Raw genomic sequence first — 112210 nt, forward strand, 5'->3', positions numbered from 1 at the left:
GGTGCGAGCGCATCCCGGCGCCGATCAACGACACCTTGCCGATGTGATCGTCGTAAAGCACTCGGGTGAAACCGATCTCGTTCTGCAGCGAGGTCAGCTTCTCGACCGCGCCGGGACCGCTCTCGCGTGAGCAGGTGAACGTGATGTCGGTCTTGCCGTCCTCGACCTTCGAGATGTTCTGCAACACCATGTCGATGTTCACGTCGACGTCGGCGCACGCACGGAACACCTGGGCGGCATAGCCCGGAACGTCGGGGAGCCCGACGACGGTCACCTTGGCCTCGCCGCGGTCGTGCGCGACTCCGGTCAGAATGGCGTCTTCCATCGGGATGTCCTCCATCGATCCTGTGACGAGCGTGCCCGGCCTGTCGGTGTACGACGACCGGACATGGATGGGCAGGTTGTAGCGGCGGGCGTACTCGACGCAGCGCAGCATCAGCACCTTCGCGCCGGCCGCCGCCATCTCCAGCATCTCCTCGAAGGAGACGGTGTCGAGTTTGCGGGCGTTGGGGACGATGCGGGGGTCCGCGGTGAAGACGCCGTCGACGTCGGTGTAGATCTCGCAGACGTCGGCGTTCAGCGCGGCGGCCACCGCGACGGCGGTGGTGTCGGAACCGCCGCGGCCCAGCGTCGTGACGTCCTTGGTGTCCTGGCTGACGCCCTGGAAGCCGGCGACCAGCACGATCTGGCCTTCGTCGAGTGCCGAGCGCAGCCGCGTCGGCGTGACGTCGATGATCTTCGCGTTGCCGTGCGTGCCGGTGGTGACGACGCCGGCTTGCGACCCGGTGAACGAGCGCGCCTGCGCGCCGAGGGACTCGATGGCCATCGCGACCAGTGCGTTCGAGATCCGCTCACCGGCGGTCAGCAGCATGTCGAGCTCGCGCACCGGCGGCGCCGGGGAGACCTGTTTGGCCAGGTCGAGCAGCTCGTCGGTGGTGTCACCCATCGCCGAGACGACCACGACGACGTCGTTTCCCGCCTTCTTGGTCTCGACGATCCGCTCGGCCACCCGGCGAATCCGCTCGGCGTCCGACACCGAGGATCCGCCGTACTTCTGTACGACGAGCGCCACTGGAGAACCTTTCGCGATTCGGGGGGAGATCCCATAAAGGATAAGGGCTGCGCGCATCTGATTTTCCCCGCCGTCGCGTCGGTAACCTGCATCACATGCCGACCGTGTCTGATGGCGCCTCCGCAAGCTCCGGCACTGCCCCGAACGATCGCCTGGCGGCGACCCTGGTCCCGCTCCATCCCCCGATCGCCCGGCGGTGGAGTCCGCGGGCCTTCGATCCGGCCGCCGAGCTGCCCCGCGACGACCTGATCGCCGTCCTGGAGGCCGCGCGGTGGGCGCCGACGTGGGGTGGCCGTCAGCCGGTGCGCTTCGTCGTCGGCGTGCGCGGCGACGACACCTTCGCCGCGATCGCCGGGCTGCTGCGCCGCGGCAACAGGTACGCCACGGCGGCCAACGCGCTGATCCTGCTGTGCGCCGACGAAGGTGAAGACGACCGGACCAGGCTGTACTCGGTGGTCGACACCGGCGCGGCGATGACCAACCTTCTCATCGAGGCGGTGGCGCGCGACCTGATCGCCCACCCGATGGCCGGATTCGACGTGGCCGGCGCCGCCGAGGCGTTCGCCCTGCCCGCCGGCCTACACCCGCTGGTGGTGGTCGCGGTCGGCCGCCTCGGCGACTACTCGCAGGTCACCCCCGAGATCGCCGAGCGCGACAGCCGTCCGCGGGAGCGTGTGCCGCTGACTGACGTGGTCCTCAACGAGGTCTAGGCGAGGCCCAGGAACGCGAACGGTTCGGCGGGTTCGAAGTGTCCGCTCGCGTCGCCGGCGTAGACCGTCTTCTCTCCCTCGCCGAGCTGCAGACGCCGGGCCGACGCACCCGCGCTGAGGTCGAGGTTCTTCAGCTCGACCCAGAACGTGTTGGGCGAGAGCGCCGACTCGAAGAAGTACCGCAGCGATTTGTGGTCGATGACCGTGCGCCAGCGGGTCGAGGAGATGTTCGGCTCGTCGGCGGTGGCGATTCCGTACGGGACCGACGCGTTGCGCACGACGCTGAACACCGTCGCGGCCGCGAGCAGCGGATCGTCGGTCTTGGGCACGGCGTCGATGTAGAACGACGCGCGCACGAACCGGTCAGCCGCCCGGTTGGTGCCGGGCAGCATCACCGTGCCGCCGATCTCCTTCCAGTACTCGGTGATCGCGAGCTGCTTGTCGAAGGTCGGCGAGTTCGTCATCACCTGGTACTGACGGCCGTGGTGGATCACCTGCTCGCCGTCGATGTACTCCACGATGGCGCTGTCACCCGTCGCGTCCGACAGGGCGAGGTGCACCGTCGCCATCCGCTCCTGGCCCGGAACCTCGGCGGTGACGACGCGCAGCGGGGTCGCCGTCAGCGCGGCGACGGCCTCGGCGACGGTCGCGAAGTTGTCGAGCATGTACTGCGCCCACAGCGAGATCGCCAGGGCCGGCCGGTCCCCGGTGTTGGCGGGGTACTGGGATTCGGCGAGCCACAGCAGGTTGGCCGCCAGCCCGGCCTCGTTGAGGCCGTCGGTGGTCGAGATGTCGTAGCCGGTGGCGACGACGCTGCCGTACTTGGCCGTCCATTCCACCGAGTCGGGGCCGGCCTGCCCGGTGCGCGCCACCCCTCGGGGCAACGCCCACAGGTTGGTGCCGATCTCGACCTTCCAATCCATGGATCGGCCGGTGACGACCCGGTCCTCGTCGCCCAGGTAAACCACGCGTGTGCACATGGCGATCACCGTAGCGCCCGAGTTCACAGCGTCCTTACAGAAGCTCGTTACCCACCGGCAACGTCGCGTGACCGCCGACGTAACAGATGCGGCACTAACTGTCCGGTGAACGGCTCCGCATCGGAGCCGCACATGCAGGAGAACGATCCATGGATACAGGTACCACCGCATTCATACTGTGTTGCATCATCGGACTCACCCTGATGATCCCCGGCCTGGCGCTGTTCTACGGCGGCATGGTGTCGGTCAAGAGCTCGACCAACATGATGATGATGACGTTCGGGGCGGTCGCCATCGTGGGCGTGCTGTGGGTGCTGTTCGGCTTCTCGATGGTGTTCGGCACGTCCTACGGCGGGTTCGTCGGCAGCTTCACCGAATTCGCCGGAATGACAGACCTATTGGAGTCGCAGACGACCATTGCCGGGCTTCCGGTGAGTCTGTTCGCGCTCTTCCAGGCATTGTTCGCGGGCATCACCGTCGCGCTGATCTCGGGTGCGGTCGCCGACCGGATGAAGTTCGGGGCGTGGATGCTGTTCGCAGGTCTGTGGGCTGTCCTGGTCTACTTCCCGGTCGCGCACTGGGTGTTCGCGTTCGACGGTGTCGTCACCGAGAACTCGGTCGGCGGCTGGATCGCCAACCAGCTCGCGGCCATCGACTTCGCCGGTGGTACCGCGGTGCACATCAACGCCGGTGCGGCGGCACTCGCCGTGGCGATCGTGCTGGGCAAGTCGGCCATGTTCGGTCAGCTGCGCAAGCCGCACAATGTGCCGCTCACGCTGCTCGGCGCGGGCATGCTGTGGGCCGGCTGGTATGCGTTCAACGGCGGATCTGCGCTCGCGGCAGGCAATTCCGCCGCGATCGTCATGGTGACGACGTTCGTGGCCACCTGCGCGGCGACGCTGGCCTGGCTGACCGTCGAGAAGATCAAGGACGGCCATGTCACCGGTGTCGGCGCGGCGTCCGGCGCGATCACCGGGTTGGTCGCCATCACCCCGGCCTGCGGTGCGGTCACCCCGGTCGGTGCGATCTTCGTCGGCGCCATCGCGGGCGCGGTCTGCGTGTATGCCGTCGGGCTGAAATCGAAGTTCGGGTACGACGATTCGCTCGACGTCGTCGGCGTGCACCTCGTCGGCGGTCTCGTCGGCACGCTGTTGATCGGCTTCTTCGCCAGCGAGAGCATGCCCAACGCCACCAACGGCCTGCTCTACGGCGGCGGGATCGAACAGTTGTGGAAGCAGGCGGTCGCGGCGTTCGCGGTGATGGCGTACTCGTTCGCCGTCGCCTTCGTCATCGCGTTCGCGCTCAAGAAGACGATGGGCATCCGCATCTCCCCGGAGGACGAGGAGATGGGCATCGACGCCAAGTTCCACCGGGACTCGGCCTACGACATGCAGACGGCCTAGCACCACCCCGGCGACCGGTACGGGCCTGCGGGACCGTGCCGGTCGCTCGCCGTGCGAAGCGTTTCCTTCAGTGATACTTTGGTTCATAACAAGAGACAAAGGTGACCCACATGCCGCACGATCTCGCCGCACTGGCGGAACAATCCGGGACCCGGTTCATCCTCGCGCTGTTCGTCGACCTCCGCGGGAAGCCCTGCGCCAAACTGGTTCCCGTCGAGGCGGTCGATCAGCTCGCGACCGAGGGCGTCGGCTTCGCCGGCTACGCGGTCGGCGCGATGGGCCAGGAACCCAAGGACCCCGACCTGATGGCGATCCCGGATCCGGAGTCGTTCACCCCGATCCCGTTCATCAAAGAGGGACTCGCGATCGTGCACTGCGACCCGCACGTCAACGGGAAGCCCTGGCCGTACGCCCCGCGGGTCATCCTGAAGTCTCTGATCCAGCGGTGCGCCGACGCCGGATTCGAACCGTGGGTCGGCGCCGAGGTCGAGTATTTCCTGTTGCGCCGCAACGACGACGGCTCGGTGTCGGTGGCCGACGCCGCGGACACCGCGTCCCAGCCGTGTTACGACGCGCGCGGCGTCACCCGGATGTACGACCACCTCACGTCCGTGTCCGCGGCGATGAACCAACTCGGGTGGTCGAACTACGCCAACGACCACGAGGACGGCAACGGCCAGTTCGAACAGAATTTCAAATTCGCCGAAGCGCTGACCACCGCCGACCGGGTCATCACGCTGCGCTACCTGTTGTCGATGATCGCCGACGAGCGCGGGATGATCGCCACGTTCATGCCGAAGCCCTTCGGCGACAAGACCGGTAACGGATTGCACTTCCATCTGTCACTGACCAGCGCCGGAACGCCCGTCTTCCCCGCCGAGGACGACAACCGCGGGCTCGGGTTGTCCGACACCGCCTACGGATTCATCGGCGGCATCCTCGAGCACGCGTGCGCGCTGCAGGCGGTGGTCGGTCCGACGGTCAACTCCTACAAGCGAACCGGCGCGGTGGCGACCTCGTCGGGTGCGTCCTGGGCTCCGCGGCTGCCCACCTACGGCGGCAACGACCGCACCCACTACATCCGGGTTCCCGACGGCGACCGCATCGAGATGCGCGGCGGTGACGGGTCGGCCAATCCGTACCTGGCGATCGCCGCCGCGCTGGGTGCGGGTCTCGACGGCATCAAGCGCAGCACCGATCCCGGTGCCGTCGGGCAGGGCGTCAGCACGCAACCGCTCCCGGCCACGCTTCTGCACGCGGTCGAGGCGTTCGAGACCAACCCCGTGGTCACCGGTGTCCTCGACGCCGCCGGTGAGGGCGTCGCGTCCTACTTCGCCGCCATCAAACGCGACGAGTTCTTCGCCTACCACAGCTCGGTGAGCCCGTGGGAGATCGACTACTACCTCACGGCCTTCTGAGCCGAACCACGTTCTACACGAAGGGAATCAGCCATGTGCGGGATCGTCGGGCTGCATCTGCGGACACCCGATCTGTACCCCCGGCTCGGTGAGCTGCTGACAGGGATGCTCTGCGAGATGGGGGACCGCGGCAGCGATTCGGCGGGCGTCGCGGTCTACGGTGACCCGGACTGGTCGCCGCCGGGGCGCGGCTGCGTCTCCGTCGCCGATCTGGGCACCGGCGTGGCCGAGGACGCCACACAGGTGGCCGCCGCGGTCGGCACCGAACTCGGGGGCGACGTCGACGGCGTCGCCGTCGGCGCCAGCTACGTCCTGTCGGCCGAGGTGGACTCCGAAGCACTGCTGTCGGCCGTGCGCGCTGCCTATCCGCAGGCGATCATCGCCGGGTTCGGTTCCGACATCGCGGTTCTCAAGGGCGTCGGCCATCCCCGCGCGCTCACCGACGGATGGGGTCTGGCCGGGGCCCGGGGCTGGCAGGGTGTCGGGCACACCCGCATGGCCACCGAGTCCGCCGTGACACCCGCGGGCTGCCACCCGTATGCGGTCGGTCCGGAGCAGTGCATGGTGCACAACGGGTCGTTCGCCAACCACGCGACGATCCGCCGCACCCTGCGCGCCGACGGCGTGCTCTTCGACAGCGAGAACGACACCGAGGTCGGCGCGCGGTTCATCGCGAAACTGCTCGCCGAGGGCCGCGATGTGGAGAGTGCACTCAAGGAACTGTGTGCCGTGTTCGATGGCTTCTACACGCTGCTGGTGTCCAACCGCGACTCCTTCGCCGTGGTGCGCGACGCGATCGCCTGCAAGCCTGCGGTGATCGCCGAGACCGGCGACTGGGTCGCAATGGCGAGTGAATACCGCGCTCTGGCAGCACTTCCCGGCGTCGATCAGGCCCGTATCTGGGAACCGGAACCCGAGGTGGTGTACGCATGGCAGCGTTGAGGTACAACCTGCGCGAAATCCCCCTGCGCGAGGTCAACTCCGCACTGCACGCACCGGATCTCGACGGCGAGTTCGTCATCGAGAACCCCGCGGGTGCACACAATGTCGCCGTCGGACTGAACGCGCCGGTCACCGTGACGATCGCCGGCCACGTCGGGTACTACGCCGCCGGCATGAACCAGCAGGCCGAGGTCGTCATCGACGGCAACGCCGGAACCGGCGTCGCCGAGAACATGATGAGCGGGTCGGTGTGGGTCAAGGGCAATGCCTCGCAGTCGGCGGGCGCCACCGCACACGGCGGACTGCTGGTCGTCGAGGGCGATGCCGCGGCGCGCTGCGGTATCTCGATGAAAGGGGTCGACATCGTCGTCGGCGGCAACGTCGGCCACATGAGCGCGTTCATGGCCCAGGCCGGACGGCTGGTGATCCGCGGGGACGCCGGCGAGGCGCTGGGCGACTCGATCTACGAGGCCCGGCTGTACGTGCGGGGCGAAGTCGCGTCACTCGGCGCCGACTGCATCGCCAAGCCGATGCGCGACGAGCACCACCAGGAACTCGAATATCTGCTCAAGACAGCGGGATTCGATGACGACGACACGAAGTCCTACACCCGGTACGGATCTGCGCGTTCGTTGTACCACTTCCACGTCGACAATGCCTCTTCGTACTAGGACCTGAGATGACCTACACCGACGACGACCGCGCGCGCCTGGGCCTGCGTGAGTCGGCGACCTTCGACCGGACCACCATCGCGGCCATCCAACGCGCCGCCGACACCGGCATCTACGACATCCGCGGCTGGGGCGCCAAGCGTCCGCTGCCCCATTTCGACGATCTGCTGTTCCTGGGAGCCTCGATGTCGCGGTACCCACTGGAGGGCTACCGCGAACGGTGCGCCACCGACGTCGTCCTGGGTGACCGGCACGCCAAACATCCTCTGCACCTGGAGATCCCGGTCACCATCGCCGGGATGAGCTTCGGCGCGCTGTCCGGGCCGGCGAAGGAGGCGCTCGGCCGCGGCGCCAGCGAAGTCGGCACGTCGACCACCACCGGCGACGGTGGCATGACCCCGGAGGAGCGCGGGCAGAGCAAGTACCTGGTCTACCAGTATCTGCCGTCGCGGTACGGCATGAACCCCGACGATCTGCGCAAAGCCGATGCGATCGAGGTCGTCCTCGGCCAGGGCGCCAAGCCCGGCGGCGGCGGAATGCTGTTGGGCCAGAAGATCTCCGAGCGGGTGGCCGGGATGCGCACCCTGCCCGAGGGCATCGACCAGCGTTCGGCCTGCCGTCACCCGGACTGGACCGGACCCGACGACCTGACCATCAAGATCAACGAACTCAGAGAGATCACCGACTGGGAGAAGCCGATCTACGTCAAGGTCGGCGCCACCCGCACCTACTACGACGTGAAGCTCGCCGTGCACGCCGGCGCCGACGTCGTGGTGGTCGACGGTATGCAGGGCGGCACCGCCGCCACCCAGGAGGTGTTCATCGAACACGTCGGGATCCCGACGCTCGCGGCAATCCCGCAGGCTGTGCAGGCCTTGCAGGAACTGGGGGTTCACAGACAGGTTCAATTGATCGTGTCGGGCGGCATCCGCAACGGCGCGGACGTCGCGAAGGCACTGGCGCTGGGCGCCGACGCTGTCGCGATCGGCACCGCCGCGCTGATCGCGCTCGGCGACAACCACCCGCGCTATGCCTCCGAGTACGAGAAGCTCGGCAGCGCAGCGGGTTTCTACGACGACTACCAGGACGGGCGGGACCCCGCCGGGATCAGCACCCAGGATCCCGAACTCGCCGCCCGGTTCGACCCGATCGCCGGCGGGCACCGGTTGGCCAATTACCTGCGGGTGCTGACGATGGAAGCCCAGACCATCGCCCGCGCCTGTGGCAAGTCCCACGTCTGCCACCTCGAGCCCGACGATTTGGTCGCGGTCAGCATCGAGGCGGCCGCGATGGCGCGTGTCCCGCTGGCCGGCACGGACTGGATCCCGGGACAGCGGACATGACCGAGACCGCGGACGTCGTCATCGTCGGCGGCGGCCTCGAAGGCGCGGCGGCAGCGTGGGCATTGAGCCGACGCGGTGTCACCGATGTCGTGGTGTGCGAACGCAGTACCGTCGGATCGGGGATGACCGGTAAGTCCAGCGGGATCGTCCGCTGCCACTACGGTGTCAGCTCGCTGGCCGCGATGGCCGCCGACGGCCTCGAAGTCTTCGAACAAGCACAGGACATCTTCGGCACGGACATCGGCTTCCGGCAGACCGGCTACGTCGTCGGTGTCGGCGAGCAGAATGTCGACGCACTGCGTAAAAGCCTTGCCGCGCAACGCTCTGTCGGCGTGGAGACCGAGGAGATCGACGAGTCCGAGGTCGCGCGGCTGTGGCCGTTTGCCGATCTGACACCGTTCGCCGCCTTCGGCTGGGAGGCGCGCGGCGGGTACGGCGACGCGTACCAGACCGCGCAGGCGTTCTCGACGTCGGCGCGTGCTGCGGGCGTGCGGGTCCGGCAGGGCACCGCCGTCGCCGGGCTGCTGGTCGACGCAGACCGTGTCACCGGGGTCCGCCTCGCCGACGGTACCGAGATCTCGGCGGGCACGACCGTCGTCGCCACCGGTGTGTGGACGCGCCCGTTACTTTCGGCCCACGGGATCGACATGCCGATCCGGGTGATCCGCGAGCAGATCGTGATGATCGACCCGGGCATCGACGAAGCGGCCGTGGGCCGACTGCCCGTGTTCTCCGACCTGGTGTCGCTGCAGTACGTGCGGCCCGAGCTGGGCGGGGAGATCCTGTTCGGCAACAGCGACCTGCCCGGCTACGACGCAATTGCCCCTGCCGACCCGGACGCCTACCTCAACCGCGCCACCGACGACTTCGTCGACCTCACCGTCGACAAGGTCGGCACCCGCTTCCCCGGCTTCGACGGCGCGTCGATCACCGGCAGCTACGCGGGCTGTTACGACGTGACCCCGGACTGGAACCCGGTGATCTCCCGCGGGCCACTCGACGGTCTGGTGATCGCCGCGGGGTTCAGCGGCCACGGGTTCAAGATCGCGCCCGCGGTCGGCCAGCTCGTCGCCGATCTCGTCGTCGACGGACACGGCAGCGACCCGCGCATCCCGGCGTCGGACTTCCGGTTCTCCCGCTTCGCGGAGAACGACCCGCTCAAGACTCCCTACCCGTACGTCGGGGCAGGACAGATGCGCTAGACAAGGACCTGTGGCCAACCAGAACGACCGTGACGATCACACCCCGCTGCTGCGCAACACCTCGGGCACCGCGCGGGACCGCGATCCGGGCGCGCCGGTCGAAGAACTCGAGATCGAGTCGGCGATCGGGCGCAACGTGCGGCTCCTGCGCCAGCATCAGGGCCTCACCGTCGCCGAGACGGCCGCCCGCGTCGGCATCTCCAAGGCGATGATGAGCAAGATCGAGAACGCCCAGACCTCCTGCAGCCTGTCGACGCTGGCACTGCTCGCCAAGGGCTTCGACGTACCGGTCACGAGCCTGTTCCGCGGCGCCGACGTGGAACGCCCCGCGGCGTTCGTCAAAGCGGGCACCGGGGCCCGGATCGTGCGCGAGGGCACCAGGGAGGGCCACGAGTACCAGTTGCTGGGTTCGCTGCGCGGCGAGCACAAGCGGCTGGAGTGCCTCGAGGTCACGCTGTCGGAGAAGAGCCAGACCTACCCGCTGTTCCAGCATCCGGGTACCGAGTTCATCTACATGCTCGAGGGCGTGATGGATTACAGCCACAGCCGCTCGGTCTATCGCCTGCAGCCCGGAGATTCGCTGCAGATCGACGGCGAGGGCGCGCACGGACCCGTCGATCTGGTGGAGGTCCCGATCCGGTTTCTGTCGGTTATCGCTTTCCCCGACTCACAGGTTTGACGCAGGTAATAATAAGGTTGTGTCGAGCGTCGACCTGTCCCGCTTCCTTCTGCAGGAGACCACGCTCGGCGCCATCACGTCGTGGCTGCCGTGGGAATCCGAGCTCAGCGACCTGGCCGTCGGCGACCCGGCTTTCGCGGCCGCCAGTGCCGTCGTCCTCGACGGCGACCTCGACGCCGGCGATCTCGATCTCAACCTCGACAACCTGTACCCGCGCGACCACCAGCACCCGTTGCCGTTCCTGCTCCTGGTCCGCGGATCGGTGCGGGCCCGGGCCGTCGTCAACAGTGACTTCGACGGCGGCACCCATCTCGTCGTCCTCGGTGATCTGGACGCCGACTACCTGATCACGTTCGACCAGGAGACCTTCGTCGGCGGTGCGCTGCGGCTGCGCCGCGCCTGGTGGGGTATCGGCGAGGCCGGGAACCTGATGGTGCGCGGCCCCATCTCGGCGCCCGCGCTGATCGCCGACGGCTATCGCGTCGACGACGAACGCATCAGGGCCCGGCACGGCGTCACCAACACCGCGTTCCTGTTCCGCGACGGCACCGATTACCTGCCCCGGGCCCACGCCTGCTGTGTGATCGCCGACAAGTACGTCTGCGACGACGACTCCTTCGACGACGAGCAGACCCCGAACGGCGTCGTGGACTGGGTGGAGCCTTTCGACGTCCTCGACGCGGTGACCGGCGGGCAGGACCCGTTCGCCGAACCGATCTGCGATCCGACCGAAGACCTGTTCGTCCCCGAGCCCGATCTGTTCGGCTGCTCGGAGGCCGAATTGCGCGACAGGTTCAGCGCCGAGGTGTCAGCCGAGTCGGTGGTCGCGGTGATGGCGCACCCGCTGGTGATGGGCCGCTGCGAGACCTACGACCACGATCTGATCGACGAGGACCGCAGGTACAGCGTGCGCAGGGCGACCGGCGAGACCCCCGCACGGCTGACGATCGTGCGCGTCATCAGCGACCCCCATCTGATGTACCGCTTCCACCATTTCGAGGCGCGCCGATCACCTTGCGGCACAACGAGTGTCGAACTGCTCACGCAGAAGTCCGCCGGCGCCCGGTGCGAACCCGAGCCGGTGCCCGAGCACCACGTCGACCACTACATCGACGCGCTGAGCTGCTTCCGGCGGCTGCGCGAGTTCCTCGCCGAGTCGGTCTGAGCCGGTAGCCGTTTTGGCATCGAGCCCTCGCGGAGTACAGTGACTCGCGTGCAGCGTGTGCTCCTTCTCGGACGCCGCGACGGGGTCTGATCCAGACCGGCTTCCCGTCGCGGGTGTTCGCGATGCGCCGGTCTGACTTCCCCCAAGACCTTTCCGGAGCACCCCATGACTGAGAACTACAATCCCTCGGCCGATGCCTTCAGCTCGGTACGCACGATCGTCACCCCGGCCGGCAAGCCGAATCCCGGCCAGCCGTCCTGGAACACCCAGCGTGCGTCCTCGATGCCGGTCAACCGCTACCGATCATTCGACGACGAGGTGGAGCCCATCCGGCTGCCGGACCGCACCTGGCCCGAGAAGGCCATCACCACCGCGCCGATGTGGGCCGCGGTGGACCTGCGCGACGGCAACCAGGCGCTGATCGACCCGATGAGCCCGCAGCGCAAGCGCCGCATGTTCGACCTGCTGGTCCGGATGGGCTACAAGGAGATCGAGGTCGGGTTCCCGTCGGCGAGCCAGACCGACTTCGACTTCGTCCGCGAGATCATCGAGCAGGGCGCCATCCCCGACGACGTGACGATCCAGGTGCTGACCCAGTGCCGTCCCGAGTTGATCGAGCGCACCTTCCTGGCCTGCCAAGGAGCACCTCGCGCCATAGTCCACTTCTACAACTCGACGTCGATCCTGCAGCGCCGGGTGGTGTTCCGCGCCGACCGCGACGCCGTCAAGCAGATCGCCACCGACGGTGCGCGGATGTGCGTCGAGGAGGCGAAGAAGTACCCCGGAACGCAGTGGCGCTACGAGTACTCCCCCGAGTCCTACACCGGCACCGAGCTGGAGTACGCGGTCGAGGTGTGCAACGCCGTCGCCGAGGTCGTGCAGCCCACGCCCGAGTGGCCGCTGATCGTGAACCTGCCGGCCACCGTCGAGATGGCCACGCCGAACGTCTACGCCGACTCGATCGAGTGGATGCACCGGCATTTGACGCCGCGCGACTCCATCATCTTGAGCCTGCACCCGCACAACGACCGCGGAACCGCCGTCGCCGCAGCCGAATTGGGATATGCGGCCGGTGCGGACCGCATCGAGGGCTGCCTGTTCGGCAATGGTGAGCGCACCGGCAACGTGTGCCTGGTGACGTTGGGTCTGAACCTGTTCTCCCGCGGGGTCGATCCGCAGATCGACTTCTCCAACATCGACGAGATCCGGCGCACCGTCGAGTACTGCAACCAGCTGGCGGTACCCGAGCGGCACCCGTACGGCGGCGATCTGGTCTACACCGCGTTCTCGGGCAGCCACCAGGATGCGATCAACAAGGGCCTGGACGCGATGAAGTTCGACGCCGACGCGGCGGACAAGGATGTCGACGATCTGTTGTGGCAGGTCCCCTATCTGCCCATCGACCCGAAGGACGTGGGCCGCACCTACGAGGCCGTGATCCGGGTCAACTCACAGTCCGGCAAGGGCGGCGTCGCCTACATCATGAAGGCCGACCACGGTTTGGCCCTGCCGCGCCGGCTGCAGATCGAGTTCTCGCAGGTGATCCAGCAGATCACCGACGGCGAGGGCGGCGAGGTGTCGCCGAAGGAGATGTGGGACGCGTTCTACGAGGAGTACCTGGCTCCGGTCACCCCGCTGGAGCGGATCCGCCAGAAGGTCGACGCCGCCGAGGTCGACGGCGGCACCGACACCATCACCGCCGTCGTGAAGATCGACGGCGAAGAGCGAGAGATCGTCGGCGCCGGCAACGGCCCGCTCGCGGCATTCGTCGACGCGGTCGGCGCGGTCGGATTCAACGTCAACGTGCTGGACTACTCCGAGCACGCGATGTCCGCGGGCGAGGAAGCCCAGGCGGCGGCGTACGTCGAGGCGGAGATCGACGGCCGGACCGTGTGGGGTGTCGGCATCGCGACGTCGATCACCACGGCGTCATTGCGTGCGGTGGTCTCCGCGGTGAACCGGGCGGCACGGCTGACCGCCGCCTAAAAGAGCGCGAACTGATCCCCGGCCGGGGACGGTTCGGCGAACTCCTCGACGGCCGAGCCGCCGATCACCGCGTCCAGGCGCTGCAGGAACTCGTCGCTCGGCAGCATCGGTACGCCGAACTCGCCGGCCTGATAGCCCTTGCCCTGTTCGGGTGCGGCTGCGTCGCACACCACGAGCGAGGTGAACGCGTCGACCGACTCGGTGTAGGCGAGGCCGGCATGCACGATGCGTTCGATGAGCTCGTCGTAGGTGTGGCCGACCTCGGCGGCCAGCGCGACCCGCATGCCCTGGACCAGCGGCCTGCCGGACACGAACCGGCCGGGGTTGGCGTAAGGGCACGCCATCCTGGCGGCCAGAGCCTTCAGCGGCCGGAACTCGTCGTGGGTCACCCGGCCGTTCGGCCAGGTGCGTCGTCCCACCGGATGCACGGGCAGCCACTTACGGCGTTCCTGAGCGCGTACCAGCACGGGTTTGAGGATCTGAGCCAGCACCATCGCGTCGTCGAGCGCGTCGTGCGGCTTCATCTGCGTGACGCCCCAGTGCGCGGCCAGGGACTCCAGACGCAGGTTCTCCAGCCCCAGGTCGAGGCGGCGCGCCAGCTCGACCGTGCACATGACCGTATCGATCGGCAGCTCGGCGCCGACCAGTTCGGCTTCGGCGGACAGGAACGAGTAGTCGAAGCCGACGTTGTGTGCCACCAGAGTGCGGCCGCGCAGGACCTCGCACAGGTCGCCGACGACGTCACCGAACGTCGGCTGGCCCTCCAGCATCTCGGCGGTCAGACCGTGCACGTGGGTGGGGCCGGGATCCACGCCGGGATCGAGCAGGCTGTACAGGCTCTTCTCGACGTTGCCGTCGTCGGACAGCGCCAGCGCAGCGACGCTGACGATGCGCGCCTGGCCGGGCCGGAAACCCGAGGTCTCGACATCGACCACCGCCCAACCCGCGCCGTCCTCGTGGGCGGGCCTGCCCCAGCGACGTCCGGCGGTTGAGCTCATGATCCGAGGATGGCACGGGGCCCTGACATGCCTCACTCCATCACCCCGCGTGTCGGCCGCTCTTCTAAACTGCCGGGAATGGTCACTGGACGTGGACGGCTCGCACTCGCCGCAGGAGCCGGCGCACGCTGGGCGTCGCGCGTCACCGGCAGAGGCGCCGGCGCCATGATCGGCGGCCTGGTCGCGATGACGCTGGACAAGTCGATCCTCGGCCAGCTCGGTCACGGACGCCGAAGCGTCGTGATCACCGGCACGAACGGCAAGTCGACGACGACGCGGATGACCGCTGCCGCGCTGGCGACACTGGGACCGGTGGCCACGAACTCCGAGGGCGCCAACATGGACGCCGGGTTGGTCGCCGCGCTGGCCGCCGCCCCCGGGGCCACGCTCGCCGCGCTCGAGGTCGACGAGATGCACGTCCCGCATGTCAGCGATGCCGTCGACCCGTCGGTGGTGGTCCTGCTGAACCTGTCCCGCGACCAGCTCGACCGTGTCGGCGAGATCAACCACATCGAGCGCACCCTGCGGGCCGGGCTGGCGCGGCATCCGTCGGCGGTGGTCGTCGCCAACTGTGACGACGTGCTGATGACGTCGGCGGCCTACGACCACCCGAACGTGGTGTGGGTCGCGGCGGGCGGCGGCTGGGCCAGCGACTCGGTCAGCTGCCCGCGCTCCGGGGAGACGATCGTGCGCGACGGGACTCACTGGTACTCGACGGGCTGCGAGTTCAAGCGCCCGACGCCCGCCTGGTGGTTCGACGACACTCACCTCCACGGCCCCGACGGCCTGACGTTGCCGATGACGCTGAACCTTCCGGGCACCGTGAACCGCGGCAACGCGACACAGGCGGTGGCCGCGGCCGTGACGCTGGGCGCCGATCCGGCCGCCGCGGTGACGGCGGTGTCGGCGGTGGACGAGGTCGCGGGGCGGTACCGCACCGTGCGGATCGGGTCGCACACCGCGCGTCTGCTCCTGGCGAAGAACCCGGCGGGCTGGCAGGAGGCGCTGTCGATGGTCGATCGTGACGCCGCCGGTGTGGTGATCGCGGTCAACGGGCAGGTGCCCGACGGCGAGGACCTGTCGTGGCTGTGGGACGTGCGCTTCGAACACTTCGAGAAGGCGCAGGTGGTCGCTGCCGGTGAGCGGGGCACCGACCTGGCGGTGCGCCTGGGCTATGCCGGCGTCGAGCACACGCTGGTGCACGACACCGTCGCGGCGATCGCGTCGTGCCCACCGGGACACGTCGAGGTGCTGGCCAACTACACCGCGTTCCTGCAGCTGAACAGGCGTATCCCATGAGCGAGTCGACGGTGCGGATCGGGCTCGTCCTGCCCGACGTGATGGGTACCTACGGAGACGGCGGTAACTCGCTGGTGCTTCGGCAGCGGTTGCGCCTGCGCGGCATCGACGCCGAGATCGTCGAGATCACGTTGGACGATCCGGTGCCCGCGGAGTTGGACGTCTACGCGCTCGGCGGTGCCGAGGACTACGCGCAGCGGTTGGCGACCAAGCACCTGATCCGTTATCCCGGCCTGCAGCAGGCGATTTCGCGTGGGGCACCCGTGCTGGCGATCTGCGCTGCCATCCAGGTGCTGGGCCACTGGTACGAGACCTCGGCAGGCGAGCGGGTCGACGGTGTCGGCGTGCTGGACGTGACGACGTCACCGCAGCCGCAGCGATCCATCGGCGAAGTGTCGGCGACACCGTTGGTCGACGGGCTCACCGAGCCGCTCACCGGTTTCGAGAACCACCGCGGCGGAACGGTTCTGGGGTCCGACGCGCGGCCGTTGGGCAGGGTCACCAAGGGCGACGGCAACCTGGCCGGCGGTGGTGTCGACGGTGCGGTGCAGGGCAGCGTCGTCGCCACCTATCTGCACGGGTGCTGCCTGGCCCGCAACCCGCAACTCGCCGACCATCTGTTGACGCGGGTGGTGGGACCGCTTGCGCCGCTGGACCTTCCCGAGGTCGACCGGCTCCGCAAGGAACGGTTGGCCGCGCCGCGCCGGGTCTGAGCTACGCGGCGAGCGTCTTACCCGCCACCCATGCTAGCGGACAACCCTTGCGGCGCAGCGCATCTGCAACCCGCCGGATCCACGCTGCCGGCATGTCCTCGGCAATGACCCGGACGACACTCCATCCCCGTTCTTCGAGCATCCGCAGGCGCTTGATGTCCTTGACGTACTGACGGCGGTCCTTGCGGTGGTGATCCCCGTCGTACTCCACCGCCACGCCATACTCTTCCCACCCCATGTCGAGGAATGCGATCGGTCTCGTGCCTGCGAACACGGGGATCTGTGTCTCGGGTTTCGGGAATCCGCTGTCGATGAGCGCCAGCCGTAACGCGCTTTCGCGCGGCGACGCGGCCCCGCCGTCGACAAAGGGCAGGAGCTCGCGCAGCTGGGTCACGCCTCGGGCGCGCGGGTGTCGCTCGGCGAGCGCAAGCACGTCGTCGATCGCGTAGCGCTGATTCCACATCAAGGCGTCGAGCCGGGCCAGGGCCTCGGGGCGCTCGAGATGCCGGCCCAGGTCGAAGGCGGTTCTGACGCGTGTGGTGACGGGAAGGCCCGACCGGCGTGTGACCTCGTCCGGAGCGAGAGACTCGGTACGCAGAATCAGGCCTTCCTGCGATCTCCCCTTCGCTCCGGTCAGCTCGATCGGGATCGTCAGGTCCACCCAAGGCGCACCGTGCAACGCCGCCGCGGTACGGCCCGAGATCACCCCCTTGCGCCCCGTCGCCAACCACGCGCCGATGGCTCGGTCACGCAAGGTGACCTCGATCCCGTTGCGAACGAACACCCCGCGGTAGAGCCGCGTGTAATCGCGAGCGAGTTCATGACGCGTCGCGACGCCGGCTCTGACAGCCTCCCCACCCAGAATCACTCGGTCCATGGCAGTCATGGTGCCGACTGTCACCGACAACTCTCGAAATCCACGTTTTGCAGCAGAAGTGCGAGTAAACCCCTGCAAAAGGTGGATTTCGCGAGAATCCCAAGCGGCCCAACCCGCTACGCCATCGCGCGGCGGCCCGCCAGCGCACGGCCCAGCGTGAGCTCGTCGGCGAACTCCAGGTCTCCGCCCATCGGCAGGCCCGACGCGATCCGCGTCACGGAAAGCCCCGGGATGTCTCGCAGCATCCGCACCAGGTACGTCGCCGTGGCCTCGCCCTCGGTGTTGGGGTCGGTGGCGATGATGACCTCGGCCACGTCGACGCCGTCGACGCGCTCACCGATCCGGTTCAGCAGTTCGCGGATGCGCAGCTGGTCGGGCCCGATCCCGGACAACGGGTCGAGAGCGCCGCCGAGGACGTGGTAGCGCCCACGGAACTCACGCGTGCGCTCGACGGCCTGGACGTCCTTGGGTTCTTCGACCACACAGATCAACGACGCGTCCCGGCGCGCATCCCCGCAGATTCGGCACCGCTCCTCGTCGCTGACGTTGCCGCACACCGAGCAGAACGTGACACCGTCGCGGACGCGGTTGAGCACCGCGGTGAGCCGGTCGATGTCGGGAGGTTCGACCGACAGCAGATGGAACGCGATGCGCTGGGCACTCTTGGGCCCGATGCCCGGCAGCTTGCCGAGCTCGTCGATCAGATCCTGGACAGGTCCCTCAAACATTTAGGTACAAACCGGTCACATCCCCGGCAGTCCCGGCAGTCCCTGGCCGCCGAGCCCTCCGGCCAGCGGCCCCAGCTTGTCGTGGGCCAGGATGGTGACCTGCTTGGCGGCGTCGGCGATCGCGCCGACGATGAGGTCCTGCAGCGTCTCCGGGTCCGCGGGATCGATCACCTTGGGGTCGATGGAGACGCCGACGACCTCGCCGCTGCCCTTCATCGTCACCTGGACGAGCCCACCACCGGCCTGACCGTGCACTTCGGCGTTGGCCAGCGCCTCCTGCGCCTCCATCAGCTGCTGCTGCACCTGCTGCGCCTGGGCGAGGAGGGCTGACATATCGGGTTGTCCACCGGGCTGCATGGCTGATCCTCTGTACGGGTTTGGTTGCGTCACGGTCTCGACTTGGTTGCGCTCACGGGGAAGCGACACTTTGGGGTTTCAGCCTAGTCGGCACGGAGGCTACGGTGGCGCCGTGCCCATGCCAGCCAGACTGCGTGTCGGGGCCGCACTGGCCGCCGGGATGCTCGCCGCGTCGTCGGGTCTCGCCGCCCCCGCCCAGGCGGCGCCCACCAACCTCGCCGGGAAGATCGTGTTCCTCGACCCCGGCCATCAGGGCTCGATGGAGGGATCGAGCCGTCAGGTCCCGACCGGGCGCGGCGGCACCAAGGACTGCCAGGCCGGTGGCACCTCCACCGAGGACGGTCTCGCCGAGCACACCTTCGCGTGGGACACCACGCTGCGGGTCCGCCAGGCCCTCACCGCACTGGGCGTCCGCACCGCGATGTCGCGCGGCGACGACACAGGCCCGGGACCCTGCGTCGACGAACGCGCCGCGATGGCGAATTCGATCCGCCCGAACGCGGTGGTGTCGATCCACGGCGACGGCGGACCGGCCACCGGCCGCGGATTCCACGTGCTGTACTCGTCGCCGCCGCTCAACGCGGCGCAGGCGGGTCCGTCGGTGCAGTTCGCGAAGGTGATGCGGGATCAGCTCGCCGGGTCGGGCATCCCGCCGGCGACCTACATCGGACAGCAGGGCCTCAACCCGCGTTCGGACATCGCCGGTCTCAACCTGGCGCAGTACCCGTCGATCCTCGTCGAACTCGGGAACATGAAGAGCCCCGTCGACTCGGCGCTGATGAAGTCCCCGGAGGGACGCCAGAAATACGCCGACGCGGTCGTACGCGGGATCGTGGCGTTCCTGAGCCAGGCCTAGCCGTCTCGCGAAGTGTCAGGGCTTGCCGCCCTCGACCTCACGCTTGAGGTTCTCCAGCACCTGCGCCTGAATTTTGCGCAGACCCAGCGGGGCGAAGGTCTTCTCGAAAAAGCCGCCGATACCGCCCGCGCCCTGCCACGACGTCTTGACCGTCACCGACGATCCCGGACCGGCCGGGGCGACGGTCCAGTTCGTCACCATCGACGAGTTGGCGTCCTTCTCGATGACGGTGCGGCCGGCGATGTCGACGTTCGCCTTGACCTCACGCGACCGCGACTTCGTCGCCTGCAGCTTCCATTCGGCGACGGTGCCCGCACCCTGGCCGCCTTCGAGCACCCGGTAGCCGCTGTAGTGCTCGGAGAGAATCTTCGGGCGCATGGCCTCGTAGTCCGCGACGGCGTCGAGAACCGTGGCCGGATCCGAGTCGATCAGAACCGTGCTGGACGCGCTGACCTGTCCCATCAGTACTAACTCCTTGTCACGAGCGGGTAAGAGAACTTCTATGTGCCGGTGCGCCCACAGAACTGCGTTCGCATCCGATGTCCCTGAGGACTAGCGTATATGTGTGTCTGTTGCCGTAGCCGACGCACGATCCGCCTACGCCAACGGCGTGCAGCGGTTGGTGGCGAGTTATCGTGCCATTCCCACCGATGCCACCGTTCGGCTCGCCAAGCCCACCTCCAACCTGTTCCGCGCCAGGGCCAAGAACACCATCAAAGGTCTGGACACCTCAGGCCTGACCCACGTGATCGAAGTTGACCCAGATGCCCGGACCGCCGACGTCGCCGGAATGTGCACCTACGAAGACCTCGTCGCAGCGACGTTGCCCTACGGACTTTCCCCGCTGGTGGTCCCCCAGCTCAAGACCATCACCCTCGGCGGCGCCGTCACCGGGCTCGGCATCGAGTCCGCGTCGTTCCGCAACGGCCTGCCGCACGAGTCGGTTCTGGAGATGGACATCCTCACCGGTACCGGCGATATCGTGCGCGCCTCCGCCGACGAGAACCCCGACCTCTTCCGCGCTTTTCCCAATTCCTATGGCACCCTCGGCTACTCGGTTCGACTGAAGATCGAACTGGAACCGGTGAAGCCGTTCGTGACGTTGCGTCACCTGCGGTTCCACTCGCTGCCGAACCTGATCGCGGCGATGGACCGCATCGTCGAGACCGGCGGGTGGAACGGCGATCACGTCGACTACCTCGACGGCGTGGTGTTCAGCGCCGACGAGAGCTACCTGAGTATCGGAATCCAGTCCGCGACACCGGGACCCGTCAGCGACTACACCGGTGACGACATCTTCTACCGGTCCATCCAGCACGACTCCCCGACCGACGGCGGCGAAAAGCACGACCGGCTGACCGTGCACGACTACTTCTGGCGCTGGGACACCGACTGGTTCTGGTGCTCAAGGGCATTCGGCGCCCAGAACCCGAAGATCCGGCGGTGGTGGCCGCGGCGCTACCGGCGGAGCAGCTTCTACTGGAAGCTCATCGGTTACGACCAGCGATTCGGCATCGCCGACCGCATCGAGAAGCGCGCCGGCAGACCTCTGCGTGAACGGGTCGTCCAGGACGTCGAGGTGCCGATCGAACGCACCGTCGAGTTCCTGCAGTGGTTCCTGGACACCATCCCGATCGAGCCGATCTGGTTGTGCCCGTTGCGACTTCGCGATGACAACAGCTGGTCGCTGTACCCGCTCCGGCCCCATCGCACGTATGTGAACGTGGGATTCTGGTCGTCGGTGCCCGTCGGGCCGGAGGAGGGTCACACCAACAAGCTGATCGAACGCCGGATCAGCGAGCTGGAGGGGCACAAGTCGCTGTACTCCGACGCCTTCTATTCGGCCGACGAGTTCGATGCGCTCTACGGCGGGGAGGCCTACCGGACCGTGAAGAAGACCTACGACCCAGACTCTCGTTTCCTCGACCTCTATGCGAAGGCGGTGCGACGGCAATGACGACTTTCCGGGAACATACCGACAACTCGGCGTCCAACCCTGACCGTAAGCTCACGCTGGCAGAGGTGTTGGAGATCTTCGCCGCGGGTCGACGCCCGCTGAAGTTCACCGCCTATGACGGAAGTAGTTGCGGGCCTGAGGATGCGACACTGGGCCTCGATCTGCTGACCCCGCGGGGCACGACCTATTTGGCCACGGCTCCGGGCGACCTCGGCTTGGCGCGGGCCTACATCGCCGGTGATCTGCGCCTCAGCGGGGTGCATCCGGGCGATCCCTACGACCTTCTCACCGCGTTGACGGAACGGCTCGAGTACAAGCGCCCGCCGGCACGGGTGCTGGCCAACGTCCTGCGCTCCATCGGGATAGAGCACCTCAAACCGATTGCGCCGCCGCCGCAGGAGCACCTGCCGCGGTGGCGGCGAATCGCAGAGGGGTTGCGGCACAGCAAGACCCGTGACGCCGAGGCCATCCAGCACCATTACGACGTCTCCAACAAGTTCTACTCATGGGTCCTCGGTCCCTCGATGACCTACACCTGTGCCTGCTATCCACACCCGGACGCCACTCTGGAGGAGGCGCAGGAGAACAAGTACCGGCTGGTGTTCGAGAAACTCCGGCTCAAGCCGGGCGACCGACTGCTCGACGTCGGTTGCGGCTGGGGCGGAATGGTCCGCTACGCCGCCCGGCACGGGGTCAAGGTCCTGGGGGTGACGCTGTCGAAGGAGCAGGCGCAGTGGGCGGCCGACGCGGTCGAACGGGACGGCCTGGGTGAGCTGGCCGAGGTCCGGCACGGCGACTACCGCGACGTCCGTGAGTCCCGCTTCGACGCAGTGTCCTCGATCGGGCTCACCGAGCACATCGGCGTCGCGAATTACCCGTCGTACTTCCGATTCCTGCAGTCGAAACTACGGCCGGGTGGCCTGCTGCTCAATCATTGCATCACCCGCAACAACAACCGCAGTCACGCCACCGCAGGCGGATTCATCGACCGCTATGTCTTTCCCGACGGGGAGCTGACGGGGTCGGGCCGGATCATCACCGATATGCAGGATGTCGGCCTCGAGGTCGTGCACGAGGAGAACCTGCGTCACCACTACGCGATGACGCTGCGCGACTGGAGCCGCAACCTGGTCGCGCACTGGGACGACGCCGTGGATGAAGTCGGTCTGCCGACCGCCAAGGTGTGGGGCCTCTACATCGCCGCGTCGCGAGTCGGCTTCGAGCAGAACGCCATTCAGCTGCACCAGGTGCTGTCGGTCAAGCTCGACGAGCGTGGCTCGGACGGCGGACTGCCGTTACGCCCCTGGTGGAACGCCTAGCCACTATGCTCTGCCCATGATCCGGTTCCTGCTGCGCATCGCGGTCTTTCTGGGCTCATCAGCGATCGGGCTCCTCGTCGCCGGATGGCTGGTGCCCGGGGTGTCGCTTTCGGTGTGGGGCTTTGTCGCGGCAGTGGTGATCTTCACCGTGGCGCAGGCGATCCTTTCCCCGTTCTTCCTCAAGATGGCCAGCCGCTACGCCTCGGCGTTCCTCGGCGGCATCGGTCTGGTGTCGACGTTTGCCGCGCTGCTACTCGCCTCGCTGCTGTCCAACGGTCTGAGCATCCGCGGCATCGGATCTTGGATCGCAGCAACCGTGGTGGTCTGGCTGGTGACCGCCCTGGCGACGCTGGTGCTGCCGATGTTGGTGCTGCGCGAGAAGAAGACCGCGTCGCGCGTCTGACGGCCTGACCCGCTACCCGTCGATGCGACGGGCGCCCAACTCGCTCTGCAGCAGCTCCAGTGCGGCCTCTTCCGGATCTCGGCGCGGCGCAGCAGGATCGACCTTGCCGGCCTCGGCCAGCATGCTCTCCTCGTCGTCGCCGTCGGGTTGCGGCGGCGGTTCGGCCGGCCCGCCGCGGACTGGTTCGGGAGTCGACGGCACGGGAGCGGCGGCAACCCCGGGCTCGCAGACGATCTTCCAGTTCACGCCGAGCGCATCCTTGAGCGCCTCGCGGATCACATCGGCGTTGCGCTGCTCGCACAAGCGCCTCGCCAGCGGAGCCGACTCGTGGGTGAGCAGCAGGGTGTCACCTTCGACGGCCCGCACGATCGCGCCGGCGAGCATCACCTCGGTGGTCCTGCTGCGCTCGCGGACCTTCTCCCGCACCGTGGTCCACATGCTGCGCACCGCGGCGGCGTTGGGTTCACCGGCGGCCACCGCCGCAGCCGGTGTCGCCGGCGGTGCCTCGACTGCGGGCGCCGCGGGGGCACGCATCGGAGGCGGCGGTTCCGGGTCGGGTTCGGGGGTAACAGGTTTAGCTTCGGGCGCGGGCGCGGGCACAGGTACCGGACGCGGTTCGGACTGACGGGGAGGTGCCGGCGGCGGTGCGGGGGCCGGCGGCGGCGTGGCAGGTGGCGGCGGTGGCGCAGCCTCGGCAGGCGGCGATGCAACGGGTGCGGCTTCGCTCCTGCGCACGAACTGCTTGCGCGGCACGGCGGGCGCCGCGGCGACGATCTCGTCGCTGGCGGGGATGGACAGGTCGAGCCGGGTCTCGATGCGCTCCACCCGCTGCAGCAGTGCGGCCTCGGTGTCGCTGGCCGAGGGCAGCAGCAGCCTCGCGCACACGACCTCGAGCAGCAGCCGCGGTGCCGTCGCCCCGCGCATCTCCCCGAGCCCGGCGTGCACCACCTCCGCATAGCGGGTCAGCGTCGCGGTGCCCAGCTGCGACGCCTGCTCGCGCATCCGTTCCAGCACATCCTCGGGCCCGTCGACCACACCACGGGCGACGGCGTCGGGAACCGCCTGCAGGACGATCAGGTCGCGGAAGCGTTCGAGCAGATCGGTGGCGAAGCGGCGCGGGTCGTGCCCGGCGTCGATCACACCCTCGACGGCCCCGAACAGGGCCGCGGAGTCGTTGGCGGCCAACGCGTCGATGGCCTCGTCGATCAGCGCGACGTCGGTGGCGCCCAGCAGGGACAGCGCCCGCTGGTAGGCGACGTGGCTGGTGCCGGACTCATCGGCATGCGCACCGGCGAGCAGCTGGTCGAGGACGCTGAGGGTGTCACGCGGCGAACCTCCGCCGGCACGGATCACCAACGGGTACACCGCGTCATCGACGGCGACGTGCTCGGAGGCGACGATCTTCTCGATCAGCGTGCGCATGGTCTTGGGCGCCAGCAGCCGGAACGGGTAGTGATGGGTCCGCGACCGGATGGTCGGCAGCACCTTCTCCGGCTCCGTCGTGGCGAACACGAAGATCAGGTGCTCCGGTGGTTCCTCGACGATCTTGAGCAGCGCGTTGAAGCCGGCCGTCGTGACCATGTGCGCCTCGTCGACGATGAAGATGCGGTAGCGCGACTGGGCAGGTGCGTAGAACGCGCGGTCCCGCAGCTCTCTGGTGTCGTCGACGCCGCCGTGGCTGGCGGCGTCGAGCTCGGTGACGTCCATGTTGCCGGGCCCGTTGGGAGCGAGCGCCACACACGAGTCACACACCCCGCACGGGGTCGCGGTGGGTCCCTGCTCGCAGTTCAGGGAGCGGGCCAGGATCCGCGCCGAGGACGTCTTGCCGCAGCCGCGCGGACCGGAGAACAGATACGCGTGGTTGATTCGTCCCGAGTTCAGCGCCGTCGACAGCGGCTCGGTGACGTGTTCCTGGCCGACGACTTCTGCAAAGGACGCCGGTCGGTACTTGCGGTAGAGAGCCACGGAAGCAGGCTAACCAGTCGGTCCGACTACTCGGAGGCGAGCAGCTGCTCGGCGCCGGCCAGCAGGGCACACGTCGCGAGCCCGTCGATCGCGGCACGCAGGTCGGAGGTGGCCGGGAACGTCGGCGCGATGCGGATGTTCTTGTCCTCCGGGTCTTTTCGGTACGGGAACGACGCCCCGGCCTCGGTCACCGCGATGCCGGCATCCTTGGCCAGCGACACGGTGCGTTTCGCGGTGCCGGGCAGCACGTCGAGGCTGATGAAGTACCCGCCCTTGGGTTCGGTCCAGGACGCGATCTTCGACGCGCCGAGGCGGTCGTCGAGGATCTCCAGCGCCAGCGCGAACTTCGGCGCGAGGATCTCCTGGTGGCGCTGCATGTGCAGTCGCACCCCGTCCGCGTCGCGGAAGAACCTGGCGTGCCGCAGCTGGTTGATCTTGTCCGGGCCGATCGAACGCTTGCCCGCGTGCTGCAGATACCACGCGATGTTGCCCAGCGAACCGCCGAGGAAGCTCACGCCGCCCCCGGCGAAGGTGATCTTCGACGTGGACGCGAACACCAGGGGACGGTTGGCGTGGTTGGCGGCCGCGGCCAGCCCGAGGATGTCGACCTGCTGGGCGAAGTCGTGGGTCAGCGTGTGCACGGCGTAGGCGTTGTCCCACATGATCCGGAAATCGCTTGTCGCCGTGTCCATCTGGACGAGACGCCGGACCGTCTCCCACGAATAGGTGGAGCCGGTGGGGTTCGAGTACACCGGGATGCACCAGATGCCCTTGATCGCGGGGTCGGCGGCGACGAGTTCCTCGATGAGGTCCATGTCCGGTCCGTCCTCGCGCAGCGGCACCGCGATCATCTCGATGCCGAGGCTCTCGGTGATCGCGAAGTGCCGGTCGTAGCCGGGGGACGGACACAGGAACTTGACGACGGGTTCCTGACCCCACGGGCGGGGTGAGTCGACGCCGCCGTGCAGCAGTGAATACACGATGACGTCGTGCATGAACTCCAGGCTGGCGTTGTTGCCCGCGATGAGGTTCGGCACCGGGATGCCGAGCAGCTCGCCGAAGATCGCCCGCAGTTCGGGCAGCCCGTGCAGTCCCCCGTAGTTGCGGGTGTCGGTGCCCTCCCGGTCGAGGTAGGCACTGGGGCCGGTGCCGGGGAGCGCGAGCAGGCCGTTGGACAGGTCGAGCTGTTCGGAGCAGGGCTTGCCGCGGGTCAGGTCGAGGCGGAGGCTCTTGGCCTGCAGCTCGGCATAGTTGCGCTGCTGCAGTTCGTGCTGTGCGCGCAGTTCGTCGCGGCCCAGCGAATGAAACGACACCGCTCGCCTTTCACCGTCGTGTGCGATCCGGAAAACAAGAAAGGGGACCCCGCGCACCCGCCAGAGCCCGTTGACCCTTGCTGCCTTCCGGCCCTGGGGGAGTTCACAGGATGGACGCCGCGCGGGGTCCACGGCGAGTGTAATACCCCGCGGCCGTCACACCACCAGCGAGGAGCCGAGCCGCGGATTTGGGGGACCACCACGGCCGTCGGCTACCATGACCGACGGAGGATTCGCCTAGTGGCCTATGGCGCTCGCCTGGAACGCGGGTTGGGTTAATAGCCCTCAGGGGTTCAAATCCCCTATCCTCCGCGCTCGTCTGAGGTGCGGCCGGTCAAAGACCGGCCGCACCCCGGACATCACGATCGAGCGGGCAACACGATCGAGGAGGAGTATGGGCCGCACCGCCGCGGTGATCTGGCACGCATCGTTCTCGATCGCCGCCGGGGTGCTGTATTTCTTCTTCGTCCTCCCCCGGACGCCCGAACTGCTCGGCGACACCTCCCACACACTCGGGACGGTGCTTCGCGTCGTCACCGGGGCCCTGATCGGGCTCGCCGCGCTGCCCGTCGTCTTCACCCTGCTGCGCACGCGCAGGCCCGAATTCGGCACCCCCAAGCTGGCCCTGAACCTGCGCACCGCGTCGATCGCGCTGCATGTGCTCGCCGGCGTGCTCATCCTCGGCACCGCGATCAGCGAGATCTGGCTGTCCGTGGATTCCGCAGGTCAGTGGCTGTTCGGGATCTACGGGGCTGCTGCTGCGATCGGGCTGCTGGGCGTCTTCGCGTTCTATCTGGCGTTCGTCGCCGAGCTTCCCCCGCCGCCCCCGAAGCCGCTGAAGGCCACGAAGCGCACCGGCCGCGGGCGAAAAGGCGACGGGTCGGAGGACTCAGCGGACGTTGCGGACTCAGAGGGCTCAGAGGGCGAGGTTCTCGAGGCCGAGCCGACCGACGCCGCTACCGACGAGCCGACCGACGGTGGGACCGACGCCGACGTGGATACCGGCGAGAACGGGGTAAAAGCCGAGGATGCACCCGCTGCGGTATCCGACGCCGATGACGCCGATGACGCGGACGGAAAACTGCGAAATCGCCGTCCGACCGGCAAGGGAACCGGCCTCGGCCGGCGTAAGAGGACCCGCGGCGGCGTCGCCGTGGAGGACTGACCTGCCGACGTCACGTCGACAGTTTCCCTCCTCACGGCCACTATTGATGGGTATGGGCCCGATTCCCCGACTCCGAACACTGCTGATCGCGCTGGGCGCGATCCTCGCTCTGGTCGTCCCCGTGGCGCCTGCAGCAGCCGCCCCGGGGGATCCCCTGGCCGCGGCAGCCCAGGTGGAACCTGCCGTGGTGCGCATCGACACCGCTGTCGACTATCAGGGGGTCATCGGCCTGGGCACCGGCATGGTGATCGATCCGGGCGGGCTGGTGCTGACCAACTTCCACGTCGTCCAGGGCGCCGACCGCATCACCGCGACGGTCGGCGGCCGGCCCTACCCCGCACAGCTTGTCGGGTATGACCGTGGCCGCGATGTCGCGGTGATCCAGCTGCTGGGTGCCGCGGGTCTGCCGGCGGCGCCGATCGGGGACGCGAACATCCTGGCGCCCGGCGAGCCGGTCGTCGCCCTCGGGAACGCGATGGGATCCGACGCGCCGCTCACCCGCGAGGTCGGGACGCTCACCGCGTTCGGGCGCACCGTCGAAGCCGAGGACACTCTGACCGGTTCGACCGACGAACTCACCGGCCTGTTCGAGTTCGCCGCTCCGGTCCGCGCCGGGGACTCGGGCGGCCCGGTGGTCAGCTCGACCGGTCAGGTCGTCGGTGTCACGACGGCGGCGTCGGTCAACTTCCGGATGGGCCCCGGCGGCAAGGGCTTCGCGATCCCGATCAACGACGCGATGGGGGTGGTCGGCCAGATCCGCGCCGGCGTCCCGTCCGACACCGTCCACATCGGACCGCCCACGCTGCTCGGTGTCGGCGTGCGTGCCGCGCCGCGCGATGCGCCCGGCGTGCTGATCCAGGAGGTCATGGTCGGCGGTCCCGCCGACCGGGCCGGATTGCTCGCCGGCGACATCATCGTGATGCTCGACGGCACCCCGCTCGATTCGACCAACACGCTGACGTCGGTCCTGGACCGGCACTACCCCGGTGACGTGCTGGACCTGACGTGGATCGACACCCTGGGGCAGACCCGCACGGGCAAGGCTGTGCTGACGCCCGTCGTCTGATTTGACGCAAACGCGCCGGACACCGGACGCCCGAACCCTATGCTGAGCGAGTGCCCAACAATGCGCCTCACCGTGTCGTCCAGTGGACGACGGGAAACGTCGGAAAGTCCTCGGTCGCCGCGATAACCGCGAACCCGACCCTCGAGCTGGTCGGCTGTTACGCCTGGTCAGACGACAAGGTCGGCCGTGACGTCGGCGAGCTCGTCGGCATCGAGCCGCTCGGGGTGGCCGCCACCAACGATGTGGACGCGCTGCTGGCACTCAAGCCCGACGCCGTGGTGTACAACCCGATGTGGATCGACGTCGACGAGCTGGTGCGCATCCTGGAGGCCGGCGTCAACGTGGTGGCGTCGGCGTCCTTCATCACCGGACACAATCTGGGCGACGGCCGCGCCAAGCTCGCCGATGCCTGCGAGCGGGGCGGTTCGACACTGTTCGGATCCGGTGTCAGTCCCGGGTTCGCCGAACTGCTCGCGATCGTCGCGGGCACGGCGTGCGACCGCATCGACAAGGTCGTCATCTCCGAGTCGGCCGACACCACGTTGTACGACTCCCCTGACACCGAGCGTCCGGTCGGGTTCGACATGGCCATCGACGATCCGGCACTGCAGCCGATGGCGGCGCAGGGCACCGCGGTGTTCGCCGAGGCCGTGCAGCTGGTCGCCGACGCGCTCGGCATCGAGCTCGACGAGATCACGTGCGTGTCCGAGTACGCCCAGACCACCGAGGACCTCCCGATGGCGTCCTGGACGATCAAAGCCGGCCACGTCGCCGGCGTCTTCGCCAGCTGGCAGGGGATCTACCAGGGCCGGACCGTCATCGACATCAACGTCCGGTGGAAGAAGGGCCAGACCCTGGAGCCGGACTGGCAGCTCGACGGCGACGGCTGGAAGATCACGATCGAGGGGCGGCCCACCGTCAACATGTCCGTGGGATTCCTTCCTCCGCAGGACATGATCGAGAACGCGAAGACGCTCGAGGACTTCTTCGTGCTCGGGCACATCATGACCGCGTTGCCGCCGATCCACGCGATTCCGGCCGTCGTCGCGGCGGCTCCGGGCATCGCGACCTACAACGATCTGCCGCTGCCGCTGCCGCGGGGTGTCGTCCCGACGCGTTAGCCGACGTCGCGCAGCGTCTGGGTCACCACGTCGATGACCTTCTGCGGCTGCTTCTCCAGGTAGAAGTGGCCGCCGGTGAACGTGCGCACCTCGCCGCCGCCGGTGGTGTGCGCGAGCCAGGCGCGCGCGCCGTCCTCACTGGTCTTCGGATCGTCGGTCGCGGTCATCACCACGATGGGCGCGCTGATCACGACCTCGGTGCCGCGATGGTAGGCCTGCAGCGCCCGGTAATCGTTGCGGAACGCCGGCAGGAACGTCGACAGCAGGTCGGGGTCGTTGAAGATGCGCGGATCGGTGCCGCCGAGATCCCGCATCACGCCGATCAGATCGTTGTCGCTCTTGTACTCGCGCTCGTCGCCGTAGTGGCTCGGGGCGCGGGACCCGGACGCGAACACGACCACCGGCCGCCGACCCGCCAGGGACTCGAACCGCCTGGCCACCTCGAACGCCAGCACCGCGCCCATGCTGTGTCCGAAGAAGGCGGTCGGCGCCTCGGGCAGTGCCGCGACCTCGGCGTAGATCTGGTCGGCGAGGTCGTCGACGGACTCGACGAACGGTTCGCTGTGCCGGTCCTGCCGGCCCGGGTACTGCACGCCGTAGACGTTGAACTCGGGCGACAGCGCCGCCGACATCGGGAAGTAGTAGCTGGCCGACCCTCCGGCATGCGGCAGGCACACGAGCCGGATGCGGGCGCTCGGGGCCGGATGGAAGTTGCGGAGCCAGCGACTGCGCGGCGGCTGTGTCACGGCGCCGGGACCTGCTCTGCCGGGGGTGCCGGCGGGGGCGGCGGCGCGGGGGCGGGCGGTTCCTCGAAGACGCGCACCACATTGGCCGTCAGCGCGGCGCCCGGCGGCCCCTCGATCTGTACGTCCTTGAAGATCTGGGCCTGATCCCCGGTGACGGTGAACTTACCGGGCTGCGGGGCGTGACCGCCGAGCACCTCGTACTCGACGGTGAACGGCGCCTCCGGAAATGGGTGCAGGCCAATGTATTTGGGGTCGATGGTGTAGGTGTACACGCAGGCGCCGGCCGGATCGCAGTTCTGCGCGGTGACCACGACGCCGATCCGGAACTCCTCGACCGTCGGTACCGACGGCGGCGGTGGCTTGGGTGGCGTGCGGACCGGCGCGGTGACGGCGTCCTGCGCTCCCCTGCCGCCGAAGATCATGAACGACGCGATGCCGATACCACTGGCGAGCATTCCCACGATGGCCACGGCAGCGAGAAGCTTCCGCAGCAGGTTGATCGGCATGCACAGCAGGGTAACCGGCACCCCTAGTCGGCGATGCGATTGCCGTGTTCATCCCAGTGCGCGGCGACCTTCTTGCTCGGTTGCACGCGCGGAGGTTCGCCCGGCATCTTCGGGTAACTCGGCGGGTACGGCAGGTCCCCTTCACCGCGCTCCTCGTCGGCGTGGACCATCTCCAGCAGCGTGTCGATCGACTGGGCGTTGTCGTCGATCCCGGCCCACGGATCGGGGCGGCCGGCGATGAAGTCCGGCACGGTCTGGATCGTGTAGTCGTCGGGTTCGGCGTCGCGCATTTCCTCCCACGTCAGCGGCGTCGACACCGTCGCGATCGGGGTCTTGCGCGCCGAGTAGGGCGAGGCAAACGTGCGATCACGCGCGTTCTGGTTGTAGTCGATGAAGAGCCGTTTGCCCCGCTCTTCCTTCCACCACGATGTCGTCACCGCATCGGGTGCCCGCCGCTCGACTTCGCGGGCCAGTGCGATACCGGCGCGGCGCACCGCGATGAAGTCCCAGTCGGTCTTGATGCGCAGGAAGACGTGTACGCCGCGGCCGCCGGAGGTCTTCGGGTAGCCGACCAGGCCGAGTTCGTCGAGGAGTGGCTTCAGTACGCCCACAGCAACGTCCGCGGCCTCTTTGAATCCGGTTCCCGGTTGCGGATCGAGGTCGATACGGAGTTCGTCGGGATGTTCGGTGTCCGGACAGCGCACCTGCCAGGGGTGCAGGGTGACGGTGCCCATCTGCGCGGCCCACGCGATCGCCGACGGGTGGGTGATCTTCAGCGCGTCGGCGGTGCGACCGGACGGGAAAGTGACGGTGCAGGTTTCGAGATAGTCGGGGTGCTTCTGCGGCACCCGCTTCTGGTAGATCTCCTCGCCGTCGATGCCGTCGGGGAAACGCTGCAGGTGCACGGGCCTGTCGCGCAGCAGCGTGACCATCGGATGGGCGACCGCCAGGTAGTACTCGACGAGCTTGCCCTTCGTGCCGTTCTTGCCGAGCTTCGGGAAGTAGGGCTTGTCCGGGTTGGTGAACCGGACCTTGACGCCGTCGACGTCGAGTTCTGTTGCCGGGCTTGGCATGTCAGGACCTTTCCAGCACGTCGTAGAGGTCGAAGTGCAGGGGGACGTCGAGCTGGTCGAACGTGCAGCTCTGCGGGTCCCGGTCGGGGCGCCAGCGCAGGAACTTCACGGCGTGGCGGAACCGTCGTCCGTGCTCGGTGTTGCCTTCCATCTGGTCGTAGGCCACCTCGCACACCCGCTCGGGGCGCACCGGGATCCAACGCTTGTCGGCCGCGGAGTTCCACCGGCTGGGTTCACCGTCGCGTAGATCGCCACCGATGCGCAGCGGTTCCAGGTCGTCGAGCAGCTTCAGCCGCGCCTTGGCGGTGAACGAGGCCGCGCCGCCGACCATCTGCAGCTCCCCGTCGTCGCGGTACAGGCCGAGCAGAATCGAGCCGATGCCCTCGCCGCTCTTGTGGATCCGGTAGCCCATCGCCACGCAGTCGGCGTCACGGTGGTGCTTGACCTTCACCATCTCCCGTTTCCCGGGCAGGTAGGGCCCGTCGAGACGCTTGGCGATCACCCCGTCGAGGCCGGCGCCCTCGAACTCGTCGAGCCACTGTGTGCCCAGCTGGGGATCCTCGGTCGTGCGGGTCACATGGCACCACTGTTTGGGCGTCACGGCGTCGATGAGCGCTTCGCGGCGGGTCCGGAACGGCTCTTTCATCAGCGGGGTGTCTCCGAGCGCCAGGGCATCGAAGCCGATGAAGTGTGCGGGTGTCTGCTCCGACAGCAGCGTGATGCGGGACTCGGCGGGATGGATCCGCTGGCTCAGCGACTCCCAGTCCAGTCGCATCCGTCCCCCTATCTCGCGGGGGACGACGATCTCGCCGTCGAGGACGCAGCGCGGCGCGAGTTCGTCGCGGACCGAGTCGAGCACCTCGGGGAAGTACCGTCCGAGGTCCTTGCCGCTGCGCGACAGCAGGACGACGTCATCCCCGTCGCGGAACACCAGCGCGCGGAAGCCGTCCCACTTCGGTTCGTAGGACCACACGCCAGGATCGTCGGGCACCATTGTCTGCGCCTTGGCCAGCATCGGCTCCAGTGGCGGTCGAACGGGTAGGTCCACGGCTTCCATACTCACGTAGACCCGGGTACCCCGACAATGTCATCGGAGTTCGAGTTTCTTTCAGAAGGGTGGCGGGTCGTCGCCGTAGTCCGGTGGCGCCGGGGGCGGTAGGCCGGATCGTCTGGCTGCCGCGCGTTCGGTTTCGAGGGCGCGTTGGTGGGCGTTGTCCTCGCGTTCGGCTTTGATGCGGGCGGCGTGGTCGGCGGCGCGGGTGCGTCGTCGTTTCGGCATCTTCGCCAGGCGGTCGGGGTCCGGTGGCGGTTGGGCCATCGGCGGAAGTTCGGCGGTGGTGGTGTCCCAGCCGGGGAAGAACAACCGACTGCCCGGCACCGTGGTGTAGCGCTGCCCGGCCGGGGTCGTCCAGATCACCGTCCCATCGGGCAACTGTTCCTCGTGCCAGCCTTCGGCAAATGTCTTGCCCACGTGATGGGTTCGGCACTTGCAGTTGAGGTTCGACGGGTGGGTGGGCCCGTAGGGCCACGGCACGACGTGGTCGAGATCGCACTGTTCGGCGGGCACGTTGCAGCCGGGGTAGCGGCAGAACAGATCTCGGGCTCGTACGAACGCCGCCAGCTTGGCCGAGGGGCGGTAGTGCGGTTCGGGGTCAGGGCCGGGCAGCCACAGTTGCTTGATCGCCGCCCCGGCCCGGATCGCCTCGGCGAGCGCCACAATCGGCAAGATCTTCACCCCGGGCAGCAGCGCGGTCCCCGAATCCCGCACACACCGGCCACGATTCGACGGCGCCGGTGCGGCAGGCTCGCCCTGCTCCTTCGCCTTGGCGTGCGGCTGCTTCTCGGCGAATGCGTCTTGTTGGTGGCGGTCTTCGTCGGCGATCAGGTGGCGGACGGCTTCGAGCGCAGCGGGATCGGCCAGCACCGAGATCACCACATTCGACGACCCCGGCACCACCGGGGCGGCGGTGCAGTCCGGGGATCCGCACCGGCACGGAAGATAATCCTGGCCGCGGACGATGGCCCCGACCGCGCACGAGCGCCGCTCACCGATACCGCGGGGGTCGTCATCGCAGAGCCCTTTGAGCAGTTCGGCGACCCGGGCCGCCAACACCGCAGCGTCGCAGCCCAGGATTCTGCCCCAGATCGTGACCAGCGCGTCAGGGTCGTCACTGGCCCCGATCCGGAAATCCACCCCCTTGAGCTGCTCACGGGTCCTGATCACGGCGTCCGGGTCGAAGCGCTCGATCACCGCGTCGAGGGCGGCGGTCAGGTTGTCCTCCGACAGTGGTTCCCACCGCGTCGCCTTCTCCGCGATCGCAGCATCGATCAGTGCCAGCGCCTGCGGGTCCTGCACCAGTCGGGTGCGCCAGGTGATCTGCCCGATCAGCCGGGCGCTGAGCCGGCCCTGCGCATGAAGGGCGGCAACCCCGGGCAGCCGATCGCGCAGCGCGACGGCGATGCGCATCTGGGCCGAGGCGCGGCGGTGGCTGGTGTTCAATACCGCACCGAGTTCGCAGGCCGTCTCGATCCAGGAGTCCCACACCCACTCGTCGCGCACATCGTCATAGGTCACGTGGTCATGGACCAGCGCCGCGATCGCCGCCGTCTTGCGTGCCCCGGCCCGGACCTCCTCACAGGCGGCCTGTCCGATCGCCGAGATCAACGCCGGCTTGTCCAGCCCCGCCAACCCCGAATCGAACATGCTTGCGATACTACCGATCGCCGGCGACAAAACCGCCCTCAATCCCCACCCCCTCGTCGAGATTGCATCCACGGCCGTCGAACGGCCAAAAATGCCGCCATAGAAGCAATCTCGGCGATAGACAGCACCCGGTTCTCCGAGTGGTCACACCACCATGACGCGGTGGTGACAAGATACGAGGATGGCGACCTCGTCGCGGCGCGTGGGCGCCGAAACCTCCAAGACTCGCGACACCCTGCTCGACTGCGTCGAGACGATGATGCTCGAAGAGGGCTACGCGAGTGTCACCTACCGGGCGCTGGCCGCCAAGGCCGGTGTCACGCCGAGTCTGGTGCAGTACTACTTCCCCACGCTCGACGACGTGTTCATCGCCGCAATCCGGCGCTACTCCGAACGCAACCTCGCCCACCTGAACAAAGTGATGGAGAAGCGAGCCGAGGATCCGCTACGGGCACTGTGGGAGTACAGCTGGGACGAGGCCACCGGGACGCTGATGACGGAGTTCATGGCGCTGGGCAACCACCGCAAGTCGATCCGCACGGAGATCGCGGCGGTGACCGAGAGCGTGCGGACACTGCAACTGGACGCGCTCACCGCGAAGTTCGGCGCCGACGCCCGCCCATGGGGCGACCTGTCGCTGCCGGCGCTGCAGTTGCTCATCTCCAGCCTGCCGAAGTTCCTGAACCTGGAGAAGGGTGTCGGTGTGGAGACTGCGCACGCCGAGCTGATCGAGGCGTTCGAGGGATATCTCGATTCAATCGAGCCAGCCGTGAAGCGGAAACCAGCCCCGCGCAAGCGGTCCCGGTAATCACTGAAGTCCGGCCCGACTCCGATGCGTCGTCGCGCCCTGGTGTGCTATACAAGTGTACAAACACATCATCGCACCGGAGGACGACGTTGACCGATTCCACAGAGCTCGAGGACCTCCGCAAGCGCGTGCAGTACCTCGAGGACCGCACCGCGGTCCTCGACTGCGTGATGAAGCAGGCCCGCGGACACGATCGTCACGATGCCGAGCTGATGGGCAGCGTGTACTTTGAGGACGGCATCGACGAACACGGACCGACCGTCAAAACCGGTCCTGAGTATGGCGATTGGGCCAATGAGGCACACACCGCGGTGTTCGAGGACCATCTGCACAACATCACTACCCACACCTGCGAGATCGACGGCGACGTCGCGCACGCCGAGAGCTACGTGATGGGCGCGATGCGGGTCAAGGGCGGCAAGATCGTGTCGCTGATGGGCGGACGCTACATCGACCGGCTGGAACGCCGCGACGGTGTCTGGAAGATCGCCCTGCGCCGCTGCACCATCGAGTGGATGATCAGCGGCGATTCCTCGATCCTGAGCAAGAGCGCGGTCAAGGGCTTCATCAAGGGCCAGTGGGACAAGACCGACGCCTCCTACCTCCGCCCACTGAAGCTGGACGATCCCGTCGACCGGTGGTGACGGCGTGAACCTCGCCGGACGTGTCGCGCTGGTGACCGGAGGTGCGTCCGGCATCGGGCGCGCGACCGCCGTGCGGTTGGCCGCCGAGGGCATGCAGGTGTGCGTGGTCGACATCGACGGTTCGGCGGCCGAGGAGGTCGCCGAATCTTTCGGAGGGATCGGATTGCGCTGCGACGTCACCGATCCCGACCAGGTCGACGCAACATTTGCCGCCTGCGTCGCCGGTTTGGGCAGGCTGGACCTCGCGTTTCTGAACGCCGGCGTCACCATCGAGTGGTCGGGGGACATCGGTTCCCTCGACGTGGCCCAGTACCGGCGCTCGGTCGGGGTGAACGTCGACGGTGTGGTGTTCGGCGCCCGAGCGGCGGTGCGGACCATGCAATCGTTGGGGGCCAACACCGATCGGGCGATCCTGGCGACCGCGTCCCTGGCCGGCCTGATGCCCTGGCATGCCGACCCGGTCTACTCGCTGGGTAAGCACGGCGTCGTCGGGTTCATGCGTTCGATCGCCCCGAACCTGGCCGCCGAAGGTATTGCGGTACATACCATCTGCCCAGGGATTACCGAGACAGGTGTGCTGGGCGACCGGCGCTCCCTCGTCGAACGCATCGGTGTCCCCGTGATGGAGCCCGACGCGATCGCCGATGCGGTCATGGTTGCGTTGGATGCGCCCGCGGACGCCACCGGGACGTGTTGGGTGGCGCAATACGGAAAACCAGCCTGGCCCATGGCATTCGCGCCGGTGGAGAGCCCTGACAGCCGACTGAACGTGCCGGTCCGTCTGCGTTAACCGACGATCGCGGGCATCGAATCCCAGCCCCGCACCGTGGCCGTGGGGGCACGGTGCGCGTTGTCCTCGTCGATCGTCCAGTCGGGCCAGCGCTTCAGGATCTCCTCCAGAGCGATACGCCCCTCGATACGGGCCAGGGATGTCCCGAGGCAGAAGTGCGCCCCACGCCCGAAGGTGAGGTGGTTGGGGTTGCGCCGGATGTCGAACACGTCAGGGTCGTCGAACCGGCGCTCGTCCCGGTTCGCCGCACCTGCCATCAGCAACAGCGCACTGCCGGCCGGCACCGTCTGGCCGTGGTACGTCACGTCTTTGGCCACGTACCGGGCGATGTTGTGCACCGGGGGCTCCACGCGCAGGATCTCCTCGATGGCCCCGGGAATCAGGGACGGGTCGGCCGCGAGTTCCCGGCGTGCATCCGGATGGTCGGCGAGTACCTTGCCGAGCCAGCCGAACAACCGGCCCACGGTCTCGGTTCCCGCGTTGGCGATGACACCGAGAAAAACCAGCAGTTCCTCCTCCCGGAGCTTCCGCCTGCTTCCGTCGACATCCTCGAACTCGACATTGAGCAACTCGGTGACGAGATCGTCGGATGGGTTATCCTTGCGCCACGCCACGTAGTCACGAAACATGTTGCCGTTGAAGTAGTTGTCCTTCTTCACCGGCAGCGGCTCACCCGGCTTGTTACGTAGGCGCGCACCGGCGGCCTTACGGACACTGCGCTGCAGCGAGTCTGGCATCCCGACCAGCATGCCGATCACCCGCATCGGCATCTCCGCGCCCAGATCGAGGGTGAAGTCGAAGCGGTCCCCACCCTGCAGCGGATCCAGGCAGGCCGTACAGAATGCCCTGACCTGCTCCTCGATCGCCTTCATCTTGCGCGGGGTGAACGCCCGCGACACCAGCGGTCGATGCACGGTGTGCACCGGCGGGTCCTCGTTGATGAACACCCCGTCCGGCATCACAGGTTCGGCTTTGACCACCTCGAGGATGTCGCCTTTGGCATTGCTGAGGTTATCGACGTCCTTGAGCGCGGAATCGACGTCGGCGAACCGGCTCAGAGCCCAGAAGTCGAGCTTCTCGTTGTAGTACAACGGCGCTTCGTCACGTAGCCGCTTGTACACCGGGTACGGGTCGACATCGATCTCGACGTTGTAGGGGTCGTAATACAGGCCGCTCACCTGTACGATCGTACAGCACAGCACCATGCCCGAGGGAGAGTCGATGCACATCGGATTCGTCAGCATGAACACCCCGGACGACATCGCCCCCGACGTTCTGGCCCGTGAATTGGAACAGCGCGGGTTCGAGTCGCTGTGGGTCGGTGAGCATCCGCAGATCCCGGTGTCCGCCGCGGGCTCGATGCCGCCGGCGCTGTTGCACGCCCAGCAGCGAATCTGGGACCCGCTGCTGTCCCTGCTCGCCGCCGCGCAGGCCACTTCGACGCTCCGGCTCGGCACCGCGGTTGCGCTCCCGCTGGAGCACGAGTTGTTCACGTTCGCAAAGCAAGTGGCGACGCTGGACCGGTTCAGCGCCGGCCGGCTTCTGTTGGGAGTCGGGGTCGGGGTGCGGGCCGAACTCGCGGTATCGAGCTCGATCGCGTGGGCCGACCGCTACCGGGCGCTGTCGGACATGGTCGCCGCGCTACGGGTGTTGTGGACCGACGACGAGGCCGAGCATCACGGCGAGTTTTACGATTTCGAGCCGGTGTGGTGCCACCCCAAGCCGCAACAGCAGGCGGGCCCTCCGCTGCTCGCCGCGGCCACCGGACCCAGGGCGATCGGAGACTGCCTACCGTGGGCCGACGGGTGGCTTCCCGGCGATGCCGCGTACCGTGACCTCCCTGCGGCGGTGGCGGATTTCAGGCGGCGAGCCGAGGATGCCGGCCGGGACCCGGCCACGCTCGACCTGACGGTCATGGCGTGGGGAGACCCGTCGGAGAAGCGCCTCGCCCGATACCGGGACCTCGGTTTCACTCGCGTCGTGATCGGCGGGGGCCGGCGCGACGGCGACCCTTCGACCACGGTGCCATTCCTCGATCGTTACGCCGCGATGGTCACCGAACTCAAGTAACCGGGCGGAACCGCTCGGCGACCAACTCGATCAGCTGGCCGTCGGGATCGCGGACCATGCAGGCGAATCCGCCACCGGGGTCGGCGACGACGGCTCCCCCGGCGGCCGTCACCGCGTCCCGGGCGGTGACGAGATCAGCGACGGCGAGAGACAGATGGGTCAGTCCCGCACCGACCATGCCGCGCTCGGGCTCGTCGCGCGCCGGGTATCCGGCGAACGTCAACAGTTGTAGCACTACACCGCCGTTGCGCAGGTACACCGCCTCGAATCCGATCGGTGGCGCCAACCCCAGCAGGCCCTGAGCCATCTGATCCGGCACCGTCAGACGCTTCACCTCGGTGAAGCCGAGCGCGGTGTAGAACTTCAGAGACGCCTCCAGATCGCGCACCCGGAGCCCGACGTGACTGACGTCCATGCTCACACCCCTGCCGGGCCGGGGCCGCCGTGCATGTAGAGCGTCTGCCCGGAGCAGTAGCTCGACGCGTCGGAGGCGAAGAACAGCACGCCGTAACCGATCTCGTCGGGCTCGGCGATGCGGCCCGACCCATTGGTCTGCCCGATCATGTCGATGTCGAAGCCCTGACGTTTCGCATCGGCCTCCAGTCCCGGGGTACGGACCGCCCCGCAGGCGATGCAGTTGACGCGCACGCCTTTGCGCGTCCATGCCGCGGCCATCGATCCGGTGAGGTTCTGCAGACCGGCCTTGGCGGCCCCGTAGATCGGTGCCTGCGGCATGGCCAGCAGGCCGGCGCCGGAGGAAATGTTGACGATCGCGCCGCTGCCCTGGGCGATCATCGGCTTGGCCGCGGCCCGGGACAGGTACCACGCACTGGACAGGTTCAGGTCGAGCACATGATGCCACTCGTCGTCGGTCCACTTCATCAGCGACTTCGTCTCACCGCCGCCGGCGTTGTTGAGCAGTACGTCGAGGCGGCCGAACTCGGCGAGTGTGGTGTCGACCAGCGCCTGGCAGGCGTCCGCATCGGTGACGTCGGTCGGGACCGCGAGGGCGCGCCGTCCCAGCGCCTCCACCTCTGCGGCGGTCTCCTTCAACGGCTCCGCGCGCCGTCCGGCCAGCACCACGTCGGCGCCGTGCTCTGCCAGCACCAGTGCCGACGCGCGGCCGATGCCGGTGCCGCCGCCGGTGATGACCGCGACCCTGCCTTCCATCGAAAACCTGTCGCTCACAGCATCACTCCCATCGATCGGCCATCGTGCAGTACGACTGTACAGCATCTGTGGTGCTGGACACCCCGGCTTGAGTCGAGTACACCAGTGGACATGCCGCATCCGACCGACAACGTCTGGGAAGTGCTGTCCACCGCCCGTTCGATCCGGCGCTTCACCGACGAACCCGTCGACTCCGCGACCCTGGACCGCTGCCTGCAGGCAGCCACCTGGGCGCCCAACGGCGCCAACGCACAGCTCTGGCGGTTCATCGTGCTGGACGGTCCCGAGCAGCGCGCCGCCGTAGCCCAGGCCGCTCAGATCGCGCTGCAGTCAATAGAATCCATCTACGGCATGACCCGGCCCGCTCCCGAGGACGACAGCCGATCCGCCCGCAACAATCGCGCCACCTACGAACTGCACGACCGGGCAGGCGAATTCACCTCGGTGCTGTTCGTCGCCTACAAGAACGAATTCTCGTCGGAGTTCCTGCAGGGCGGCTCCATCTACCCTGCGCTGCAGAACTTCTACCTGGCGGCCCGAGCGCAAGGCCTCGGCGCGTGTATCACCAGCTGGGCCTCCTACGGCGGCGAACAGGCCCTGCGCGAGGCCGTCGGTATCCCCGACGAATGGTTTCTCGCCGGGCATGTCGTGGTGGGCTGGCCGCGGGGTAAGCATGGTCCGGTGCGGCGCCGCCCGCTGTCGGACGTGGTGTTCCGCAACCATTGGGATCCCGAACGCGCGGACATCACCTACGGGCGCGGCGCCAGACCTCGCGGCAAGTGACCTAACCTTCGCGTGCGAGTGCCGCGAGAAGCGCGCGGGTGCGTTTCACCGAGGCCGACCTCTGCGCTCGATCCGCGCCCACCGCGACGGGTTGAGCCCACACGTCCGTCGCGCCGGCCTCGATCAACTCCACGAGCTGCCGGGTCACCGCCGCTTCGTCGCCGACGATCCCGACGTCTGCGGCGGATGCTCCTCCCCCGGCACGGATGATGTTCTGGTAGTTGCTCATTCGCTCGTATCCGCCCGCTGTCGCGGCGATCGCTTCCCGCGCCTCCCGGATGTCGTCGTGCACGGCGACCGGCAGGCCTGCGACGATTCGGCCGCCGGCGACGGCCGGTGCGATCCGCTCGGCGATCGCGGTCGCGGTCGCCAGCCACAGCACCACGCCGTCGGTGAATTCGGCTGCCACACGCAGCATTCGGGGTGAGAGCGCCGACAGCAGTACCGGGACCGGGTGGTCGAGTGCGGTCATCCGACCGGCGCTGTGCGCGGTCCAGTCGGTGCCGTCGAGGTCGATGTCGGCACCGGCCAGCAGGCCGGTGACGATCTGCACGTACTCGCGGGTGTTACGGACCGGATGGTCGTAGTTCAGCCCCAGCACATTCCGGACGATCGGCTCGTGCGACGGCCCGAGCCCCAGCGTCAGGCCGGGCCGCCCCATCGCGTTCGCCGCCGCCGCGACGCGGTTGGCCTGCAGCAGCGGGTGGCACGGATAGGTCTGCAGCACTGCGGTGCCCAACTCGATCGTCGAGGTGGCCCTACCGGCAAAGGCCATCGCGACCAGTGGATCACCCGCCACGGCACTGGCGTACCACAGCGCGGCGAAGCCGTCGGCCTCCGCCTGCTGCGCCTGCGCGACGATCTTGTCGACGCTCGACCCGCCGCCGGTCAGTCCGATCCGCATGGTCTCATCGCATCACATGGGCGCACTGGGCGGGTGGGTGCACGTCGAACATCTCGCGGTACGAGGGTGGTTGCCGATCCCCTTCGTCCCTGATCCCGTACTTGACCGCGAGTTCGGCACCGATCAGAGTCTGGCCGCTCAGCGCCATCACCTCGGGATCCTGGTGCAACGCCCAGATCACGTGCCCGGTCAACTCCGGCGTCTCGGCGGTGTCGAGGATACGTCCGAACTTCTCCGGATTGCTCGCGATGATGCCGCGCACCCGGTCGGTCAGCAGCGATCCCATCCAGATCGACACCGCGGCGATGCCGACATCGCGGAAGTCGTAGGCCATGTCGGCGGCCATCTTGTCGGTGGCGGCTTTCGGGACACCGTAGGCGGGTCCGAACGCGTAGTGCACGGCACCGGAGGAGGACGTGAACACCACCAGGCCCCTGCCGTTGGGCACCATCAGCGGCGCGGCGTAGACGGTCGCGACGTAGCTGCTGCGCACCCCGACGTCGAGGGTGTCGATGACATTGATCGGTTCTTCCCAGAACTTGGTACGTCCCATCATCTCGTCACGGATGATGGCCGCGTTGTTGACCAGGATGTCGATGCGTCCGTGCTCGCGGGCGATCTGATCGAAGAACGCCGCGACCTGCTGGTCGTCACTGTGATCGACGCGGACCGCGATGCCCTGCCCACCGGCGGCGGTGACCTCGTCGGCTGTCTCACCGATGGTGCCCGCGGCGGGACCGTCGGGGTCGACGGTGCGGCCGGTCACGTAGACGGTGCAGCCGTGCATTCCCAGCGCGTGTGCGATCCCGGCCCCGGCGCCACGGCTGGCTCCGGTCACCACCGCGACCGGGCGGTCGGCGGTCATACCGCCTCCTCGATGCGCGCGGCGTCCTTGAGCTCGGTGATCGGTCGCGCCAATCCCTGCTCATCGCAGATCTTCTGGAGTCTGGCGACGGTTTCGGCCACCCCGGCGCCCCGTCGCGGGCCGGGGGTGAACTCGGCGGGCAGGTGACGCATGCCCTGGATGACCCCGATGCTGTCGTAGTGCACGGTCTCCTTCGGCAGGCAGCGGTAGTCGGGCATCCGGTCGAGCACCGCGGTGAGCATCGATTTGAACACCGTACGCGCCACGTTGGATCCGATACAGCGGTGGACGCCGAGGCCGAAGCTGAAGTGCCGGTTGCCCTTTCGGTCCAGCACGATCTGATCCGGGTCGGTGAACACCGCGGGATCGCGGTTGGCCATCGCCCAGGACAGCCACAGCCGCTGCCCTTCCCGCAGCTCCACACCGTTCACGGCGACGTCTTCGGCGATCGTGCGGGCATCTCCCGGTGCCGGCGTGAAGTACCTCAGGAATTCCTCCGTCGCCGGATTGAGCAGCGTGTCACGGTCGGCGCTGAGCCGGGCGCGTTCGTCGGGATGCTCGGACAGCCATTCCAGCGCGTGGGCAGTCAGAGCGGTGGTGGTGTCGAAGCCGCCGCCGATCAGCAGGTTCAGCATGCCGATCAGCTCGATGTCCGGCGGTGCCTCACCGTCGATGCGCAACGTCGCCAGCGCGTTGATGATGCCGGGCCGGGGATTGTCGCGGATCTCCATCAGATTGGTGAACAGGTCGATGCCCATGGCCATGTACAGCTCGCGGACACGCTCGGCATCCGGCGAGTCCGGCGGTGTGTAGACCGACGCGTGCGCCGGTTCGTTGTACATCTCCCACTTCTGCAGGGGCACACCGAGCATCGCCAGGGTGAGCACCGCGGGCACCACGTTGGCCAGGTCGTCGACGAAATCGATGCGGCCGGACTCGATCCGGTCGTCGAGGCAGGCGCAGACGATCTCGTCGACGAACGGCTCCCAGCGTTTCACCGCCGCCGGTGACAGGTACGGGTTGAGTGCGGTGCGGTAATGGCGGTGCTCCGGGTCGTCCATCTCGAGCATGCCGCCACGGAAGCCCTCGGCCTCCAACATCCGCGGGATCGAGATGCCCTTGTATCCGCGCCGTTCGTTGTTGACGTCGTGATCGTTGGACACGAACGGACAGCGCGCCAGTTCGAACACCGCGTCGCTGCTCGCCGCCACCCAGTGTCCGTCGTAGGTGTCGGTCCACGCCAGCGGGCACTGCTGGTGCATCTCGTGGGTGATGTCGAGGAACCTGTCCCGGTAGTCGGGGCGGTGCCGGTCGAAGTCGTAGCGCAGCGTCTCGGGGTTCACAGCACCGCACCGCCGTTCACACCGATGACCTGACCCGTCACGTATCCGGCGGCGTCCGAGCACAGGAACGAGCACACTGCGGCGACATCGGACGGGGCGCCCACGCGGCCCGCCGGTATGGCCTGGGTCAGAAACTCGTCCGGCGGCAGTTTCCCCTCTGACTGCTGTCTGCGCAGCATCGGGGTCTCGATCGCGAAGGGCGGCAAGGAGTTCGCGGTGATGCCGTGGCGTGCATAGTCACGCGCCACGGTCTTGGTCATCGCGATCACGCCGCCCTTGGTCGCCGAGTAGTGGCCCTGGCGTGGTGCGCCCTGCTGGCCCGCTGCGGACGAGATCGTCACGACGCGCCCCCATTGCGCGGCGACCATGTCCGACAGCGCGGCACGAATGCTCAGGAACGTCCCCGTCAGATTCACCGCGAGGTAGCGGTTCCACTCGTCGAGGGTGATCTTGTCGAAGCGGGTGAAACCGCCGATCGCCGCGCTGGTGACCAGGATCTCGACGGGGCCGAATTCGGTTCGTACGGCGTCGAAGGCGCGCACGACGGCGTCCTCGTCGGACACGTCGACCGCGACACCGACCGCGCTCGCTCCGTTACCGCGCAGGCTTGCCGCGACCCTGTTCGCCGCGTCCGCGTCGAGGTCGAGCACGGCCACCCGGTGCCCGTCGGCGGCCAGGCCCGCACAGATCGCCTCGCCCAGCCCCGACGCCCCGCCGGTCACCACCGCTACACGGCTCACCACATCTCCTCACACGCTGTACGAATGTATAGCACAGGCTATATGCTCGCACGAACCAGCCGGCAAGGAGAGCACGTTGAGCGATCTGTACTACGACCCGTGGCACGTCGACATCGACATCGACCCCTACCCGACCTACCGCAGGTTGCGCGACGAGGCGCCCGTGTACCGCAACGACGAGCACGGCTTCTGGGGCTTGAGCCGGTACGCCGATGTGGATGTGGCGCTGAAGGATACGACGCGGCTCAGTTCCGCCAAGGGGGACATCCTCGAGGTCGTCATGGCGGATCCGGTGATGCCCCCCGGCATCTTCATCAACGAGGACCCGCCACTGCACACCATCCACCGCGCGATCGTGGCCAGAGCGTTCACACCGAAGAAGATGCGGGCGATCGAGGACAAGATCCGCGCGTTCTGCGTCGCGTGTCTCGATCCGCTCGTCGGTGGCGACCGGTTCGACTTCGTCGAGGACCTGGGCGCCGAACTTCCCATGCGTACGATCGGCATGCTCGCCGGCATCCCCAACTCCGAACAGCCGGCGGTGCGCGAACATGCCAACGAAGTGCTCCGCAATGAGGCCGGCAAGCCAATGGCGATCGACAAGGACCGCTACTTCACCGGCGAGATGTTCGGCGAGTACATCGAATGGCGGGAGAACAACCCGTCCGACGACCTGATCACCGAGCTGCTGAACGTCGAGTTCGAAGACGAGACCGGCACGGTCCGCAAGCTGACGAAGCAGGAGCTCACCGTGTTCCTCGCGGTCGTCGCCGGCGCCGGCGTCGAGACCACCGGCCGCCTGTTCGGCTGGATGGGCAAGGTGTTGGCAGAGCACCCGGATCAGCGCAAGGAGCTGACCAGCACCCCTGCATTGATCCCGTCCGCGATCGAGGAACTACTGCGCTTCGAACCACCGGGTCCCCACGTCGCACGCTACGTCGCCACCGACGACGTCACGTTCCATGGGGTCGTCATACCGGCGGGAAGTCCGCTGCTGTTGATGCTTGCCTCCGCCAACCGCGACGAGCGGCAGTTCGACGATCCCGACCGCTTCGACATCCACCGCAAGCAGGGCGGTCACCTCACCTTCGGTCGCGGGGCCCACTTCTGCGTCGGCGCTCCGCTGGCCCGGCTCGAGGGCCGCGTGGCCCTCGAAGAGGTGCTCAAACGCTGGCCGGAGTGGGACATCGACATGAGCGGAGCCCGACGATCGCGGACCTCGACCGTGCGCGGTTGGGACTCGATGCCCGCGGTCATCCGATGACAGGCAGTACATCCCGCGTCGCGGTGATCACCGGCGCCGCGCGTGGACAGGGTCGAAGCCATGCCGTGGCACTGGCCGGACAGGGCATCGACATCATCGCCGTCGACCGCTGCGCCGACATCGACTCCATTCCCTATCCGCTGGCAACCGCGGCCGACCTCGAGGAGACCGCCGAGCAGGTGCGCGCGGCGGGCGGACGGATCCATACCACGGTGGCCGATGTCCGCGATCTCGCCGAACTCCGCGCCGGAATCGACTCGGGCATCGAACGCTTCGGCGACGTCGACATCGTGGTGGCCAACGCCGGAGTCGTCGCGATCGGCTGTCCCGACCCCGACGACGATCAGCTGTACCGCGACATCGTCGACGTCAATCTGATCGGCGTCTGGCACACCATCGCCGCGACGGCACCGTCGATGATCCGCCGCGGGACCGGTGGATCGATGGTTCTGATCAGCTCGATGCAGGGTCTGGTCGGGCGCGGCGGCGACGGCAGCGCGGCGACCTTCGCCTACGCGGCGTCCAAACACGGCGTCGTCGGCCTGATGCGCTCCGCTGCCAACGCGTATGCCCCGCACAACATCCGGGTGAACTCGATCCGTCCGACCGGCGTCGCGACGCCGATGATCATCAACGAGCACATGGCGCGGGTCTTCGAGGCCAACCCGGAGGGCAGTGCGATGTCGGGGAACCTGCTGCCGGTGCCGTTCGTGGAGCCGGTCGATGTGACTGCGGCCGTGATGTACCTGGTCAGCGACGGCGCCCGCTACATCACAGGCACTGCGCTGCCCGTGGACGCCGGATTCGCGGTGATGTGAGATCAGCTGGCGTGCAGAATGAAATCCGCTGCGCGCCAAGCCATCGCCATGATCGGTCCGTTCAGGTTTCCGGCCACTATCGTGGGCATCACCGAGCAGTCCACCACCCGTAGGCCGTCCACCCCGCGGACACGCAGGTGGCTGTCGACGACATCGTCGTCGTCCGGCCCCATCGCGCAGGTGCCCACGGCGTGGTATCCGCAGTAACCGCCTTCCAGCGCGGCGTCGACGAGTTCCGCGTCGCTGTCGACCCGCGGACCGGGGTAGGTCTCGTGGCTGATGCGCTCGGCGATCGGTGACTGTTCGAAGATCGAGCGCATCCGGCGCACCAGGGCGGCGGTCGCCGTCCGGTCGTGCTCGGTCGTCAGATAGTTCGGGGTGATCCGCAGCGCCGCACCCGGATCGGCCGACGTGATCTCGACGTAGCCCTGCGACGTCGGCCGCAACACCATCCCCAGACACGAGATGCCGGGTTCACGTTCGATGACGACCGGCTCACCGGTGTTGTAGGGCGGCAGGGTCCACGGCCCCATCATCACCTGCCCGAACGGGCGCTCGGAGTCCGGCTGGCCCTTGACGAAGCCAACGACGTCGAACGACGGTGCCGCCAGCGGCCCCTTCCTGGTCGCCAGGTATTTCATCCCGGTCAGCGCCTGACCGGCATTCGTCGCGAGCAGCTTGTTGTATCCGAGGTCCTCTTTGAGCCGGTATCGCAACGTGGCGCAACGGTGTTCACGCATCCGGCGGCCCACGTTGTCCCGCTCGACGAACACCGGCACCCCGGCGGCGCTCAGCACATCACTCGGCCCGATTCCGGAGAGCTGCAACAGCTTCGGGGAGTTCAGGCTGCCCAGCGAGAGCACCACCTCGCGCGCCGCCCGGACCTGTTCGGTGCCGGCGCCCGTCGCGATCTCCACGCCGTCGGCGCGTTCACCGTCGAACAGCACGCGGCGCACGGTGGCTCCGGTGCGCACCGTCAGATTCGGGCGGTGCAACACCGGCTTGAGGAACGCCGTCGCGGCACTGACACGACGCCCGCCACGGATCGTCGACGTCGCGTATCCGATACGCTCACCGTCGGATTCGTTGATGTCGCGGACGCGCCACATACCCGCGCCGGTTGCCGCCTCGATCATGTCCTCGCACAGCGGATCCGGGTCACGCGGTACGGAGATGTGCAGCGGGCCGCCGGCGCCGCGGGTGTGCGACGGGCCGAACTCGTGGTTCTCGAATCCCTTGAAGATCGGCAGGATCTCGTCCCAGCCCCAGCCCGTGTTGCCCATCTGCACGAGCGCGTCGTAGTCCGCCCGGTGGCCGCGGTTGTAGATCATGCCGTTCACCGCACTCGATCCACCGATGACCTTCCCACGCATCCACTGCTCGACGTGGGCGTCCGGACCGAACGGCGTGGTCTCGTAATGCCACATGTACCGCTCGCTGTCGAAAAGCTTGCCCGCTCCCTTCGGGATGTGCAGCCACGGGTTGCGGTCACCGCGCCCGGCCTCGAGTAACAGCACCCGGATCGCGGGATCGGCCGAGAGCCGGTTGGCCAGCACGCACCCGGCCGACCCGGCCCCGACGACGATGTAGTCGTAACCCGTCACTGCCAACTCTGCTCCTCGTCGCCCCGCTGCTGTACGAACGTATAGTACAAGCCGGCGATCCGTCCCACCCGGCCTTCGGCGACAATGGCGGGGATGCGCCTTCCCGTGATGCCCCCGCTCTCACCGATGCTCTCGAAGTCGGTGCAGCAGATCCCGGACGGCGCCTCGTATGAACCGAAGTGGGACGGCTTCCGGTCGATCGTGTTCCGTGACGGCGACGAGATCGAGTTCGGCAGCCGCAACGAACGCCCGATGACCCGTTACTTCCCGGAGCTTGTCGCGGCGGCCCGCTCCGAGCTTCCCCCGCGCTGCGTCGTCGACGGCGAGATCGTGATCGCGACCGCCGGCAGACTCGACTTCGAGGCGCTGCAGTTGCGTCTGCACCCGGCCGCATCGCGGGTCACCATGCTGGCGGAGAAGACCCCGGCGTCCTTCATCGCGTTCGACCTGCTGGCTCTCGGCGACACCGACCTGACCGGCCGCCCGTTCACCGAACGGCGCGCGGCACTGGTCGACGCGCTCGCCGATGCCGGGCCGACGTTCCACGTCACCCCGGCCACCCGGGACATCGCGCTGGCCACCCGATGGTTCGAGGAGTTCGAGGGCGCGGGCCTGGACGGGGTGATCGCCAAACCTGTCGACGGCGTCTACCTGCCGGACAAGCGGACGATGTTCAAGATCAAGCACCGGCGCACCGCCGACTGTGTGGTCGCGGGGTACCGATTGCACAAATCCGGTGACGACGCCGTCGGCTCGCTGCTGCTCGGGCTCTACGACACCGACGGCGCGCTTGCGTCGGTCGGCGTGATCGGTGCGTTCCCGATGGCGCGGCGACGTGCGCTTCTCGCCGAATTGCAGCCGCTGGTGACGACCTTCGACGAGCATCCCTGGAACTGGGCTGCGCACGCCGACCCGGACGTCGTCCGCCGGCACGGCGGTGGCTCACGGTGGAACGCCGGCAAGGACCTGTCCTTCGTGCCGCTGCGCCCCGAACGGGTTGTCGAAGTGCGCTACGACCACATGGAGGGCAGGCGGTTCCGCCATATGGCGCAATTCAACCGGTGGAGACCGGACCGCACGCCGCGCTCGTGCACCTTCGATCAGCTCGAGCAGCCGGTGAGTTTCAGCCTCGACGACATCGTGCCGGGCCTCACGCCGCGTGCAGGGCGTCCATATAGGTCGTGACGTATTCGTCGATGACCGGTGCGCGAATTTCTCGGGACTCCGGCATCGTGATCAGCAGCGCGTACAGCCCCACCAGGAACGACACCCCGCGCAGCATCACGTCGACGTCGGCGGGGATCTCCCCCCGGTCGCGTGCCCGCTCCAGGTCCTCGACGACGGCGACGATCACCGGATGCGCCGACCACTCTTCGGAGGGTGGCCGCCTGGTCGAGAAGTGCAGCGCGAGGAAGTCTTTGAACAACCGGCTGCCCAGCCGCCGTTCGAGGGCCTCGAGAACCGTGACCGCTTTGGTCAGCGTCGCCCGGACATCGTGGGGACGCCGGTAGAACCGCGTCAATTCGGCGGCCATCCGCTCCTGCTCGCGGTTCTCCAACTCGACCAGCACGTGCTCTTTGGTCGGAAAGTGGAAGAAGAAGGTGCCGTGCGCGACTCCGGCTGCCGACACGATCGCACCGATGTCGGCCGCGGCCATACCGTCGCGCTTGAACTCCGCGATCGCCGCGCCCAGGAGGCGCTCGCGCGTCTGCTCCCCTTTACGTCCGCGCTCGGGTGTCCTCGACTTCAGCACCTGCGATCCGATCTGCTCGTCCCGGTCGCGCCCACCCTACCCCGCGAACCGCTAAAACTGACTTGAATCAGCATTGGTCTTCCGTTCCGAGGTGTGAGCCGCTACCGTTCGAGGCGCGGGAGTTGAAGTGCTGCACTGCATAAATGCGAATCCGTGTGGCGCAGCACCACTGCGGACCTACGTCGACAGACCTGACTCAAGTCATATAGGAGGCACGTGTGCAGATCCTCGAGCAGGTGCAGGACACGCCCCGGGCCGGCAACATCAAGGCTCAGTGGGTGAGTCTGTGGACCGGTCCCGTCGTCGGCGCCGTCCTGCTCGTCGCGATGCTCGCGTTCCCGGCATTCTGGCCGCCGATGTCCCCGACCCTCTCGGCCGACGAGGTGGCCGCCTTCTACTCAGAGCACACGTCGTGGATCCGGTTCAGCCAGGTCACCTTCAACCTGTGCGGAATCCTGATCCTGCCGTTCTTCATGGTGATCGTCGTGCAGATGAAGCGCATGCGCAATCAGAGTCACGTTTTCGCGTACTGCTACCTCACCGCAGTGGTCAGCGGCGCAACGATTTTCGCGCTGTCCAACATCTTCTTCCTCGTCGCCGCGTTCCGCCCCGACCGCAATCCCGAACTGATCATGGTTCTCAACGACCTCGCATGGATCGTCTTCATCGCACCCGTGGGCATGGTCGTCGCCCAGTTCGTCCTGCTGGCACTCGCCGTCTACTTCGACGACGGACCCGAACCGGTCTTCCCGCGTTGGGTGGGGCACTACTCGCTGGCCACCGCTGCCGCAATGATTCCCGCGGCCGGCGCGGCGGTCTTCCAGACCGGGCCGCTGGCCTGGGACGGGCTGCTGTCGTTCTGGGTGCGAAACGGTGCGTACGCGCTGTTCGTCGTGGTGATGTTCTTCGTGGTGCGGCGCGCGGTCCTGCGCCAGGCGCTCGACGAGGGTGTCGTGCAGTGAGCCTGCTGTCGCCCGCCCGCCTTCGGGACGCCACCTCGCTGGCCCCAGGCGGCAAACGCGATGTGCGGCTGGTCACCTGGTTCTTCCCGGCCTGGTATGCGGTGTTCGGCGTCATCATCTGCATCCTGGCGCGGGTGACGCCGCCTCCCCGCCCCGACGTGACCGCGGCCGACAAGGTCGCGTTCTTCGCGTCCAACGGCCTGACCATCCAGATCGGATTTGCGGTTCTGCTGATCCTGCTCGGCGGCGCGGCGGTCACCAATGGCCTTGTCGCCTACCAGATCATGCGGATGTCGGTCGGCTCGGTGTTCGCATACGGATATCTCGGCGGGATGAGTGTCGGCGCGCTGCCCGGTTTTCTGCTCGTCGGCGTGTGCTTCCTGACCGCCACCTTCCGCGCCGACCGCGACCCCGAGATGGTCAGCATGCTCTATGACCTCGGCATGCTGTCCTACAACGGATCGCTGGGTTGCTTCACCGCCGCCTACCTGGTGCTCGCCGTGGCGATCTTGTATGACAAGAACGAGGTCTTCCCGAAATGGTTTGCCTACGTCAGCATCTGGCAGATCATCACCGAGGTGATCGCGACCCAGATGTTCGTCTTCTACTCGGGACCGTTCGCCTGGAACGGATCCGTGTCCTTCTGGCTGGCGGTGGTGGTGTTCTCGATCTGGCTGGGCGCGTTGATCGTGCTGCTGCGACACGCGTGCGTCCGTGAACCCGCCGACGCGCCCGCGGTGGGCTGAGCGATCAAGGAGCCCGCAGACATGACCCGATCACGATCACACGCCGACTCGCCGCCGCCACAACCCCCCACGGGGCATCTGCCCGGCGACATCCACATGTGGGTGATGGTGCTGGGTGACCTCGTCGTCTTCGGCGGCTACTTCGTCATCTTCATGATCTACCGGAGCATGAACCCCGACGAGTTCCTTCGCGCGCAGCAGCATCTGGACATCAACATCGGTGTGCTCAACACCGTGATCCTGCTGACCAGTTCGTGGTTCGTCGCACGCAGCGTGCTGGCCACCCGCGCCGGACGGCACGACCAGGCGGTGCGGCTCATCTGGGCGGGCGGGCTGTGCGGGGTGCTGTTCATCGCGTTCAAGAGCTACGAGTGGGCCCAGAAGATCGCTGCGGGACACACCAACTCGGAGATGTTCTACTCGTTCTACTACGTGCTCACCGGCGTCCACCTGGTGCATGTGCTCCTCGGGCTCATCGTGCTCGGGGTGTTGGTCCGCGAGTTGCGCAACCCCGGCCGTCGTCGTACGTCGCTCGTCGAATCCGGGGCCGTCTACTGGCACATGGTCGACCTGCTCTGGGTCGTCATCTTCGCCCTGCTGTATGTGATGAGGTGACCGTGTCCGACAGAGCCGCGACTGCACAGCCCGCCGCCACCGCCCGCTCGATGACGTGGGGGTGGATCGCGCTCACCGCGATCACCCTGGGCTCGTGGTGGCTCGCGCCGGCCCACTTCACCACCACCGTGGCGGCCAGCACGCCGATCACCGCGCTGGTCCTGGTGCTCGCAATCGTGAAGGTACGCCTGATCTTCCGCTACTTCATGGAGGTCCACACGGCGCCGCGCTGGCTGCGCCACGCCACCGACGCGTGGATCGCGGTGCTGTTCGGCGCGGTGTTCGTCGTCTACCTGCTCTGAGACACGTCACCATCCCTCGCGAGCAGACGCATAATCCGGCGTGTCGGCCGTGACACGCCCGAGTATGCGTCTGCTCGCGGGAGAAGGTGACCCTCTTGACCTGAAGGTTGGTTGAGGTTGCAGGCTGAGGGGCATGAGACACGTACTGCCCGACCTCGCCGAAACCCGCACCGACTCACCGTTTCCGGGCCTGACCACCCACGCCTACCTGTGGACGCCCGCGAACATCCTGTTCTACTCGCCGGCCACCGATGCCGACTTCGACGACCTCGCCGCTCTCGGCGGTGTGAACGACCAGTACCTGTCCCATCGGGACGAGGCCGGTCCGATGCTCCGACAGATCGCCGAACGCTTCGGCACGACACTGCATGCACCACTGGGCGACCGGGCCGACATCGAGAAGCACGCCCACGTAGACGTCCCGCTCTCGGGCCACTACGTCGACTACAACGGCGTCGAGGTGATCCCGACACCGGGCCACTCCCCGGGCGCCGTCTGCTACCTGGTGACCGGGGCCGCCGGGCGCTACCTGTTCACCGGCGACACCCTCTTCCGCAGCGCCGAAGGCCACTGGTATGCCGGATACATCGAGGGTTTCCACCACCTCGACGACGCCGACATGATCGCGGCAAGTCTGCGCACCCTCGCCGACCTCACCCCGGACTTCGTGATCTCCAGCGCCTTCCAGGGGGAGTCCGCGGTGCACCGCATCGACGCCGACGCCTGGCGTGGACACATCGCGCACGCGATCGCGGGGCTTCCTAACTCTGCGCGTACATAGCGACCAGGCCTCGCGCGACGGCGAACCGCGGTCCGTGCACACCGTCGACGTCGGCCCGTCCCACCACGACGGGCACGCTGCGCAGCGCCTCGCCCACCGTGCGCATCAACTCGTCGTCCAGCGCGCCGCCGCCGGCCAGCACCAGCGCTGCGGGCGACTGTTCGAAAGCCCGCAGACAGCGAACGATGTTGGCCGCTACCGTCTCCTGTTTGACGGCCAGGCGCAGGCTTCGCCACTCCTCGGCCGCGAGGCGGTCCGAGAACGGCACCAGTCCAGCGGCGCCCCGCGTACACAACCGGCCGATGGCATCGGCGGACGCCGGTGAGTCCAGGAACACCCGGCGACCGTCCTCCTCGTGGGCGATGTGCGGACCCTCGACCCGGACGGCCGGCGTGCGCTTGACCTTCTCCGCCAGTGCCCGCGGGATACCCAGTACTCGCGCGACGGCGACGGTGATCGACTCCCCCGCGCCTGCCGCGATGACCGCGCGGTCACTTCCGATGAGATCGACTGTGCCGCCGCCGATATCGCAGATGACGGTATCGGCCGGGATGCCCGGTGTCGTGCGGGCACCCCAGGCGGCCGCCTCCGGTTCCGAACACAGCGTGCGTGCGCGACGACCCGTCAGCGTCCCCAGGGTGTCCGCCGCGTCGGCCGCCTCCTCGGCGGCCAGCAACGCCACGACGGTGCCCTGTGTGTCGGCGACGCCCCGGCGCAGCCAGGCGCCGTTGTCGATCCCGGACAGGTCGGTGAAGAACGCGTCGTGCACGGCCAGCCCACCCGCAGCCGAGGGCACCGCCTTCAGCCGGACCTCGCGGACGCTGCCCGGAATGACCCGTCGCATCACCGGATTCGCTTCGGCCGGTGAGTACCTCACGACCGATCCGCCGTCGCGGAGGTCGACGTAGTCGTCGTCGGGGGGCGGTGAACGGTGCGTGTCGGTACGCGGCGTCACGGCGATGGCCGCGGTGTCAGCCAGTTCCCGGCAGAACTCGGCGACGTCGACGAGGCTGCCCGCCGGTAGTTCGAGGGCCGCGGACAGCGCGATCGGGTCGGCCATCGCCCGGTAGGAGCGGCCCTGCTCGACCACCTCCAGCGCGACGCGCGCCCCCGGTGCCAGGCCTGTCAGGTCCACCTCGTCGACCACCGGGACGTCCACCGGTATCCGGTTGCGGATCAGCACGGCGTCATCCTGGGCCGCGATCACACCGACCACCTGCCAGCCGCGGTCGACCGCCGCGCCGATCTGCTGCGCGGCCACCTCGAAGTCGGTCGTCTCGTCGACGGAGACCACGACCGGACCTCCGCTCACGCCGTGCTGCAGTGCTGTGAGCGGAACATGCAGTCCGACAGCATGTCCGGCGCCGGCCGGAGTGGACGCGTCCGGCCGCCGGAGACTGCGCACCGGCGCCGACGGTGAGTACGCCGGCGGTATCGGCGCGGTGGCGGTGTCCACCGGCCGAAGCGCCGCCAGCAGAAGTTCGTCCGCCCGCCGGCCCGCGCCGACCTCGACCCGGTGCAGCAACGCCGCGGCGCCCTCGACCGACTCACGGCTGCCTTTGCGACCCCGGGTGGGCGCCTGGCCGTGCGCGACGGTGGTGACGGTGCCGCCGTGTACCTGCGCGAGCAGGATCTCGGTGGTGTGATTGCCGATGTCCACACCGGCGACCACGGTGGGAGTCAACGCAGTAGGCCGCGACGGGCGTAGACGGCGGCAGCCTGCTCGACGAGCGCCGCACAGCGTGGGGCGCCCCGCGCGATCAGCGAGGAGTGCAGTTCATCGAGTTCGGCGGCGGTGGAGCGGTGCGGCCGCAGCGCCTCGTACAGCGCCATGACCGTGTCGTCGTCGATGGTCGCCAGTTCGGCTGCGCGCCGGAAGTTCTCGGCCAGCTGAGGGTTGCCGCCTTCCTCGGCGACGGCCGCCTGGTGCTCCAGTACCGCGGGGTCCATCCGCAGGTCGCCCAGACCGAGCTTCCCGTCGACCGCGTTCTGCGTGGTGATCTCACTCATCGCGCCTCGACCTTCACGGTGACCGGCGCCCGGCCGGGTTCGCACGCGCCACGCTCCAGCGCGACGAGGGCGACGGCGCGGGCGTGATAGCGCGCCGAGATGGACTCGTCGGTGCCACCGGTGAAGATCGGCACCGGCGCCATCCCCTTGGCATGGCGGGCCGCGTTCTTGCCCAGCTCGCGGTACATCTTCGCGGTCAGCAGCGGCGCGACGCTGAACAGCTCCAGGTTGGCCAGCGGCGCCAGGTCACGGCGATGGATCAACGCGGTGCCCTTGCCCTGCAACCCGATCCCGATACCGGATCCCGACAGCCGGGCCGCGGTCAACCCGATCAGGCCGGTGTCGATGGTCGAGCAGACCCGCACCGTGCGGGCGATGCAACCTTCCTCCTCCAGCCCGGCGGCGATCTGGCGCAACACTTCCCCGACCGTCAGTCCGCACAGGGTCAGCCACACGCTGCGGCCCCACGCCGGCGACAGTCCGATGCAGACCTCGCGGGGGTCGCTGCCCTGATGTGCGGGTTCGACGTCGGTGACGACGACGTGCCCGCGGTGCTGCTCCTGGTCGACGGTCAACTCCGCACCGCTGCGGGCCTGCCGGATCGCGTCGATCTCGGCGCGTCGCTGCTCGGTGAGCGCGTAACCCGTTGCCGGGCCGCGGTAATCGTTCGGGTCGGTCAGCTTGGAGAGCACGCGGAACTGCTCGTCGAAGATCGCCGAGGTCTGCAGCTGGTCCCCGCGCAGTCGTTCGCGCGTCAGCGTCGTGATCGCCTCAGCCTCCTCGGTGAACCCTGTCCGGTGCAGCGAGGCGATCACGTCGAACACCGTCAGCTGCCGGGCCTCGATGGAGGCGGCGGACTCGGCCACCATTTTCGGATGCCCGGCCGGCAGATCGCGGGAACCGTTGGCGGCCACCACGTCCTCGACGCGGGCGTCGTCGTAGTCGGCCAGCCCGAGGTCGCGGTACACGGCCTGCACCGCCTGAGCGGCGCGTCGGCGCACCGCCTCGAGGTGTTCCGGCGACACCGTGCGCAGCCCTCCGTCGGCACCCCAGTCCCGCTGCAGCACCAGGAAATCGTCCATGTCGTCGGAGTTGAAGTTCGACAGCGCGAAGGCGTTGTCGTAGCGAGGGATCGAGCCGAAACCCGAGAAGATGAAGTCCGCTCCGGCGAGCAGCACCGGTAGCGTATGAGCGCTGCGGCGGATGTCGGACTCGGAGATCAGGTTGTCGTTTCCCGCACACGACTCGAGGTCGCGCATCATCACCATCAGGTTCTCGGCGAGCAGCTCCTTCATGCCCTCGGGCACCGAGGCCACCACACCGACGCCGTCGATGCCGCCGTTCTGCACACCCTGGGATCCCAGCGCCCGCGCCAGCGACACGCACCGCGACTCCAGGTACAGGATCGAGCACTTCTGCGCCGCGCCCATCAGCACCTCGGCGCCCCCGCCGCTGGTCACCCGCATCTTCAGCCCCCGCGACGCGTACGCCGACGTCAGGATCGCCTTGCTGAACGGGGTGTCGTCGCCGTCGATGAACACCTGCTCGGTGCCGTAGATCGAAATCGTCTCGGCGTAGCTGGTCAGTCCGCGCAACCCGAGCCGCAGCTCCAGGGCCTCCTCGATCGAGCACTGCGCCATCGCGCCCGGCGTCCCGACCTGCGAACCGATCAGCAGCGCCACCGCGTTCGACGGCGCGTCGCCGAGCACCGGGACCGTCGTCTCCACCTCACGGAATCCGTAGGCGACCGCGCTGGCGGCGTCGGCCGCGATCAGCAGCGGATCGTCGAGCTGGTTGGTGACGTGGGCCTGGTTGCTGGGCGTGCGGCGGGCCCGCATCTTGACCATGGCCATCTGCATCTCCACCGGCGAGAGCAGGGCGACGACGCGGGCGAGTTTGGCGGGGGTGGTGCCGCCGATCAGCCGCACCACCTCCGCCCGCGGCACGTTGATGTCGACCACCATGCGTGCCAGCGTCTCGTCGTCGAGAGCCATGGCCTCGTCGGCGACCGCGAGGTCGATGCCGTAGCGGGCGATGAACTCGTCGATGACGTCGAACTCGGCGACGTCTTTGGCGTCGAGTTCGACTACTGCGCCGTCCCTGATGACCAGAGACGGGGCAGGGTCATGCGGGCTGCTCATCGCGACGAGCCCGAGTGCGGCGTCGGGGACGCTGAACCCGTCGAGGTTGACAGGTTTCGAGTTCAGGACCCGGAACCTGCCCAACTCGTCAGCCACTGGAGAACCCTTCCTAATCGCGAACTTCGCTGTCGTCGTACACGATCCGGCCGATCAGCTCGTAGCGGCGCTTGTCCTTGAACTTGAAGTACAGCGCCATCGCCGCGCCGAACGCGAAGACTCCGATCACGATCCATGGTGTCAGCTTGAACAGCAAGGTGCCCGATGCCGCGCCCGCGGCGGATTCCTTGTGTTCCCACAGCAGGTAGACGACGTAGAGCATGCCGATGCCGCCGGTGAGCGGCGCCAGGAACGTCTTGAACCAGTGCGCGCTCGACGGGTGGTTCTTGTGGAAGTGGAAGTAGGCCACCACCGAGAACGCACACAGTGACTGCACGATCAGGATCGCCATCGTCCCGAGGATCGCCAGCAGGGTGTACATGTGGATGTACGGATCCATCCCCGCGAAGAAGAACGCCAGCACCAGGACCAGCGCGATCCCGCTCTGCACGAACGACGCGATGTAGGGCGAGCCGTGCGTCTTGTGGGTGGCGCCCAGGGTCTTCTGCAGACCGGTGGACAGACCTTCGCGGCCGAGCGCGTAGAGGTAGCGCGACGCGCAGTTGTGGAACGCCATGCCGCACGCGAACGATCCCGTCACCAGCAGGATGTTGAACAGGGTGATGGCCCATTCGCCGTAGGTGTCACGGACCGGCGCGAAGAAGATCTCCGAGGAGGTGTCCGCGCTCTGCGCCAGCTCGACCGCCTGCTGCGGCCCGGTGCCCGCGATGGCCATCCAGGACACGAAGACGTAGAAGATTCCGACACCGAGAACGGCGATCATGGTGGCGCGCGGGATGATTCGCTTGGGGTCCTTGGACTCCTCGCCGTACATCGCGGTGGACTCGAAACCGACCCAGGACCAGAACGCGAAGAACAGGCCGAGGCCGGCGCTGGCGCCGGCGATCGCCGCGGGCTGGAACGCACCGACCGGATTCAGCGTCTCGGCGATCGCGAAGCCGTCGGGCCCGCCGCCCTTGACGGCCACCGCGACGGCACCGAGGGCCAGCATGAAGATCTCGGTGATCAGGAAGACTCCGAGGACCTTCGCCGTCAGGTTCACGTCGAAGTAGGTCAGGATGGAGTTCAGGACCAGCATCAGCAGCGCCGGCACCAGCCAGTGGATGGTGATGCCGAGCTGCGAGGACAGGAAGTTCTGGAAGAAGAACGCGAAGATGCCGATCAGCGACGCCTCGAACACGATGTAGGCCAGCGTGATGATCAGGCCGCTGGCCATGCCCATCACGCGGCCCAGACCGTGTGAGATGTAGCCGTAGAACGCGCCGGTGGCGGTGATGTGCTTGGCCATCGTCGCGTAACCGATCGCGAACAGGCCCAGCACGATGGTGGCGACGAGATAGCCGGCGGGTGCGTGCGAACCATTTCCGAAGCCGACGGCGATCGGGACGTTGCCGACCATCGCGGTGATCGGCGCGGCGGTCGCGACCGCCATGAAGATCACGCCGAAGGTGCCGACGGCGTTGCGCTTGAGCCGTTGTACGGAATCGGTGGGTGTTGTCTGACCTGGGGCCGTTCTTTCGGCGGATTCAGTCATCTGGAGAGGCCTTCCATGGCGAAGGAGGGAAACCCGGTTCAGCTCGTCCTGAACTCACACTGTGGTCTAGACCACAGTGGCGAACCTCGAACATATTGGCACTACCAAATGAGCTGTGCAACCCCTGTGAACGTCCGATTGACATAAATGGTCATACCGTTTAGTTTTTGGTTCACACCCGGCCGACCGCACGACAGGGAGTCCCGTGTACGACTACGGCACGTTCTCGTTCGATTCCAAAGCCCAGGTGCTGGAACGTGCCAAAGAGTTCTGGAACCCCGACAAGACCCAGTTCTGGACCGACACCGGCGTCGACCTGGTGATCGACCGCCGGCAGGACTACTTCCTGTGGGACATGACCGGCCGCCGCCTGATCGACATGCACCTCAACGGCGGCACCTACAACCTCGGCCACCGCAATCCCGAGGTGATGCAGGCGATCACCGACGGGATGGCGCACTTCGACGTCGGCAACCACCACTTCCCGTCGGTGGCACGAACCGCGTTGGCCCAGAAGCTGATCGAGTCCGCACCGCAATCGTTGAGCAAGGTCGCGTTCGGTTCCGGCGGCGGTGAGGCCATCGACATCGCGCTCAAGAGCGCCCGGCACGCCACCCAGCGCCGCAAGATCGTCTCGATCGTCAAGGCCTACCACGGGCACACGGGCCTGGCGGTCGCGACGGGTGACGACCGCTTCGCGAAACTGTTCCTCGCCGACCGGCCCGACGAGTTCGTCCAGGTGCCCTTCGGCGACACCGATGCGATGGAGCAGGCGCTGCGCGGTCGCGACGTCGCCGCGGTGATCATGGAGACCATCCCGGCCACGTACGGATTTCCGTTGCCGCCCATCGGATATCTGGAAGCGGTCAAGGACCTGTGCGTGCGCTACGACGCCCTCTACATCGCCGACGAGGTGCAGACCGGGCTGATGCGCACCGGGGAGATGTGGGGCATCACCAAACACGGCATCGAACCCGACATCATGGTCACCGGCAAGGGGCTCTCGGGCGGCATGTACCCGATCACCGCGGCGCTGCTCAGCGACCGCGCCGCCCAGTGGCTCCACCAGGACGGGTTCGGCCACATCTCCACGTTCGGCGGCGCCGAGCTGGGCTGCGTGGCTGCCCTGAAAACCCTGGAGATCACCAGCCGTCCCGAGGTGCGCTCGTCGGTGCACTACATCGCCGACATCTTCGCCAAGGGTCTGGCCGCCATCCAGGCCGACCACCCGGGCTGGTTCGTCGGCATCCGGCAGAACGGCGTGGTGATCGGGCTGGAGTTCGACCACCCCGAGGGCGCGAAGTTCGTGATGCGCGAGCTCTACCAGAACGGGGTGTGGGCGATCTTCTCGACGCTGGATCCCCGTGTGCTGCAATTCAAACCGGGCCTGCTGCTCAACCGTGACCTCTGCGAGGACGTCCTCGACCGTGTCGAGGTCGCCGTCGGACGGGCGAAGCTGGCCGCGACCGGACGGAGGAAGCCGTGATTGCGGTACCCCACGCAGGTCAACTGCTCGAGCGCGCGCACTTCGCCGCCTCGGCCTACGCCGACTACGACCAGGCCTCGGTCGCCAGGATCGTCGACGCCGTCGCCGAGGCCGGCCACCGCAACGCCGAACGCTTCGCCGCGGCGGCGGTCGCCGAGACACAGATGGGTGTCGTCGAGCACAAGGTGACGAAGAACCGCGCCTGCTCGCGCGGCATCGTCGAGTTCTACCGCGACCAGGACTACGTGACCCCGCGCATCGACACCGCGCGCAAGATCGTCGAGATCCCGCGCCCCGCCGGTGTGGTGCTGGCCCTGACGCCGACCACCAATCCCGTTGCCACGGTGTACTTCAAGGTCATCCTGGCGTTGATGACGCGCAACGCGGTGGTCGTCGCCCCCCATCCGCGGGCCAGACAGTGCTCGGCGGACGCCGCCCGGGTGCTGGCCGAGGCCGCCGAGGCCGCAGGTGCTCCCGACGGGATCGTGCAGGTCATCGACGAGCCGTCCCTGCCGCTGGTCGAAGCGCTGATGTCCGACGAGCGCACCGACGTCATCGTCGCGACCGGTGGTACCGGCGTGGTGCGCGCCGCGTACTCGTCGGGAAACCCGGCGCTGGGCGTCGGGCCCGGCAACGTGCCGGTCTTCGTCGACGCCACTGCCGACATCGACACCGCCGCTCGGCGGATCGTCGACAGCAAGGCCTTCGACAACTCGGTGCTGTGCACCAACGAGTCGGTGCTGATCGCCGAGGAGTCCATCGCGGCGAAGCTGCGGACCTCGCTGACCCGCCACGGCGCCCACATCCTCGATGCCGACGCCGCAGACCGGTTGCGCGAGTACATGTTCCCCGACGGCGCCCTCAACACCGAGGTGGTGGGCCGCGACGCGGCCTGGATCGCCGAACGCATCGGGCTGCGCGTCACGCCGAAGACCAGGGTCCTGATCGCCCCGTTCACCGATGTCATCGGCGAGGAGGTGCTGACCCACGAGAAGCTCTGCCCGGTCCTCGGCATGACCACCGTCGCCGACGCACCCCGCGGTATCCGTGCCGCCCGCGCCGTGGTGCGGATCGCCGGCGCCGGATACTCCGCCGCGATCCACAGCGAAGACGCCTCTGTCATCACCGAATTCGCGGCCAAGGTGCCGGTGCTGCGGGTGTCGGTCAACGTCGGCAACAGCACCGGCAGCTCGGGGCTCGATACCAACCTGGCACCGTCGATGACGATCGGCACCGGCTTCGTCGGGCGCAGCTCGATCGGTGAGAACCTGCAGCCGGAGAATCTGCTGAACTGGGCACGGATCGCCTACAACGCCGATACCGCGGTCACGATGCCGAACTTCGCCGGGCTGTCCCCCTGGCACGCGCCCACCGGCCCGGTGCCTGCCTATCCGCGCGCGTCCAACGACCAATCGGCCACCCCCGCCCCCGCACCCGCGGCCTCCGTCAGCAGGCCGACCGCCCCGCGGTCCGCCGACCCCGGCATCGAGGCGCTGCGCGCCGAGTTGCGTGCGCTGGTGGCCGAAGAACTCGCCCAACTGATCAAGAGGTGACCCGTGGCTGAACTGCGTTCGTTCATCTTCATCGATCGGCTTCAGCCGCAGACGATGTCGTACCTGGGCACCTGGATCAAGGGCGCCCTGCCCCGCGCCGGCGTCGCCGCGCAGATCATCGAAGTGGCTCCCGGCCTCGACATCGAGGGCGTCACCGACGTCGCACTCAAGCACGCCGAGGTGCAGGCCGGCGTGCTGGTCGTCGAGCGTCAGTTCGGATATCTGGAGTTCCACGGCGACACCGCCAACGTCGAAGCCGCCGCCGACGCCGCCCTCGCCGAACTGGGCCGCGACGCCGGATCGGCCACTGCGCCGCAGATCCTGGCCTCCCGCATCATCTCCAGCATCGATCAGCAGCACGCATTCCTGATCAACCGCAACAAGATCGGGTCGATGGTGCTGGCCGGCGAGTCGCTGTACGTGCTCGAGGTGTCCCCTGCCTCCTACGCGATCCTGGCCACCAACGAGGCCGAGAAGGCCGCCGACGTGAAGGTCGTCGACTTCCGGATGATCGGCGCGACGGGCCGGGTGTACCTGTCCGGCAGCGAATCCGACATCCGCCAAGCCGCCGCGGCGGCCGAAGAGGCCCTCGCCCGGAGCGTGCGGTGAGCGTCGACCGGGAGGTGCTCCGACAACTCGTGCGCGACGTGGTGCGCGAAGCCGTTGCTGATCTGCCGACCCCGGCCCCCACGAGGACCAACGGCCCCGTCGCGACCGGACCGCTGGCCGCCGACGAACGCTCCCGCACCGACACCGTACGCCTCACCAACGACCGCGATCTGGATGTGTTCGTCCGGAACCTGCTGCACCTGTTCGAGAATCCGAAGACCCGCGCCGACCTGCGGCACGGCCGGCTGCGCTTCCGGCTGGCCGGAACCGACCGCGGCGGACCCGGCAGCAGCACCCGCGTCGAACGCGGCGCGGTCACCGAACGGCAGATCACCGACATCGCCGCCACCGGCGCATCCCTGGTCCTCGGCCCCCGCGCCGTGATGACCCCGCTGGCCCGCGAACGCGCCCGTGCGCTGGGCGTCACGATCCACAAGGAGCGAACATGATCCGTGGCACGGTCATCGGTCAGGTCTGGTCGACCCGACGCATCGACGGCATCCCGGCCGGCGCCTTCCTCGAAGTCGAGGTGGACGGCTCCGGCTCCCGGCTGATCGCCTTAGACGTCCTCGGCAGCGGCGTCGGCGAACACGTGCTCGTCACCCAGGGCTCGGTGGCGGCGAGTTGGTTCACCGGCACCCCGCCGCCGGTCGACGCACTGATCATCGGCTCCATCGATCCCACCGGTTGACCGTCCCGGCTACCGGCCCCGTCCGTTCCAATAATCCGACACAAAGGAGAAACACCATGGCCAGCAACGCGATCGGAATGATCGAGACCAAGGGTTACGTCGCCGCGCTCGCAGCAGCCGACGCAATGGTCAAGGCCGCGAACGTGACCATCACCGACCGCAAAGAGGTGGGTGACGGTCTGGTGGCCGTCATCGTCACCGGCGAGGTCGGCGCCGTCAAGGCCGCCACCGAGGCGGGTGCCGAAACCGCTTCGCAGGTAGGCGAACTCGTCAGCGTGCACGTGATCCCGCGGCCGCACAACGAGCTCGGCGCACACTTCTCCGTCGCCGCACAGTAGTCTCGGCCAGTGGCTCTTTCCGAGGCGCCGTCCTCTGCCCCGACACGGACCGACATCCGGGTCTACCTGTTGGTCGAGGATCTGCAGCAGCAGTTCGCCGCCTACCTGGGCACCCCGACCCGGGCCCGCGGCTACCCGCCGTACGCCGGTGAGCACGCGCTGATCGTCGAGGTGTCACCGGCGCTGGCCATCGAACGGGTCATCGACCTCGCACTGCGCGAGGTGCCGGGCATTCAGCCGGGAATCCTGTACGTGGAGCGGCAGTTCGGCGTACTGGAGATCCATTCGGGCGACCTGGCCGATGTGCGCCGCGCCGGCGAGGCGATCCTGACGGGCACGCGGAGCTCGGCGAGCGACCAGCTGCGGCCCAGGGTCCTCTACCACGACGTGATCGAGGACATCACCGATCAGCACGCGGTCATCCTGAACCGCAACCGGCAGGCCTCGATGGTGCTGCCCGGGCAGTCGCTGCTGGTCTACGAGATGACCCCCGCACTGTTCGCCGCCGTCGCGGCCAACGAGGCCGAACGCGCCGCACCCGGCCTCACCCTGGTCGACGTGCAGATGATCGGCGCGGCGGGCAGGCTCTACATCAGTGGCAGCACCGAAGACGTGGTGGTGGCGCGAGACCGCATCACCGAGGTCCTCGCAGCGATCGAAGGGCGGGAGCATTGACGGCAGACTTCACCGACGACCAGGCCGTCGCCGAGAAGGCGCTGGCGGCGTTCGACCTGCCCCAGGGATCGGCTCTGCGGCTGCTCAACCTGTCGGAGAACGCGACCTACGCGGTCGAGGAGCCCGGCTGCGGGCACCGGTCCATCCTGCGGGTGCACCGCAAGGACTATCACCGTGTCGACCAGATCGAATCCGAGCTGATGTGGCTCGACGCGCTGCGCCGGGACAGCGACGTGACGGTGCCGACCGTGATCCCCGCCCACGACGGGCGCCGCGTGGTCACGGTGCAACACGACGGAGACGAACGGCACGTGGTCCACTTCGAGATGGTGCCCGGCGCCGAACCGGATGAGGACACGGTGACCTCCACCGCCTTCCACACGCTGGGCTGCATCACCGCCGCGCTGCACGACCACGCCCGCAGCTGGCAGCGACCGTCCGGGTTCAGCCGCTTCGCGTGGGACTGGGAGCACAGCCTCGGCGGAACCCCGCGGTGGGGCCGGTGGCGTGACGCCGTCGGCGTGGGCGAACACGAGGCCGACGTCCTCACCCGGGCCGAGGCACTGCTGCACCGGCGCCTCACCGACTACGGCACCGGCCCCGACACCTTCGGACTGGTCCACGCCGATCTGCGGCTGGCCAACCTGCTCGTCGACGACGACACGATCACCGTGATCGACTTCGACGACTGCGGAATGGGCTGGTACTTCTACGATTTCGGCACCGCGGTGTCATTCTTCGAGGATCATCCGTCGGTCCCCGAATGGCAGGACGCCTGGGTGAGCGGGTACCGCAGCCGTCGCCCGATCAGCGCTGCCGACGAGGACATGCTGGCCTCGTTCATCCTGCTGCGCCGACTGTTGCTGCTGGCGTGGATGGGCACCCACAGTCATTCCAAGGAGTCCCAGGCGATCTCGGTGACCTACGCGGCAGGCAGCTGCACACTCGCCGAGCACTACCTGAGCTCCGACGGACACCGAATTTTCTGATCCTCGTTCGAAAGGATTTGTCGCTATGTTCAGTTCGTTGCAGGGCCGGTCGGCCGTCGTCACCGGAGGCAGCAAGGGCATCGGGCGGGGAATCGCCGAGACGTTCGCGCGCGCCGGCATCAACGTGGTCATCACCGCGCGCACGCAGGCCGACATCGACCGCACGGTCGCCGACCTGTCAGGGCTTGCCGGCTCCGTCACCGGTGTCACCGCCGATGTGACGAGCCCCGAGGACTGCCGCCGCGTCGTCGAGACGGCGGTGGAGCGCAACGGCGGACTGGACATCGTGTGCCCCAACGCCGGGATCTTCCCGTCCGGGCGGCTGGCCGACCTGACCCCCGAGGACATCGAGGCGGTCCTCGGCGTGAACTTCAAGGGCACCGTCTACATCGTGCAGGCCGCGCTGGACGCGCTGACCGCCAGTGGTCACGGCCGCGTGATCATCACCTCGTCCATCACCGGACCCGTCACCGGTTTCCCCGGCTGGTCGCACTACGGCGCGAGCAAGGCCGCCCAGCTCGGCTTCCTGCGCACCGCCGCGATCGAGTTGGCGCCGAAGAAGATCACCGTGAATGCCGTGCTGCCGGGCAACATCCTCACCGAGGGCCTGATCGAGATGGGCCAGACATACATCGACCAGATGGCCGCCGCGGTGCCCGCGGGCAAGCTCGGGGAGGTCGCCGACATCGGCAACGCCGCACTGTTCTTCGCCACCGACGAGGCGTCCTACATCACCGGGCAGTCCCTGGTGGTCGACGGAGGCCAGATCCTGCCCGAATCGCCGGAGGCGCTCGCCGACCTGTAGGGACGTACCCTAGATTTGGTCGAACCAATTGGCGTAGGCGAGGAGGCCCGGTGCCCACTCAGACCGAAGATCTGCGGCGGCGCATCGTGGCCGACATCAACGCGGGCAAGCCCGGGACCAAACTGGGCAGCGAACGCGAGCTCGCCGAGCGTTACCGCACCAGCCGGTCGAGCCTGCGGCAGGTACTGGCCGCCCTCGAGGAGGCGGGGCTCGTCGACCGGGTCATCGGCCGCGCCGGCGGCATCTTCATCAGCCACGCACAGGTTCAGCGCAGCCTGACCGACGTCGTCGGGGTTCCGGCCTTCCTCGCCAGCCAGGGCTACGTCGCGGGGACCCGGGTGCTGTCGACCAAGATGACCGCACCCGACGCCACCACACAACAGGCCCTCGGGATCTCGGCCGACGACTTCGTCATCGAGATCCAGCGGTTGCGCCTGGCCGACGGTTCGCCGATCTCGTTGGAGCTGGCCCAGTTTCCGGCCGAGGTCTTCCCGGGGCTGCTCGAACAGCAGCTCGGCGGATCGCTCTACGAAATTCTGGAGAGCGAGTACGGACTGGTCACCGCGCGCGCCGACGAACGGATCGAGGCGGTCAACGCGACGCCCGAGGAGGCCAACCTGCTCGGCATCAAGTCCCGCTCGGCGCTGCTGCTCATCACTCGGATCGCCTACGACCAGCACGACAACCCGTGCGAGTTCTCCCGCGACCTGTTCCGCGGTGACCGGACCCGCCTGGCGGTGACCGCGCAGGGCCGTGGCGTCGGCGTCTCCCCATCGGTGGCCGCGGCGTCGGTCGCACTGCACGGCCCGCTCGCGAAAGCGCCGTCAGCGTAGCGGGTCGCGCGCGCCGACTACCGTGGTGGCGGTCTCGCGAGGCAGAGTGGGGCCCATGACCCGCTCCCCCGGCGCCGGCAGGTTCGCGCCGAGCCCGTCGGCGGATCTGCATATCGGCAACCTGCGCACCGCCGTGCTGGCGTGGTTGTTCGCCCGGTCCACCGGCAGGCGGTTCCTGATGCGCGTCGAGGACCTCGACGACCGCACCCACACCGACATCGCCGACCACCAGCTCGCCGATCTGGCGGCACTGGGCGTCACCTGGGACGGCGACGCGACCCGCCAGACCGAACATCCCGAACGCTACGACGCGGTCGTGGACACCCTCGCCGGCCGCGGACTCCTGTTCGAATGTTTCTGCACGAGAAGAGATATCGCCCAGGCACCGCGTGCCCCCCATGCCCCCGAGGGCGCCTACCCCGGCACCTGCCGGGACCTGAGCGACGCCGACCGGGAACGGCGGCGTCACGAGACCGGGCGCCCACCCGCCCTGCGGCTGCGTTCCGACACGACGTCGCACACCGTGCACGACGTTCTGCACGGCGACTACACCGGGCTGGTCGACGACTTCGTCGTGCGCCGCGGCGACGGCGTCCCCGCCTACAACCTCGCCGTCGTCGTCGACGACGCGGCATCCGGTGTCGACCAGGTGGTGCGTGGTGACGATCTGCTCTCGTCGTCGCCGAGGCAGGCCTATCTCGCGCGACTCCTGGGCCACCCCGAGCCGGTGTACGCGCACGTACCGCTGGTCCTCAACGCCGACGGCGCCCGACTGGCCAAACGCGACGGCGCCGTCACGCTCGCGGAGATCGGACTGTCGAAGGCGCTCGCCCAGATCGCCGACTCTCTCGGATACACCGCGCGGTCGGTCGGGGACATGCTCGACGAGTTCGATCCCCGACGGTTACCGCGCGAGCCGTGGGTATACCAGCCGGGGTGAGCAGAACCCTTGGTCGGAGACGCCGAGATTGCTACCGTCCGCCGATGGGCTACTCACGCAGAGTTCTGCTCGCGGTGCTCGCCGCGCTCGCAGTCCTGCTGACGGCGTGCGGCTCGTCGGGACCCGGTAACGCGGTGGAGTCCTCGGGCGTGCTGCGCGTCGGAACCGAGGGCGTCTACGCGCCGTTCAGCTTTCACGACCCCGCGACCGGTCAGCTCACCGGATACGACGTCGACGTGGCGCGCGCTGTCGGCGAGAAGCTCGGTGTGCAGGTCGAATTCGTCGAGACGCCGTGGGACTCGATGTTCGCCGCGTTGGAGGCCAACCGCTTCGACGTCGTCGCGAACCAGGTGACCATCACCGGTGAGCGGCAGCAGAAGTACGACCTGTCGGAGCCGTATTCGATCGGCGAGGGCGTGATCGTGACCCGGGCCGGCGACTCCTCGATCACGTCGCTGGACGACCTCGAAGGCAAGCTCGCCGCCCAGAACACCACCAGCAACTGGGCGACCGTCGCCCGCGACGCCGGCGCACGCATCGAATCGGTGGAGGGGCTCACCCAGGCGATGGCCCTGCTCAGCCAGGGCCGCGTCGATGTCGTGGTCAACGACAGCCTGTCGATCTACGCCTACCTCGCCGAAACCGGCGACGCCGGTGTCACGATCGCCGGCACCACTGGGGAGAAGAGCGAACAGGGATTCGCGGCGCGGAAGAACTCCGGGCTGCTGCCCGACCTCGACGCGGCCGTCGAGGAGCTGCGGTCCGACGGCACGCTGGCCGAGATCTCGCAGAAGTACCTCAAGACCAACGCCTCCGGCGGGCAGGACGCACCGCAGGTCCAGCCGCGCTCGGCGCTGCAGCTCGTGCTCGACAACCTGTGGCCGCTGGCGAAGGCCGCGCTGACGATGACGATCCCGCTGACGGTCATCAGCTTCGTTATCGGGCTGGTGATCGCGCTCGGGGTGGCGTTGGCACGCCTGTCGTCGAATGTGGTCCTGACCAATCTGGCGCGGTTCTACATCTCGGTCATTCGCGGCACCCCGCTGCTGGTGCAGTTGTTCATCGTGTTCTTCGCGCTGCCCGAGTTCGGCGTCAGGATCGATCCGTTCCCCGCGGCGGTGATCGCGTTCAGCCTCAACGTCGGTGGCTACGCCGCCGAGATCATCCGGTCGGCGATCCAGAGCATCCCGAAGGGTCAGTGGGAGGCTGCGGAGACGATCGGGCTGAACTACGTCGGCGCGCTGCGCCGGATCATCCTGCCGCAGGCCACCCGGGTCGCGGTGCCGCCGCTGTCGAACACGTTGATCTCACTGGTCAAAGATACTTCCCTCGCGTCAACGATTTTGGTCACCGAACTGCTGCGGCAGGCCCAGATCATCGCGGCCCCGACGTTCGAGTTCTTCGCGCTCTACGGCACCGCCGCGGTGTACTACTGGGTGATCTGCCTGGTGCTGTCGTTCGGGCAGGCGAGATTCGAACGCCGACTGGAAAGGTATGTGGCGAAATGACGAGCGAGACCTGCGTCGCCGCACGGGAGGTGCACAAATCGTTCGGGCCGCTGGACGTTCTCAAAGGCGTGTCGTTCACCGTGCCGCGCGGGTCGGCGACGGCGATCATCGGTCCGTCCGGCTCCGGCAAGACCACGTTGTTGCGCACCCTCAACGCCCTCGACGTCGCCGACTCTGGCGTGATCACCGTCGGTGACGTCGAGATCGACTTCGCCCGACCGGTGCCGAAGGACCAGCTGCGCCGCTACCAGGCGCAGAGCGGCTTCGTCTTCCAGTCGCACAACCTCTTTCCGCACAAGACGGTGCTGCAGAACCTCACCGAGGGGCCGATCGTCGGGCAGCGCCGACCCCGCGACGAGGTCGAGGCGGAGGCGGTCGAACTGCTCGAGCAGGTCGGGCTCAAGGACAAGCGCGACAGCTACCCGTTCCAGCTGTCGGGCGGCCAGCAGCAGCGGGTCGGGATCGCCCGCGCGTTGGCGCTCAAGCCCAAGGTGGTGCTGTTCGACGAGCCGACGTCGGCACTTGATCCCGAACTCGTCGGCGAGGTGCTCGGGGTGATCAGGGACCTCGCGGTGCAGGGCTGGACGCTGGTGGTGGTCACCCATGAGATCCAGTTCGCCCGAGGGGTTTCCGATCAGGTGCTGTTCACCGATCAGGGCGTGATCCTCGAACAGGGCTCCCCCGCCGAGGTCATCGGCGATCCGAAGGAGGAGCGGACGCGGCAGTTCCTGCAGCGGATCCTCAACCCGCTGTAGTGCTCGCCGTGAGATTCTGTCCGGCATGGCCAGTGATGAAGCGGACGTACTGATCGTCGGCGCCGGGATCTCCGGGTTGATCGCCGCCCGCACGGTGTTGGCCGCCGGGCTGACGCCGCTCGTCGTCGAGGCCGACACCCGCGTCGGCGGCCGGGTGCTGACCGAGGAACTCGCCGGATTGCCGATGGAGCTCGGCGCGCAGTGGATCGGTGACACCCACCACCGGATGTTCGCGCTCGCCGCCGAACTCGGCGTCGACACCTACCCACAGTACGACGACGGCGAGACCTCCTATGAGCTTGCCGGCACAGGCGTGTTGCGCGGCAACGACTTCCACGAACGCTTCGCCGACGAGCTGGCCGAACTGGAGAAGGTGCTGCGGCGTCTCGACGAACTCGCCGCGGAGGTCTCCCCGGCGACGCCGTGGACCGCCCCGCACGCCGCCGAGTGGGACGCCGTCACCGCCGGAGCGTGGTACGACGAGCAGGGCCTCTCGCCGGTCGCGCGCACGCTGCTGGAGATCTGCACGGTCGGGATCCTCGCTGTCCCGACCGTCGAGGTGTCGTTCCTGCACCTGCTGTTCACCATTCAGACCTGCGGGGTGACCGCCGAACTGTTCGCCGAGTCCGAAGGCGGTGCGCAGACGACCCGATTCGTCGGTGGCACCGCGGAGATCCCGAAGCGGCTTGCGGCGTTGATCTCCGACCACATCGTGCTCGACTCCCCGGTGCAGCTCATCGAGCACGCCGCCGACAGCGTCACGCTGCACTGCCGCGGCGGCCGCATCGCACGGGGCCGGCGGGTCATCGTCGCGGTGTCCCCGACGCTGGCCGGGCGCATCATGTACGACCCGCCGCTGTCGGGGTACCGCGATCAGCTCACGCAGCGGATGCCGAACTCGGCCGCGATGAAGGCGTTCTTCGTCTACGACGAACCGTTCTGGCGCGCCGACGGACTCAACGGCCAACTCATCTCCGACATCGGGCCGGCGCGGATGAGCAATGACACCTGCATCCAGGGCGACGATCACGGAGTGATCCTGCTGTTCCTCGAAGGCGAGCAGGCCCGCACGCACAGTCGCTGGTCCGAGGAGGAACGTCGCGAGGCGTTGACCGCCGAGCTCGTGCGCCATTTCGGCGACCGCGCGGCCCGTCCGTCGCACTACGTCGACGGCGAGTGGGGCAGCCGCCAGTGGACGCGCGGGTGCTACAACGCCAACTGCGGGCCGCTGGTGTGGACCACCTACGGGGCCGCGCTCGCCGAACCGATCGGCGTGATCCACTGGGCGTCCACCGACACGGCCGTGGAATGGAGCGCCTACATGGAGGGCGCGGTGGAGGCCGGTGAGCGTGCAGCCCGTGAGGTCATCGGGTCGCTGGCACGCCGGCGCTGACGTAGAACCGTGCCGCTCGGCGGATCGCCTCAGACGTCGGAGACGGATGCCAGCCCAGTTCACGTTCTGCCTTCGTGTGATCGGCCGGCGAGGTCAGGTCGAGTAGGCGCACCACGTCCAGATAGGGCGTGACCTTCTTCGGCAGCATCGCCTTCAGCGCGCTGCCCGCGTAGGCGCCGGCGTAGAGCATCGCCATCGGCACGGCGACCGACGGCGGACGCGCCCCCGTCTCCTGCGCAGCGGTGCACAGGATCTCACGCAGGCTCATGTAGCTCTCGGAGACGATGTAGCGCTCCCCCGGCCTGCCGTGTTCGGCCGCCAGCAGCAGCGCGGCCGCGGCGTCCTCGATGCCGACGACCTCGGCGGCCGCACCCCGGGCATAGAAGCGCATGCGCCCCGCGGCGGCACGGGCGACGACCTCGCCGTGCGGCGTCGGCTGCCAGTCACCCGGGCCGTAGGTGTTGGACACGCACATGACGACCCCGGGCAGCCCTCGACCCTCGACGGCGTCGAGGACCAGATCCTCGGCGGCCAGGCGGGTCCGGACGTAGGCGCCGCACCGATCGGCCAGGGTGAACGGATCGGCTTCGGTCACGGGTGTGCCGTCCGGGCTGACCGCGATCGTGCAGATCGTGCTCAGGAACACGAACCTGTCCAGGTCCGCGTCCACGGCGTGGTCGAGAACCCGGCGCAGACCGTCGACATTGGTGGAGAACAGCGGCGCCGGGTCGGCGAGCATCGCCCGGGTGTCGACGACGCAGTAGAACACCACGTCCCTGTCGGCCATCGCCGAGCGGACGGCGCCGTCATCGACGATGTCGCCGTAGTGCCGTTCGACGTCGAGATCGTCGATTCCGCGGGTGGAGCTGGTGCGGCGCAGCAGCACGCGTACGTCGTCGCCGCGTGCGACGAGTTGGCGGGTGACGTGGGATCCGAGAAAACCACTGGCTCCCATGACCAGTGATCTACGTCGCGGCATCCGGCGTTCCGGTCAGGGCGTCGAGCCGATGCCACCAGGGGGCGGTACCGGATGGTGTCACACCGCAGATGTCATTCGCCTCGGTGAAGTACTCGTACACCCGGGAGGTGTCGACCGCGGGGGCCTTCTTGCCCCATTTCACAGATAGAAAGCCGTTGTACCCCAGAGACTTCTGGTGCAGCACGTACGGTGCCATCACCCGTGATCCGCGACCGACGGTGACGCCCCCGAATGTCCACGCCACGAACGGCAGCACCTTGAGCCAGTAGATCTGACTGAACCGGTGACGCTCCCTGAGGATGTTGGTCCCCGGCATCACCCCCGGATCGAAGTAGGCGGCTCCCATGCCGTCGGGAACCAGCCTCGCGGCGGCACACGACAGGTAGAACAGGCCGAGCTTCGTACGCGCGTAGGCGCCCACCCCGTCCTCACCCGGTGCGCACTGCTCCGAAAGAGGTTTCCAGGCAGCAGGTTTCACTCCCGCCAGCTTCTGGAACCAGGTCTGCCTGATCGTGGGTGACCCGACGATGAGGATGCGCGCATCGTCGGCGAGATACGGGCTCAGCCCCGCCAGCAGCGTGTGGGGACCGAACAAATTGGTGGCCACCGTCAGTTCGATCCCGTCGACACTCATCTCCGTGGCGTCGTTGCGCAGGATCGCCGCATTCATCACGACAGAGCTCAGCGGCGCGAGTGCACCCTGCTCGATCAGTTCGCCCACGCGGGCGGTCGCCGATCGGACGCTGTCGAGGCTGGACTGTTCACAGCAGACGATCCGGTCGAATCCCTCGGTGAACCGGTCACCGAGGAGCTCGCGAAGATCGTCGGCGCGCTGTTCGTTCCGGACGAGCAGCACCGACTGCCAGCCCGGGGTGCCGACGATCCGGCGTGCCACTCCGAGACCGAGGCCGGACGTCGCACCGGTCAGCAGCAGGCTTCTCGTCGTCATGCCTTCTCCTCCGCCAACACCGGATTCCGTTGCGCCGGCGGCTCGTGCATACCGAACCTGGCGTGCAGGCGTGCCAGCGGGTGCGGCGCCCACCAGTTCCACCGACCCAGCAGGACCATGACCGCGGGCAGCAGCACCGAACGGATCAGGATCGCATCGACCAGGATCGCGACCGCGAGCCCGAACCCGAAGATCCGCAACATGGACACCTCTGACGCCGTCAGCCCGGCGAATGTGATGGCCATGACGAGTGCCGCAGCGGTGACGATGCGGCCCGTCCCGGCCAGACCGAGTGCCACGGATTCCCGATTGGCCCGGTGCGACCGGTCGGACGCGAGCCAGAACTCGCGGGTACGGGCGATGATGAACACCTCGTAGTCCATCGACAGCCCGAAGGCCACACAGAACATCAGCACCGGGATCGTGGACGCCAGGGTGCCGACGGCCGTGGTGCCGAGGCCGCCGAGGTGCCCCTCCTGGAAGATCCACACCAGGGTCCCGAATGTCGCGGTCAGCGACAGCGCGTTGAGGATCAGCGCCTTCAGCGGGATCACCACGCTGCCGGTCAGCATGAACAACAGCATGTACATCACGATCGCGATCAACCCGAGCAGGACCGGAAGCCTGGAGGAGATCGCCTGCACCCCATCGCGATTGGACTGTGCGGCACCGGTGAACAGCGCTGTCGTGTCCGTCGGTGGAGGTATCGCGTGCAGACGATCGAGCAGCTCGTCCGATTCCGAACTGAACGGCTCGGTCGTGGAGGTGACCGTCAGGAAGCTGTGGTCGGCGTTCGCGGCGGCTTCCCCACCGGACGGGCCGACCGCGCGCCCGCCGGCGAACGTGGCGTTCGGACCGACGGCGACGACGACGGAGGGCACCTGCGACAACGCCGCCGCGTAGGTGTCGACCTCGCCCGGGCCACCGAAGCCGTCTTCGTGGCGCAGCACGATGTGCACCGGCAGGCCCGCGTCCTGGGTGAAGTCCTCCCGGATCTGGTCGCCGACCTGCCTCGCCGGCGACGAGGTCGGCAGGATGCGGTCGTCGGGAAAGCCGAACTTCACGTCGAGGAAGGGCAGTCCGACCACGATCAGCGGCACGAGGGTGACGGCGACGGCGAGCCACGGCCTGCGCATCACCGCCAGAGCCCAGTTGTACCAACGTGACTCGGTGAGTGGCTTCTGCTTGCCGGGCCTGCCGATCCGGTGCCCGGTCACCTTGATCGCCGCCGGGGTGATCACGAGCGCGGCCATCGCGGCGAGCGCGACCACGGACACCGCGCCGTAGGCGAACGACCGCAGGAAGTACATCGGGAAGACGGCCATCGTCGCCAGACAGAGCGCCACGGTCGCCGCGGAGAAGGCCACCGTGCGGCCGGCGGTACGCATCGTCCGCCGCAACGCCTCCTCGGCGTCGGCACCGCCGCCGATCTCCTCCCGGTAGCGACTGACCAGCAGCAGCGAATAGTCCACCGCCAGCGCCAGTCCCAGCGCCACCGCGAGATTCAGCGCGAAGACCGAGACCTCCGCGAACTCGGCGATGACCCGCAGGATCGCGACCGAACCCGAGATCGCGAACGCGCCGACGGCCAGCGGAACCAACGCCGCGTAGAACCCGCCGAACACCCAGATGAGCACGAGGAACGTCAACGGGAGCACGATGGCCTCGCTGATCGTCAGGTCCTTCCTGGCCTGTTCGTTGACCTGGGCGTAGACGGCCCCCGGCCCGCCCGCCTCGACCCTGACGCCGTGCTCTCGGTCACCGACGAAGCGCTCCACGAGTTCGGTCGAGGAGGCGATACCGGCACTCTCGTCCCCGTCGAGATAGGCGATCACCAGGGCGGCGTCGCCGTCCCTGCTCACCAGTCCCGACGCGACGGGATCTGCACTCTCCAGGGGCGAGAGCACCCTGGCCACGTGATCGGCCGCGCGGATCTCCTCGACGAGGTCACCCACGACACCCCGAACCGCCGGCGAGGTCACCGGCTCGGGAGCAGTGACCAGCAGGTTGAGGTTGACGAACCCGCGGCCGAACTCGTCGGTGAGAACCTGGTTGGCCTGGTTGGATTCGGCGTCCGGGTCGGTGAAGCCGCCGGCCGACAGCATCGACCCCACAGGCGCCGCCAGCACACCGGCGACAGCCATCAGCATGACCGCCACGGCCAGCACCCGTTTGGGCGCCGCGACGGCGAGACGGGCGATCGAGTCCAGCACGGTGGGGGCTCCTTATGCTGCCGGCGGCATGACCTTGAGCACGATCGCGGAGCCCAACCCGCCGGCGCTGACGATCGCGCCCGCCCCGACTCCACCTCCGCGGCGCTGAAGCTCGTTGATCAGCGTGCCGGCGACCCGGGTTCCCGACGCACCGTAGGGGTGCCCGAGGGCGAGTCCTCCACCGTGGACGTTGAGCCGGTCCCCGTCGATTCCGAGAGACCGCGAATACGCGACGCCGATCGATGCGTACGAGTCGTGCACGTCGAAGAGGTCGACGTCGTCGAGATCGAGCCCCGCCACGTCCAGAGCTCGCCGGGTGGCTTCGACGGTGGCGTCCGTGGCGCCGTCGGGCTTCGAGCCGACGACCGACCAGCCGGTGATCTCGGCCAGCGGTGTCATCCCGTGCTCGCGCGCGAACTCGCGCTCGCAGATCAGTGTCGCCGCCGCCCCGTCGGTCAAACCCGTCTGATTGCCCGGCGTGACCGTGCACTGCTCCCCGAGGAACGACGTCATCTCGGCCAGGGTTTCCACTGTGAGGTCCCGCGACGGAAGTTCGTCGGCGAACACCGACGCGTCACCGACCTCGACCGCGATCTTCTCGGCGTCGAGGACCCCGTTCTCCTGCGCATCGCAAGCCAGCGCGTGCGCACGCGCCGCCCATTCGTCGACCTCGGCGCGGGTCAGACCGTACTGCGTGGCGGTACCTTCGCCGAGCATCGCCGCCAGATCGAGCGCAGGCATCTCGCCGATGCCGGGATGCATCGGGGCGATCGGGGTGTCGGTGATCCCGGTCGTCGCGAAATGCGGCCCCGCCAAGGGCGATTGGGACGGGGTGTTCAGGCCGCCCGCGATCACGCAGCGCGCCATTCCCGACCGGATGCCCGCGACGGCCTGGTGCATCGCGACCATGCCCGATGTGCACCAACCCCCCACGTCGTAGGCGGGGATGTCCAGTGGCAGGCCGAGATCCAGCGCCGAGTACCGCGCGATGCATCCGCCGCCTTGCAGCACCTCACCCATCACGATGGTGTCGATCAACGCCGGGTCGAGACCACTGCGGTCGATCACGCCGCGGATGACCGCTCCGGCAAGGTCGAATTCGGAGACCTTCGCCAGACCTCCCACCAGCGAACGGGTGAACGGGGTCCTCGCGTAGGCCACGATGACTGCGTCTGGCATCGAACGAGTCGGTTCCACCGGCATTGCTGTTCCCATCTTCGGCACGCACGGCCAGGCATGGTGCGCCGCCGCAGCGTTTCTGCGTCGAACCGCGAACTGCCTTTAATTGCCGCTTCCGTCATAAAACTCTCACTGCGAACGCTTTTGATTTGTAACACGTTCTAGTGGCGATCGTCTAGTTAGCTGAGCTCGAAAAGGCGCTGCCCGCGGCCTTTCCGTTCTCCACTGGATCTGTCAACTAGAACCTGTTATACAAACGGCTGTCAGTTATCTCCCGAGACACGAGCGAGCAAGGAACTGCGGTGCCTCCGACCTCGATGCACGACGCTCGGCGATGGATCGACGAGAACATCGGCGATCAGAGCGGCCGCACGATTCTGATCACCGGCGGCAACGGCGGACTCGGAGCTGCGACCGCCGCGCATCTCGCCTACGCCGGCGCCCATGTGGTACTGGCCTGCAGGCGGCCCGACAGCGGTGAACGAATCGCCCGTCAAATCGGTTCCGCCGCTGAGGTTCTACCGCTCGACCTGGCCGACCTGAGTGCCGTTGCCCGATCGGCCGAGGCGTGTGACGCCGTCGACGCCGTGGTGGCCCTCGCCGGCGTCTGCTACGCACCGTGGGCGCTCACCACAGACGGCTTCGAGCAGCACATCGGCGTCAACCACCTGGGTCACTTCGCCTTCGTCGGGCAACTGCTGCACCGAATCCGGGGGCGTGTGGTGGCGGTGACGAGCCGTGCCCACGAGTTCTGCGGACGACCGGGCTTCGGCAGTTACGTGCCCGAGGACCCTTCATGGCGCACGCGAAAGTACTCCGCCTTCGATGCATACTGTCAGGCCAAGCTCGCCAATCTGCTGTTCGTCAATGAGCTGCAACGTCGCTTCGAGGCATCCGGTTCGACGTTGAGTGCCGTTGCCGCCCAACCGGGTTGGTCCGACACCGACGCGGGCATGCACTCGGGACGTTGGCTCGGTGACGTGTTCTGGCGCGCGTCCTGCCGGCTCATCCGCCAGTCACCGACCGTCGGTGCGCTCGCCATCGCCTACGCGGTCGCCTCTGAAAAGGCAGAACCCGGAGGTTATTACGGCCCTCGGCAACTTTTCGGGATGCGGGGGCTACCGGGAGAGAACACGGCGGCGACGACGGCGTCCGATCCGGATCTGCTGCGACGGACCTGGGCGGCGGCAGAGCACCAGACAGGGGTCACCTATGCCCTCTGATCCACGGGTTTCGTCTGACCGACGGGCCGTCCCGCAGAGCCCGTTGAGCTACCGCGAGCGCATCGCGGCCATCCAGGACATCCACACCGGGTGCGAGGTCTTCCGCGACGCCGGCGGACCGGTGACGTCGGTGCAGATCGCACCGCCGTGGATGCTGCCGCCGTTCGTGATCGTGACGTCGCCGCGGGGCGCACGGGACGTGCTGAGCGCGACGTTCCCGACTGTCGACCGCGACTTCCCGTTCATGACCGAGCAGCAGCACCTCAACGGCGGATCACTGCTGAACTTCGCCCATGCCGACTGGGTCGGCCGCCGCCGGATCCTGCAGCCCGTGTTCACCAGACCGCAGATCGGCCGGCTCAGCGAGACGATGTTCGCGATCGCCGAGGAGTGCGTCCAGGGGTGGGGCAACCGCGGTGCCGTCGACCTCGACCGGGACAGCCGGCGGATCACGATGCGCGTCCTGGGCAGGTCGATCATGGCCTTCGAACCCGACCACGACACCGACGCGCTGGTGGAACCCATGCGCCGGATCAGCGCCTACATCGCGGCACGAGGCAGGGCACCGGTCAAGCTGCCCCGCTGGGTACCGACACCGGCGCGGCGGCATGCGGTGGCGTTCAACAAGCTCGCCCACGAGCTGGCCGCCGAGATCCTGCACGCCTGCCGTACCGACCCCGAACGCGATGCGCCGCTGGTGCGGGCGATGCTCGCGGCCACCGACCCGGACACCGGCCGGCCGTTGAGCGACGAGGACATCTGCCACGAACTCGTGATCTTCCTGGCGTCCGGGCTGGAGACCACCGCGACGACGCTGGCCTACGCGCTCTGGGCCCTGGGGCGCGCGCCGGACATCCAGGACCGGGTCGCCGCGGAGGTGCGCGCCGTCGACGCCGCCGCGCTGACGTCGGACCCTCGCGGATGCCTTCCGTACACGATGTGTGTGCTCCAGGAGGCTCTGCGCCTGGGCGGCCCCACCCCGGCGATCATGCGCGTCGCCCGCACCGACATGGAGGTCGACGGTCACCAGGTGACCTCGGGTAGCCAGCTGGTGGTGGGTGTCTATGCGTTGCACCGAGATCCGCAGCTGTGGGAGGACCCGCTCACATTCGATCCGGACCGGTTCACCCCGGAGAACAGCCGGGACCGCGACCGCTGGCAGTTCCTCCCGTTCGGGGGCGGACCGCGCTCGTGTATCGGCGAGCACTTCGCGCTGACCGCAGCCGCGCTCGAGCTCGCGGCGGTACTGCGGAACGTCGACATCATCTCGCAGACAGCGGATTTCCCGGTCACGGCACCGTTGACGATCGTGCCGGACGGACCGATACCGGCGAAGATCCGGCAGCGGGTCTGACGGTAGGAGACGTGATGCGACACGCCGTCGAGCTGGATCTCGACACACTGACACTGTCCCAGCACGGTCGGGTCGTCACCGCGGTGTTCGCCGATCCGCCGAACCACTTCCTGTCCCTGCGACTCGTCAAGGACATGGACCGGCTGAGCGCGGCGGTCGATCGCGATCCCACCGTCGGGGCTGTCGTTCTCACCGGGACCGGCGACCGATTCATCTCACACAGCGAGCCCGATCAGGTGCGGCTGTTCTTCGAGATGCCCGCTCCCCCGCTACCCGAACGCGTTCTGCGCTGGTCGATTCGGGCCAACAACGCGACGTTGCGGATCCCGGCGATCCGCACGCTCACCGAGAAGCGAGGCGGGGACTGGGGCTCGGGGATCGTGTACAGCACGCTACTCAAGAGGACCAACCTCCGGATGAACCGCTCGCGGGTCATCTACATCGCCGCGATCAACGGTGTCGCGATCGGCGGCGGTTTCGAGATGGCGCTCGCCTGCGATCTCCGATTCGCCGCAGACGACGATCAGGTCCGGATCGGACTCATCGAGATTCTGGCCGGCCTGATTCCCGGTGGGGGTGGTACGCGGCGGCTCACCGAGATCGTCGGCCAGGCCAAGGCTTTCGAGCACATGGTGGAGGGCCGTCCGCTGACTGCGCGCGAGGCGCACACGGCGGGGCTGGTGAACGGCCTGAGCGACCCCGCCGAACTGCTCGCCGACGCCCGCCGAACCGGTGAGAGACTTGCGCAGCGCTCACCGTATGCCGTCTCGGCGCTGAAGCGCGCCGTCTATTTCAACAGTCGTCGGGAGCTCTCGGCCGCGCTGGATGTCGAGCTGGCGGCGTTCATCGCCACGGGCAGGAACCCACACAAGCGGGTGATCGCCGAGGCTTTCGAAGCCGATGTGGACAGGCTCGGCGACAGCCCGTTCGCCGTCGACATCGAGCCGTGGCTCGACGGGCGCTGAGCCTTTGTCTCACAAGGCGATCGGTAGTTCCGACATTCCACGCAGCGTCACGTTCTGCTTGTAGACGGGCTCACCGGCGAGCCGCGCCTCGGGGAACCACGACGTCAGTGCGGTCAACGCGACGGTGGCTTCCAGCCGGGCCAGTGGTGCACCGATGCAGAAGTGCGGCCCTTTGCCGAACCCGAGATGGCGGATGGTCTCCCGGTCCGGATCGAACTCGTCGGGGCGGTCCACCGAGTCGGGGTCGCGGTGCGCGGCTGCGGTCAGAAGCAGCATGTTGTCGCCCTTGGGCACGGTCACGCCCCCCAAGGTGATGTCCTCGGCCGCGATCCGGCCGACCAGCTGCACCGGCGGGTCGTACCGCAGCGTCTCCTCGACCACAGCTCCCACGCGGGCCGGTTCGGCGGCCAGTGCCGCCCACTGACCGTCGTTGCGCAGCAGCGCGAGGATCGCGTTCGCGATCAGGTTGACCGTCGTCTCGTGCCCCGCCACCAGCAGCAGATTGCACGTCGCGACGATCTCGTCCTCGGTGAGCTGATCGCCGGACTCCTCGACCCGGATCAACCCGGACATCAGGTCGTCGCCAGGCTCGCGGCGACGCCGCGAGAGAAGCTCCCGCAGGTACCCGCGCAGCCACCGCGCGGCCTGCAGGCGTTCCTCGAACCCTTCCCCGGCCGAACCCGTCACCGTCGCGAAGGGATCCAGGGACTGCGCGAGCAGCGCCGAGGCGGCACTGAACTCGGGCTCGTCCTCCAGCGGCACCCCGAGCAGCCGGCAGATCACCGCCACCGGCAGCGGGTAGGCCAGCCCGCCGATCGCGTCGAGGGTTCCGTGCGCGCCGGCGAGCAGCGTGTCGACCAGCCCCACGATCTCCGGCTCGAGCGCCTTGACGACCCTCGGGGCGAACGCCTTGCTCACCAGTCGGCGCAGCCGGGTGTGGTCCGGCGGGTCGAGGAACAGGAACCCGGGCGGCCCGAACGGGCGAGGCTGCGCGCCGTCGGCGATCGCGCGCTGGGCCAGGGTCGACTTCAGCCGGTCGCTGGAGGAGTGCGGATGTCGCAGCACCTCGTCGCAGTCGGCATAGGAGGAGAACACCGTGAGGTTGTTGGCGGGCAGCTGCACCGGTCCCTGCGCGCGGATCCGCGCGTAGAGCGGGTACGGATCGGCGCGGTGTGCGGGATTGAGCATCTGCAGGAGCAGCGACTGCGGTTCGGCAGCGGTCGTCATCCTCTCATTGTGCAGACGGCCGCGTCGCGTAGTAGCGACCGAGGACGTGCTCGCGCAGCTCGTCGAAGCGGCCCGCCGGGATCGCGGCGCGGATGTCGTCGACGAGCCGGATGATGAACCGCTCGTTGTGGATCGTGCACAGCGTGGCGGCCAGCAGCTCCTTGGCCTTGAACAGGTGGTGCAGGTAGGCGCGGGTGTAGTGGGCGCACGTGTAGCAGTCGCACTCGGCGTCGATCGGCGTGAAGTCGCGGCGGTACCTCGCCCCGGTGATGTTGTAGCGGCCGTCGGCCGAGTACACCGCGGCGTTGCGCGCCACCCGCGACGGCGAGACGCAGTCGAACGTGTCGGCGCCCGCGGCGACCGCGGCGAACAAGTCGTCGGGCTCGCTGATCCCGAGGAGATGCCGCGGCTTGTCGTCGGGCAGTTCGCTGCTGACCCAGCCGACGATCGTGGCGAGGTTCTGCTTCTCCAGCGCCCCACCGATCCCATATCCGTCGAAGCTCAACCCCTCCGCGGGACCCTTGTCTCTCCCGATCTCGGCCAAACCGCGCGCGGCCTGCCTGCGCAGATCCTCGTACTGGGCGCCCTGCACCACCCCGAACAGTGCCTGCGGCGGTGTGTGGGAGCGCACCTCGGACAGTCGGTGGTGTTCGGCCAGGCATCGCACCGCCCACTCGTGGGTGCGCTGGACCGAACGCTCCTGGTACTCGCGGGTGTTGACCAGCGTGGTGAGTTCGTCGAACGCGAAGATGATGTCGGCGCCCAGCTGATGCTGGATCCCGATCGACACCTCCGGGGTGAAGCGGTGCGAGGACCCGTCCAGATGCGAGCGGAACGTCACGCCGTCGTCGTCGACGTGGGCGAGGCGCTCCTTGCCCTCGGCGATGATGTCGTCGGCCCGGACCCGTTCGGTGTCCATCGCGAGCACCTTCTTGAAGCCCACGCCCAGCGACATCACCTGGAAGCCACCGCTGTCGGTGAACGTCGGGCCAGGCCAGTTCATGAACGCACCGAGCCCGCCCGCCTCGTCGACGATGTCAGGTCCCGGCTGCAGGTAGAGGTGATAGGCGTTGGCCAGGACAGCCTGCGCGCCAACCTGTTTCATCGTCTCGGGCAGGACGGCCTTGACGGTGGCCTGAGTGCCGACCGCGATGAACGCCGGAGTCTGGATGTCGCCGTGCGGCGTCCGGATGACTCCGGTGCGGCCGAGCCGCCCGGGCAGTTCGGCGGTCACCGAAAAGAAGGGATCAGCGCTACTGGGCTCGGGCACGTCGTAGATTCTGCACTGTGAGCACGCGCTGGCCCCTCGCCGCTTCCACCGCCGTCGCCGCCCTGGCCGTCGCCGGGTGTGCGTCGTCGCCACCCGCGTACGACCCCCCGCCCGGCACGCTGGTCGCAGGCACCGCCCAGATCACGGTCAACGGCAACGATCTGGGAACCACCGATTCGGTGCAGTGCGACCCGGCCGGGACGCTGACGATGATGCGGACCGGCGACCCGGACGATCCCGATGCTCCGGGCATGTCGGCGATCATCGCCAGCGGGGACGAACTGGTGGTCCGCGGCGTCGGCATCAACGACCTCGGCGGCTTCACCGGCAGCTACAACGAAGGCCTCGGCGGCGAGGCGACCGTGACCATGACGGGCCGCACCTACGACATCAGCGGCACCGCCGACGGATTCGAGACCGCCAATCCGAGCTTTCGAACAGAAGGCAACTTTCAGATCAAGATCGCCTGCTGAGACGTCTCCAGCGGTAATACTGCTGGAGATGGTCCGCCGATCCGGCGATCACACGATTCAAAGGAGCACCGTGATGAACCGTCATGTCATCGTCGCCGTAGGCGGCGCAGCGCTCGTCATCGCCGGCCTGTCGGGCTGTGGTGGCTCGGACAAGTCGGAGACCACAGGAGAGACATCCTCGGCCGCCGCGGCCGAAGGCAAGAGCACCGTCACCATCGACGGCGCCGACCAGGAGGTGACGGGCACCGTCGTCTGCTCGGACATGGGCGGCAACACCAACATCGCCATCGGTGACGCCACCACGGGCATCGGCGCGGTGGTCAGCACCGGTGACGAACCCACGCTGGTCTCTGTCGGTCTCGGCAACGTCAACGGCGTCACGCTCGGTTACCAGAGCGGCACCGGTTCCAATGACGGCAAGGTCGAGAAGGACGACAAGACCTACAAGATCTCCGGCACCGCCACGGGCGTCGACATGGCCAACCCGATGCAGCCGGTGAACAAGCCGTTCGAGATCGAGGTGACCTGCCCGTAACTTCTAGAACGGGGTGTAGCCCGCGGCCGACTGCCGCAGCTGCCAGATCTGGGCGGGGCACAGTTCGTTGACGGCCTGGTTGATCAGGTACCCCGCCTGGTAGTAGTCGGTGGTGCGGAAGTCGGCCTTCACCTGGTCGACGAGTTCGCGGTAGGTCATCTGACCGGCGACCCGCGCGCAGACGCTGTTCCCGTAGCCGATCGCGGCGTCGGCGTTGGGGAAGTTGTAGCCGGGCCGGACGTGGACGTTGACGAGATAGGCCACGGTGTCGGCGTTCGCGGCCGGTGCGCCGACCAGCGCCGCCGACGGTACAGCGGCCAACAGCAGTGCCCTCACCAGCGGCTTCATGGGTGATGACCTTACGCCACGGACGGCGGCGCGGTGGCAATGCGGGCAAGCCCGCCCGCGGACACCGCCCTGCGTTTTAGGGTGTCACCCATGAAGCTGATGGTTGCGGCGGCGTTCGCCGGTGGTCTGCTGGCCGCGCCGCTCATCGGGGTGGGGGCAGGCACCGCGTCGGCCCTCCCGGGCACCTGTGACGGTTCCGGCTGCGTGCCCTATGTGCGCGCCGGCGTGCAACCTGGCGGGCACTGCCTGCAGACCACGCGATACAACTACGGCTTCGACAGCTCCGGCAACACCTTGGCGTGCAACTCCAAGAGCATGTGGATCTCATCGCCGCCGCTGGTCGGGGTGCGGACGCTGCGTTCGGTGTGCGACACCTCGGGGGTGGCCCAGAGCCCCGACGGTGTTCCGCTGGTGTGCAAGGACGGCGCCTGGAGCGCCGACTACTGGACGATGTTCTACGGCTGACGGTCCGCAGCCGGCCGCCCGAACGCCGCCGAGTTGTAGATCAGCGGCAGCGACGCCGACGTCGCGAACCCGGGCTCGGCCTCGCAGACGGCGGGCACGGCGTTGAGCACCTGCATCGCGGTCGCGACGTTGGCCGACCGCACGTGTTCTGCCATGTCCGCGGCGCGGGTGAAGCTCGCCAACGACACGAAGTGCGTCTGCATCGACGGATCACCCTCGATCGTCAGCGTCCACCCGTGTCGGGGCGTCGGCCAGTGGCCGGGGTACTCGTTGCCGACAGTCCACAGCGTCTCGATCTCGACGCGGGTTTCACCGGCCCGCAACCCCTTCCAGCTCCAGCGCTGACCGGCCGTCGTGCCCGCCCGCAGCGGATGTCCGAAGATCTCGTGATCACGCTGCGCGGCAACGGCTTCGACCTCGGCCGTGACCTCGTCGAGGTCCGCACCCAGTGCGTCGCCGAGGAACCACACCTGCTCACTGAAGATCGAGCTGTTGAAGGCCAGGAAGTCGGTGGAGGCCGGACCGATGGACTCGACCGGTTGCCCGAATGCCATGTTGTCGAACGTGATTCCGGTGCTCTCGTAGACAGACCAGTCCGCCCGCTCCTGCAGCGTGATCCGGTCGATGCGCCGGCTCATCCCGGCCAGTGCCAGCGGCAGCACACCGGACAGGTTGCCGGGGTTCAGCCCGCTGCCGTGCACCGAGGTCGCGCCGGTCCGGCAGGCGGCGAGCACCCGGTCACGCTCGACCGGATCCATCCGGCGCGGGTGGAACATGAACGCGGTGGTGGCCACGTTCTTGCCACTCGCCAGCACCGCGCACACGTCGTCGACGCGTGCCGTCCGCGGCGTGTAGAGCACGCAGTCGGCGTCCAGTGCGAGGATCGCCTCGACGTCGGTCGTCGCCCGCACCCCGATCGGTGCCCTGCCGAGCAACTCACCGATGTCGGCTCCGTCCTTGTCCTCGGAGTACACGCGCGCGCCGACGAGCTCGAGGTCTGATCGGGAATCGAGGATCGCGGCCATCATCTCCACCCCGACGGCCCCGGTGCCCCATTGGATGACTCGGTACACGCCGCGGACGCTAGCAGCATTACGGTTACGCCCGTGACCAATCGCATTCAGGACCTCCTCGGCGTCGAGTTCCCGGTGGTGCAGGCACCCATGACCTACATCGCCCGCGCCGAGCTCGCCGCGGCGGTGTCCGAGGGCGGCGGCCTGGGGATGATCGAGACCCTCACCGAGGAGGGACGCGCCGACCTGCTGCGCGTTCGCGATCTCACCGACCGGCCTGTCGCGGCGAACCTGATGATCCAGGGTTGGAAGCGGGATCCGTCGATCGTCGACGTGCTCGCCGCCGCCGGGGTGCGCCACGTGTTCACCTCGGCCGGTGACCCGGCGCTGTTCACCGACAGGCTGCACGACGCCGGCATGACCGTGGTGCACGTGATCGGCTCGCTCAAAGGCGCGATGAAAGCGGCCGATGCCGGCGTGGACGCGCTGGTCGTCGAAGGCGTGGAGGGCGGCGGCTTCAAGTCGGCGCTGGGCGCCTCGACGATGGTGCTGCTCCCCCTGGTGGCCGAGCGGGTGGACCTGCCGCTGATCTGCGCGGGCGGCATCTGCGACGCGCGCTCTGCCGCGGCCGCGGTGGTGCTCGGCGCCGAGGGGCTGCAGATGGGCACCCGGATGCTGGCCAGCGCCGAAGCCCTGGTGCACACCAACTTCAAGGACGCGATCGTCGCGGCCGACGATTCGGGCACGATCCTGCTCGACGTCCCGGGGAACCCGACGATGCGGGTGCTGCGCACCGGGCTCGCGACCCGGATCGACGAGCAGGACGCGGACGCGAAACTCCTCGGCCGCATCACCGACCTGTACTTCGGCGGCGACCTGGAGGCCAGTGTCGCCAACACCGGTCAGGTGTCCTCACGCATCACCGGACTGGTCCCCGCCGCCGACATCGTCCGGCAGACGTGGTGCGACATCCAGGCTGTGCTCGACGACACACGTGCCCGGCTCGGTTGATCCCCCGCCCGAGCGGGCACACTCACGGGCATGGACGGAGATATCGACGAAGGCGGACCCGACGACACGCTGAGCCCGAGCGAATCGCTCGACTCGGATGAGGTCCGCAACGACGACGGGGACATCGTCGTCGATCCGCCCGACCGGTGGATCGAACCCGAGGAGCACCAGACCCTCGACGAGCAACTCGCCGCCGAGGTTCCCGACACCACCGCAGCCATCGACCTTCCCGACGACCGACCGACCCGGCAGGATCACGGCCAGATCGACGGGACCCCCGAGGACGGCGACTCGTTCTTCACCGTCGTCGACGAGGACGAGAACCAGCGCGTTCCCGGCGACGACGAGGCGGACTCGATCATCGAGGACTGAGTCCGGTCAGGCGCGGATGACGACGGGGCCGAGCGCCTCGTAGCGGCGCGCGTCCTCGGCGCTCAGTTCGTGCCCGGACACGATCGCCTCGAAGTCACCGATCTGGGCGAACCGGCAGAAGCTGCTCTCGCCGAACTTCGAATGCGCCGCGACGAGGACCGGTCGGCGCGCGACACGAACCGCGGTGCCCTTCACCGCGGCGACCGCCGGGTCAGGTGTCGTCAGGCCGTGTTCGAGCGAAATCCCGTTCGTGCCAAGGTAAGCCACATCGATGACCAGGCTGCTGAGCATGTCCACCGCCCAGTGGTCCACCGTGGCCAGCGTGCGTCCACGCATGCGGCCGCCGAGCAACAGCACCGTCACCGAACGGCTGTGCGCGAGCGCCTCGGCGGCCAACAGCGACGAGGTGACGACCGTCAGTTCCCGCTCGGCGAGTCGCTCGGCGATCAGGCGCGGGGTGAATCCCTCGTCCAGGTACACGGTTTCGGCACCGTGCAGCAGTTCTGCCGCCGCGGCGGCGATTCGGTGCTTCTGACTGAGATCCACCTGGCTGCGGTACTCGACGCCGGATTCGAACGCCGCCGTCTCCAGGGGTACCGCGCCACCGTGCACCCGCTTGAGGAGCCGACGGCCCGCCAGCACCTTGAGGTCGCGGCGGATCGTCTCGCTCGCCACCTCCAGTTCGGCGGCGAGTGAGGCGACCTCGACCCGCCCGCGGGTACGGGCGAACTCGACGATGCGACTCTGGCGGGTGTCGGAATCCACCGGCCCAGGCTACTTTCGCTACTTCTCGGTCCCCATCAAGATCGACCTGATCTCCTCCGGGGTCTGCGCGCTGCGCAACCGGGAGACCTCGTCGGGTTTGGAGAACACCTGCGCGATCTTGCTCAACAGGGCCATGTGGTCCTTGCCCGCGCCGGCGATGCCGACCACGAACTCCGCGGGCTTGCCGTTCCAGTCGATCGGTTCGGGGTAGCGAACGAGCGACAACCCCGTGCGGCGGATCGCACCCTTGGCCTCATTGGTGCCGTGCGGGATCGCCAGCCCGTTGCCCATGTAGGTCGACACCGAGCTCTCCCGTTCGTGCATCGCATCGACGTAGGACGGTTCGACCGCACCGGCGTCCACCAGCAGCCGACCGGCTTCACTGATCGCATCGGCCGCCGAGGACGCCGACCCGTTCAGCACGATCGACGACAGCGCCAGCACGTCGCCGCCGGAAGACTGCGCGGGCTCGTCGTCGAGAGGTGCGGCGGCCGCCGCGCCACCGCCGTTGGTCTGCTTGAGCTGCTCGACGATCTCGTCGTAGCGCGGGCTGCTCATGAAGTCGTCGACCGACACGTGGATGGCCGACGCGGTCCGCTGACCTGCCCGTGCGGTCAGATCGCGATGCGAGACCACCAGGTCGTAGCTGTCTGTCAGATTCGAGATCGCCGAGTTCGTGACCTTGACGTCGCCGAAGCCCGCCTGCTGAATCTTCCTGCGCAGCACCGACGCTCCCATCGCCGACGATCCCATACCGGCGTCGCAGGCGAACACGATGCTCTTGATGGGTCCGCTCGGGCCGCCCGCCCCGACCAGTGCCGATGAGACGCTGGACTTCTTGCCCTTCATCGATTCCATCGATGCGGTGGCCGCGGCGAGATCCTGTTCGTCGTCGGCCTTGTCGGTCTTCAGCAGGAACGCCGCGACGACGAACGAGACCGTGGTCGCGCCGAGCACCGACAGCGTCACCCCGAGGAAACTGCCGCTCGCTGTCTGCGCGTAGATCGCGATGATCGAACCGGGCGCCGCCGGAGCGCGCAGACCGGAGCCGAACAGCACGTTGATGAACACGCCGGTCATGCCGCCGAGGATCGTGGCGATGATCAGCTTCGGCTTCATCAGCACATACGGGAAGTAGATCTCGTGGATGCCGCCGAAGAACTGGATGATCGCGGCGCCGGGGGCCGAGGCGCGGGCGATGCCCTTGCCGAAGAACGTGAACGCCAACAGGATTCCGAGTCCCGGTCCCGGGTTGGTCTCCAGCAGGAACAGGATCGACTTGCCGGTCTCGAGCGCCTGTGTGGTACCCAGCGGCGTCAGCACACCGTGGTTGATCGCATTGTTGAGGAACAACACCTTCGCCGGCTCGATCAGGATCGAGGTGAGCGGCAGCAGATCGTTGTCGACGAGGAAGTCCACCGCGTTGCCTGCGCCGCGGGTGAACGCCGACACGATGGGCCCGATGCCGAAGAAGCCGAAGACCGCCAGGATCATGCCCAGGATGCCGGCGGAGAAGTTGTCGACGAGCATCTCGAAGCCGGGCCGGATCTTGCCGTCCCAGAGCGCGTCGATCTTCTTCATGCACCAACCGCCGAGCGGGCCCATGATCATCGCGCCGAGGAACATCGGCACATCGGCACCGGTGACGACGCCGACCGTCGCGATCGCGCCGACGACGGCGCCGCGGTTGCCGTGGATCATCCGGCCGCCGGTGTAGCCGATCAGGATCGGCAGCAGGAAGGTGATCATCGGGCCGACGATCCCGGCGCCGTCGTAGGAGCCCCAGCCGCCGATCTTGGCGACCCAGCCGTCGGGATCCTTGAGTCCGGCGAAGATCCCCTGCAGCCAGCCCTGCTCGATGAACAGGGCGGTGATGAGGCCCCAGGCGATGAACGCGGCGATGTTGGGCATGACCATGTTGGACAGCGCGGTGCCCAGCTTCTGGACCCGCACCCGCACCCCGGTGCGTTCCGGCGCGTCGACAGTCGATTGCGACATCTGAGTCCTCCGATTCGTGGGGGCCGGGGTGACAGCCGTCACATCCAATGCTCTCAGTAGACCGCACAAACGGGCATCAATGCAAGCATTCGGTCAAACTCGGTCAGATTTTTCGGTGGTTTTATGCCCGATTGAGCGATAGAGTGCGGTAGAGCACACCCGATCGAGAGGACCACCATGAAGGCTCTGCGCTTCTACGCCCCCGAGGACGTCCGGCTGGAAGACGTGCCGGAGCCCGACTGCGCGCCCGACGAGGTCAAGCTCCGCGTCCGCAACTGCTCGACGTGCGGCACGGACGTCAAGATCTTCTACAACGGCCACCAGAACCTGACCCCGCCCCGCACCATCGGGCACGAGATCGCCGGCGAGATCGTCGAGGTCGGCGCCGAAGTGAATGCGACCTACGGCACCGAGTGGGAGGTCGGCGACCGGGTGCAGGTGATCGCCGCGGTCCCGTGCGGCGAGTGCCATGAGTGCCGCAAGGGCTGGATGGCCGTGTGTCAGAACCAGACGTCCATGGGCTACCAGTACGACGGCGGGTTCGCCGAGTACATGATCGTGCCCCGGCAGGTGCTCAAAGTCGATGGGCTGAACCGGATTCCGGACAACGTCGGATTCGATGAGGCGTCGGCGGCCGAACCGTTCGCATGTGCGATCAACGCGCAGGAACTGCTCGGCATCGAAGAGGGCGACACGGTCGTCGTGTTCGGTGCGGGCCCGATCGGGTGCATGCACATCCGCATCGCCCGCGGAGTCCACAAGTGTGGACCCATCTATTTGGTCGACGTCAACGACGCGCGACTGAAGATGTCGGCGGACGCGGTCAACCCCGACGGCGTGATCAACGCCGCCGAGGTCGACGTCGTCGAGAAGGTCATGGAGCTCACCGGAGGTCGTGGCGCCGACATCGTCATCACCGCGACGGCCGCCAATATTGCTCAGGAGCAAGCTATTTCAATGGCGGCACGCAACGGCCGCATCTCGTTCTTCGGCGGTCTGCCCAAGACGGACCCGACCATCACGTGCGACTCGAACGTGGTGCACTACCGCCAACTACACATCCACGGCGCCAACGGTTCTGCGCCCGAGCACAACAAGCGGGCGCTGGAGTACATCTCGACCGGGCAGGTGCCGGTGAAGGACCTCATCACCCGTCACATCCCGCTCGACGACGTGCTCGACGCGTTCCAGATCGTCAAGAAGGGTGAGGCGATCAAGGTGACGGTGGAGCCGACTCCCGCTGAGGTACCCGCCGGAGTGTGACGTCAGGTTTCGATCTTGCGGCGTCAAGGTACTCCCCTCCCATGGCTCCGACCCACGAGCCGCTATCCCTACTGACCGGAGGAACGCACATGGGCGCCGACGACAAGGCAAGCAACAAGATCGACGACCTCGGAGGCAAGGCCAAAGAGGGTCTCGGCAAGCTGACCGGCGACAAGGGCACCGAGAACGAGGGCAAGTTCGACCAGGCCAAGTCGAGCATCAAGGACGCCGGCGAGAAGATCAAGGACGCGTTCAAGAACTGACGACGCGAGCCGTCAGCCTGTCACCCTGTGCGGGTGGCAGGCTTTCTGCTTTCCCGGGCTCTCCGGCCACGTCCAGCAACGTGAGGCTGCTTAGCCCCGGACGGGGCGACCCGCGCTAAGCTTCTTCCCTCCCGGAGCAGCGACCGACAGTCCCTGCCCGGTAACCAGGGGAATGGGGGCATCGCCGTGGGTCGGCACAGTCTGTCGTACGTCACTGAACTGCAGGAATGTTCCAGCGCACCGGTGCGGCGGTCCACCGCCGGCCACGTCGGCCGGGTGGGACTACTGGCGGTCGCGTTGGGAATCGGTGCGGCAGCGGTGGGCGGCACCGCGGTTGCCGGTGCTGACACAGAGTCCAGCAATTCCGCCCGATCGTCGGCGGTATCGGCCAAGCCCAGCACGGACCGGACGGCCGACGACTCCGCCGACACATCACAGCGCGGTGGCTCCCGGGCAGACGACGACCCCGCCTCGGCGCCGACGACGGCGCTCGCCGGTGTACGACGCGACGCCGAGGACACCCGGGACGCCGACGACCCTGACGCCGGAGACGTCGCGGCGGCGAAGGCGGCCGTGGAAGCCGACGCGGACGACGATGCTGCGGACGGCGACGCTGCGGAGGGCGATGCTGCGGCCCCGGACCCCGATGATCAGGTCGACACCGAGTACGGCGACATCGGCAAGTGGATGCTCGATTCCCGTGGTGAGATCGCCGACTACGGCGGACTGCCGTACGAGGGCCGCACGGTGCTCGAACCGGTCAACGTCGTGATCGTCGACTCGCGCTCACGCAGCACACTGGAAGCCACCTGGCGACTCAACGCGGCCATGTGGCGGGCCGGTTTCCCACCGCGGCTGATCCACAGCACCGGGTTCCGCGGGCTCATCGACAGTCAGCTCTACCGTCAGCAGCCGCGGGGACTCCTGGTCGGCTACTCCGACGCGTTCTTCCTCCTGCCGAACAACCACGGGCGGATCTTCGGGCCCGACCCTGTCGAGACGAGCAGCGGCTACGTGTGGAGCGGTGCGTTCAGCACCGAGGAGTTCGTGTTCTACCAGGGCCTGCCCCGGCACGCGTATGTGTCGGGGAATGACGCCAGGGACGCGCTGGCGGCGAAGCTCGTCACCAGCGGTCGGGCCACACTGGGAACGCCTGTCTCGCTGGAGAATTCGTACAACACCGACACAGTGACCACCGGGGACCACGACGGCTACGCGGCGGTCCTGATGCTGAACAACCTCACGACGTTCGCAGCTTCGGCTTCGGCCTCGGACTCGCGTCGCTGCGCGCCGGCGGGCGTCTTCGCCATCGCGGGATCGTCGTGCGGGGCGCCGGGAGTACCTGCCGAGTCCGGATCGCGGTAGTGGCTGAGGCCGATCCTCGAGTCGAAGAGCGCCAGGCAATCGCGCGAAAGGGCACGAGTCCGCGGACTAGGCTGGAAACGAAGTGCCCGCCCCTCCCTGATGGTTACGCGACGCACGGAGTGCGCCCGCCGAGCTCCTGAAGCCCTTGTCGAGCGGGCGGGCGAACCGCCGACTCTCAGAGAAGAGGCCCGTGAACGACACAGCACACGACCTTCCCTCGCCCGACGAGTTCCGTCGAAAGATGGCCCACCTCGACCGCGAATTCGCCGATGCCCGACGTTATCTGTCGAGATTGAGCGCCGAGGACTACGAATCGCTCAGCGCGTTGATGGCGGAAATTCACCGCAACGGGCGGGCCATGACGGTATTGGCAGCGATGGCGGTGCAAGCCCTCGACTTCGCCCAACTGGCGGCCGACCGTCTCGACGGCGGTGTCCAGAAATGGCTCGACGAATCAGTCATGGCTCAGGACACCGCCGAGAACGAGCGGGATCAGAGCGAGCTGGGTGGCGAGGCATAGCCTCCTCAGCGCGCAGCGCGCAAGAAACAGCCCCTCACCTGCGTTAACAGGATCGGGGCTATGGCGGTGGCGGAGGGATTTGAACCCTCGGACGGGGGTTACCCGTCACACGCTTTCGAGGCGTGCTCCTTAGGCCGCTCGGACACGCCACCGTGTGGCAGCTTACCTATGGGCAGGGCTGGCACCAAAACGCCGCCGAGAGTGCGGTGAGGGCGGTCGAGAGCCCGAAAGCCCGCCCTGGACGCACGCTCGCGGGGAAGGACGCGCGTTCACCGTTGGCGGGCGAAGAACTCCTCCAGCGGCGCCGCGCACTCGGCCTCCAGCACTCCGCCGCGGACCTGCGGGCGGTGCGTCAGCCGCCGGTCGCGCACGACGTCCCACAGCGATCCCACCGCACCGGTCTTGGGCTCCCACGCCCCGAACACCACCCGCGCCACCCGGGCCATCACCAGCGCACCGGCGCACATCGTGCACGGCTCGACCGTCACCGCGAGCGTCGCCCCCTCCAGCCGCCAGCCGTCGCCGTGAACCAGCGCCGCCGCCCGCAGCGCCAGGATCTCGGCGTGTGCGGTCGGGTCGCCGAGTTCCTCGCGGGCATTGGCCGCCCGGGCCAGCTCGGTACCGTTCGCGTCGAACACCACCGCACCGATCGGCACATCAGAGGGCCCGGCCGCACGGGCGGCGGACAGCGCGGCCCGAACGAGGTCCTCGTCGGTCACCTGCCCAGACGATCGAGCAACGCCGAGAGCTCGTCGGCGAAGCCCATCTCCCGCGCGATGCGCCCGACCTGCTCGTCGGCGTACAGGTCGTCACTCTCGTCGAGGATCACCCCGAGCACCGCCTCCGGCAGCCCGATGTCGGACAGCACTGCCAGGTCGCCCTCCTCGAACGGGTCGCACCGCTCGAGCTCGTCGTCGTCGATATCGGAGTCGAGCTTCTCGAGCACCTCGGCCGCGATGTCGTAGTCGAGTGCGGCCGTCGCGTCCGAGAGCAGCAGCCGGGTGCCGGACGGGGCCGGCCGGAGAATCACGAAGAACTCGTCGTCGATGTCCAGAATCCCGAAAACAGCTCCGGCGCTGCGTAGTTCACGCAGTTCGGTCTCGGCTGCAGTGAGGCTCGTCAGGGCGGCCTTCTGCATCGCGGTGCATCGCCACTTGCCGTCCTCCCGGACGACCGCCACGCCGAAGCCGTCCGGAACGTCGGTCACCCGCTCCTGCTTCTGTGCACTCTGCGCTCCCATGGCAGCAACCGTAGTCCCCTGCCAAGGCCTTGACCAGCGCGTCCGTACCCTGAGCAGGTGACCACTCCACCGGTGTGCGTGATCGGCCTCGGCCTGATCGGCGGTTCACTGATGCGCGCGGCGAAAGCCGCCGGCCGCGAGGTCTTCGGCTACAACCGGTCCGTCGACGGTGTCGAGGCGGCCCGTGCCGACGGCTTCGACGCCACCGCCGATCTCGACGAAGCACTGTCCCGGGCATCCGCGTCCGACGCGCTGATCGTGCTGGCCGTGCCGATGCCCGCGCTGCCGTCGATGTTGCGTCATGTCCGCGCCGTCGCGCCGAACTGCGCGCTGACCGACGTCACCAGCGTCAAACGCGCTGTCCTCGACGCGGTGGCCGAGGCCGGGCTGCTGGACCGTTTCGTCGGCGGACACCCGATGACCGGCACCGCGTACTCGGGATGGAGCGCCGGTGACGCGCGGCTCTTCGTCGACACACCCTGGGTGCTCAGCGTCGACGATCACGTCGACCCCGACGTCTGGGCCCAGGTGATGCGCCTCGCGCTGGACTGCGGCGCGTTCGTCGTCCCCGCCCGCTCCGACGAGCACGACACCGCCGCCGCGACGATCTCGCACCTGCCGCATCTGCTCGCCGAGGCCCTGGCCGCGACGGCCGGCGAGGTTCCGCTCGCGTTCGCGCTCGCCGCCGGATCGTTCCGCGACGGCACCCGCGTCGCGGGCACCGCACCCGATCTGGTGCGCGCGATGTGTGAGGCGAACGCCGCGCAGGTGGTGCCGGTTCTCGACCAGACGCTGCGCCTGCTCACCGACGCCCGCAACCGGCTGGCACAGCATCAGCCCGTCGCGGAGCTCGTCGAGACGGGGCATGCCGCGCGCATCCGCTACGACAGTTTCAGCCGACCGCAGATCGTCGCCGTGACGATCGGATCCGAGGGCTGGCGCGACGAACTCACCGCCGCCGGGCGCGCCGGCGGGGTGATCAGATCCGCTCTGCCAGTCCGGGGTAATCGAGGATGAACCCGTCCGCATCGACGGTGATCGAGGTGTCGGCGACCGGCGAGGTGAGGCTGATCCCGCTGTCGGTCGCCGCATAGCTGATCGACTCGACGACCACCGACAGGTCGTGCACTCGGACGTAGACCACGGGTACGGTCACCGACTCGCCGCTGCCCGGCAGCACGCCGAGGCGGCGGATCGGCAGCGCGTTGAAGAACGGGCTGAAGACCATGTCGACGTCCAGTGCGCCGTCGAACGCGGACCTGCTGGTCTGTCCGGAATGCTCCTGGACCAGCCACATGTTCTCTTCGTCACGCGCGATCGAGAGCTGACGCTCGCGTTCGGCGAGCGTCACGGTGAGCGAGAGCCGTTTCGTCGCGCCGAGTTCGTCGGTGACGAGGTCGTAGGACGCACTGAACGCGGGATGCGCTGACGTGGCGGCGGCGACGACCCGGCCGTAGGCCTTGACGCGTTTGCCCGAGAGCTGCACACGAACCGACTCCATCCGCGGTTCGTCGTGGGCTCGCCACGTCAGGACTGCGGGCCAGCTCTGCGTGCCCGAGCGGTCGGCTTCACTCATGCCCTCTACCGTATGCGACGGCTCCCGCCGTTCGTGACCGGACTGCGAACGGCCGGTGAACCCGACTCCAGCGCCACCTCGTCGTCGAGGAAGGGCTGGGGCATCGCGCGCCGACGGCTCAGCCTGCCGGTGCCCGGGACCGACGCCCACACCGCGAAGGCGAGCAACGCGTCCAGTATCAGTGCCAGCGCGGTGACCATCAGCGCGCCGACGAGCGCGAGGTAGAACTCCCGCACCTTGATGCCGTCGATGAGGTAGCGGCCCAGCCCGCCCAAACTCGCGTAGGCGGCGACGGTCGCCGTCGCGACGATCTGCAGCGTGGCGGTCCTCAGCCCGCCGAGGATCAGCGGCAGCGCGTTCGGCGTCTCGACCCGCAGCAGGATGCGCGACTCCGTCATGCCCATCGATCGGGCGGCGTCGACCACTGACCTGTCCACGTTCGCGATGCCCGAGTAGGCGCCGGCCAGCAGCGGCGGTATGCCGAGCAGCATCAGCGCCACCGTGGGCGGGATGAGACCGAGCCCCCACAGCAGCACCCCGAGCAGTAGCACCCCCAGCGTCGGCAGTGCGCGCAGCGCGTTCACTCCGGTCACCACGACGAAGGTGCCCCGCCCCGTGTGGCCGATCAGCATGCCCAGCGGCACCGCGATCAGCGCGGAGAAGAACACCGCGATGACGGTGTACTGCAGGTGTTCGAGGATGCGGGCGGTCAGACCGGCCGGCCCGGCCCAGTTGGCCGCGGTGAAGATGAACGACAGCGCCTCCTGCAGGAAGTTCATGCCGACACCCCCGCCTTCTGCGTCCTGGTCGTCCGCGGCTGGGCTCGGGTCCACGGCGTCAGGAGTTTGCCCAGCCACATGATGAGCGTGTCGATCACGATGGCCAGCACGAAGATCGCGACGATACCGGCGATGATCTGGTCACTCTTGTTGGCCTGATAGCCCTCGGTGAACCAGGTCCCCAGACCGCCGATACCGATCACCGAACCGACGGCCACCATCGAGATGTTGGTCACGGCGACCACCCGCAGACTGGCGATGAGCACCGGAAGTGCCAGCGGCAGCTCCACTTTCAGCATCCGGGTGAGCGGCCGGTATCCGACCGCGGTGGCGGCGTCGAGTACCGCCGGCGACACCGCGTCCAGCGCCTCCGGGACCGCCCGCACCAGCAGCGCCACCGTGTACAGGGTCAGCGCGACGATCACGTTGGCCTCGTCCAGGATCCGGGTCGGGATGATCAGCGGCAGCACCACGAACAGCGCCAGCGACGGGATCGTGAAGATGATGCTCGCGGTGACCGTGGTGAGCCGGCGCAGCGCGGTCGTCCGCTGCACCAGCGCCCCGAGCGGCACCGCGATCAGCAGACCCAGCACGATCGGGATCAGCGAGAGCCGAAGGTGGATCAGCGTCAGCACCCACAGATCGTCGAGGTGGGTGAACAGATAGCGCATCGCCGCTACCCCTCGTGCCGGGCTCTGCGCTGCGTGTCGAGCGCGGCGAGCACATCGTCGGCCTTCACCCCACCGACCACTTGACCCTCGGCGTCGACCGCGACCCCGAGACCGGACGGCGAGGACAGTGCCGCATCCAGAGCCAGCCGCAGCGTTCCGTCCGGGCGGAACAGCGAACCACCGGCGATCGTGCTGTCGTACAGCGAGGCGCCCTTGCGGTGCAGGTCCACGCCCTCGGCGTCGATCCACGCGTACGGGGTGCCGTCGGGTCTGGTCACCAGCACCCAGTCGCCGGAACCCAGTGTCAGCGCGTCGATCTCGGGCTCACCGACGTGGCGGATGTCGTGCAGCGGCAGCCCGGTTGCATGGAAGAACTGCAGCCCGCGATATCCGCGGTCGGCGCCGACGAACCCGGCGACGGAGTCGTTGGCCGGGTTGGACAGCAGACGCGCCGGTGCGTCGTACTGCTCCAGCACGCCGCCGCGGCCGAACACCGCGACCCTGTCGCCCAGCTTGATCGCCTCGTCGATGTCATGGGTGACGAACACGATCGTCTTGCGCAATTCGCTTTGCAGGCGCACGATCTCGACCTGCAGATCGTCGCGGACCACCGGGTCGACCGCGCTGAAAGGCTCGTCCATCAGCAGGATCGGAGGGTCCGCCGCCAGCGCGCGGGCCACCCCGACCCGCTGTTGCTGCCCGCCGGAGAGCTGCGCCGGGTAACGGTCGGCCAGCTTCGGGTCCAAGCCCACCCGCTCCATCACCCTCAGCGCGGATTTCCTTGCGCTGCGCCGTGATTCGCCCTGCAGCACCGGCACGGTGGCCACGTTGTCGATGACCCGCAGATGCGGCATCAGGCCCGCGCTCTGGATCACATAGCCGATGCCGAGGCGCAGTTTCACCGGGTCGACCTTGGTGACGTCCTTGCCGTCGACCGTCAGCGTTCCCGACGTCGGCTCGATCATCCGGTTGATCATCCGCATCGAGGTGGTCTTGCCACAGCCCGACGGTCCGACGAACACCGTCAGGGTTCCCTCCGGAACCTCCAGCGTCAGATCGTCGACGGCGACCGTGCCGTCCGGATACCTCTTGGTGACGTTCTCGAAGGTGATCATCTATCCCCCGATCGGCCGGTCGAAGCCGTTGTCCGCGATCCACTTCTGGGCCGCCTCATCGGGATCGATGCCCTGGTTTCCCTCCACCGACGTGTTCAGTTCGATCAGCGCCTCGGTGGTCAGTTTCGCGCTGACGGCGTCGAGCACCGTCTTGAGTTCGGCCGACATCTTCTGCGACGCCACCAGCGGAACGACGTTGGCGGCCAGGAACACGCTCTCCGGATCGTCGAGCACCACGAGCCTGCTCTGCTCGATGGCCGGGGAGGTGCTGAAGATGTTGGCGGCGGTGATCGCTCCGCTCGACAGCGCCTGCACGGTCGCCGGGCCGCCGCCGTCGCTGATCGCGACGAAGTTGGCGGGCGCGATGTCCAGACCGTACTTCTCCTTCAACCCCACCAGACCGGTGTAACGGGTCTGAAACTCCGACGGCGCACCGACTTTCACCTCCGGCGAGCGCGCCGCCAGATCGGCGATCGACGTCAGGTTCCAGCGCTGGGCGGTCTCCTCGGTCACCGCGAGGGTGTCCTTGTCCTCGGCCGGCGACGGGTACAGGATCGACAGGTCACCGGGCAGCGCCTTGAACAAGGCCAGCAGCACCTCGTCGGGGGTCGTCGCGGTGCTGTCGGCGTCGAAGTACTGCAGCAGGTTTCCGGTGTACTCCGGGATCAGATCGATCGAATGATCCTGCACGGCCGGAATGTAGGTCTCGCGGCTGCCGATGCCGAACTGACGGGTGATGGTGAAGTCGTTGGCCTCCAGCGCCTGCGCGTAGATCTCGGCGATGATCTTCGACTCGGTGAAGTCCGCCGACCCCACCTTGATGGTCTTGAGGTCGCCGGAGATCTCACCACCGCCGAGCGGGTTGGAGCTTCCGCACGCCGCCAGCAGAACGGCGATGAGCGCCAGCACAACCGGGACATACGCGGCTCCGGTTCGTCGGGTGACCGTCATCCGAACGTCCTTTCCGTCTCGCCGGGACCGCGAGCAAGGGTTGGGCCGACCATACGACACCTGCCAGGTGTTTCATTCGAAGAACGAAAGGGCAAAGATGGATCCATGACCACTGATCCGTCCGCGTCGCCCGACCGGCCGGCGTTCGACGCGCCGGGCACCCCGACCATGGGGACACCCCCGCTCGGCACGCCGCCGACGGGCAACCCGCCGCACCCGCCGAAGTCGGCGGTGCACCGCACCAGGGCCGCCGCGATGTGGGCGTCACTGGCCACGGGCTTCCTGATCCTGATCGTGCTGCTCATCTTCATCGCGCAGAACACCGAGTCCGCCCAGTTCGCCTTCCTCGGCTGGCACTGGAGCCTGCCGCTGGGAGTGGCGATCCTCTTCGCCGCGGTGGCCGGAGGCCTGCTCACGGTCGCGGTCGGCGCGGTGCGCATCTTCCAACTGCGGCGCGCGGCGAAGAAGAATCTCAAGGGCGGGCTGTAGCGCTCACCGGATCGAGACGAGCTGATCGATCGAGTCCCTCGGCAGATCGCCGTCGACCGTGGCGAACACTTCCATGTTGTTCACGGTGATCTGGCCCTTGTGGTTGTCGAGCCAGGCGGTGTCCGCGGCGTCGCGCCCCGTCGCGATCCGGACCAGCGACTGCCGCGGTGCCAGCAGCGTCGCGTCGACCACCCGCCACTGCCCGTCCACGAAGGCCTCCGCGACGGCGTGGAAGTCCATCGGCTGGCAGCCGGGCGCGTACACCGACACCAGCCGCGCCGGGACGTTCACCGCGCGCAGCAACGCGACCACCAGGTGGGCGTAGTCGCGGCATACCCCTGAGCCGGCCAGCAGCGTGTCGGCGGCGCCGTCGATCGGATCGCTGGAGCCGGGAACGTAGTTCAGTCGCGCGCCCACCCAGGACGAGATCTTCTCCAGGATCGTCGCCGAGTCGGCGATGTCGCCGAACTCGGTGCCGGCGAAACCGAAGAACTTGTCGGCCTCGGCGTAGCGGCTGGGCCGCAGATACGTCGACAGGTCGAGGTCGCGGACCGGGGCCGGGTCGGCCTGGCCGATGACGGTCGCCGAATAGCTGACCTTGAGGTTGCCGACCGGGGCCTCGAGCTTGTGGATGCGGTTGCCGTGGTCGCCAGTGATCTCGGTGATCTCGCTGAGCGGAATCTCCTTGCCGCCCAACACGAACGACAACGACTCCGTCACCTCGGCGCCGGGCTGGGGTGCGACCGCGATCTGGAACTCCAGGGTGGTCGGGTCGGTGATCTCGACGTCGAGCTCGGCGCCGACATCGCGTTTCATCAGGTCCACGGCGGGGCGCTTCTTTCCGAATCGGGAGAGCAAGGGTACTGAAGGCACGCGACTCTCTACCCGCCGGTGACCTGCGGTGAAACCTACAACCTCAGGACAGGATGTGCAGCCCGGCGGCGACGAACGGCCGCACCGCCCGATCCACCTCGTCGGTGCCCTCGGCGACGCCGCCGCCCATCCGGGCCCGGTAGGCGATGCCCGCGGCGATGATCGCGATCTTGAAGTAGCCCAGCGCCATGTAGAAGTCCCAGTGATCCAGCGGCTTGCCGCTGGCCAGTGCATACCGCTGCGCGAGGTCGTCGGTCGGCGGCATCAGGTCGCACGCCCACGCCGCGTCGTCGTGCACCTCGTTGAACGCCGGAAGCCGGTACACGCACATCAGCGCCGTATCGCTGAGCGGATCCCCGAGCGTCGACATCTCCCAGTCGAGGACGGCCGCGACCTTGGTGGGATCGTCGGCGTCGAGGATCGTGTTGTCGATGCGGTAGTCACCGTGCACGATCGACGCGCGGGACTGCTCGGGGACCGACTCCGCGAGCCGCTGATGCAGCTTCCTGACGTCGGCATCCGACGGATCGTCGTCGCGCTTGACCAGGTCCCACTGGGACCCCCACCGGCGCACCTGGCGTTCCAGGTAGCCGCTGGCCTTGCCGAAGTCGCCGAGCCCCACCGACTCCGGGTCCACCTCGTGCAGATCGGCGAGCACCTGGATCAACGAGTCGACGACGTTGCTGATGACGGTCTCGTCGCCGAGCGCCGCGAGCTGCGGCGTGTGGCGCACCACCAGCCCGGCGACGCGCTCCACCATCTGGAACGGGGCGCCCAGCACGGAGTCGTCATTGCTCATCGTGACCGCCCGCGCCACCGGCACCTTGGTACCGGCCAGTGCGGCCACCACCTTGTATTCGCGCGCCATGTCGTGCGCTGACGGGGTCAGCCCGTGCAGAGGCGGCCGGCGCAGCACCCACTCCGACGCGTCGTCGCCGACCAGGAACGTCAGGTTCGAGCGACCGCCGGCGATGAGCTCGGCGCGCAGCTCCCCGCTGCGGGGCACCCCCACCTCACGCAGGTGTCGGTCCAGGGCGGCAAGGTCGAGGCCTTCGAGCTCAGTCACGCAGACTTTCCTACCACCTGTGGTTCCTGGGAAGCAGGTCCCATACGTGTTCGGTGCCGTTGACGCCGGCGACCGCGAGGCGCTCGCGGCTGGCCGACCACAGCAGCCGCGTCACCGACGCGTAGTCGACGTGGAACGACAGCAGCCGTTCGGTGCCGAGGATCTGGTGCAGCAGCACGTTGATCACGCCGCCGTGGCTGAACACCGCCACCGTGTCGTCGCGGTCGGCGGAGGCGACGAGGTCGTTGATCCCGGCGCTGATGCGCGCCAGGAACTGCGTCTCGTCGACGCTGCTGGGAAGGTGGCCGTCGACGAGGCGCTGCAGCTCCTCGGGGTTCTCCTTCGCGATCTGCTCGATCGGGATGTAGTGCGGCAGGTCCCGGTCGTATTCGGCGAGACGGTCGTCGACCTCGATGGTCAGGCCGAGCTTGTCGGCGACGGGTTGACCGGTCTCGATCGCCCGCACCTGCGGGCTGCTCACCAGCCGGGTGATCGGGAAGCGGGCGAGCGCGTCGGGTAGGCGTCTGGCCTGTTCGACACCCTCGGGTGACAGGCTCGGATCCGAACCCTGACCGGGTTCGCTCCGCAGCGGTAACGCATGTCGGACCAGAAGGAGTTGCACCGTGACACCATATGGCCCGTGACGGGATTCGCTGATCGGCTGTTCGACCTGACTGACCGGGTGGTGCTGATCACCGGCGGCAGCCGCGGGCTGGGCCGGGAGATGGCGGTCGCGGCGGCGCACTGCGGAGCCGACGTGATCATCGCCAGCCGTAAGTACGACGCGTGCGTGGCCACGGCCGAGGAGATCACCGCGCAGACCGGCCGGGCCGCCTTGCCGTACGGGGTCCATGTCGGGCGCTGGGACGAACTCGACGGACTCGTCGACGCCGCCTACGCGCGGTTCGGCAAGGTCGACGTCCTGGTCAACAACGCCGGCATGTCGCCCGTGTACGACAAGCAGTCCGACGTCACCGAGAAGCTGTTCGACGCGGTGGTGAACCTGAACCTCAAGGGGCCCTTCCGGCTCTCGGCCCTGATCGGCGAGCGGATGGTCGCCGACGGCGGCGGCTCCATCGTCAACGTCAGCACCCACGGCTCACTGCGCCCGCACCCGTCGTTCATACCGTATGCGGCGTCCAAGGCCGGGCTGAACGCGATGACCGAAGGCCTGGCGCTCGCGTTCGGGCCGTCGGTACGGGTCAACACGCTGATGCCCGGCCCGTTCCTGACCGACATCAGCAATGCCTGGAACTTCGAGGGCACCGACAACCCGTTCCGCGGAAGCGCGCTGCAGCGGGCTGGGCAGCCGGCCGAGATCGTCGGCGCCGCACTGTTTCTGATGTCGGATGCGTCGAGCTTCACGACGGGGTCCATCGTCCGGGCCGACGGCGGCAGCACCTAGCTCGCCGTTCTCCCGCGAGCAGACACAAACTCGCATGACTCGCCGGCGACACGCCCGAGTTTGCGTCTGCTCGCCGGGATCAGGGGGTGACGATGTTGAAGTTCGGGTCGGGCTTGTCCAGCACCGACACCAGGGACGTGAGAACCTCGGCGTCCCCGGCGATCTCCAGACCCGGCGACGAGTTGTCCCCCGCCGCCAGCGTCAGCAGCCGCAGCTTCGAGGCCAGCCGCAGCGTCGCCTGCGCCGTGGCGTCATCGGCGGCGACCTTGCGGTAGACCAGCACCCCGTTGCGCAGCGTCAGCCGGTAGTTGGTGCCGGTGTCGAGGAAGGTGACGTCGAGGGACAGGTCGAGATCCCATGCGCGTGGCCCGTTCACGCTGATCGCCAACACGTCGAACATCTGCTCCGGCGACAGTTGACTTAGCATCGCCGCCGAATCCGCCTGCACCGGGGTGCCGAAGTTCCCTTCCCGCAGCTCGGTCGCACCGCCGAGGAAGAAGTTCCGCCACGTCGCGGTCTCGGCGCCGTAGGCGAGCTGCTCGAGAGTGTCGGCATACAGCGCGCGGGCGCCGGCGTGGTTCTCATCGGTGAAGATGGCATGGTCGAGTAACGTTGCCGCCCAACGAAAGTCACCGTCATCGACGGCGGCCTGAGCCAGCTCCACCACCCGGTCGATCCCACCCATTGCCGCGACGTAGCGGGGGCCGATGGCCTCGGGCGGATGCGGCCACAGCCGGCCCGGGTTCCCGTCGAACCAGCCCATGTAGCGCTGGTAGACGGCCTTGACGTTGTGGCTCACCGAGCCGTAGTAACCGCGTGCATGCCAGGCGTTCTCCAGCGCAGGCGGCATCACGAAGGTCTCGGCGATCTCGATCCCGGTGTAGCCCTGATTGAGCTGGCGCAGCGTCTGGTCGTGCAGGTAGGCGTACAGATCCCTTTGCAGGGACAGGAATTCGACGATGCGCTCTTTGCCCCACGTGGGCCAGTGGTGCGACGCGAACACCACGTCGGCGCGGTCGGCGAACGTATCGATCGCCTCGGTCAGATACCCGGCCCAGCCGTGCGGGTCGCGTACCAGTGCACCGCGCAGCGTCAGCAGGTTGTGCAGGTTGTGGGTGGCGTTCTCGGCCATGCACAGCGCGCGGAAACGCGGGAAATAGAAGTGTATCTCGGCGGGCGCCTCGGTGCCGGGCGCCATCTGGAACTCGATCTCGACGCCGTCGACCGTGTGCACCTCGCCGGTCTCACAGATGTCGACGGTCGGCACGATGATCGCGACCTCCCCCGTCGACGGGGTCTGCCCGAGACCGCACCCGACCTGGCCCTGCGGCCCGCGCTCCAGCACGGTGCCGTACATGTACGCGGCGCGGCGCGTCATCGCGGTGCCGGCATAGACGTTCTCCTGCACCGCATGTGCGGTGAAACCCTCCGGCGCGAAGACCGCCACCCTGCCCGCGTCGACGTCGGCCTGCGTCGTCACGCCGAGCACACCGCCGAAGTGGTCGACGTGGCTGTGGGTGTAAATCACCGCGCGGACTTCGCGGTCCCCGCGGTGCTGCCGGTACAGCGCCAGCGCGGCGGCGGCGACCTCGGTGGACACCAGCGGGTCGATCACGATGATGCCCGTGTCACCCTCGACGAACGTGATGTTCGACAGGTCGAAGCCGCGCACCTGGTAGATGCCGGGCACGACCTCGTAGAGGCCCTGTTTGGCCACCAGCGTCGACTGCCGCCACAGACTCGGGTGCACCGTCGGCGGAGCCTCCCCCGTCAGGAACGCGTAGACGTCGTTGTCCCACACCACGCGCCCGTCGGCCGCGGTGATCACACACGGCTGCTGCGCGGCGATGAAACCGCGGTCGGCGTCGGCGAAGTCCCTCGTGTCCTCGAACGGAAGAGTCCCCAGATGCTCGCGGTGGGCGGCCTCGATGGTCGGCGCGGGCGGCTTGCTGTCCATCTTGCGAAGACTGCCACGTCGGATCCCGTCCCGGTGCTTGACTGACGGAATGGTCATCCGCCGAGTCGTCACCGGACACGATGCGTCCGGAAAATCCGTGTTCGCCGCCGACGACAGAGTCTCACCCCGCACACCCGCTCTGCTGGGCGGCTACGAGTTCACGATGCTGTGGGGCGGCGACGAAGCGCCCCGCTTCCCCGACGACGGGTCGATGCCGCAGTGGCACACGTACTTCCCGCCGATCGGGGGTTTCCGGTTTTCGATGTTCACCATTCCGCCCCGCGGATCGGCGGCGACCGCAGACCTCGAGAACCTCGACGAGAACGCGACAGCCGAGGTCGAGGACCAACTCCCCGGGCTGCTCGGCTATATGGAACCCGAGGACCCCGGGATGCACACCACCGACACCGTCGATTTCGAGGTCGTGCTGGAGGGCACCGTGGTGCTCGAACTCGACGACGGCGCGACGGTGACCCTGCATCCGGGAGACACCGTCGTGCAGAACGGCACCCGTCATCGGTGGCACAACGGCGGAGACACCCCGGCGCGTCTGGCGCTGTTCGTGACCGGGGCGCATCACGACAAGGTCACCCGGACCTAGCCTCCAGCCGGAGCCCCCAGCCGGTGCAGTTCGACGTCGCGCAGTTCCCCGTCCTGCACCGTGGCCGTCATGTAGGTGCAGTGCGGCTGGCGGCGACGGTCGGTCGGCGAGCCCGGATTGAGCAGCCGCAGCCCCGATGCGGCGATGGTGTCCCACGGGATATGGCTGTGGCCGAACACCAGCACGTCGGTATCGGGGTAGGCCTTGGCCATCCGCGCGTCACGACCGGAGGACGCGCCCGTCTCGTGGGTGACGGTGAACCTCACACCGTCGAGGACGACGTCGGCCCGCTCGGGCAGGCGGCGGCGCAGTTCGGGTCCGTCGTTGTTGCCCCAGCAGGCGACGAGCCGTTTCGCGCGCGCCTCGAGCCGGTCGAGGAGATCGGGCTCCACCCAGTCCCCGGCGTGGATCACCAGGTCGGCGTCGTCGACGGCGTCCCACACCTCGGCGGGGAGGTCCTTCGCACGCTTGGGCAGGTGCGTGTCGGCGATCAGCAGCAGGCGCACACACCCCAGCCTAGACATCCCAGGACCGTAGGTTGTCAAGCAGCTCGGGAGTCGGTTTGGCGGTGGGCCCAGGCTTTGTGTTCGCTGTAGGGCGTGTGGTGGCGGAGGCAGCCGTGCAGGATGCCGACGAGGCGGTTGCCCAGGGCGCGTAGTGCTTGGTGGTGCAGGTCGCCGGCGGCGCGGTGTTGGTCGTAAAAGGTGCGTGCGCCGGGACTGTTGGTCAGGGCGCAGAAGGCCCATTGGTCGATCGCGTCGTAGAGGCGGCGGTTGCGGACGTGGCGGGCCAGTACGGCGCGTTTCTTGCCCGACGCGATGGTCAATGGGGAGGTTCCGGCGTAGTTCTTGCGAGACTTGGCGGTGGTGTAGCGGTTGGGGTCGTCCCCGAACTCACCGAGCACCCGGGCGCCGAGGATGACACCGAGTCCTGGCAGGGAGAGGTAGATGTCGGCGTCCGGGTGTGTCTCAAAATGTGCCGCCAATTCGGCTTCGAGGTCGGCGATGTGGTGGTTCAACTCGGTGATGATGGCGACCGCGGCGCGGGTGGTGGCCCCGAACGCGGCGGTGACCGCGGGCGCGGCGGCGAGCTGGTCGCTGCGCAATGCGGTTTGGATCTCGAGTGCCTTGGCGTCGAGGTTGCGTTGTCGCCCAGCAGCTTTGAGCGCTGATCGGATCTTTGAGACACTCAGCCGTGCGGCGTCGGTCGGGGTGGGAGCGCGGCCCAGGATCGCCAGGGCGTCGCGGTCGGACAGCGAGGCGAAGGCCTCCAACGCAGCGGGGTAGTACTCGCGCAGCGCGCTGCGCAGCGCGTTGGTGTTGCGGTTGCGGCTCCAGATCAGGTTTTGATGCGCCCGTGCCAGGACTTTGATCGCCTCCACCTCCGGGGTGTCCCCGGCGATCGGGCGGTGATTGTGCCGGTCGGTGCGCACCAGATCAGCCAAGAGTTTGGCGTCAGCAGCATCAGACTTCGCACCCGATACCTGGTGGCGGTCGCGGTAGCGGGCCACGGCGAGCGGATTGACCGCGAACACTTCGTAGCCGGCCGCGGCGAGTGCTTCGACCCACAGGCCGCGGTCGGTTTCGATGCCGATTACCACCTCGGTGGGATCCTGGGCGTGGGCAGCCACCAGTTCGTGGAACCCGCGAATGCCAGCCAGCCCTTCTGGTAAGCGACGCGATGCCAGCCTGGTTCCCTCGGCGTCCATCAGATGAATGTCGTGGTGGTCTTCAGCCCAGTCGTCTCCAATAAATAGCGTCAACTCGCCTCCCTACGCGATGTCATGGAACCTTTTACGAGCCCAAGGACACCCGGCGGCAACCTAATGGATCAGTGCTCGGAGCACGACACCCCATCAGCGCTAAAGGTGACCTCACCAACCAGTCGGGGCACGATCTAGGCTTAGGAGTCGAACGATTCTCCAAGGCGAAGCAGTGCTCACCGAGCCGGCGGCTCAGCAATCAGCATCACCCGGACCGACCATTACCGATCGCAGGCTCGCTGATCAGATCCCATTAGGTGCGGACGTTCTCCTCATCGAGACGAGTCACGTCGCCGTCGTCGGGTCCGTGCGACCGTCCCGCGTGTGCCTCGGCCCGCATGCGCTCCCGCATGTGCGGGTAGTGCAGCTCGAACGCCGGACGCTCCGAACGGATCCGGGGCAGCTCGGTGAAGTTGTGCCGCGGCGGGGGGCAGCTGGTGGCCCACTCCAGGGAGTTGCCGTAGCCCCACGGATCGTCGACCGTGACGACCTCGCCGTAACGCCAGCTCTTGAACACGTTCCACACGAACGGAAGCATCGACGCGCCCAACATGAAGGCACCGATCGTCGAGATTCCGTTGAGCGTCGTGAATCCGTCCGTTGGCAGGTAGTCGGCGTAGCGCCGGGGCATGCCCTCGTCACCGAGCCAGTGCTGGACCAGGAACGTGAGATGGAAGCCGATGAACGTCAGCCAGAAGTGCAGCTTGCCCAGGCGCTCGTCGAGCAGGCGTCCGGTCATCTTCGGGAACCAGAAGTAGACCCCGGCGTAGGTCGCGAACACGATGGTCCCGAACAACACATAGTGAAAGTGCGCCACCACGAAATAGCTGTCGGTCACGTGGAAGTCCAACGGCGGGCTGGCCAGCAACACGCCGGACAGGCCACCCAACAGGAAGGTCAGGATGAAGCCCACGGAGAACAGCATCGGCGTCTCGAACGTCAACTGGCCCTTCCACATCGTGCCTATCCAGTTGAAGAACTTGATGCCGGTCGGCACGGCGATCAGGAACGTCATGAAACTGAAGAAGGGAAGGAGAACGGCGCCGGTGGCGAACATGTGGTGCGCCCACACCGCCATCGACAGCGCCGCGATACTGAAGGTGGCATACACCAGCGTGGTGTAGCCGAAGATCGGCTTTCGGGAGAAGACCGGAATGACCTCGCTGATGATGCCGAAGAACGGCAGCGCGATCACGTAGACCTCGGGATGCCCGAAGTACCAGAACAGGTGCTGCCACAGGATGACGCCGCCGTTGGCTGGGTCGTAGACGTGCGCACCGAGATGCCGGTCGGCGGCCAGCCCGAACAACGCAGCGGTCAGCAGCGGAAAGATCAGCAGCACCAGGATCGAGGTCACCAGGATGTTCCAGGTGAAGATCGGCATCCGGAACATCGTCATGCCCGGTGCGCGCATGCACACCACCGTCGTGACCATGTTCACCGCGCCGAGAATCGTGCCGAGACCGCCCACCCCGAGACCGAAGATCCACAGGTCCACGCCGACCCCCGGCGAGTGGATCGCATCGGACAGCGGCGAGTAGGCGGTCCAGCCGAAGTCGGCGGCACCACCCGGGGTGATGAAGCCTGCCAGCGCGATCAACGCACCGAAGAGGAACAACCAGAACGACAGCGCGTTGAGGCGCGGGAACGCGACATCCGGTGCGCCGATCTGCAAGGGCAGCACCAGGTTCGCGAACCCGAACACGATCGGGGTGGCATAGAACAGCAGCATCGCGGTCCCGTGCATGGTGAACAGCTGGTTGTACTGCTCGTTGGACAGGAACTGCAGGCCAGGGAACGCCAGCTCCGTTCGGATGAACAGTGCCATCAGTCCGCCGAGCATGAAGAACACGAAGCATGCGACGACGTACATGACGCCGATCAGCTTGTGATCGGTCGTGGTGATCAGCTTGTAGATCAGATTGCCCTTGGGACCCACCCGCGCCGGGAACGGCCGTCTGGGCGTGAGAGCCGGCATCTTGTCAACGGACGATTCCGTGGTCATTTCGGCAGTCAAGCCGGACGACGACACCGCCCGCTAGGGCCGAAAGTCGCAAAAACGCCGCGACCAAAAAGTGCGCCCGAAGGGATTCGAACCCCTAACCTTCTGATCCGTAGTCAGATGCTCTATCCGTTGAGCTACGGGCGCCCGGGTCGTGCATGTTCAGTTGTGTGCCGGCAAGCCGGTGGTCCTACACGCGGAGGCGAGAGGATTTGAACCTCCGGTCCGCTTTAAGGCGGACAACTCATTAGCAGTGAGTCCCATTCGGCCGCTCTGGCACGCCTCCCGACGTTTACCGCCGCTGCGACAGAGTACACAGGCGTCACCGCGGGAAGCAAAGCAGCTCCGGGCGGGCCATAAACTGTCTCAGGTGTCCGCCCGTCTGCGCCCCGAACTCGCCGATATCCCCGCCTACACCCCCGGCAGAACGGTGCCCGGCGCCATCAAGATCGCAAGCAACGAAACCGTCCACGGACCGCTGCCCAGCGTGCGGGCCGCGATCGCCGACGCGGTGGGCGGGATCAACCGTTATCCCGACAACGGCTACGTCGAGCTCAGGGAGCAGTTGGCGAAGCACATAGACAGCGGGGCTTTCGCCCCGGAGAACATCTCGGTCGGGTGCGGATCGGTCAGCCTGTGCCAGCAGCTGATCCAGATCACCGCCACCGTCGGCGACGAGGTGCTGTTCGGCTGGCGCAGCTTCGAGATCTACCCGCTGCAGGTCCGCACCGCCGGCGCCACCCCGGTGCAGGTCCCGCTGACCGACCACACCTTCGACCTCGACGCGATGCTCGCCGCGATCACCGACCGCACCCGGCTGATCTTCGTGTGCAACCCGAACAACCCGAGCAGCACCGTCGTCGACCCCGATGCGCTGGCCCGGTTCGTCGCCGCGGTGCCGCCGCACATCCTGGTGGTGCTCGACGAGGCCTACATCGAGTACGTTCGCGGGGACCTCGTCCCGGACAGCTTCGGGCTGGTCCGGGCGCATTCGAATGTCGTTGTGCTGCGCACTTTCTCGAAGGCCTACGGACTGGCGGGGCTGCGCATCGGGTACGCCGTCGCCGACCCCGACATCGTGACCGCGCTGTCCAAGGTCTATGTCCCGTTCACTGCGACCACTGTGTCGCAGGCGGCCGCGATCGCCTGCCTCGACGCCGCCGACGAACTGCTCGAACGCACCGACGCCGTTGTCGCCGAACGGACCCGCGTCTCGGCGGCCCTACGCGAGGCCGGATACGACCTGCCGCCCTCGCAGGCCAACTTCGTGTGGCTGCCGCTGGTGGGCCGCGCGCAGCAGTTCGCCGCCGATGCCGCCGACGCCCGCATCATCGTGCGCCCGTACGGCGAGGACGGCGTGCGGGTCACCGTCGCCTCCCCCGACGAGAACGACATGTTCCTCGACTTCGCCCGAGACTGGATCGCCCGGCCATGAGCGGCCTATCGTGGCCTGGATGAAGACCCACGTGCGGGTGACCGCCGCGGCGCTGGTCGGCGCCGGCCTCGTCCTCGGCCTGACGACAGGGTGCTCGCGCACCACCGAAGGTGTCGTCGCGCAGACCACCGAACCCGGTCCGCCGCTTCCGTCCCAAGGCGCACCGGGTCAACCCGGCGAGCCGGGCCTGCCCGGGCTGCCGGGCCTACCCGGCATGCCCGATATCGAGATCCCGAATCTGCCGCTCCCGACGCGCAACACCGACGTCCCCGAGGTGCCCGCACCGGCGAACTCGCTGGACATGACGTGCGACGAGTACAACGGGCTCGACGAGGCGACCCGGGTCGCGGTGGTGCGCGAGATCCTGTCGCAGGAGGGCAACCCGCTGGGGCCCGACGGCGAGTTCATCGGGCAGATCCTCGCCGACGCGGCCTGCCAGTTCATCCGCAGCGCGACGGTCAG

General features: G+C 67.9%; 114 protein-coding genes, 4 tRNA genes, 1 other RNA gene and 1 pseudogene (2 of these 120 cut by a window edge). 65 read left to right on the forward strand and 55 right to left on the reverse strand.

Features of this window, described 5'->3' with window-relative positions:
• Nucleotides 1-1072 carry the 5' portion of an aspartate kinase gene (locus DYE23_RS25900; protein WP_115328516.1) on the reverse strand. The gene continues 194 nt to the left of window position 1, outside the view, so only the first 1072 of its 1266 coding nucleotides appear in the window; the start codon lies at nt 1070-1072; the stop codon falls past the left edge of the window.
• A 95-nt stretch (nt 1073-1167) separates the two neighbouring features.
• On the opposite strand from DYE23_RS25900, the gene DYE23_RS25905 reads away from it, so the two are divergent.
• A complete protein-coding gene (locus DYE23_RS25905) occupies nt 1168-1782 on the forward strand; it encodes a nitroreductase family protein (protein ID WP_115328517.1) in 615 nt (204 codons plus the stop codon).
• On the opposite strand, the gene DYE23_RS25910 is transcribed toward DYE23_RS25905, so the two are convergent.
• Nucleotides 1779-2762 carry a bile salt hydrolase gene (locus DYE23_RS25910; RefSeq protein ID WP_115329110.1) on the reverse strand — a complete coding sequence of 328 codons (984 nt, stop codon included), beginning with the start codon at nt 2760-2762 and terminating at the stop codon, nt 1779-1781. The genes DYE23_RS25905 and DYE23_RS25910 overlap by 4 nt on opposite strands.
• A gap of 149 nt (nt 2763-2911) precedes the next feature.
• Between DYE23_RS25910 and DYE23_RS25915 the strand changes: the two genes are divergently transcribed.
• From DYE23_RS25915 to leuA, 9 genes are all read left to right on the forward strand, one after another.
• A complete protein-coding gene (locus tag DYE23_RS25915) occupies nt 2912-4165 on the forward strand; it encodes an ammonium transporter (RefSeq protein WP_013472977.1) in 1254 nt (417 codons plus the stop codon).
• A 110-nt stretch (nt 4166-4275) separates the two neighbouring features.
• A complete protein-coding gene (gene glnT, locus DYE23_RS25920) occupies nt 4276-5583 on the forward strand; it encodes a type III glutamate--ammonia ligase (RefSeq protein ID WP_115328518.1) in 1308 nt (435 codons plus the stop codon).
• A 33-nt stretch (nt 5584-5616) separates the two neighbouring features.
• On the forward strand, nt 5617-6525 hold the full coding sequence (locus DYE23_RS25925; RefSeq protein ID WP_013472978.1) for a class II glutamine amidotransferase domain-containing protein: 909 nt from the start codon (nt 5617-5619) through the stop codon (nt 6523-6525).
• Nucleotides 6513-7196: a GltB/FmdC/FwdC-like GXGXG domain-containing protein gene (locus tag DYE23_RS25930; protein ID WP_115328519.1), complete on the forward strand. Its 684-nt coding sequence runs from the start codon at nt 6513-6515 to the stop codon at nt 7194-7196. The genes DYE23_RS25925 and DYE23_RS25930 overlap by 13 nt, the downstream gene beginning before the upstream one ends.
• A gap of 8 nt (nt 7197-7204) precedes the next feature.
• Complete coding sequence (locus DYE23_RS25935; protein WP_115328520.1) at nt 7205-8539, forward strand: FMN-binding glutamate synthase family protein; 1335 nt, start codon at nt 7205-7207, stop codon at nt 8537-8539.
• Nucleotides 8536-9741: an NAD(P)/FAD-dependent oxidoreductase gene (locus tag DYE23_RS25940; RefSeq protein ID WP_115328521.1), complete on the forward strand. Its 1206-nt coding sequence runs from the start codon at nt 8536-8538 to the stop codon at nt 9739-9741. Before DYE23_RS25935 ends, DYE23_RS25940 begins: the two co-directional genes overlap by 4 nt.
• Nucleotides 9742-9751: 10 nt before the next feature.
• On the forward strand, nt 9752-10420 hold the full coding sequence (locus tag DYE23_RS25945; protein ID WP_115328522.1) for a helix-turn-helix domain-containing protein: 669 nt from the start codon (nt 9752-9754) through the stop codon (nt 10418-10420).
• 19 nt (nt 10421-10439) lie between these two features.
• Nucleotides 10440-11585, forward strand: coding sequence for a hypothetical protein (locus DYE23_RS25950; protein WP_115328523.1), 1146 nt, complete (start codon nt 10440-10442; stop codon nt 11583-11585).
• Between the two features lie 165 nt (nt 11586-11750).
• On the forward strand, nt 11751-13571 hold the full coding sequence (gene leuA, locus DYE23_RS25955; protein WP_011892191.1) for a 2-isopropylmalate synthase: 1821 nt from the start codon (nt 11751-11753) through the stop codon (nt 13569-13571).
• On the opposite strand, the gene DYE23_RS25960 is transcribed toward leuA, so the two are convergent.
• On the reverse strand, nt 13568-14569 hold the full coding sequence (locus DYE23_RS25960) for a DEDDh family exonuclease (protein WP_115328524.1): 1002 nt from the start codon (nt 14567-14569) through the stop codon (nt 13568-13570). The two genes, leuA and DYE23_RS25960, sit on opposite strands and share 4 nt — an antisense overlap.
• A 78-nt stretch (nt 14570-14647) precedes the next feature.
• On the opposite strand from DYE23_RS25960, the gene DYE23_RS25965 reads away from it, so the two are divergent.
• On the forward strand, nt 14648-15868 hold the full coding sequence (locus tag DYE23_RS25965) for a Mur ligase family protein (protein WP_115328525.1): 1221 nt from the start codon (nt 14648-14650) through the stop codon (nt 15866-15868).
• Nucleotides 15865-16581 carry a type 1 glutamine amidotransferase gene (locus DYE23_RS25970; RefSeq protein ID WP_115328526.1) on the forward strand — a complete coding sequence of 239 codons (717 nt, stop codon included), beginning with the start codon at nt 15865-15867 and terminating at the stop codon, nt 16579-16581. The genes DYE23_RS25965 and DYE23_RS25970 overlap by 4 nt, the downstream gene beginning before the upstream one ends.
• A gap of 1 nt (nt 16582) precedes the next feature.
• On the opposite strand, the gene DYE23_RS25975 is transcribed toward DYE23_RS25970, so the two are convergent.
• The 3 genes from DYE23_RS25975 to DYE23_RS25985 form a co-directional block, all read right to left on the reverse strand.
• Complete coding sequence (locus tag DYE23_RS25975) at nt 16583-17458, reverse strand: type IV toxin-antitoxin system AbiEi family antitoxin (RefSeq protein WP_172527948.1); 876 nt, start codon at nt 17456-17458, stop codon at nt 16583-16585.
• Nucleotides 17459-17574: 116 nt separating this feature from the next.
• Nucleotides 17575-18186: a recombination mediator RecR gene (gene recR, locus DYE23_RS25980; RefSeq protein ID WP_011892186.1), complete on the reverse strand. Its 612-nt coding sequence runs from the start codon at nt 18184-18186 to the stop codon at nt 17575-17577.
• A 15-nt stretch (nt 18187-18201) separates the two neighbouring features.
• Nucleotides 18202-18543: a YbaB/EbfC family nucleoid-associated protein gene (locus DYE23_RS25985; RefSeq protein ID WP_115328528.1), complete on the reverse strand. Its 342-nt coding sequence runs from the start codon at nt 18541-18543 to the stop codon at nt 18202-18204.
• A gap of 118 nt (nt 18544-18661) precedes the next feature.
• Between DYE23_RS25985 and DYE23_RS25990 the strand changes: the two genes are divergently transcribed.
• Nucleotides 18662-19399, forward strand: a complete 738-nt coding sequence (locus DYE23_RS25990) for an Rv3717 family N-acetylmuramoyl-L-alanine amidase (RefSeq protein WP_115328529.1) — start codon at nt 18662-18664, stop codon at nt 19397-19399.
• 15 nt (nt 19400-19414) lie between these two features.
• Here the strand turns inward: DYE23_RS25990 and DYE23_RS25995 are convergent, their stop codons facing one another.
• The gene (locus DYE23_RS25995; protein ID WP_115328530.1) at nt 19415-19861 is read right to left on the reverse strand and encodes an SRPBCC family protein; all 447 of its coding nucleotides are present in this window, start codon (nt 19859-19861) and stop codon (nt 19415-19417) included.
• A 103-nt stretch (nt 19862-19964) separates the two neighbouring features.
• Between DYE23_RS25995 and DYE23_RS26000 the strand changes: the two genes are divergently transcribed.
• Genes DYE23_RS26000 through DYE23_RS26010 form a run of 3 tightly spaced genes read left to right on the forward strand, consistent with a single transcriptional unit; the run spans nt 19965 to nt 23078 of the window.
• Complete coding sequence (locus DYE23_RS26000; protein WP_115328531.1) at nt 19965-21356, forward strand: FAD-binding oxidoreductase; 1392 nt, start codon at nt 19965-19967, stop codon at nt 21354-21356.
• Complete coding sequence (locus DYE23_RS26005) at nt 21353-22675, forward strand: class I SAM-dependent methyltransferase (protein WP_115328532.1); 1323 nt, start codon at nt 21353-21355, stop codon at nt 22673-22675. Before DYE23_RS26000 ends, DYE23_RS26005 begins: the two co-directional genes overlap by 4 nt.
• Before the next feature lie 16 nt (nt 22676-22691).
• The gene (locus tag DYE23_RS26010) at nt 22692-23078 is read left to right on the forward strand and encodes a phage holin family protein (RefSeq protein WP_115328533.1); all 387 of its coding nucleotides are present in this window, start codon (nt 22692-22694) and stop codon (nt 23076-23078) included.
• 12 nt (nt 23079-23090) lie between these two features.
• On the opposite strand, the gene DYE23_RS26015 is transcribed toward DYE23_RS26010, so the two are convergent.
• From DYE23_RS26015 to ffs, 3 genes are all read right to left on the reverse strand, one after another.
• Complete coding sequence (locus tag DYE23_RS26015) at nt 23091-25043, reverse strand: DNA polymerase III subunits gamma/tau (protein WP_115328534.1); 1953 nt, start codon at nt 25041-25043, stop codon at nt 23091-23093.
• 26 nt (nt 25044-25069) lie between these two features.
• Complete coding sequence (locus DYE23_RS26020) at nt 25070-26356, reverse strand: aspartate aminotransferase type Ic (RefSeq protein ID WP_115328535.1); 1287 nt, start codon at nt 26354-26356, stop codon at nt 25070-25072.
• Nucleotides 26357-26394: 38 nt separating this feature from the next.
• Nucleotides 26395-26489, reverse strand: an RNA gene (ffs, locus tag DYE23_RS26025) — signal recognition particle sRNA small type.
• Nucleotides 26490-26582: 93 nt separating this feature from the next.
• On the opposite strand from ffs, the gene DYE23_RS26030 reads away from it, so the two are divergent.
• From DYE23_RS26030 to DYE23_RS26045, 4 genes are all read left to right on the forward strand, one after another.
• Nucleotides 26583-26668: transfer RNA gene (locus DYE23_RS26030), tRNA-Ser, on the forward strand.
• Nucleotides 26669-26750: 82 nt separating this feature from the next.
• On the forward strand, nt 26751-27521 hold the full coding sequence (gene lucA / locus DYE23_RS26035; protein WP_115328536.1) for a lipid uptake coordinator LucA: 771 nt from the start codon (nt 26751-26753) through the stop codon (nt 27519-27521).
• Between the two features lie 46 nt (nt 27522-27567).
• Nucleotides 27568-28587, forward strand: coding sequence for a S1C family serine protease (locus tag DYE23_RS26040; protein ID WP_013472985.1), 1020 nt, complete (start codon nt 27568-27570; stop codon nt 28585-28587).
• Between the two features lie 50 nt (nt 28588-28637).
• Complete coding sequence (locus tag DYE23_RS26045; protein ID WP_011892175.1) at nt 28638-29708, forward strand: NAD(P)H-dependent amine dehydrogenase family protein; 1071 nt, start codon at nt 28638-28640, stop codon at nt 29706-29708.
• Here the strand turns inward: DYE23_RS26045 and DYE23_RS26050 are convergent.
• From DYE23_RS26050 to DYE23_RS26070, 5 genes are read right to left on the reverse strand one after another with little or no spacing between them, the layout of a single operon-like run.
• Nucleotides 29705-30454, reverse strand: a complete 750-nt coding sequence (locus DYE23_RS26050; RefSeq protein WP_115328537.1) for a thioesterase II family protein — start codon at nt 30452-30454, stop codon at nt 29705-29707. The two genes, DYE23_RS26045 and DYE23_RS26050, sit on opposite strands and share 4 nt — an antisense overlap.
• A complete protein-coding gene (locus DYE23_RS26055) occupies nt 30451-30960 on the reverse strand; it encodes a hypothetical protein (protein WP_011892173.1) in 510 nt (169 codons plus the stop codon). The genes DYE23_RS26050 and DYE23_RS26055 overlap by 4 nt, the downstream gene beginning before the upstream one ends.
• Nucleotides 30961-30983: 23 nt before the next feature.
• Entirely contained in the window at nt 30984-32033 is a 1050-nt protein-coding gene (gene ligD, locus DYE23_RS26060) for a non-homologous end-joining DNA ligase (protein ID WP_115328538.1), read from the reverse strand.
• 1 nt (nt 32034) lies between these two features.
• Entirely contained in the window at nt 32035-33090 is a 1056-nt protein-coding gene (locus tag DYE23_RS26065) for an ATP-dependent DNA ligase (RefSeq protein WP_172527949.1), read from the reverse strand.
• Between the two features lie 51 nt (nt 33091-33141).
• The gene (locus DYE23_RS26070; protein WP_115328539.1) at nt 33142-34737 is read right to left on the reverse strand and encodes an HNH endonuclease signature motif containing protein; all 1596 of its coding nucleotides are present in this window, start codon (nt 34735-34737) and stop codon (nt 33142-33144) included.
• 181 nt (nt 34738-34918) lie between these two features.
• Between DYE23_RS26070 and DYE23_RS26075 the strand changes: the two genes are divergently transcribed.
• The 3 genes from DYE23_RS26075 to DYE23_RS26085 all read left to right on the forward strand — a co-directional run bounded on the left by DYE23_RS26075 (nt 34919) and on the right by DYE23_RS26085 (nt 36979).
• Nucleotides 34919-35545: a TetR/AcrR family transcriptional regulator gene (locus DYE23_RS26075; protein ID WP_013472989.1), complete on the forward strand. Its 627-nt coding sequence runs from the start codon at nt 34919-34921 to the stop codon at nt 35543-35545.
• Nucleotides 35546-35634: 89 nt separating this feature from the next.
• Nucleotides 35635-36189 carry a nuclear transport factor 2 family protein gene (locus DYE23_RS26080; RefSeq protein ID WP_115328540.1) on the forward strand — a complete coding sequence of 185 codons (555 nt, stop codon included), beginning with the start codon at nt 35635-35637 and terminating at the stop codon, nt 36187-36189.
• Nucleotides 36190-36193: 4 nt separating this feature from the next.
• Nucleotides 36194-36979, forward strand: a complete 786-nt coding sequence (locus DYE23_RS26085; protein WP_115328541.1) for an SDR family oxidoreductase — start codon at nt 36194-36196, stop codon at nt 36977-36979.
• Here the strand turns inward: DYE23_RS26085 and DYE23_RS26090 are convergent.
• Nucleotides 36976-38157 carry a cytochrome P450 gene (locus DYE23_RS26090; protein WP_218566993.1) on the reverse strand — a complete coding sequence of 394 codons (1182 nt, stop codon included), beginning with the start codon at nt 38155-38157 and terminating at the stop codon, nt 36976-36978. The genes DYE23_RS26085 and DYE23_RS26090 overlap by 4 nt on opposite strands.
• Before the next feature lie 43 nt (nt 38158-38200).
• Between DYE23_RS26090 and DYE23_RS26095 the strand changes: the two genes are divergently transcribed.
• Nucleotides 38201-39049: a TIGR03619 family F420-dependent LLM class oxidoreductase gene (locus DYE23_RS26095; RefSeq protein WP_011892163.1), complete on the forward strand. Its 849-nt coding sequence runs from the start codon at nt 38201-38203 to the stop codon at nt 39047-39049.
• Here DYE23_RS26095 and DYE23_RS26100 read toward each other — a convergent pair.
• Both DYE23_RS26100 and DYE23_RS26105 read right to left on the reverse strand, forming a co-directional pair.
• Entirely contained in the window at nt 39042-39464 is a 423-nt protein-coding gene (locus DYE23_RS26100) for a VOC family protein (RefSeq protein WP_011892162.1), read from the reverse strand. The two genes, DYE23_RS26095 and DYE23_RS26100, sit on opposite strands and share 8 nt — an antisense overlap.
• A 2-nt stretch (nt 39465-39466) precedes the next feature.
• Nucleotides 39467-40237 (reverse strand): SDR family NAD(P)-dependent oxidoreductase, encoded by a 771-nt coding sequence (locus tag DYE23_RS26105; RefSeq protein ID WP_011892161.1) that lies wholly within the window; start codon nt 40235-40237, stop codon nt 39467-39469.
• Nucleotides 40238-40330: 93 nt separating this feature from the next.
• On the opposite strand from DYE23_RS26105, the gene DYE23_RS26110 reads away from it, so the two are divergent.
• Nucleotides 40331-41002 carry a nitroreductase family protein gene (locus tag DYE23_RS26110; RefSeq protein WP_013472995.1) on the forward strand — a complete coding sequence of 224 codons (672 nt, stop codon included), beginning with the start codon at nt 40331-40333 and terminating at the stop codon, nt 41000-41002.
• A 1-nt stretch (nt 41003) separates the two neighbouring features.
• On the opposite strand, the gene DYE23_RS26115 is transcribed toward DYE23_RS26110, so the two are convergent.
• Genes DYE23_RS26115 through DYE23_RS26130 form a run of 4 tightly spaced genes read right to left on the reverse strand, consistent with a single transcriptional unit; the run spans nt 41004 to nt 44854 of the window.
• A complete protein-coding gene (locus tag DYE23_RS26115; RefSeq protein ID WP_115328544.1) occupies nt 41004-41906 on the reverse strand; it encodes a TIGR03564 family F420-dependent LLM class oxidoreductase in 903 nt (300 codons plus the stop codon).
• A gap of 4 nt (nt 41907-41910) precedes the next feature.
• Entirely contained in the window at nt 41911-42771 is an 861-nt protein-coding gene (locus tag DYE23_RS26120; RefSeq protein WP_011892158.1) for an SDR family NAD(P)-dependent oxidoreductase, read from the reverse strand.
• On the reverse strand, nt 42768-44114 hold the full coding sequence (locus tag DYE23_RS26125) for a cytochrome P450 (RefSeq protein WP_011892157.1): 1347 nt from the start codon (nt 44112-44114) through the stop codon (nt 42768-42770). The genes DYE23_RS26120 and DYE23_RS26125 overlap by 4 nt, the downstream gene beginning before the upstream one ends.
• On the reverse strand, nt 44111-44854 hold the full coding sequence (locus DYE23_RS26130; RefSeq protein WP_041800554.1) for an SDR family NAD(P)-dependent oxidoreductase: 744 nt from the start codon (nt 44852-44854) through the stop codon (nt 44111-44113). The genes DYE23_RS26125 and DYE23_RS26130 overlap by 4 nt, the downstream gene beginning before the upstream one ends.
• A 76-nt stretch (nt 44855-44930) precedes the next feature.
• On the opposite strand from DYE23_RS26130, the gene DYE23_RS26135 reads away from it, so the two are divergent.
• Together DYE23_RS26135 and DYE23_RS26140 are read left to right on the forward strand one after the other, a co-directional pair.
• On the forward strand, nt 44931-46118 hold the full coding sequence (locus DYE23_RS26135) for a cytochrome P450 (protein ID WP_011892155.1): 1188 nt from the start codon (nt 44931-44933) through the stop codon (nt 46116-46118).
• Nucleotides 46115-46936, forward strand: coding sequence for a mycofactocin-coupled SDR family oxidoreductase (locus DYE23_RS26140; RefSeq protein WP_115328545.1), 822 nt, complete (start codon nt 46115-46117; stop codon nt 46934-46936). The genes DYE23_RS26135 and DYE23_RS26140 overlap by 4 nt, the downstream gene beginning before the upstream one ends.
• 2 nt (nt 46937-46938) lie before the next feature.
• Here the strand turns inward: DYE23_RS26140 and DYE23_RS26145 are convergent, their stop codons facing one another.
• On the reverse strand, nt 46939-48540 hold the full coding sequence (locus DYE23_RS26145) for a GMC family oxidoreductase (RefSeq protein WP_041788217.1): 1602 nt from the start codon (nt 48538-48540) through the stop codon (nt 46939-46941).
• A 93-nt stretch (nt 48541-48633) separates the two neighbouring features.
• Here DYE23_RS26145 and DYE23_RS26150 point away from each other — a divergent pair, with 93 nt between their 5' ends.
• Entirely contained in the window at nt 48634-49725 is a 1092-nt protein-coding gene (locus DYE23_RS26150) for an ATP-dependent DNA ligase (protein ID WP_172527844.1), read from the forward strand.
• On the opposite strand, the gene DYE23_RS26155 is transcribed toward DYE23_RS26150, so the two are convergent.
• Complete coding sequence (locus DYE23_RS26155; RefSeq protein ID WP_011892151.1) at nt 49691-50293, reverse strand: TetR family transcriptional regulator; 603 nt, start codon at nt 50291-50293, stop codon at nt 49691-49693. The genes DYE23_RS26150 and DYE23_RS26155 overlap by 35 nt on opposite strands.
• Before the next feature lie 218 nt (nt 50294-50511).
• Here DYE23_RS26155 and DYE23_RS26160 point away from each other — a divergent pair, with 218 nt between their 5' ends.
• The 5 genes from DYE23_RS26160 to DYE23_RS26180 all read left to right on the forward strand — a co-directional run bounded on the left by DYE23_RS26160 (nt 50512) and on the right by DYE23_RS26180 (nt 53699).
• Complete coding sequence (locus DYE23_RS26160; RefSeq protein ID WP_115328547.1) at nt 50512-51255, forward strand: hypothetical protein; 744 nt, start codon at nt 50512-50514, stop codon at nt 51253-51255.
• Complete coding sequence (locus DYE23_RS26165) at nt 51252-52001, forward strand: hypothetical protein (RefSeq protein ID WP_115328548.1); 750 nt, start codon at nt 51252-51254, stop codon at nt 51999-52001. Before DYE23_RS26160 ends, DYE23_RS26165 begins: the two co-directional genes overlap by 4 nt.
• A 21-nt stretch (nt 52002-52022) precedes the next feature.
• A complete protein-coding gene (locus DYE23_RS26170) occupies nt 52023-52616 on the forward strand; it encodes a cytochrome c oxidase subunit 3 family protein (protein WP_115328549.1) in 594 nt (197 codons plus the stop codon).
• A 50-nt stretch (nt 52617-52666) separates the two neighbouring features.
• Nucleotides 52667-52918 (forward strand): cytochrome C oxidase subunit IV family protein, encoded by a 252-nt coding sequence (locus tag DYE23_RS26175; RefSeq protein WP_049777400.1) that lies wholly within the window; start codon nt 52667-52669, stop codon nt 52916-52918.
• A gap of 133 nt (nt 52919-53051) precedes the next feature.
• A complete protein-coding gene (locus tag DYE23_RS26180) occupies nt 53052-53699 on the forward strand; it encodes an MBL fold metallo-hydrolase (protein ID WP_115328550.1) in 648 nt (215 codons plus the stop codon).
• Here DYE23_RS26180 and DYE23_RS26185 read toward each other — a convergent pair.
• From DYE23_RS26185 to DYE23_RS26200, 4 genes are read right to left on the reverse strand one after another with little or no spacing between them, the layout of a single operon-like run.
• On the reverse strand, nt 53680-55383 hold the full coding sequence (locus tag DYE23_RS26185) for a diol dehydratase reactivase ATPase-like domain-containing protein (RefSeq protein WP_115328551.1): 1704 nt from the start codon (nt 55381-55383) through the stop codon (nt 53680-53682). The genes DYE23_RS26180 and DYE23_RS26185 overlap by 20 nt on opposite strands.
• On the reverse strand, nt 55380-55709 hold the full coding sequence (locus DYE23_RS26190) for a diol dehydratase small subunit (protein ID WP_011892144.1): 330 nt from the start codon (nt 55707-55709) through the stop codon (nt 55380-55382). The genes DYE23_RS26185 and DYE23_RS26190 overlap by 4 nt, the downstream gene beginning before the upstream one ends.
• Entirely contained in the window at nt 55706-57946 is a 2241-nt protein-coding gene (locus DYE23_RS26195; RefSeq protein WP_115328552.1) for a propanediol/glycerol family dehydratase large subunit, read from the reverse strand. The genes DYE23_RS26190 and DYE23_RS26195 overlap by 4 nt, the downstream gene beginning before the upstream one ends.
• 13 nt (nt 57947-57959) lie before the next feature.
• The gene (locus tag DYE23_RS26200; protein WP_115328553.1) at nt 57960-59501 is read right to left on the reverse strand and encodes an APC family permease; all 1542 of its coding nucleotides are present in this window, start codon (nt 59499-59501) and stop codon (nt 57960-57962) included.
• Between the two features lie 205 nt (nt 59502-59706).
• Between DYE23_RS26200 and DYE23_RS26205 the strand changes: the two genes are divergently transcribed.
• The 14 genes from DYE23_RS26205 to DYE23_RS26270 are packed head-to-tail and all read left to right on the forward strand — an operon-like array spanning nt 59707 to nt 72076.
• The gene (locus DYE23_RS26205; protein ID WP_115328554.1) at nt 59707-60987 is read left to right on the forward strand and encodes a class-III pyridoxal-phosphate-dependent aminotransferase; all 1281 of its coding nucleotides are present in this window, start codon (nt 59707-59709) and stop codon (nt 60985-60987) included.
• Nucleotides 60984-62540 (forward strand): aldehyde dehydrogenase family protein, encoded by a 1557-nt coding sequence (locus DYE23_RS26210; RefSeq protein ID WP_115328555.1) that lies wholly within the window; start codon nt 60984-60986, stop codon nt 62538-62540. The genes DYE23_RS26205 and DYE23_RS26210 overlap by 4 nt, the downstream gene beginning before the upstream one ends.
• A gap of 3 nt (nt 62541-62543) precedes the next feature.
• Complete coding sequence (locus DYE23_RS26215) at nt 62544-63149, forward strand: BMC domain-containing protein (RefSeq protein ID WP_011892139.1); 606 nt, start codon at nt 62544-62546, stop codon at nt 63147-63149.
• Nucleotides 63146-63598 (forward strand): hypothetical protein, encoded by a 453-nt coding sequence (locus DYE23_RS26220; RefSeq protein WP_115328556.1) that lies wholly within the window; start codon nt 63146-63148, stop codon nt 63596-63598. Before DYE23_RS26215 ends, DYE23_RS26220 begins: the two co-directional genes overlap by 4 nt.
• Complete coding sequence (locus DYE23_RS26225; RefSeq protein ID WP_115328557.1) at nt 63595-63840, forward strand: EutN/CcmL family microcompartment protein; 246 nt, start codon at nt 63595-63597, stop codon at nt 63838-63840. The genes DYE23_RS26220 and DYE23_RS26225 overlap by 4 nt, the downstream gene beginning before the upstream one ends.
• Before the next feature lie 56 nt (nt 63841-63896).
• Nucleotides 63897-64178 (forward strand): BMC domain-containing protein, encoded by a 282-nt coding sequence (locus DYE23_RS26230; RefSeq protein ID WP_011892136.1) that lies wholly within the window; start codon nt 63897-63899, stop codon nt 64176-64178.
• A 9-nt stretch (nt 64179-64187) separates the two neighbouring features.
• Nucleotides 64188-64853, forward strand: coding sequence for a microcompartment protein (locus DYE23_RS26235; protein ID WP_013473008.1), 666 nt, complete (start codon nt 64188-64190; stop codon nt 64851-64853).
• Nucleotides 64850-65842, forward strand: coding sequence for a phosphotransferase enzyme family protein (locus DYE23_RS26240; RefSeq protein ID WP_115328558.1), 993 nt, complete (start codon nt 64850-64852; stop codon nt 65840-65842). The genes DYE23_RS26235 and DYE23_RS26240 overlap by 4 nt, the downstream gene beginning before the upstream one ends.
• Before the next feature lie 25 nt (nt 65843-65867).
• A complete protein-coding gene (gene fabG, locus DYE23_RS26245) occupies nt 65868-66647 on the forward strand; it encodes a 3-oxoacyl-ACP reductase FabG (protein WP_115328559.1) in 780 nt (259 codons plus the stop codon).
• Between the two features lie 50 nt (nt 66648-66697).
• Nucleotides 66698-67480 carry a GntR family transcriptional regulator gene (locus DYE23_RS26250; RefSeq protein ID WP_115328560.1) on the forward strand — a complete coding sequence of 261 codons (783 nt, stop codon included), beginning with the start codon at nt 66698-66700 and terminating at the stop codon, nt 67478-67480.
• 55 nt (nt 67481-67535) lie between these two features.
• Entirely contained in the window at nt 67536-68420 is an 885-nt protein-coding gene (gene gluQRS, locus DYE23_RS26255) for a tRNA glutamyl-Q(34) synthetase GluQRS (RefSeq protein ID WP_115328561.1), read from the forward strand.
• Nucleotides 68421-68464: 44 nt separating this feature from the next.
• Nucleotides 68465-69928: an ABC transporter permease subunit gene (locus DYE23_RS26260; RefSeq protein ID WP_115328562.1), complete on the forward strand. Its 1464-nt coding sequence runs from the start codon at nt 68465-68467 to the stop codon at nt 69926-69928.
• Nucleotides 69925-70683, forward strand: coding sequence for an amino acid ABC transporter ATP-binding protein (locus DYE23_RS26265; RefSeq protein WP_115328563.1), 759 nt, complete (start codon nt 69925-69927; stop codon nt 70681-70683). The genes DYE23_RS26260 and DYE23_RS26265 overlap by 4 nt, the downstream gene beginning before the upstream one ends.
• Nucleotides 70684-70708: 25 nt before the next feature.
• The gene (locus DYE23_RS26270; protein ID WP_115328564.1) at nt 70709-72076 is read left to right on the forward strand and encodes a flavin monoamine oxidase family protein; all 1368 of its coding nucleotides are present in this window, start codon (nt 70709-70711) and stop codon (nt 72074-72076) included.
• Here the strand turns inward: DYE23_RS26270 and DYE23_RS26275 are convergent.
• From DYE23_RS26275 to DYE23_RS26290, 4 genes are read right to left on the reverse strand one after another with little or no spacing between them, the layout of a single operon-like run.
• A complete protein-coding gene (locus tag DYE23_RS26275) occupies nt 72048-73031 on the reverse strand; it encodes an NAD-dependent epimerase/dehydratase family protein (RefSeq protein WP_372516295.1) in 984 nt (327 codons plus the stop codon). The two genes, DYE23_RS26270 and DYE23_RS26275, sit on opposite strands and share 29 nt — an antisense overlap.
• A 10-nt stretch (nt 73032-73041) precedes the next feature.
• Nucleotides 73042-74004 carry an SDR family NAD(P)-dependent oxidoreductase gene (locus tag DYE23_RS26280; protein WP_115328566.1) on the reverse strand — a complete coding sequence of 321 codons (963 nt, stop codon included), beginning with the start codon at nt 74002-74004 and terminating at the stop codon, nt 73042-73044.
• Nucleotides 74001-76217, reverse strand: a complete 2217-nt coding sequence (locus DYE23_RS26285; RefSeq protein WP_115328567.1) for an MMPL family transporter — start codon at nt 76215-76217, stop codon at nt 74001-74003. The genes DYE23_RS26280 and DYE23_RS26285 overlap by 4 nt, the downstream gene beginning before the upstream one ends.
• Nucleotides 76218-76229: 12 nt before the next feature.
• The gene (locus DYE23_RS26290) at nt 76230-77396 is read right to left on the reverse strand and encodes a thiolase family protein (RefSeq protein WP_115329112.1); all 1167 of its coding nucleotides are present in this window, start codon (nt 77394-77396) and stop codon (nt 76230-76232) included.
• A gap of 302 nt (nt 77397-77698) precedes the next feature.
• Between DYE23_RS26290 and DYE23_RS26295 the strand changes: the two genes are divergently transcribed.
• The 3 genes from DYE23_RS26295 to DYE23_RS26305 are packed head-to-tail and all read left to right on the forward strand — an operon-like array spanning nt 77699 to nt 80938.
• Nucleotides 77699-78619 carry an SDR family NAD(P)-dependent oxidoreductase gene (locus DYE23_RS26295; protein WP_235660495.1) on the forward strand — a complete coding sequence of 307 codons (921 nt, stop codon included), beginning with the start codon at nt 77699-77701 and terminating at the stop codon, nt 78617-78619.
• A complete protein-coding gene (locus tag DYE23_RS26300) occupies nt 78609-79973 on the forward strand; it encodes a cytochrome P450 (RefSeq protein ID WP_115328569.1) in 1365 nt (454 codons plus the stop codon). Before DYE23_RS26295 ends, DYE23_RS26300 begins: the two co-directional genes overlap by 11 nt.
• 14 nt (nt 79974-79987) lie before the next feature.
• Nucleotides 79988-80938, forward strand: a complete 951-nt coding sequence (locus DYE23_RS26305) for an enoyl-CoA hydratase/isomerase family protein (protein ID WP_115328570.1) — start codon at nt 79988-79990, stop codon at nt 80936-80938.
• A gap of 9 nt (nt 80939-80947) precedes the next feature.
• On the opposite strand, the gene DYE23_RS26310 is transcribed toward DYE23_RS26305, so the two are convergent.
• Both DYE23_RS26310 and tgt read right to left on the reverse strand, forming a co-directional pair.
• Nucleotides 80948-82165, reverse strand: a complete 1218-nt coding sequence (locus tag DYE23_RS26310; RefSeq protein WP_115328571.1) for a cytochrome P450 — start codon at nt 82163-82165, stop codon at nt 80948-80950.
• A 4-nt stretch (nt 82166-82169) separates the two neighbouring features.
• Nucleotides 82170-83399 carry a tRNA guanosine(34) transglycosylase Tgt gene (gene tgt, locus DYE23_RS26315; RefSeq protein ID WP_115328572.1) on the reverse strand — a complete coding sequence of 410 codons (1230 nt, stop codon included), beginning with the start codon at nt 83397-83399 and terminating at the stop codon, nt 82170-82172.
• A 53-nt stretch (nt 83400-83452) separates the two neighbouring features.
• Here tgt and DYE23_RS26320 point away from each other — a divergent pair, with 53 nt between their 5' ends.
• Both DYE23_RS26320 and DYE23_RS26325 read left to right on the forward strand, forming a co-directional pair.
• On the forward strand, nt 83453-83908 hold the full coding sequence (locus tag DYE23_RS26320) for a lipoprotein LpqH (protein WP_115328573.1): 456 nt from the start codon (nt 83453-83455) through the stop codon (nt 83906-83908).
• A gap of 73 nt (nt 83909-83981) precedes the next feature.
• Complete coding sequence (locus tag DYE23_RS26325) at nt 83982-84443, forward strand: lipoprotein LpqH (protein ID WP_115328574.1); 462 nt, start codon at nt 83982-83984, stop codon at nt 84441-84443.
• 3 nt (nt 84444-84446) lie between these two features.
• Here the strand turns inward: DYE23_RS26325 and DYE23_RS26330 are convergent, their stop codons facing one another.
• On the reverse strand, nt 84447-84791 hold the full coding sequence (locus tag DYE23_RS26330; protein WP_115328575.1) for a DUF732 domain-containing protein: 345 nt from the start codon (nt 84789-84791) through the stop codon (nt 84447-84449).
• Between the two features lie 90 nt (nt 84792-84881).
• On the opposite strand from DYE23_RS26330, the gene DYE23_RS26335 reads away from it, so the two are divergent.
• Nucleotides 84882-85256 carry a hypothetical protein gene (locus DYE23_RS26335; protein ID WP_115328576.1) on the forward strand — a complete coding sequence of 125 codons (375 nt, stop codon included), beginning with the start codon at nt 84882-84884 and terminating at the stop codon, nt 85254-85256.
• On the opposite strand, the gene DYE23_RS26340 is transcribed toward DYE23_RS26335, so the two are convergent.
• Nucleotides 85247-86284, reverse strand: a complete 1038-nt coding sequence (locus DYE23_RS26340) for an NAD(P)H-dependent amine dehydrogenase family protein (protein ID WP_115329113.1) — start codon at nt 86282-86284, stop codon at nt 85247-85249. The two genes, DYE23_RS26335 and DYE23_RS26340, sit on opposite strands and share 10 nt — an antisense overlap.
• A 78-nt stretch (nt 86285-86362) precedes the next feature.
• Here DYE23_RS26340 and DYE23_RS26345 point away from each other — a divergent pair, with 78 nt between their 5' ends.
• Together DYE23_RS26345 and DYE23_RS26350 are read left to right on the forward strand one after the other, a co-directional pair.
• Nucleotides 86363-87280 (forward strand): NAD(P)H-dependent flavin oxidoreductase, encoded by a 918-nt coding sequence (locus DYE23_RS26345; RefSeq protein ID WP_115328577.1) that lies wholly within the window; start codon nt 86363-86365, stop codon nt 87278-87280.
• A 30-nt stretch (nt 87281-87310) separates the two neighbouring features.
• Nucleotides 87311-87652 carry a hypothetical protein gene (locus DYE23_RS26350; RefSeq protein ID WP_115328578.1) on the forward strand — a complete coding sequence of 114 codons (342 nt, stop codon included), beginning with the start codon at nt 87311-87313 and terminating at the stop codon, nt 87650-87652.
• Between the two features lie 6 nt (nt 87653-87658).
• Here DYE23_RS26350 and DYE23_RS26355 read toward each other — a convergent pair whose 3' ends face one another.
• Both DYE23_RS26355 and DYE23_RS26360 read right to left on the reverse strand, forming a co-directional pair.
• Nucleotides 87659-88417: a DeoR/GlpR family DNA-binding transcription regulator gene (locus tag DYE23_RS26355; protein ID WP_115328579.1), complete on the reverse strand. Its 759-nt coding sequence runs from the start codon at nt 88415-88417 to the stop codon at nt 87659-87661.
• A gap of 18 nt (nt 88418-88435) precedes the next feature.
• Nucleotides 88436-90415 (reverse strand): PTS mannitol transporter subunit IICBA, encoded by a 1980-nt coding sequence (locus DYE23_RS26360; RefSeq protein WP_115328580.1) that lies wholly within the window; start codon nt 90413-90415, stop codon nt 88436-88438.
• A gap of 177 nt (nt 90416-90592) precedes the next feature.
• Here DYE23_RS26360 and DYE23_RS26365 point away from each other — a divergent pair, with 177 nt between their 5' ends.
• The 4 genes from DYE23_RS26365 to DYE23_RS26380 all read left to right on the forward strand — a co-directional run bounded on the left by DYE23_RS26365 (nt 90593) and on the right by DYE23_RS26380 (nt 93826).
• Nucleotides 90593-91678, forward strand: a complete 1086-nt coding sequence (locus DYE23_RS26365) for a zinc-dependent dehydrogenase (protein WP_115328581.1) — start codon at nt 90593-90595, stop codon at nt 91676-91678.
• An 89-nt stretch (nt 91679-91767) separates the two neighbouring features.
• Nucleotides 91768-91941 (forward strand): CsbD family protein, encoded by a 174-nt coding sequence (locus DYE23_RS26370; protein WP_013473020.1) that lies wholly within the window; start codon nt 91768-91770, stop codon nt 91939-91941.
• A gap of 243 nt (nt 91942-92184) precedes the next feature.
• Nucleotides 92185-93306, forward strand: a complete 1122-nt coding sequence (locus DYE23_RS26375) for a hypothetical protein (protein WP_235660496.1) — start codon at nt 92185-92187, stop codon at nt 93304-93306.
• A gap of 241 nt (nt 93307-93547) precedes the next feature.
• Nucleotides 93548-93826: a hypothetical protein gene (locus tag DYE23_RS26380; protein WP_011892113.1), complete on the forward strand. Its 279-nt coding sequence runs from the start codon at nt 93548-93550 to the stop codon at nt 93824-93826.
• Between the two features lie 61 nt (nt 93827-93887).
• Here the strand turns inward: DYE23_RS26380 and DYE23_RS26385 are convergent.
• From DYE23_RS26385 to DYE23_RS26395, 3 genes are all read right to left on the reverse strand, one after another.
• A tRNA-Ser gene (locus DYE23_RS26385) sits at nt 93888-93978 on the reverse strand.
• Between the two features lie 117 nt (nt 93979-94095).
• Complete coding sequence (locus DYE23_RS26390) at nt 94096-94545, reverse strand: nucleoside deaminase (protein WP_115328583.1); 450 nt, start codon at nt 94543-94545, stop codon at nt 94096-94098.
• On the reverse strand, nt 94542-95066 hold the full coding sequence (locus DYE23_RS26395) for a tRNA adenosine deaminase-associated protein (RefSeq protein ID WP_115328584.1): 525 nt from the start codon (nt 95064-95066) through the stop codon (nt 94542-94544). Before DYE23_RS26395 ends, DYE23_RS26390 begins: the two co-directional genes overlap by 4 nt.
• 57 nt (nt 95067-95123) lie before the next feature.
• Here DYE23_RS26395 and DYE23_RS26400 point away from each other — a divergent pair, with 57 nt between their 5' ends.
• On the forward strand, nt 95124-96083 hold the full coding sequence (locus DYE23_RS26400) for a prephenate dehydrogenase (RefSeq protein ID WP_115328585.1): 960 nt from the start codon (nt 95124-95126) through the stop codon (nt 96081-96083).
• Here the strand turns inward: DYE23_RS26400 and DYE23_RS26405 are convergent.
• The 5 genes and pseudogenes from DYE23_RS26405 to DYE23_RS26425 all read right to left on the reverse strand — a co-directional run bounded on the left by DYE23_RS26405 (nt 96046) and on the right by DYE23_RS26425 (nt 100158).
• Nucleotides 96046-96642 carry a putative glycolipid-binding domain-containing protein gene (locus DYE23_RS26405; RefSeq protein ID WP_011892109.1) on the reverse strand — a complete coding sequence of 199 codons (597 nt, stop codon included), beginning with the start codon at nt 96640-96642 and terminating at the stop codon, nt 96046-96048. The genes DYE23_RS26400 and DYE23_RS26405 overlap by 38 nt on opposite strands.
• Nucleotides 96643-97421, reverse strand: a pseudogene (locus DYE23_RS26410) (ABC transporter permease); the annotation flags it as partial.
• Complete coding sequence (locus tag DYE23_RS26415) at nt 97418-98092, reverse strand: ABC transporter permease (protein WP_013473023.1); 675 nt, start codon at nt 98090-98092, stop codon at nt 97418-97420. The pseudogene DYE23_RS26410 and the gene DYE23_RS26415, both read right to left, overlap by 4 nt.
• A gap of 5 nt (nt 98093-98097) precedes the next feature.
• On the reverse strand, nt 98098-99207 hold the full coding sequence (locus DYE23_RS26420) for an ABC transporter ATP-binding protein (protein ID WP_115328587.1): 1110 nt from the start codon (nt 99205-99207) through the stop codon (nt 98098-98100).
• On the reverse strand, nt 99208-100158 hold the full coding sequence (locus tag DYE23_RS26425) for an ABC transporter substrate-binding protein (RefSeq protein WP_115328588.1): 951 nt from the start codon (nt 100156-100158) through the stop codon (nt 99208-99210).
• A 105-nt stretch (nt 100159-100263) separates the two neighbouring features.
• Between DYE23_RS26425 and DYE23_RS26430 the strand changes: the two genes are divergently transcribed.
• Nucleotides 100264-100647 carry a LapA family protein gene (locus DYE23_RS26430; protein WP_011892104.1) on the forward strand — a complete coding sequence of 128 codons (384 nt, stop codon included), beginning with the start codon at nt 100264-100266 and terminating at the stop codon, nt 100645-100647.
• Between the two features lie 3 nt (nt 100648-100650).
• Here DYE23_RS26430 and DYE23_RS26435 read toward each other — a convergent pair whose 3' ends face one another.
• From DYE23_RS26435 to DYE23_RS26445, 3 genes are all read right to left on the reverse strand, one after another.
• Nucleotides 100651-101463, reverse strand: a complete 813-nt coding sequence (locus tag DYE23_RS26435; RefSeq protein WP_115329114.1) for a transglutaminase-like domain-containing protein — start codon at nt 101461-101463, stop codon at nt 100651-100653.
• Nucleotides 101464-101563: 100 nt separating this feature from the next.
• Nucleotides 101564-102586, reverse strand: coding sequence for a phosphotransferase family protein (locus tag DYE23_RS26440; RefSeq protein WP_115328589.1), 1023 nt, complete (start codon nt 102584-102586; stop codon nt 101564-101566).
• 10 nt (nt 102587-102596) lie between these two features.
• The gene (locus DYE23_RS26445) at nt 102597-103208 is read right to left on the reverse strand and encodes a histidine phosphatase family protein (RefSeq protein ID WP_115328590.1); all 612 of its coding nucleotides are present in this window, start codon (nt 103206-103208) and stop codon (nt 102597-102599) included.
• Between DYE23_RS26445 and DYE23_RS26450 the strand changes: the two genes are divergently transcribed.
• Nucleotides 103185-103991: an SDR family NAD(P)-dependent oxidoreductase gene (locus tag DYE23_RS26450; protein ID WP_172527845.1), complete on the forward strand. Its 807-nt coding sequence runs from the start codon at nt 103185-103187 to the stop codon at nt 103989-103991. The two genes, DYE23_RS26445 and DYE23_RS26450, sit on opposite strands and share 24 nt — an antisense overlap.
• A 79-nt stretch (nt 103992-104070) precedes the next feature.
• On the opposite strand, the gene DYE23_RS26455 is transcribed toward DYE23_RS26450, so the two are convergent.
• A complete protein-coding gene (locus DYE23_RS26455) occupies nt 104071-105948 on the reverse strand; it encodes an alkyl/aryl-sulfatase (protein WP_115328592.1) in 1878 nt (625 codons plus the stop codon).
• A gap of 49 nt (nt 105949-105997) precedes the next feature.
• Here DYE23_RS26455 and DYE23_RS26460 point away from each other — a divergent pair, with 49 nt between their 5' ends.
• Entirely contained in the window at nt 105998-106549 is a 552-nt protein-coding gene (locus DYE23_RS26460; RefSeq protein WP_011892098.1) for a cupin domain-containing protein, read from the forward strand.
• On the opposite strand, the gene DYE23_RS26465 is transcribed toward DYE23_RS26460, so the two are convergent.
• The 5 genes from DYE23_RS26465 to DYE23_RS26485 form a co-directional block, all read right to left on the reverse strand.
• Entirely contained in the window at nt 106546-107055 is a 510-nt protein-coding gene (locus DYE23_RS26465; RefSeq protein WP_041788226.1) for a metallophosphoesterase family protein, read from the reverse strand. The two genes, DYE23_RS26460 and DYE23_RS26465, sit on opposite strands and share 4 nt — an antisense overlap.
• Before the next feature lie 35 nt (nt 107056-107090).
• Nucleotides 107091-108311 carry an IS110 family RNA-guided transposase gene (locus DYE23_RS26470; protein WP_011892095.1) on the reverse strand — a complete coding sequence of 407 codons (1221 nt, stop codon included), beginning with the start codon at nt 108309-108311 and terminating at the stop codon, nt 107091-107093.
• Nucleotides 108312-108564: 253 nt separating this feature from the next.
• Complete coding sequence (ctaD, locus tag DYE23_RS26475; protein ID WP_172527846.1) at nt 108565-110316, reverse strand: aa3-type cytochrome oxidase subunit I; 1752 nt, start codon at nt 110314-110316, stop codon at nt 108565-108567.
• Between the two features lie 71 nt (nt 110317-110387).
• Nucleotides 110388-110460, reverse strand: a tRNA-Arg gene (locus DYE23_RS26480).
• Nucleotides 110461-110510: 50 nt separating this feature from the next.
• Nucleotides 110511-110599, reverse strand: a tRNA-Ser gene (locus tag DYE23_RS26485).
• Nucleotides 110600-110683: 84 nt separating this feature from the next.
• Between DYE23_RS26485 and DYE23_RS26490 the strand changes: the two genes are divergently transcribed.
• Complete coding sequence (locus tag DYE23_RS26490) at nt 110684-111748, forward strand: pyridoxal phosphate-dependent aminotransferase (protein ID WP_013473031.1); 1065 nt, start codon at nt 110684-110686, stop codon at nt 111746-111748.
• Between the two features lie 19 nt (nt 111749-111767).
• A protein-coding gene (locus tag DYE23_RS26495) for a hypothetical protein (protein ID WP_013473032.1) crosses the window boundary here: on the forward strand, nt 111768-112210 show its 5' portion. It continues 31 nt past the right edge of the window; the window shows 443 of its 474 coding nt (coding positions 1-443); it begins with the start codon at nt 111768-111770; its stop codon lies off the right edge, out of view.

It is taken from the genome of Mycolicibacterium gilvum (assembly GCF_900454025.1).
GTDB lineage: Bacteria > Actinomycetota > Actinomycetes > Mycobacteriales > Mycobacteriaceae > Mycobacterium > Mycobacterium gilvum.

What these genes read in the sequence shown, in the direction of transcription:
- DYE23_RS25905 (WP_115328517.1), top strand. Translation starts at nt 1,168, where the DNA reads ATGCCGACCGTGTCTGATGGCGCCTCCGCAAGCTCCGGCACTGCCCCG.
- DYE23_RS25910 (WP_115329110.1), bottom strand. Translation starts at nt 2,762, where the DNA reads ATGTGCACACGCGTGGTTTACCTGGGCGACGAGGACCGGGTCGTCACC.
- DYE23_RS25915 (WP_013472977.1), top strand. Translation starts at nt 2,912, where the DNA reads ATGGATACAGGTACCACCGCATTCATACTGTGTTGCATCATCGGACTC.
- glnT (WP_115328518.1), top strand. Translation starts at nt 4,276, where the DNA reads ATGCCGCACGATCTCGCCGCACTGGCGGAACAATCCGGGACCCGGTTC.
- DYE23_RS25925 (WP_013472978.1), top strand. Translation starts at nt 5,617, where the DNA reads ATGTGCGGGATCGTCGGGCTGCATCTGCGGACACCCGATCTGTACCCC.
- DYE23_RS25930 (WP_115328519.1), top strand. Translation starts at nt 6,513, where the DNA reads ATGGCAGCGTTGAGGTACAACCTGCGCGAAATCCCCCTGCGCGAGGTC.
- DYE23_RS25935 (WP_115328520.1), top strand. Translation starts at nt 7,205, where the DNA reads ATGACCTACACCGACGACGACCGCGCGCGCCTGGGCCTGCGTGAGTCG.
- DYE23_RS25940 (WP_115328521.1), top strand. Translation starts at nt 8,536, where the DNA reads ATGACCGAGACCGCGGACGTCGTCATCGTCGGCGGCGGCCTCGAAGGC.
- leuA (WP_011892191.1), top strand. Translation starts at nt 11,751, where the DNA reads ATGACTGAGAACTACAATCCCTCGGCCGATGCCTTCAGCTCGGTACGC.
- DYE23_RS25960 (WP_115328524.1), bottom strand. Translation starts at nt 14,569, where the DNA reads ATGAGCTCAACCGCCGGACGTCGCTGGGGCAGGCCCGCCCACGAGGAC.
- DYE23_RS25965 (WP_115328525.1), top strand. Translation starts at nt 14,648, where the DNA reads ATGGTCACTGGACGTGGACGGCTCGCACTCGCCGCAGGAGCCGGCGCA.
- DYE23_RS25970 (WP_115328526.1), top strand. Translation starts at nt 15,865, where the DNA reads ATGAGCGAGTCGACGGTGCGGATCGGGCTCGTCCTGCCCGACGTGATG.
- DYE23_RS25975 (WP_172527948.1), bottom strand. Translation starts at nt 17,458, where the DNA reads ATGGACCGAGTGATTCTGGGTGGGGAGGCTGTCAGAGCCGGCGTCGCG.
- recR (WP_011892186.1), bottom strand. Translation starts at nt 18,186, where the DNA reads ATGTTTGAGGGACCTGTCCAGGATCTGATCGACGAGCTCGGCAAGCTG.
- DYE23_RS25985 (WP_115328528.1), bottom strand. Translation starts at nt 18,543, where the DNA reads ATGCAGCCCGGTGGACAACCCGATATGTCAGCCCTCCTCGCCCAGGCG.
- DYE23_RS25990 (WP_115328529.1), top strand. Translation starts at nt 18,662, where the DNA reads ATGCCAGCCAGACTGCGTGTCGGGGCCGCACTGGCCGCCGGGATGCTC.
- DYE23_RS25995 (WP_115328530.1), bottom strand. Translation starts at nt 19,861, where the DNA reads ATGGGACAGGTCAGCGCGTCCAGCACGGTTCTGATCGACTCGGATCCG.
- DYE23_RS26005 (WP_115328532.1), top strand. Translation starts at nt 21,353, where the DNA reads ATGACGACTTTCCGGGAACATACCGACAACTCGGCGTCCAACCCTGAC.
- DYE23_RS26010 (WP_115328533.1), top strand. Translation starts at nt 22,692, where the DNA reads ATGATCCGGTTCCTGCTGCGCATCGCGGTCTTTCTGGGCTCATCAGCG.
- lucA (WP_115328536.1), top strand. Translation starts at nt 26,751, where the DNA reads ATGGGCCGCACCGCCGCGGTGATCTGGCACGCATCGTTCTCGATCGCC.
- DYE23_RS26040 (WP_013472985.1), top strand. Translation starts at nt 27,568, where the DNA reads ATGGGTATGGGCCCGATTCCCCGACTCCGAACACTGCTGATCGCGCTG.
- DYE23_RS26055 (WP_011892173.1), bottom strand. Translation starts at nt 30,960, where the DNA reads ATGCCGATCAACCTGCTGCGGAAGCTTCTCGCTGCCGTGGCCATCGTG.
- ligD (WP_115328538.1), bottom strand. Translation starts at nt 32,033, where the DNA reads ATGCCAAGCCCGGCAACAGAACTCGACGTCGACGGCGTCAAGGTCCGG.
- DYE23_RS26065 (WP_172527949.1), bottom strand. Translation starts at nt 33,090, where the DNA reads ATGGAAGCCGTGGACCTACCCGTTCGACCGCCACTGGAGCCGATGCTG.
- DYE23_RS26070 (WP_115328539.1), bottom strand. Translation starts at nt 34,737, where the DNA reads ATGTTCGATTCGGGGTTGGCGGGGCTGGACAAGCCGGCGTTGATCTCG.
- DYE23_RS26075 (WP_013472989.1), top strand. Translation starts at nt 34,919, where the DNA reads ATGGCGACCTCGTCGCGGCGCGTGGGCGCCGAAACCTCCAAGACTCGC.
- DYE23_RS26095 (WP_011892163.1), top strand. Translation starts at nt 38,201, where the DNA reads ATGCACATCGGATTCGTCAGCATGAACACCCCGGACGACATCGCCCCC.
- DYE23_RS26100 (WP_011892162.1), bottom strand. Translation starts at nt 39,464, where the DNA reads ATGGACGTCAGTCACGTCGGGCTCCGGGTGCGCGATCTGGAGGCGTCT.
- DYE23_RS26110 (WP_013472995.1), top strand. Translation starts at nt 40,331, where the DNA reads ATGCCGCATCCGACCGACAACGTCTGGGAAGTGCTGTCCACCGCCCGT.
- DYE23_RS26115 (WP_115328544.1), bottom strand. Translation starts at nt 41,906, where the DNA reads ATGCGGATCGGACTGACCGGCGGCGGGTCGAGCGTCGACAAGATCGTC.
- DYE23_RS26120 (WP_011892158.1), bottom strand. Translation starts at nt 42,771, where the DNA reads ATGACCGCCGACCGCCCGGTCGCGGTGGTGACCGGAGCCAGCCGTGGC.
- DYE23_RS26140 (WP_115328545.1), top strand. Translation starts at nt 46,115, where the DNA reads ATGACAGGCAGTACATCCCGCGTCGCGGTGATCACCGGCGCCGCGCGT.
- DYE23_RS26150 (WP_172527844.1), top strand. Translation starts at nt 48,634, where the DNA reads ATGCGCCTTCCCGTGATGCCCCCGCTCTCACCGATGCTCTCGAAGTCG.
- DYE23_RS26170 (WP_115328549.1), top strand. Translation starts at nt 52,023, where the DNA reads ATGACCCGATCACGATCACACGCCGACTCGCCGCCGCCACAACCCCCC.
- DYE23_RS26175 (WP_049777400.1), top strand. Translation starts at nt 52,667, where the DNA reads ATGACGTGGGGGTGGATCGCGCTCACCGCGATCACCCTGGGCTCGTGG.
- DYE23_RS26180 (WP_115328550.1), top strand. Translation starts at nt 53,052, where the DNA reads ATGAGACACGTACTGCCCGACCTCGCCGAAACCCGCACCGACTCACCG.
- DYE23_RS26190 (WP_011892144.1), bottom strand. Translation starts at nt 55,709, where the DNA reads ATGAGTGAGATCACCACGCAGAACGCGGTCGACGGGAAGCTCGGTCTG.
- DYE23_RS26200 (WP_115328553.1), bottom strand. Translation starts at nt 59,501, where the DNA reads ATGACTGAATCCGCCGAAAGAACGGCCCCAGGTCAGACAACACCCACC.
- DYE23_RS26225 (WP_115328557.1), top strand. Translation starts at nt 63,595, where the DNA reads ATGATCCGTGGCACGGTCATCGGTCAGGTCTGGTCGACCCGACGCATC.
- DYE23_RS26230 (WP_011892136.1), top strand. Translation starts at nt 63,897, where the DNA reads ATGGCCAGCAACGCGATCGGAATGATCGAGACCAAGGGTTACGTCGCC.
- fabG (WP_115328559.1), top strand. Translation starts at nt 65,868, where the DNA reads ATGTTCAGTTCGTTGCAGGGCCGGTCGGCCGTCGTCACCGGAGGCAGC.
- gluQRS (WP_115328561.1), top strand. Translation starts at nt 67,536, where the DNA reads ATGACCCGCTCCCCCGGCGCCGGCAGGTTCGCGCCGAGCCCGTCGGCG.
- DYE23_RS26260 (WP_115328562.1), top strand. Translation starts at nt 68,465, where the DNA reads ATGGGCTACTCACGCAGAGTTCTGCTCGCGGTGCTCGCCGCGCTCGCA.
- DYE23_RS26265 (WP_115328563.1), top strand. Translation starts at nt 69,925, where the DNA reads ATGACGAGCGAGACCTGCGTCGCCGCACGGGAGGTGCACAAATCGTTC.
- DYE23_RS26270 (WP_115328564.1), top strand. Translation starts at nt 70,709, where the DNA reads ATGGCCAGTGATGAAGCGGACGTACTGATCGTCGGCGCCGGGATCTCC.
- DYE23_RS26275 (WP_372516295.1), bottom strand. Translation starts at nt 73,031, where the DNA reads ATGGGAGCCAGTGGTTTTCTCGGATCCCACGTCACCCGCCAACTCGTC.
- DYE23_RS26280 (WP_115328566.1), bottom strand. Translation starts at nt 74,004, where the DNA reads ATGACGACGAGAAGCCTGCTGCTGACCGGTGCGACGTCCGGCCTCGGT.
- DYE23_RS26290 (WP_115329112.1), bottom strand. Translation starts at nt 77,396, where the DNA reads ATGCCAGACGCAGTCATCGTGGCCTACGCGAGGACCCCGTTCACCCGT.
- DYE23_RS26300 (WP_115328569.1), top strand. Translation starts at nt 78,609, where the DNA reads ATGCCCTCTGATCCACGGGTTTCGTCTGACCGACGGGCCGTCCCGCAG.
- DYE23_RS26305 (WP_115328570.1), top strand. Translation starts at nt 79,988, where the DNA reads ATGCGACACGCCGTCGAGCTGGATCTCGACACACTGACACTGTCCCAG.
- DYE23_RS26310 (WP_115328571.1), bottom strand. Translation starts at nt 82,165, where the DNA reads ATGACGACCGCTGCCGAACCGCAGTCGCTGCTCCTGCAGATGCTCAAT.
- DYE23_RS26325 (WP_115328574.1), top strand. Translation starts at nt 83,982, where the DNA reads ATGAACCGTCATGTCATCGTCGCCGTAGGCGGCGCAGCGCTCGTCATC.
- DYE23_RS26330 (WP_115328575.1), bottom strand. Translation starts at nt 84,791, where the DNA reads ATGAAGCCGCTGGTGAGGGCACTGCTGTTGGCCGCTGTACCGTCGGCG.
- DYE23_RS26335 (WP_115328576.1), top strand. Translation starts at nt 84,882, where the DNA reads ATGAAGCTGATGGTTGCGGCGGCGTTCGCCGGTGGTCTGCTGGCCGCG.
- DYE23_RS26340 (WP_115329113.1), bottom strand. Translation starts at nt 86,284, where the DNA reads ATGATGGCCGCGATCCTCGATTCCCGATCAGACCTCGAGCTCGTCGGC.
- DYE23_RS26350 (WP_115328578.1), top strand. Translation starts at nt 87,311, where the DNA reads ATGGACGGAGATATCGACGAAGGCGGACCCGACGACACGCTGAGCCCG.
- DYE23_RS26360 (WP_115328580.1), bottom strand. Translation starts at nt 90,415, where the DNA reads ATGTCGCAATCGACTGTCGACGCGCCGGAACGCACCGGGGTGCGGGTG.
- DYE23_RS26365 (WP_115328581.1), top strand. Translation starts at nt 90,593, where the DNA reads ATGAAGGCTCTGCGCTTCTACGCCCCCGAGGACGTCCGGCTGGAAGAC.
- DYE23_RS26370 (WP_013473020.1), top strand. Translation starts at nt 91,768, where the DNA reads ATGGGCGCCGACGACAAGGCAAGCAACAAGATCGACGACCTCGGAGGC.
- DYE23_RS26380 (WP_011892113.1), top strand. Translation starts at nt 93,548, where the DNA reads ATGGCCCACCTCGACCGCGAATTCGCCGATGCCCGACGTTATCTGTCG.
- DYE23_RS26395 (WP_115328584.1), bottom strand. Translation starts at nt 95,066, where the DNA reads ATGGGAGCGCAGAGTGCACAGAAGCAGGAGCGGGTGACCGACGTTCCG.
- DYE23_RS26405 (WP_011892109.1), bottom strand. Translation starts at nt 96,642, where the DNA reads ATGAGTGAAGCCGACCGCTCGGGCACGCAGAGCTGGCCCGCAGTCCTG.
- DYE23_RS26415 (WP_013473023.1), bottom strand. Translation starts at nt 98,092, where the DNA reads ATGCGCTATCTGTTCACCCACCTCGACGATCTGTGGGTGCTGACGCTG.
- DYE23_RS26420 (WP_115328587.1), bottom strand. Translation starts at nt 99,207, where the DNA reads ATGATCACCTTCGAGAACGTCACCAAGAGGTATCCGGACGGCACGGTC.
- DYE23_RS26425 (WP_115328588.1), bottom strand. Translation starts at nt 100,158, where the DNA reads ATGACGGTCACCCGACGAACCGGAGCCGCGTATGTCCCGGTTGTGCTG.
- DYE23_RS26430 (WP_011892104.1), top strand. Translation starts at nt 100,264, where the DNA reads ATGACCACTGATCCGTCCGCGTCGCCCGACCGGCCGGCGTTCGACGCG.
- DYE23_RS26435 (WP_115329114.1), bottom strand. Translation starts at nt 101,463, where the DNA reads ATGAAACGCGATGTCGGCGCCGAGCTCGACGTCGAGATCACCGACCCG.
- DYE23_RS26450 (WP_172527845.1), top strand. Translation starts at nt 103,185, where the DNA reads ATGTCGGACCAGAAGGAGTTGCACCGTGACACCATATGGCCCGTGACG.
- DYE23_RS26455 (WP_115328592.1), bottom strand. Translation starts at nt 105,948, where the DNA reads ATGGACAGCAAGCCGCCCGCGCCGACCATCGAGGCCGCCCACCGCGAG.
- DYE23_RS26460 (WP_011892098.1), top strand. Translation starts at nt 105,998, where the DNA reads ATGGTCATCCGCCGAGTCGTCACCGGACACGATGCGTCCGGAAAATCC.
- ctaD (WP_172527846.1), bottom strand. Translation starts at nt 110,316, where the DNA reads ATGACCACGGAATCGTCCGTTGACAAGATGCCGGCTCTCACGCCCAGA.